Origin of the sequence: Candidatus Leptofilum sp., assembly GCF_965223525.1 — a bacterium.
Lineage (GTDB): Bacteria > Chloroflexota > Anaerolineae > Promineifilales > Promineifilaceae > Leptofilum.
Genome location: NZ_CBDCWX010000004.1, coordinates 690801 through 806143, shown reverse-complemented (window position 1 = coordinate 806143; position 115343 = coordinate 690801). Strand labels below are relative to the sequence as shown.

The following is a 115343-nucleotide window of genomic DNA, read 5'->3' as shown; positions in this document are numbered from 1 at the left end:
TGGTAGTCGCCATTGACGTAGACCAGCACTGAATCCCGCAGCACCCGCACATCCCGCACTTTGCCTTCGCCGTAGGGCGTGCCTACGCGCTTACCGGGCTTGGGCAACGTTTTGCGTGCCTCCACATACTGTTCGTACTCATACACCAGGCAGCAGCGTAAACGGCCGCACATGCCTGTAATTTCTTGTGGGCTAAGCGAAATGCCCTGCGCCTTGGCCATGCGAATTGAGATGGGGCTAAACTCTGTAAGGAAGGTGGAGCAGCAACGTGGTGCGCCACAAGCACCATAACCGCCCATAATTTTGGCAACGTCGCGGGGGCCAATTAGGCGCATCTCCACTTTGGTGTGGAACTGTCTACCCAAAAGGGACTGCAATTTGCTCACATCCAGCTTCTTGTTTTCCGTGGTGTAATGGAATGTCAGCCAGGAACCATCAAAACTGTATTCTGCCTTCACAAACTTGGCATCCCGAATTTTGAGTGAAGCGGCCTTTTCCCGGCAGGTAATCAGGGCATCCAGCTCTTTGGTTTCCCAAACTTGCTTCATCACCATATCGCGCGGGTTGGCCTTGCGCTCAATCGTCCGCATACCCCGCTGCCGATGGACATGATCCGGGCTAATGAAGCTGATCACCTGACCCAGTTGCCGTCCTCGTTTTGTTTCTACAATGACGTAACCGCCAGCTTCTACATCTGTGTGGTGTTTGCCAATTTTAAAATGGTACAGCTTCCCCAGCTTTTGAAAACGCACACCAACAAACGAGGTGCGTTCTGCCGTTACAGTTGTCATCTATTTGCTCCGCAAAAGTAGTCTAATTTTTATACGCTACCTCAAAATATGCAGCGAAATATTCTCTAAGATTTACTTATGTTATCATATCCTGGGCATTTATTACCACTGCTACTGAAATTAGGTACTCGAACTAGCCTGAACACATTTATATGTGAATTGCCATTTTCAATGAGTGTCACTACAATCTTACATAAAGACCAGTTCAGCAACTAGTTTTGTGAGGTGCCTTAGTGATTGTCCAATGGGTTATAAAAGGAATTGATGGTAGCATGCCTTCCGGCATTGACAGACAGCAAGCAATTTATATTGCTAATACTTCTGGCATTTTGTCCAATTGGTTTCGAGCCTACTCATCCATACCTATAGATCAGTTCGATACTAAATTAACCCGGGCGAATCTAGACCATCATGTCAATAATTATGCTCAGGTTCGATCGGAAACGCCTTTCATATCGTTGACAGCCGGTAATGTTGAGCGGGATGCCTACACGCAAACCAATCGAATTTTGCCTGCAAAGCGAATAGCTCTTGAATTTGCAACTAGCAATGGTCAACATCCAGGGTTTCTCTTTTTCTGCTGGGTAATAGCTGGATTAAAACCTGCTGTGCGGGTTGAAGGACTAAGCGAGCAGGTTCGTGACCTGACAACATATCAGAGATACTCACCGTACCAGCTTGAAGGGGAAATAACTGCCAAAATCAGGATTCCATCAAATCAAATACAGCGGGTTGAGCAATACGATCCAGAGGTTGGCTTTTCGCAACCTACTTGGCAATATCAAAATATTGGATTTACTACTCCAGATACTGTATCAAACCTCAGGGAGTTTATAATATAATATGGCAAGTGATATGAGTTCTCGCTTGGGAATCAACCCTGAGTCGGTTGCTAGTAAAAAGATGTTCCTAATTCGCTATGCTGAAAGTTTAACTGATAGATCATCCTCTGTAGAAGATTTATTTTGGGTTGACAAAGCAGCATCTGCTACGGCTTATTACGATGCAGCTCAACTGGCATGGATTCAAGGGGAAGATAAAGAGGCTGTTAATTTGATGCGACGTGCTGCAAAGGATTTTATCAATTCTGGCTCATCCTACGGCCTTTACTTAACCACACTTTTTGAACCCAATGACAATTCAAAGCGCATTCTCCTCGACAACATTTTTCTACTAGATATGCTATTTTCAGATAACAATGATGTTCAAACCTCTGAATCTCAATCAAATCAGGCTCGCTTCAACAATTCCATAGGTAATCCAACACAGCAAGCTTATCTCATAATGGCAATGAGTTTACATAAAACAGTCGGTAGGGAATTTCAACGTAAACTTCAAAATCATATTAATAATCTGAGCGCTCATTATGCCCACCCGATTGGCTCTCAAAATATTCCCGTACGAACCTATATGAATCTGACTCGTCAGCTTCATGAAATGCTCATTACAAATCAACCTGCAAATGAGAACATCAATATTAGCGATATGGCCGCAGAGTTAAGTAAAATTGTTCAGAACCATAACAATTCATTTGAAGTCGCTAGACAAAACAGCTATTTATGGTCTAGTGTACATACAAATGTCGAATTTATTGATTTCGATATAGTTGGTTTTATTGTCATAATGAAAGAGGTGGAATCTTATCAAGCGATGAGTATTTTGCAAGACACAGTTTTCTCTAATCATCTCAACGTAACAGGAAATGTTGTTCAAGATCTGAGTAGATTACGAAGTAGTTGGAACGAATAAATAATCTATGAATTCACATTTACCGTTTTAGCCAGGAGTTATGTACTTTGGATACAGAAGTTATAGTCGCCCTAATTGGTATTGCACCGTCTGCTCTAGCTACTATTGGCATTATTACAGTTGCCATAATCTTTAGGGAGCCAATCCGTACACGGATTTTACCACGCTTGGCGGGGCTCAAAATTTTAGGAGTGGAAATAACTTTGCTGAAAGAAGATCTTGATGCAGCAACTTCACGCCAACTGATAACGGTAAGTGAAGGTGATAAGTGGAACGCTCTAAGCCGAGCCCAGCATGTAATGCCAGTCCTGAATGCCGCAAAATTATTGTGGGTAGATGATGAAGCACAAAACAACCAGGAACTAATAAAGATCCTCAGATCTCTTCATGTAAATGTAACATTGGCACAAGATACCGCTGAAGCATTAAAATTGTTAAAGCGGTACGATTATCATGTTGTGGTTTCCGACATATCACGAAGTGGGGGTTCCAATGCTGGTCTTGAAATGGTTAAGCAGATGTGGGATCAAAAGATCTATCGTTGGACAATTTTTTATGTCCGCAATTTAGAGCCTGGAATCCCCGATTATGCTTTCAATATCACGAATAGACCTGATCATCTACTCCATTTCATAATGGATGTGCTAGAACGGGAACGTTGGAGGTTGGAATCCTGATCAGATTATTCCAAATACGTCGCAAATCTATTAACCGATAATTAGTTGGCAGAAGCAAGCCCGATCACAAACCAGCCACTTCTTGTCCGCATAACAATTACTATCACTTCAGGGCAACTACCCAACCAGTTCAATCGGAATAAAGTTGGTTGATTTTTGCAGCGTCAAGACGCTAACGCGGGCGGCCACTTTCGCCGCAACGTCCTGCACAGCTTTTGCTGCAGCAGATTCTGGGTAGGCCACCACGATGGGTTCGCCGCTATCGCCACCCAGGCGCACATTCGCATCCATGGGAATGCTGCCCAAATATTCCGTATTGTAATCTGTGGCCAACTTTTCGCCAGCGCCCGTACCGAAAAATTCACCGCTCATATTTTCCACAACGCCTAAAATGGGCACTTCCAGCTTCTCAAACATCTTCAACCCGCGCAAAGCATCTGAAGCAGCCACCTGCATGGGCTGGGTAATCACAACCGTGCCAGAAAGTGGCAATACCTGCGCCAGCGTCAACTGAGCATCGCTAGTACCGGGCGGTAAATCAACAATGAGATAATCCAGTTCTCCCCAAGAGACGTCCGTCAGGAGCTGCCGAATAGCGCTGTGCAGCATGGGGCCACGCCAAATTAAGGGCTGATCCGGCTTCACCAAAAAAGCCATGGAAATAAATTTCACCCCATAGCTTTCAGCAGGGGTCATTTTGCGGTTTTGCGGGGGTGGCATCTGCTCAACGCCCATCATCATGGGCACGTTTGGCCCCAAAATGTCGGCATCCAGCAAGCCAACGCTTGCGCCAGACTGTGCCAGCGCAATTGCCAAATTAACAGCCACGGTGGATTTACCAACGCCACCTTTACCACTGGAAATAGCAATGGTGTTGCGGAAAGATTGCCCCAATTGGTCTTTAATGCGCTGGTCGGCAGGCACGTTGGCATCCCAGTTAATTGTAATGCTGCCAATGCTGGGGATGCTAGCCAACGCCGCCCGTGAATCTGCCTCCATTTTGCCCTTGAGCGGGCAAGCAGGCGTGGTGAGCATGATAGTAAACGTGACGTCATTCCCCTTAATTTCCAGGTTGCGAATCATATTGAGAGAAACAAGATCACGGTGCAGTTCAGGTTCAATTACAGTGGAGAGGGCAGCCATTACGGCCGTTTCCGTCACCCCTTCCCCATTTTCGTTACGCTTAAACATAGTCACTCCTAAAAAATATTGCGTAGTGCGTAGTGCGTAAAAGATAGCTACGCACTACGCACTACGCAATACAAATGTCAAAACAGAAAAGGCAAAACTGGCCTAATAATATTCCCCACGATACATAAGTTGCTTGGTGTGTTCTTCAGAAAGCTTCGGCGCTGTAGACATATCAGCATCACGGCCGTGTTCCTTCTTCCATGCCTTCAACTCATCTACGTGATCCCGAATGGCGGCTTCTGCGGCCGCTTTTTGGGGTGCAATTTCGCGCCAGTAGCTCAATGGCTTGCTCAAACGTTCTTTATCATGAATGTGCGCCGTGGTGCGATCATAGCTCGCTAGTTCGTAATCGTGATCCAGCTTAATGGCATCGAAGGGACAGAACTCGGCGCAAAAGCCACAGTTCATGCAGATGTCAATGTCAATGTAAAATTCGTTGGGTTCTGGTTTGGGACGGCCGTTTGGCAATTTACCACGCTCAATCCAAATACATTGGGGCGGGCACACCTTGGCGCAAATACCGCAGGAAGTACACCAATCTTTGCCCCACTTTTGGCCGGGAGGCGGATCATCCGTGACCAAAAAAGGCACAAAGCGGAACCGCTCTGGCACGGGCAGCTTTTCTTCCGGGTAGAAGACAGTTTTTACGCCTTTGCCTTTCAGCCCCTGCCGCACTTTTAATGCTTCATCATTGTAATAACGGCCACCACGCGCAGCCCAAAAAATGTCGTCCAGGTAGGAATCTACAAAATGCTTCATAGTGATTGCCATACCTTTTAGAATGCCTAGTCCGTACATAGTAAATCCTTAAAATATTGCATATTGCGTAGGGCGTAACGGAATACGAAATACGCAATATCGTTGCTTTAGGAAATCAATTTATCGGTCTACTTCACCTAAAACAATATCTATGCTGCCCAAAATTGCTACCACATCGGCCACTTTATGGCCTTCGCACATTTTGCCTAGCGGCGTCAGGTTAATGAAGGAGGGGGCACGCACATGGTATCGATCCGGGTTTGATTCGCGGCGGCGGGTGGTGACGTAATAGCCTAGCTCTCCTTTGGGGTTTTCTACACGGCCGTATGCTTCACCAGCATTGGGCATCCGAATGGCGTATTGCGGCTTGCCATCAATAATCGGCGCACCTTTGGTTGCTTTAATGTGCGGCAACACCTGCTCCAAAATGCGGAGACTCTGGCGCATCTCATCCATACGAATCAGATAACGGTCATAAATATCGCCGTTGTAGCGCACCGGGATGTCGAAGTCCAGACTTTCGTAATATGAGTAAGGCTCCGCACGGCGCACATCGTAGTTCACACCGCTAGCGCGCATAACGGGGCCCGCTGCACTGTAGGCAATAGCATCTTCACGAGAGAGCACCCCAACACCAATGCTTCGTGCCCGCACAATCTCGTTGTTGGTCATCAAGCCGTCACCCTGATCCAAGATTGCGGGGATGTGCTCGTAAATTAGCTCTTCCAGGAAGCTAATCGTTTCCTGGTCGCGCACGTAATCTGGTAAATCATAGGCCACGCCGCCAAAACGCATGTAGTTGCACATCATGCGAGAGCCAGCGGCCGCTTCAAAGAAGTCCAGAATTAGCTCACGCTCCAAATAGAAGTAGAGCATCGGCGTTTGCAACGCACCTAAATCGTTGAGCAAAAAGCCCAACGCCCAGAGGTGGTTACAAATGCGGGTCAGCTCCACCATGAGCAGACGAATCCATTCAGCCCGCTCCGGCACCTCAGAACCCAGCAGTTTCTCAATCGCCAGCACATAGCCATGATTGTTGCTCATAGAACTAAGGTAATCGAGGCGATCTGTGTAAGGCAGGTTTTGGATAAAGGTGTTACGCTCACCGATTTTCTCGTGGTTGCGGTGCAGGTAGCCCATCACTGGCTTAAGGTCTACTACCGTTTCCCCGTCTAGCGTAACCACCATGCGGAACACACCGTGCGTAGACGGGTGCTGCGGCCCCATATTCACCGTGAGCTTGTCGGTTTTCATGCCAGACTGCTCATCACGAGTGTAGGTAATGCCCGTGTACATTTCGGTTTCTACGTCGTACTCATCACCAGTGGGCAACCAGCCTGCTGGATACTGCACATTTTTGCCGTAGGGGCTACGCTCTTCTGCCCGGAACACTTCACCACCGGGCCAGCGGCTGCCAAATGGTTTGTGTTCTTCTTCAAAGAACACCTCTTTCCAATCTTTCCGCAGCGGGTGACCATCAAAGCCGTCCCAGGTGAGAATGCGGCGTAAATCGTGGTGGCCTTCAAAATGGATGCCTAGCAAATCCCACGCTTCACGTTCCTGAAAGTCGGCTCCAGGCCAGATGGGCGTGAGGGAGGGCACAACAGGGTCGTCGCGGTCTACCTGCACGTGCAGCACCAGGCCGCTGCCGCCCTGGTCAATGCTGTAGGTGTGGTAAACCACCTCTAATTTGTTATCGTTGATTTGGTCAACGCCGGTAACGCTGCTTAAGTAATCAAAACCAATGTCGTCACGCAGAGCCGTGGCAACCTCTACCAGCTTGTCAGCAGAAACCATTAAGCCAGCGTAGCCGTCACGGGTGTCGTCGGTAACGGCATCGGGGAAGCGTTCTTTTAGCAAGGCGGCGGCGCGTTCTACTGGATTTTGGTTTACGGCCGTTCCGTCATCTTGTGGTTGGTCATCGAGAATCATTTCACTCATGGAAAATCCTTTATGCAGTCGGTTCAGCTTCTGCCTCAGCAGCTTCAACCACTGCGGCCTCATTTGCTTTGGCGGCTTCTGCCTTGATGATGTCCAGTTGACGCAAGTCAACCAAATCGGGGCCCAGCACCGGCACCGGCACCAACTCCGTGGTGGGATCATTCTTTTGGTACCAGGGCACAGTAGCAATAGATTGCTGATCAATTTTCTCTTGCAGGGCAATGAGGCCGTTGATGAGGGCTTGCGGGGTTGGTGGACAGCCAGGTACGTACACATCCACCGGAATAAATTTATCTATGCCGTCTACGACGTTGTACCCTTCTTTGAAGGGTCCCCCGCCGGAGGCACACGCGCCCATGCTGAGAACGTAGCGCGGCTCTGGCATCTGGTTGTACAAGCGAACGATGGTGGGCACCATTTTCTTCGTCACTGTACCAGAAACAATCATGAGGTCAGATTGGCGAGGGGTGGCGCGAAAAACTTCCATGCCAAACCGAGCCAGATCATAACGGCTAGCGGCCGTGCAAATCATCTCGATGGCGCAGCAAGCGAGGCCAAAAACCATGGGCCACACAGAGTTACGCCGACCCCAGTTGTAAACTGGGTCTAGCAGCTTGGCGATGTTGGTGATGACGACGTTGTTGCTCAATTCATCGGGGACAGCAATTTCCGGTGAACCAGCGGCTGAATTTTCAGCAGTCATAGATTGGTTGCCTCCTCGTACCAGACGGTTTGAATATCCAGCAAAATGCGTTCAGTTACCATGGCGGGGTCGTCGTCAAAACCGGGCAGTGATTCTACCAATTGTGCTAGCTCTTCCAGCCCAATATCTTCGGGGTTATGTGCTGGAAAGTGGGCCATTAACGCCATCGTTATAGCGTAGGTTGATTCCCAATATAGTTGGTGCGGTTGTTGACTCACCGAGTAGGTCACCTGTCTGGCGATTTTGCTCACCCTTGTCCGTATAATTATTTTAGATACGGCCGTTTACAGGGATATTTTTCGTTTTAATCTAAAAACAAAACTGGTGTGTGTTTCTTCCCAACTTCTGTCTTTATTTTACCGAGTTTAAGTATATTACAATGTCATTTTTGGGGCGAGTTTATTTATGACATTTTTCACAATTAGTGTATCTTTGGCGTAGAAAGTTGTCAAAAATTATGTTACGTATTGATCTGATTTCTCCCTATCATGGCGGCAGCCACAAAGCATGGGCTGAAGGCTGGCAGCAAAGCAGTCGGCACAACATCAAGCTGCATACTTTGCCAGACCGCTTCTGGAAGTGGCGTATGCACGGTGGCGCCATCACGCTGGCACGTCGGTTTTTGGCGCAAAACGTGCAGCCAGATTTAATTTTGGCTACCGATATGCTGGATTTGACCACATTTTTAGCTCTTACGCGCAGAAAGACAGCAGGCATTCCCACGGCCGTTTACATGCACGAAAATCAGCTTACCTACCCACTGCCGCAAGACGGCCGTTCGGGGCCTATGCGCCGCCAGCTTGGGGAACGGGACCACCATTACGCATTCATCAACGTTGCTTCTATGCTGGCGGCTGACCGCGTTTTCTTCAATTCCAAATACCATCTTGAGAGCTTTTTTGCCGCGCTGCCAAACTTTTTGAAGCATTTTCCAGAGCATAACGAGCTAAACGCTCTTGCCACACTGCAACAAAAAAGCAAGATGCTGCCCGTTGGGGTGCAGTTTGGCCGACTTGAGGGCAAAAATCTGGCATACCAGCCAAACAAAGTACCGCTCATTTTGTGGAACCAGCGGTGGGAGTATGACAAAAACCCAGAAGCATTTTTTGCCGCGCTGTATGCCGTGGCCGCTGCGGAGCACCCCTTTGAACTGGCTTTGTGTGGGCAGCAATATGGCAAACGGCCGTCCATCTTCAAAGAAGCCATAGAAAAACTGGGTGATCAGATTATCCATGTGGGTCACGCCGATTTGCCCACTTACCGTCGCCTTCTGTGGCAAGCCGATCTCACGATATCCACTGCCCACCATGAATTTTTTGGCATCAGCCTTCTGGAAGCGATCTATTGTCAAACATTTCCACTGTTGCCCAACCGCTTGAGCTACCCGGAGCTGCTCCCGAGCGAATTCCGCGATGCTTGCCTCTATGAGTCTGAGGATGAACTGGTAGCCAAACTAACGTGGGCGCTTACCCATCTAAATGAGATTAGAAAAGTGCAGGAGATGTTGGCAACGGCCGTTTCCCGGTTTGACTGGCAGCAAATTAGCCCCATCTACGACGATACCATGAGAAACCTTTGCCAAAACCTTTAGGTTTTTTTGCTTGGCACAAAACAATGTTTGGGGTATTGTTTTCCCTATAAAAATAGGCGCAACCACCTGGGAGAAAATACATGAGTAATCAGGCAAAAAAAATAGGTCTCATCATCGGGCAAGAGTGGGAATGGCCTGAGGCTTTTATGACAGCAGTCAATGAAAGTGATGAGAGCGCAACTGCCGAGCTGGTAAAGCTCGGCGGCACATTCATGGACGAAGCCTGTGACTATGACGTCATTATTGACCGCATCTCCCATGAAATTCCTTACTACCGTGCCTTTCTAAAATATGCCTCATTGCAAGGCACCTACATCATCAATAATCCCTACACCCTATCTGCTGATAGCAAATTTTCTGGCACAGTTTTGGTAAACAAACTAGGCTTACAAAGCCCACGCACGGTGGTGTTGCCCAACAAGCAAGTTGAACGAGACGTAACCCCCAGCACATTCCGCAACCTGGAATATCCGATGGATTGGCAAGCCATTATTGATTATGTGGGCGTCCCAGCGATCTTCAAAGACAACCTAGCTAGAGGACGACGGGGGGTGGCGCGGGTTCACAACGTTGATGAGCTCATTCAACAGTATGATGAAAGCGGCATCCGCACCAAGATATTGCAACAAATCATAGAATCCGATCAACATGTGCATAGCTTTGTGATTGGGCAGGAGAAGGTGCTCTCGTTAAACTACTCCATCACACACGGCCGTTACCAACAAACCAGCCTAGACAGCGAAAGCAAACTTGGTCAGCAACTTGCCACCGATGCCATTCGAATCACCCAAGCGTACCAGTACGACATTAACATGGTAGAATTTGTCATTAAAGATGACATCGCTTACGTGATCAATGGAACCTACCCCTCGCCAGATATTGATCTTACCCTAATGAATGATGAGCAATTCCAATGGCTGGTAAAAGAAATTGCCCACTTGGCCATCGAACGCGCCAAACGGCCGTTGCCACAATCCGGCGTCTTTATTCAGCAAGAACAACAAAGCTAAAAAGCGTGCAAATCATTACGCCAAAATCCCTCTTGCGTGTTATAATCCTCAACAACTAGTTGATGCGTCAACCAATGCTGATATGTGACAGAAATTTCTATCTGACACTATCTTAAAAATCCAAATCCTTTCAGCTTCTACATAAAAGATAAAAGGAAAAACAAATGCACTTAAATGACAAAGTACCAGAAAAAATCGGCCGTATTATAGAACTAGCCTACAATCTTTGGTGGAGTTGGACACCAGAAGCACGCGGCCTCTTTCGCCGACTCGATTACCCCCTCTGGCGCAAAACATTGCACAACCCTGTCCAAATGCTCCAAGAAATTAGCCCCGCCAAACTCCAAGAAGCCGCCCAAGACTCAACTTTTGTAAGACAATATAACAAAGTGATGATGCTCTTCGATGAAACCATGAAAAATACAGGCACATGGTTTCATGAAACGTATCCTGATTTGGGCGACAAAACGATTGCGTACTTCTCATTTGAGTTCGGGCTTCACAGCTCGCTGCCCATTTACTCCGGTGGCCTCGGTATTTTATCGGGGGATCATGCCAAAGAAGCCAGCGATCTGGGTTTACCTTTTGTCGGCGTAGGGTTTATGTACCCTCAAGGTTACTTCCGCCAAAGATTGCCATCCCACGGCTGGCAAGAAGCAGTTTACCAGCAGCTAGACATGAACCAGGCCCCCATCCGCCCTGTGCTAGACGAAAATGGACACGAAATACGCATCTCCGTCAACCTGGCAGGGCGAACTGTTCATGCCAGAATTTGGCATGTTCGCGTTGGTCGTAATCCACTGTTCTTGTTAGACACAGATGTGGACGAAAATGAGCCGTGGGATCGAGAACTCTCAGCTAGACTCTATTCAGGTGATTCCGAAACGCGCATTCGCCAGGAAATTATGCTGGGCATTGGCGGCGTGCGTGCCTTGCGAGTCTTAGGAATCAACCCCTCCGTTTGGCACATGAATGAAGGCCACTCCGCCTTTCTCATTCTAGAATGTATCCGCGAGTTGGTGACGCAGGGCAAAAGTTTTGAAGAAGCTTCCAGAATTATCAGCAAACAGTCGGTCTTTACCACGCATACCCCCGTGCCGGCTGGCCACGATGCCTTTGGGTTCCACCTGGTGGAACAATATTTTAATGGTTACTGGGATGAGTTGGGCATTTCCCGCGAACATTTTCTGGGGCTTGGGGGCCATGAAGAAGAGTGGGGCATGGCCTTTAATATGACCGTATTAGCTCTCCGACTTTCGGGTCAATCCAATGGCGTTAGCAAGCTGCACGGTGAAGTCTCCCGCAACATGTGGCAAGAAGTATGGTCGAGCCACTCTGCCAACGATGTTCCCATCACCTCTATTACCAATGGTGTTCATGTACCAACCTGGATTGCTGGAGAGATGCACAATGTGTTTGACAAACATTTAGGCCCTGGCTGGCTTAAAGAGCATGACAACTCAAAGATTTGGCAGCGTTTAGCAGAAGTGCCAGATAAGGAGCTTTGGCTTGTTCATTTGGCATTAAAGCGCAAGCTAATGGGCTACTTCCGCGAGCGTGTTCGCAGCCGTTGGGTAAATGGCAGTAATGATCCCACACAGGTTTTAACCAGTGGCACACTGCTAGACCCTGAAGCGCTAACCATTGGTTTTGCCCGTCGTTTTGCCACTTACAAGCGAGCAACCCTCATCTTCCGTGACCTGGAGCGTCTGCAACGTATCTTGTTAGATATTCACCGCCCCGTGCAGATTGTATTCGCTGGTAAGGCACACCCAGCAGACGAACCAGGCAAATCGCTTATCCAGCATATTTATAATTTAGCCAAGCACAATCAGCTAGGCGGCCGTATTGCGTTTATTGAAGATTACAATATGCACATGGGGCGTTATTTAACCCAGGGGGTTGATGTGTGGTTGAATAATCCTCGCCGCCCGCGTGAGGCTAGCGGTACCAGCGGTATGAAAGCGGCCGTAAACGGCATTCCGAACTTGAGCATTTTGGACGGCTGGTGGGTTGAAGGATATAACGGGGCCAATGGCTGGGCCATTGGGGATGAACGTGAGTTTGATAACCACGATGCCCAGGATGAGTATGATGCTAATTCTATTTATCAGTTGCTTGAGGATGAAATTGTGCCTCTGTATTATGACCGAGACCGGGACGGTATTCCGCGTGGTTGGGTAGAAATTATGCGCGAGAGTATTCGCTCTAACGCGCCAATGTTTGGTACGCGCCGCATGATTAAAGAGTACACCACTGAGCTGTATGTGAAGGCGATTTTGGCAAGTGAAGCCACACCTGCGTAATTAAATTAAAGATGAAACGCTGGGTGAAGCGGCTGGGCTATGTGCTTTTAATTGCTGTGTGGCTGATGATCATGGCTTTCCCTACGTTTGCCTTTTTTTTGGCAACGCGGGGAGAGCTGCAGTTTGGGGATGATCCGCGCAGGAATATACGCTTTTTTATGGTCCAAGAGGAGGCATCGAACGGTATTGGGCTTGAGTGGGTACGGGATGCCCGCCGTGTTGAGAACTGTAGCCAAACGTCTATTCGTTACTTTTTGTGGGAGGGAAACGGCCGTAACCAAAACACCAAATTCTGCCAATGTTATGACCCAGCCAGCGATGCCCCCTTACCTGTAGAGGAGAGTAGCTGTACACCGTGAGTAATGTTACTGCAAAAAGTGAACAGGCCAGGGTAGCCAGATGTTCATTAGCTGAGATCCATTCGACCATATCAAAAATATTGTGATGTGTTACAATGCAAATATTGTTTAATAATTAGTGTACTGTTTTGATTTTGGACTATGCGTCGGCAAAAGTTGAATTTCCTGCCCCTTACTAAACGAGAAAAATGAATTCACTTTCTAACGAGTCGCAATCTTATTCTGAAGTTGGCCCGCCGGGTAGCTGGTCGTCGCCTGCGTCTGTAGACACGTTTGAACCAACAGCCGTTCAACTGCAACGAGCCGAAGCGCTAAAACGATTCAACCAGCTGGCAATCTATGTGCCGCTCGGGGTACTCGCAGTGGCAGCGCTAGGATTGCTCATTTACCTGCTTATCGTTGCTATTTGGCCCCCATATGAAGATACCCGCTTGTTTTTGTCTGGCGTGGCAGACATCATTCTGATCCTGTTCATGCTTCCCGTGCTGCTTGTTTTCGGCCTCCTGCTGGCAGGGATTATTGGCGGTGCAATCTATTGGCGCCAATCCAAAAAAGAAGACGGCGAACCTTCCTTGCAAAACAGGTACGGCCGTCTCCGACTGCTCCTATGGAAATTAGACCAACGACTCAGCGGCATTTACCAGCAGATTGATCAACAAATACCCAAATTGGCATATCCTGTCATTCGGTTCAATGAGACAATGACATACATCAACACGCGTCTGGCTCGGTTAATGAACCGTTCTCTAAACGAATAGCTAGCGTTTGCTTCTCACACTACCTAAGCGGAGTAAAACTCTTTATGAATCAAGAAAACTCAAACCCAAACTGGAAAACAAATCTACTGATTGTTGGAGCCATTGGCGGCGCGCTGCTTGGTGCCGGCACTGCCTATTTGCTGGCTCGATCCGCCGAAAGCAACCGAGGTGGCCCACCAGAAATCTCGACGCGAGATATGCTCAGTACCGGCATTGCTGTCATCGGCGTCATTCGGGGCATTGCCTCTTTAGGAGATGGCAAATAGAGCTTTTATAAGTAAGTAAACCCACTCCCGGTAACGCATGAAACATTCTAGCAGGCTAGATCAAGAAATTCACCAGGACAATATGATGCTGGTGGATAAAGAGCGCAACGCGGTGAACGGCCGTGTCCTGAACCAGGCCGATTTCCCCAAAACGTTGCCTATCTTGCCGCTGCGTGGCTTGGTGGTTTACCCACAAACGGCCGTTCCCCTCAACATAGGCCAACCCCGCTCAATCCGCCTGATAGAAAGCACCGCCCCACAAAATGGTCTCATTGGCCTCTGCGCCAGCCATGACCAGGAACGCACCATGCCCGGGCCAGGGGAAATTTACCGCATCGGAACGGTTGCAACTGTACACCGCCAATTGCGCCGACAAGACGGCACCATCCGCATGTTAATCAACGGGCTAAATCGGTTCCGCGTTAAAACGTTTGTAGCAACCGACCCATTTTTGGTTGCAGAAATTGAATCATTGCCAGAAGAAATCAGCGTCACTGCCCAAACAGAAGCCATCGCCCGTAATTTGGTAGATATGTTCATGCGTCTGGCAGAATTTGTGCCTAACATTCAGGGCGACCTGCTCGCCTCCAGCCTCAATCATGACAATCCACTGCAGCTTGTTTACACCATTGCCACCTATTTGCAACTTAATCTCAATGACGCCCAACGCTTTTTGGAATTCAATACAGTGACCGAAAAGATGGAATGGCTCGTACGCCACATCGGCAAAGAGACAGAAATTATGGAGGTGGGTCAGCGCATTCGCTCAGAAGCCTTTGGGCAGATAGAGCAGGCCCAGCGGGAATATTTTCTGCGTGAGCAGCTCAAGGCCATACAACGTGAGCTAGGCGAAGCGGATGAACGAGTAGGGGAAGCCAACGCGTTCCGCACCAAGATTGAGGCAGCTGCCATGCCCGTGGAAGCCCGTGAAGAAGCCGAGCGGGAGCTAAATCGGCTGACCAAGCTGCCCGTTGCAGCGGCTGAGTATGGCGTGGTTCGCACATATTTGGAATGGTTAGTTAACCTGCCCTGGAATTTGGCAACGACTGATAATTTGGACCTGGCACACGCAAAGACCGTGCTAGATGACGATCATCATGGACTTGATGAGGTAAAAGAGCGCATTGTGGAATTTTTGGCGGTGCGGCGGTTACGTAAAGGGCGTTCGGTAGATACGGCCGTTTCCAGCTACAGACCCGACCGTTTGGGAGCCATTCTTTGTTTTGTGGGGCCACCCGGCGTAGGTAAAACCTCGCTTGGGCGCTCAATAGCGCGCGCCATGGGGCGCAAATTTGCCCGCATCTCTCTGGGCGGTATGCGCGACGAGGCAGAAATTCGAGGACATCGCCGCACCTACATTGGCGCATTGCCAGGCCGCATCATGCAAATGCTACGCCGCTGCCAAAGCAAAAATCCCGTCATCATTTTAGACGAGATTGACAAGCTAGGAGCAGATTTTCGGGGTGATCCGGCATCTGCGCTGCTAGAGGTGCTAGACCCAGAGCAAAATCGTACCTTCCGAGACCACTATTTGGATGTGCCGTTCGATCTTTCTGAAGTGATGTTTATCACCACTGCCAACACGCTAGATGCCATTCCTGGCCCCCTGCAAGACCGCATGGAAGTGATCCGGCTAGCCGGTTACACAGAAAGTGAAAAGGTTGCCATTGCTGAGAATTATTTGCTGCCTCGGCAAATTCACGAGAACGGTTTGCTGCCAGAAGAAATCCAGTTGGATACGGCCGTTCTCCAGCAAATTATCCGTGACTACACCCGCGAAGCAGGCGTGCGTGAGCTAGAACGACAAATTGGGCGCGTATGCCGCAAAGTGGCAACGGCCGTTGCCCAACAGTCCAATCTAGACACCACACATTCACGCCAAATCAGCGTGACGCAGCTAACCAGCTTGCTGGGCACAGCCCGATACCAGCCAGACACCATGCACCGCACCCGCACCCCTGGCGTTGCCACCGGTCTGGCCTGGACAAGCACTGGCGGGCATATCCTCTTTATTGAGGCGGCCAAAATGCCGGGGCAAAAAGGGCTTACCATCACAGGGCAACTGGGAGACGTCATGCAAGAGTCTGCCCAGGCCGCCCTCACCTATGTGCGCTCACAGGCAGCACAGCTTGGCGTCGCCCCCACCTTTTTTGACAAACACGACATTCACATACACATTCCCGCCGGAGCCATCCCCAAAGATGGCCCCTCGGCCGGCATTACCATCGCCACGGCGCTGGCTTCACTGCTTACAGAGCGTCCTGTCTGTGAAAACACTGGCATGACAGGCGAAATTACTCTGCGCGGCCAAATCATGCCTGTTGGTGGGCTCAAGGAAAAAGTGCTGGCCGCCCACCGTGCTGGCCTGCAACAAGTTATATTGCCCCAGCAAAACGAGCCAGATTTGGCCGAACTACCATCAGAAATTAAAAAAGCGTTGACCTTTATTTTAGCCAGTACAATGGATGAGGTGTTACAGGCAGCGCTTTGTACGGACTAAGAAAATCATGACAAAAATAATCGTCGTAGATGACGACAATACCAACTCAAGTTTAATAAAAATGTTGCTGGAACTCGACGGTTTCAGCGTGGAAGCATGCGAAGACCAAGTACAGGCAGAAACGGCCGCTTCACCAGAAACCAAAGCATTTGTGATTGATTGCCACCTGGCACGCGGTAAAAGCGGCCTGGATTTACTCCGGGCGATACGGGCAGGAGAAACAAATGCGGCGATGGATACGGCCGTCATCGTTTCCTCAGGCGACTATCGTCGTGAAAACGAATCAATAGAGGCAGGTGCCAATCTATTTCTGCTCAAGCCCTATCCCCCTAACACCCTCTCTGAAGTCATTGCCGACATTTTGGCAAAAGGAGAGGATAATGAGTAATAATCGCTCCCGCCGCCGTAAATCACGCGGCAAATCGGCTGGATCATCTAACAAGCGCCAGTGGCGGCGCATGGATTTACACCTGCACACCCCCGGCTCCAGTGACTACCAAGAAAGCAACGTCAGCTACCTGGACATTTTGCGCCAGGCAGAAATTCGGGGGCTAGACATCATCGCCTTCACCGACCACAACACCGTGGCAGGCTTTGCCGCCATGCGAAAAGAGGTAGAACGGCTGCTCTGGCTAGAAGAGTTGGGGCGGCTCGACCTAGAAGAACAGCGGCGGCTCGACGAATACCGTCGTCTGCTGGAAAAAATCCTGGTCTTGCCCGGTTTTGAATTTACCGCCACCTTTGGCTTTCATATTTTGGGTATCTTTCCCCAGGATTCCCCTATTAGCTTTTTGGAACATTTGCTGCTAACTTTGCGCGTGCCGCTAGATTCGTTGAGCCAAGGCAGCGCCACCGTGGGCGCAACGGCCGATGTGCTTACTGCTTACCGCGTCATCAACGAGGCAGGCGGCATTGTGATTGCCGCTCATGCCAACTCTAGCAATGGCGTGGCCATGCGTGGGCTAGACTTTGGTGGACAAACACGCATTGCCTACACGCAAGATCCCAACCTGCACGTACTGGAAGTCACCGATTTGGAAAAGCGTGGACGTTACACCACCCGCCGCTTTTTTGATGGCTCCAAGCCAGAATATCCCCGCGCCATGCGCTGCATTCAAGGCTCCGATGCCCACCGGCTCATGCGTGAATCAGCCAATTCCAAATCGTTGGGCATTGGTGATCGGGTAACTGAAATTTTGCTGCGGGAGGTCTCATTTGAGGCGTTAGCCGAGGTGTTGAAGGGGAACGATCTCTCTTTGACACGGCCGTATCGCGGCCCGGCCAATCCCATAGACTTTGTACAGCTAGCTCGCGAAGAAGGAGAATCCATCGTTCAATCCTTCCATGCCTCCATGGCCCAGCGTGGTGGGCACCAAAACAGGGTGCTGCGCGACGTTTGCGCGATGTCCAACGGCAACGGCGGCACTATCTACATCGGCGTCTCCGCCAATCCCAAAGAACAACCAGTGGGTGTGCGTGACCACAACGGGGCCATTGACCGCCTGCAAACGGCCGTTAGCAACAAGCTTACGCCAGAACCAAATGTTCACATAGATAATTTGCCCTCGCAGGGCAAGCAAATTGTACGGATTACCGTGCTGCCAGGGCAAGACAAGCCATACGCTATTGACGACAACCTCTTCTACATTCGGGACGACACCGAAACAAGCCTGGCTGTGCGCGACGAAATTGTGCGCCTGGTTAACACCAACCAGGAAGCAGCACAGGCCGAAGCCACACTGCCCCCGCTGCCACCTATTGGGCAACTCCCACCCCAGAGCAGCGGCACACCGACGGCCGTTGTTGAAACGCCGCGAACCGGTGTGGAAATCGTGAAGAGCGAAAAGCGCAAAGGGACTTACTATCACACCGTACGTGATTTACGTAATGGCAATCTGATCAAGAACGTTACTCGCTCGTCGGCACGTAAGCTATGGCATTATGCCATCGCCAAAGTTGAAGAAAATGGCGCACCCAAAGCAGCAGACATTCCGTGGCAGGGCAACGTCGCCGTGCTGAATGTTCGCAAAAAGAACGACAACGTTTGGTATGATTTGGCCATGCGCGACGGCGAAACAATCCATTATTTCTACGGCGTCACAGACAGTGGTCTCAACGAAAATTGGCTCTCGCTCATTGAAAAGGCGCAATAAGCTATGCAAATTGGCATTCTCACCGTTTCAGATCGAGGCGCACGGGGCGACTATGAAGATCGCAGTGGGCCCATCCTGGCAGACATTGTGCAAAACCGAACGCCCTGGCAGGTGAGCCAACGAGCAATCGTACCAGATGAAATGGAGACCATTACCAACACGCTCATTGCCTGGTGTGATGCCGGAGTGAGCCTCATTCTGACCAGCGGCGGCACGGGTTTTTCTCCGCGTGACGTAACGCCGGAGGCTACCAAAACGGTTATCGAGCGGGAAACGCCAGGCATTGCCGAAGCGTTGCGAGCTGAAAGCTTAAAAATTACGCGCCACGCCATGCTCTCACGCGCAGTCGCAGGCATTCGCGGCCAAACGCTCATCATCAACATGCCGGGCAACCCCAAAGCCGTGCGAGAAAACATGGAGGTGCTGTTGCCCATCCTGCCCCACGCGCTGGAACTGCTCACGGAAGCCCCCCACAGCGAGAGCCACCACCGCCAAGTTTAAGAGACTGGAGATTGGAGACTGAAGATTTTAGCTTTTCCAATCTCTAATCTCTAGTCGCCAATCTCTATGAGTCCTATCACCGCCCAGCTTATCCTAAAACCCAAGCGGGAAAAATCGGTGCTGAACCGGCATCCGTGGCTGTTTTCTGGGGCAATTGGCCGGGTGGACGGGGAACCACAGCCGGGAGATTTGGTGCAGGTTTTGGCTAGCAACGGCCGTTTCCTGGCCACCGGCTACTTCAACCCCCACTCTCAAATTCGGGTGCGCTTGCTTAGCTGGGATGTGGATGAGCAAATTGATGAGGATTTTTGGCACGGCCGTTTGCAACAAGCCAATCGCCATCGCCAACGGCTCAAGCTAGAACCTGCCACTACCGCCTACCGCCTCGTCAATGCTGAAGCCGACGGTTTACCCGGCCTCATCGTAGACAAATATGACGATTTTCTAGTGATACAGTCGCTCACCGCAGGCGTTGAAGCCCACAAAGAGATAATTTTGGCCGCGCTGAACGAAATATGGCAGCCCAAAGGCATCATGGAGCGGTCTGATGCGGACGTGCGCGCCAAAGAAGGTCTGCCCAAGATTAGCCGGGTTGCCTCTGGGGAAAGTCCACCAGAAACGCTCGTCATTCAGGAAAATGGCATTCAGTTTGGCGTCAATTTGCTGCACGGGCATAAGAGTGGTTTTTATTTGGATCAACGAGAGAATCGAACGGCCGTAACCCATCCCCATCACGTTGCTAACAAAACCATGCTCAACGTTTTCGCCTACACCGGCGGCTTTGGCCTGTACGCCATTGCCAACGGGGCCGCCCAGGTAACCCACGTAGACAGTTCCTACGACGCGCTGGTTTTGGCTGAACAAAACGTGGGAAGAAATGGCTGGAAACGGCCGCAAGACGAATACTTGGCAGGCGACGCCTTCGACATCCTACGACACTACCGCGATACAGACCAAACCTTCGACATGATCGTGCTAGACCCGCCCAAATTTGCCCACAGCCAACGGGACATCGAACGTGCCTGTCGTGGCTACAAAGATTTGAACTGGCTGGCGCTGCGACTGCTGCCTCCTGGCGGCCTGCTGGCCACCTTCTCCTGCTCTGGCCTCATCAGCACCGAGCTATTCCAAAAAGTATTGTTTGGTGCGGCCGTTGATGCCAGACGGCAGGTACAAGTCATCCAGACGCTCACCCAGGGACCAGACCACCCGGTTTTGCTCACGTTTCCTGAATCTGCTTACCTGAAAGGATTCTTGTGTCGCGTTTGGTAGTGCTGATTAATTTGGAAGTTGAATGCCTTGTGCCTCAGCCAGTTCTTGGGCGCGCTGGCGCAAGCGTTCGCTCTGGCTGTTGTTGCCGCTGTGGGCTTCATGCGCTGACCAGGCCCACAGCGTCCGCACCTGGTCGCGTGTGGAGGCAACCCCACCCCCGTTAATTGTGGAGAAGAGGCGTAGACTTTCGGCAAAGCAGTCGGAGGCGGTGTAGGTATTGTTTTCGATTTGGTACGGCCGTAGCTCCCCACCCCCTTTTGCCAAAACCTGTGCTAGCCCATACCAGGCAAAACCTAACCCGGCGTCGCTTTCCTGCATGGCCGCCTTGCGGTGCGCCCGGTTCGCAAACCGAAGCGCATCTCCCTGTCTGCCCTTACCTAAATGCGCCAGCGCCTGGTAAACATAGACCCGCGAACTTTCGTACCAGCCGGCCATCTTGCCAAAATCTTCTAAAAAACGCACGACGCCGCGTACGGCACGCTCAGCCGCATCAAAACTCTCCAAATCAATCAGCGCAGCCGCCAAATTGATCCGCACCTTCATAATTTCTAGCTGGTTGCCCAAGCCATTGGCAATAGTCAACGCCTTGCGATAAAACGGAATTGCCTGGCTAGCTTGCCCCCGTAACCGAGACGTTTCCCCTAACAAATTCAAAATCTGCCCAATAGCCAACGGGTCTTCTAGCTCACGGTAAATCTTCATAGAAGCCAATAGCCAATGTACTGCTTTGTCGAACCGACCCAGCCGATTATTCACCTCGCCAAGTGCGCGGTTTGCCAACGCCAAAGCCGGTTGATTGTCTAGCCGCTCCAACAATGCAGATTGACCTTTCAATTGAGCCAAATATTGTTCAACAGGGCCATACCGTCCGATTTTTATATGCTCCTCACATGCTTGCTGCAAACAGCCGGTGAGCAGTTCTGGCTCATCGAGCTGCTGGCTGGTTTCTAATGCCTTTTGGGTTGCCACAATCGCCATTTCCACGTCCCCCTGGTGGAGCAACGCTTCACTTTTATGCAATAGTGCCTCCACCCAAGCGGGTTCTGCATTTACCAACCAGGCCACACGCTCTGCCTGAAGGGCACTTTCTAGCATAGAAACAAAATCTGACTGGTATTTTTGAATTTCTGCCAACCCATTCCAGGCACGCGCCTGGAGCAGTAAATCACCATCTTCTTCGGCCGTGAAGCGCATGGTCATGTACGTTTGGGCGGCTTCCACCAGCCGAGCTTGCTTCAGCAGCAGTTGTCCCAAATCATCCTGCAAGCGAAGCTGCCACAAAGCGTAATGGGACATTTCTGTAAGCAAAGACAGGGAACGGCAGTAAAAGTTGGTGGCTAAACTCAAATTATAAATGTCTTGCGCGCGCTGGGCTGCCATTTCATACAGTTCGGCCGCGAGTGATTTTTCTTCTGCCAGCTCATAATGCTCGGCAATGGTGCCAGCATACTCAGAAATACGTTCGCCGCTTTGCCCTGCCAGCCAGTCGGCCACCTGTTTGTGGTATTTGGGGCGCGCGCGCAGCAGTACAGATTCGTAAGTGACCTGATGCAAGATGGCATGTTTAAACAGGTAAGCCTGGGTGCCAGCAAACCCGGATGATTGCCGCTTGAAAATCATTTCGCGCTTTTCGAGGGCTTGCAGGGCCGTGCGCGTTTGTGCAGCATCGAGTGGGTCTTCAGCGGCGGCGTTCATTTGGGATACGGCCGTATCCCAAAACACACGCCCCACCACTGCCGCCCGCTGCAAAGTCACCCGCTCCATGTGCGTCAGGCGATCCAGACGGCCTTGCAAAACAGAAGTAATATTGAGCGGTACGCGCACCTCGGTAAGCTGGTTACGGCGCAGTTGCCACTGCTCCCGACCAGCAATAATCACGCCATCTTCAATAAGAACCTTGATGAGTTCTTCAACATAAAATGGATTGCCCTCGGCTCTTTCCAGCAATAAGTCAGACAGCGCCGCTGGAATTTCGGGCAGCTTTTGCAAGATTTCCAACACGAGTTGATGACTTTCCTCTGGAGAGAGCGAGTCGAGATGGATGTGGGTGCCCAGCAACGGCCGTTCCCGCCCCAAACTACCCTGACCATCAAACGGCCGTGACACCCCAATCATCAACAGCGGCACCTTTAGGCAACTATCGGCCAAATACCGTATTAGGTCCAGCGACGCCTCATCTGCCCAATGCAAATCTTCCAGAAAGAGCAAAACGGCCGAATTATGCGCTGCAATCACCTCAAAAAGCTGGGCTAAATATTCATAGGCCAGTTGGCGTAGCTGTGGCGTTTCCCCCGTTTGCCCCAAAGATTGCACCTTAATGGACAAATCTAGCCCGATGAGTTGACCAATAATGTTGGCACGAGTGCGAAGCTCTTCACTTTCTTGTCCCATGAACTGGCCCATCCCCTGTACCAGCTTCTCTTCTGCTACAGGTGGGGGATCATTGTCCTGAATCTCAAAATAAGTCGCTAGCATATCCCGGATGAGGCCATACGGTAGCTGGCTAATTTGCTGGTAAGTACGCCCCTTAAACACCGGTACATCATACGGCAACGCCCGCACCCAATTGCTAAACTCATGAACCAGACGCGACTTCCCCACACCAGCGTCTCCTGTAATGAGAAGCGCTTGCCCTACGCGCTTCTCAACGGCATTTTGTAACGTCTCTTTTAGCTGCGTCAGCTCTGCATCCCGCCCCACCATACGGGTCTCCACACCCTCAACCCCGCGCCCAGAAGCGTAAAACAGGCGGGGCTTTAGACCCAGCACCAAGTAAACCTGAATCGGTTCCGAACGGCCGCGAATCGTGACCAATCCCAGTGGCTCTACATTGAAACGATCATGAACCAGCATGTAGGTGTCGTGAGAGATGAGAATGCCGCCGGGCGGTGCCGATTTCTCCAGGCGACTGGCCACATTTACCGCATCGCCAATCACGGTAAACTCTTCGCCGCTGCCCACTTGCCCCAGCATCACTGGCCCTGTGTTAATGCCTATGCGAATTTGCAAATCCCGAAAATGGGCAATTTCCTCATCCGTAGCCGGCTTCTCGCCACTTGACTGCTCCAAAATGAAGTCGCTGAGAGCGGCACGCATTTGCAGTGCTGCCCGAATTGCTTGCTCAGCATCATCTTCACGGGCAATCGGCACGCCAAACAACCCCATCACCGCTTCCCCCATATGCTTATCAATAGTGCCATCCTGGAAAGTAATGGCTTGATCCAAGCGTCGCCAGAGGCCATTCATGATGTCCAACATGTTGGTATCTGGCAAGGCATCGGCCACATCGGCAATGCCGGTGATGGTGGCAAATAAAATGCTTACTTGTTTGCGTTGGGCAGTTTTACTGTCGAGGTGATTTTGAGAGGCCGCGTCTAGTTCAGTGAGCTTTTCTTGCAGGGCTAAAATAGTGGTCTCTACAACAGCATCGCCCAACAGGGCACGTTTCTCATCAAGAGAGTTAATTGCTTGTTGTAATTGTTCCTGCTCGGTCATCAGTACAGCTCAATTTAGTGTACAAATACGTCTGTTAATTGATATTGCTGGGCGATTTGCATCGCTTCTTCGGCTAGGGCGTGTGCCTGGCCATTGTCATCCCGCAGCCGCTCAAATTTGGCCCAATAGTTTAGGGTGAGCAACAGTTCATCGGCAGTGGCCGAGCCCATCTCGGTCAAGAGTTGATGGCTGCGGCGGAAACAGTCGGCGGCACTGACGGTGTGCTGTTGAACTGTGGTTTGGCGATTTTTGGTTGGTTCTTTGGCCAAAACCATGCCCAACACCCGCCAGGCTACGGCCGTTACCCGTCTTGCTTCCCGACCATTTTGCTGTTCTCGTGCCGATAGTGCCATTTCTACGGCCGTTTGCGCCTGGCCCAACGCCTCGTCCAACAAATGATCTTCCAAAAATAGTTGCGCCAAGCCAGCCACAGCCGTGCTCATGCTCAACGGCCGTTCTAACATGCGTGCGCGGCGCAATGTTTGTTCCCACCAGTTGTACGCTAGCTGCAAATGAGTCTCTTTTTCCGCCAAATCCATTGCCGACTGTGGATTGGCAACCGCTTGCAGCAAATGCAGCTGCCCCAAGCAGCAGGAAACTTGCATCCGAAGCAATTCATTATTGCTTTTGTCTGCCTGGATGAGCGCCTGCTGCAAATATCCCTCGCTGGTATCGTACTGCCCCTGGTGCATGGCAATCATTCCCAGATGGCGCAATGCCAACACGGTTCCGTACACATCCCCCAAATCGCGGGCATAATGCAGGCAAGTTTTATAATTGTTAACGGCCGTTTCCCAATCACGTTGGTCACGGGTAATGTGCCCTAGCTGTGCCAGCATCAACGCCTCCCAAATGCGGTCATCCTTCTCTCGGAAGCGTTGGCGAGCCGTTTCAGTCGTGTTCAACGCCCGCTCAAAATGGCCAGACTCGCGGGCAATATGCCCCAAAAGTGCCTGCATGTAGGCTCTGGGAAGCGTGGCGGCTTCTCCCTTAAGATTATTGTACAACGTTTTGCCAATCTGAACGGCCATATGCTGATCCCCAACCAAAACCAGCACCCATCCTATCGCCACTTGGGTAATCAACTGTAAATCTGTCAGCTTAGCCGCTGTCGCAACCCGGTCTGCGTGCTGGGCGGCATTGAGTGCTTGCGTCAGATCATCTTGCAAAAAATAGCACAAAAAGAGGCCAAGATGGGCCCGCACCACAGCTCGCTTATCCTGGATAGATTCAGCAGCGGTGGTCATCGCCAGGTAGGCGTCGGTGGCATCTTCAAATTGGGCCAGCCAGCGCAGCATCTCGCCTAATCCTTCGTTATAAGATACTCGTTCTACGGCCGTTTCTGCTGAAACCGGCAACAAATTAAGCGCCTGGCAATAATAAAGTACGGCCGTTTCCGGAGCATTGTCTATTCGCGCCTGTTTGGCAGCACGGCCGTACCAAACCGCTCCCTGACCAAATTTTTCTGCCTGCTCCAAATGATACGCTACCATGCCAGCTAGCTGCATTGCCTCGCTATTGTCATGGGTTACAAACCAGGCTGCCACTCGTGCATGAGCCGACTGTCGTTCCTGCTCGGTTAATGAATCATAAGCGGCCGTTCGCAGCTCATCATTGCCAAAAGCGTACTCCTGAGTGCCAGAAAATGCAGAATTTTTGCGTCGGTAAATCCAACCTAAATCAACCAGGTTTCCCAAAACGGCCGTTAAACCTTCCCAATTCAACGGCATCTCATCTTCAGCGCTGAGCTGAAGCAGCACCATATCCCAAAAGAATGGCCCCATCACGGCCGCACGTTGCACCACCATCCGCACCGGTTTAGACATATTCTCTAGCTGGTTACCAATCAGCCGGGGCAGTGACAGGATCGGCGGCAAATCAGCCAGCTTGGCCATGCGTACATACCAGCGGCTGCCAGATGCGTCAATAACATCCGCCTGAATCAACATTTTGACCAGTTCCGCCAAATGGTGTGGATTGCCACCAGCGCCATTCACAATCATATCCGTCAGACGCAACGGCATCTGGTCTACATGCTGAAGCAATTCTGAAAGCAGATGACGACTATCAATAAATGACAACGGCTGCAAATCAATGTGATGGTACGTTTGCTGGTTATGATTTTCTGCTATCCGCCAGGACGGCCGTTTCTCCAGCAGTTCTGGTCGTGCCAAACAAATAATCAGCAAAGGCAACTGGTGGCATTCAGCAATGAGATACTCCAACAAATCAAAAGACCATTCATCCGCCCAATGAATATCCTCCAAAAACAGCACAACGGCATCATTTTGTTGGCAAACGGCCGTAAAATAAGTCACCAAATCCTCAAACGCATATTCACGCAGCAGCCGCGGGTCTGTCACACTATCCGCCAACAGCGGGCTGTCTGAAAAATCAAACCCCAGCAGTTGGCCGATGTAATGCGCCTGAGTCAACGAGCGGGTTTCTTCACCATTGGGTTTTAGCTGCGCCAACAAGCCTCGCACCAGCTTTTCACGGGCCACGGCTGGGCTATTGCGGCGGTGAATTTCAAAATGATTCACAAACAGATCACGAATGAGGCTATACGGCCGTTGCTGTACGCTCCGCTCTGTGCCCCCCTTGTAAATTTCTACCTGGTCTGGCCACAATCGCAATAAACGCTCAAACTCAAACAGCAACCGCGTTTTGCCCAGGCCCGCCTTACCCACAACCGTCACCACCTGGGCCTCACCAGACTCAATCGCCCCTTGCAGCACATCCTGCAGCCGGCCAACCTCCTCAGAGCGGCCCACCATGCGGGTTTCTAAAAAGCTGGTGCCGCTCGCCCCACGCCGAAACGCCAGCGGCTTCTCTCGCACAATAACATACGCCTGACCACTCTCATGCTGGCCATTCAGCGTTAACCCCATTTGTGTTTCTGCATCAAAAAATGGATGAATAGATTCATACACCTGTGGCGAAACCAGCACCCCGCCAACAGGTGCCTGTTGCTCCAACTGGTGTGCCACCGTCACGGTATCTCCCAAAATGGTGTACTCGCCACTGCTGTCTAGCGAGCCGAGTAGCACAGAGCCATAATGAATGCCGATTCGCATTCGCAATGCCTGATTTTGCGGCAGCGAACTGGCCATTTGCCGCAGCGGACCATCATTGAACAGCGCCAGTTCCATCTGCATGTCCAGAGCCGCCTGCACTGCCCGCTCCCGATCATCTTCGCGGGGGATTGGCAAGCCAAAAAAGGCAATGACGGCATCCCCTACATGCTTGTCCACGCGCCCGCCCCAAGAATCAATAACGCTGTCCAGCTTTTGCCAGACGGCGTTGATCATGTCTCGCACCTCTTCGGCATCCATCAACTCAGACATGGTAGTAAAGCCAGACATATCGGCAATGAGAACGGCACCCTCGGCCTGCCGGGGAGTTGGCAGCGGCTCCACCAACGCCGCTAACTTAGAGCGCAATGTTGTGATGGCCACATTGGCCACATCTTCACTTAAAGCGGCACGTTGCGCTTCTAAGGTAACAATGGCTTGCTCAATTTCCTGACGAATCGACACAAAAAACCCAATTGATCCAGAACTTATTCAAACTTTTTCAGTGCAAGTTCTGTTGATGAATAAAATTTACAAAAGTGGCTTTTCCCACTTGCTATTATAGAAGATGTGTTGACCGAAAACGAAACTACATTGGCAAGCACATTGTAACATTGTTTGCAATTGTAAGCTGGGTAACGGCCGTTCACCTGTAACTTGCCTAGTTTACCAGATGTCACTATACTGCGCGCCGCCCTCGCGGTAAAAATTACGGTTAATTTAACTCAAGTTGCTACCTTAAAAATATGGCTGACACTCTCAGCCAGAACAAATAATGCGATTTTCAGCTCAAAGCCTGCGGCTGTGACTGCATGAATGCTCCTCGGCATCCTGCGTGCAATGGATGACCCTGTCGTCTCCACAATCTTGCGATGCAGTTTTATCCAATAAGTGCGCCACGGTGGATACGGCCGTTTGCTGTTTTTCTTGCGTACAGGACATAGTTTCACCTGTCTTGTCTCATTGATTAAGTCTTCCATGGTGTAATCATTGTAGATTTTGTCCGCATAGATTTCTGAACCCGTCGGTAGGTCAAACTGAAAGGAGCGCAGGTGAGTCACATCGCTTTCAGAACCCGGTGTTAGGAAGAACTCAACTGGTTGACCCTGACTGGTGACCATCAAATGTAGTTTGAGTCCATAGAAGTAGCGGCGTTTGCTCGCAATCTTGCCGCGATACTTCTCTTCTCGATAGAGACGACAGCGGCGAATGCGCCAATTGTCACACACCACAATAGGAAAGGTATCGATCACGTAAATCGAATCGCTACTGACCCCTTTCCAGTGGGCGCCCAACATCTCGATAAAGGTCACGATGTAATGGCTCACTCGATGCAGACGACGTGAATACCGACTTTTGCTCAACATGGTTGGTATGTAGCCGCCTTGATGCAAGAAGGCACGGGCAAGTTCATAATTGCCGCTAAAAAACAGAGCAGCCACGATTGCTGTGGTGATGACCTCGGAATCGTTCATGCGGCATTGACTGTTTTCATGATGACCTAAACCAAGCAAAAGGTCGTTAACCAGCGTGTAAATCGCTACAATTTGTTCGTCCATGATTGTCCTCGTAAAAATGGTTTGGTGGTTCAAACCCACTTTACTTGGCTTTCATGGACTTCACCATTTTTGACTGTTAAGGTAGCAACTTAGGTTAATTTATATAGATTCCTTATTTATGCGACTCAAAAAACTTGTCCTGCAAGGATACAAAACATTTGCCAGCAAAACAGAATTTGTCTTTGATGAAGGCATTACCACTATTGTTGGGCCAAACGGCAGCGGTAAAAGCAACATTGCCGACGCTGTGCGCTGGGTGCTGGGTGAGCAAAGTTACAGCACGCTGCGCGGCAAACGTACGGTAGATATGATTTTTGCCGGCAGCCAAAGCCGCCCCCGCGCAGGCATGGCCCAAGCCATCCTCACGCTAGACAACAGCGATGGCTGGCTACCCATTGATTATAGTGAAGTGGAAATCGGCCGTCGTGCCCACCGTTCTGGCGAAAATGAGTATATCCTCAACGGCCAAAAGGTGCGCCTGAAAGACATCACCGACCTGTTGGCCACCAGTGGCTTGGCCGAGCGCACTTACACAATTATTGGGCAAGGTCTGGTAGACCAGGCGCTTTCCTTGCGAGCAGAAGAGCGGCGAGCCTTGTTTGAAGAGGCGGCGGGCATCAACCGCTATAAATCCCGCCGTGCCGAAACGCTGCGTCGCCTGCAGGAAACGCAGCGCAATCTTCAGCGCGTCCACGACATTTTGGCTGAGATTCGCCCGCGGCTCAACTCGCTACGGCGCCAAGCCACCCGCGCCCAGAATTACGAGCAAATTTCGGCCGATTTGCAAAATTTACTACGGATTTCGTACGGGTTCCGCTGGGAGGAGGCCAAAAAAGAGATTCGACGCGTACGAGAAACGGCCGTTTCCTCCGAAAAAACATGGCAAGCCAGCCGCCACAAAATGCGTGTTCAGCAAGAAAACGCCGACGACCTGCGCCGCCAGATTCACCGCTTGCAGCAAAAAATCAGCGAGGCGCAAAATGCGCGGGACGATTTGCGCGACCAGCTAGAAGCTGCCCGGCGGCAGGTGGCCATCATGCAGGAACGGCGGGAATCGGTGCAGCGTCGTCTGGCAGAAGTGGAAGCCGAGTTGCCACCCATTAGCCAGCAGCGCGAAGCCGCGGCCAATGAGCTAGCCGCCGCGGCTGAGGAACTTGCCGCCGCTCAAACCAAGCTCAATCAGGCACAAGAACAGCTACAGCAATTCAACGCCAACTTCCAAACGCAGCAGGCGACAATTAACAAATGGCAATCCGAATTGCAAAGCGCTATTCAGACGCAGCGCCATACGCAAAACAAGCTGGCGCAGCGACAGGGGCAGCTTGAGCAACTACGTGAACAGCTTCAGGAACAAAGTGCTAATCAACCTAGCGGTGACGACGAGGAAAGCGTGAAATTACTGGCCGAAGTGGAAACGCTAACGGCCGTTCTCGCCACCGCCCAGCAAAAAGCCGACGAACAACGCCAGCGACGCCGCGATTTACAAGCCCAACGCCAGGAATTGATTCAGGAACTCAAAACATTGCGCCGCGATTTGCGTGAGCAGGAGCAGCATCTCAGCCGCCAGCAAAAAGAGTTGGCTCGCCTAGAAGCCCGAACTGAAATGTTGAACCAGATGCGCCGCCAGGAAACGGTCGTTCCCAACAACATCACCATTTTGGGCAACCTGGCCAGTATCCTCACCATCCCCGCGCAGCACCAGCAAGCCATCGAAGCTGCCCTGCAAACCCGGCTAGGCACGCTTCTGCTGCCAGACGAAGCTACCCTGTGGCAGCTTTTGGCCACGCGCAACCCAGACGCCGCCCTGGCTGTTGCCGTGGCAGACAGCTTGCAGCCCACCGCACCGCCAAAAATAAATGAGAGTGGGGCCATCGGCTGGGCCGATTCAGTGGTGCAGTACGATAAGCAGTTTGCGCCGCTGGTGCAGCTTTTGCTGGGCCGGGTGCTGCTGGTGGATGGGGCGAAAACGGCCGTTGCTATCGCCAAAAATCTACCCCCCGGCTGCGTTGCCGTTGCCCCCGATGGCACGATGGCTCATGCGGGCGGACTCGTCGAGCTAGTCGGCCAGTCGGCGCAGGATAGCCCGCTGGCTCGTGAAGAGGCGTGGCGCGAGGCGCAGCAAAAGCTGGCGGAGCAGAAAGATGAAGTGGCGGTTGTGGAAACGGCCGTTGCCGAACAGCAAACCATCATCCAAGCCAAGCAGGACGCGGTTGATATGTTAAACAGCGAAGAGCAACGGCGCATCCAACACATGAATGAAGCGAGCCAGCGCGTTAGCCAGGCACAGCGGGATTTGGACCGGCAGAAACAGCAGCAGGCGTTCATCGAGCGGCAGCAAAAAGCGCAGGCCGAAGCCACGGCGCGGCTGCAAACCCGCATAGAAACGCTAGCCACCCACGCCGAAAGCGACGAGGCCGAACTGGTACGGCTGGAATCGGCCGTGAGCCACGCCCAAACCCAGCTAGAGAGCCTGCCCGTGGCCGAGGCGCAGCAGCAGCGGGAGAGCCTGCGGCAAAATATTGGGGCAGAACAGACGATTGTAGACGGCCGTCGTGCCGTGGTAGACAGCCGCCGGGCTACGCTCAACCAGTTTGAGCAGCAGCTTACCCGCCTACAGCAGCAGCAGGCGTCGCTGCAACAGCAGCAGGCGGAAATCGCCCAAAACAAGCATGAGCAAAACCGCATCCAGCTACAAGATAAGATGAGTGAATTGGATGCCCAGCTTGCCCCCATGAAAAGCCGTCTGACTGAATTGCAGAATGAGCTGGGGGATGTGGAGGAGGGAACGGCCGTTTCCCAAAAAGAAGCCCACGATCATGAAACCATCTACACCCAGGCCAAAATTGCCTACAGCCAGCAAAAAAGCGAAATCGAAGGGCTGCAAGAACGCATCAAAGCCGACTTAGGCATCGTTGCCCTGCATTACGACGACGACCAAACCGGCCCTACCCCGCTGCCCATCAGCGGCGTGCAGGCGCTGCCCAAAATCGCCGAACTGCCGGATGACATCGAAGAAACAATCCAAACCTATCGCGGACAGATGCAGCGCATGGGGGCCATCAACCCCGACGCGCCGGAAGAGTACCAGGAAACGCAAGATCGCTTCGACTTCATGACGCAGCAAATTGAAGATTTAACCCAAACGGAAGACAAATTGCGGAGCGTTATCGAGGAGCTAGACGACCTGACCAGTCGCGCCTTTGCCGAAACGGTGGACAAAGTAAATAACGTCTTTGGCGAAACGTTTACCCAGCTTTTCGGTGGTGGCGCAGGCCGCCTTGTTCTCACCGACCCCGACGACCTGACCGTGAGCGGCGTAGACATTGTAGCCAGACTGCCTAACCGACGTGAGCAGGGGTTAGGCTTACTTTCCGGCGGTGAGCGGTCGCTAACGGCCGCTGCCCTTATCTTCTCCCTGCTCAAAGTTTCACCCACCCCATTTTGCATCATGGATGAGGTGGATGCGGCCCTGGATGAAGCCAACATCAACCGCTTCCGTGACCAGTTGCGCGAGCTGGCGCTGGGCACACAGTTCATTGTCATCACCCACAACCGAGGCACGGTGCAGGCGGCCCAAACCATCTACGGCATCAGCATGGGCTCCGACAGCGCCAGCCAAGCCATCTCCATCAAGCCGGAAGAGTACATTAAGCAAGCAGAACTTCTTTGATGTGGTGAAGGGATGATGGCGTTCTGCAAACGCTGGTGAGGAGGTGAACGGCCGTCGCCTTATTTGTCAATTCTGCCAGAAAAACTTTGTATCATTCTCAACAGATTAAATTGAAAAACGATCTCAAATTTTTTATACTGATATTGTCTCGATTATGTCGAAATTGGGGATATTATACGGCAAGACGTTCTGTATCCTCGGACTTTCATCTTGTGTCCATAAGTGTTTTGTCCAATTTTGATTGGATGGAAAAAGAAGTTCCAGAAGCCTGAATTATGCCTTTGATCCAACTTGAATTTTTAACTGACGATGACGAAATCATCAATATCTGCAAAGATTACTGGGAGATGGATGAAAATCTCAAATTTAAGCAATCAGTAGCTAGCATTGCGAAAACGTTTGGGCTGAAATCTAATCAGACATCAAAGTTTGTCGCTCAGCATTGCAATGCCAAATCGGCAAAAATAGTGTGCGCCAATTGCAATGAGCCACATATATTCTCGAATCGGAGCGAATTTCAATATCAACAGAGATATTCTAATAGTGCCACATGGATATGCTCAAATTGCGAAAGAGCCGAAAGACAACGGAAAATTGAAGACCAAAAAGCTCTTGAGGAACAGAAGCGCTTTCTGATTCGTGAGAAATTTTCTATTGAAAAACAAAATCGGACGCTTGATATTCATTCAATGTCACTTGAAAATGCGGTCTACCTTCTATCGTTAGTCAGACTAGGAGCATCGGAAGACTTAGATTCTGTTAGGCCATTTTCATCTATCTCGCAACAACTTTCGCCTACTCAAGAATATAACAACGAAATCATTAAACAATTGTTTCGGGAGAATCTTATTTTCGTTCATCCTCATTCACACCCAGACGCTTTTATTTTTGATGGTATTAGCATCCCTCAATTTTATATAGGTCATGTGATGTGGGCACTGCCAACAGATCCAACATCAGAGAGTCCAAAAGAATTGATAATAAATCTGGAGTCCATATTTAGCACAATGGACTGGCCGGAACACTGGCATGAGGAATGGAATCCCCTTTGGAAAAAAATTGCTCTTGAGGAATGCCTTGAATATCTAAATGTTTGTTTGGATGATCACGGATTTTCATTTTCGCCAGGAGAGAAGACGATTTTAGTTTTCAAAAATGTGTTGGTCAATTTTTCTGTGTCACAAACCTATAGCATGATTTGGAGAGCAGCAAAAGATGCAGCTGCATTTTACGTGCGAAAAAATGTAACCAAAAATCACGCAGCAAACACAGTAGTTGGTTCAATTCAAAGATACTCTGAAAGAGCTAAGGCAGAAGGTTGGGAAGTAACAAAGTATGGCAGAGATCGTCGTTGTCCACAATCATTGATAAGCCAAGTGTTTTTTAATACGGTTCTGCAAATAGGAGATAGTGGATTCAACGAACCACCTGCAAGTCAAAATTAATTTCGCGTTCGACACCAATGCCCTCATCACCCTCTATTGGAGTCGCCAGTGCAAGCAATCCGGGAGCGGTAACGCCATCATCATTTGTCACTAAAATGTGCATCTTTTTTCCTCTTACTCAAATTTTTAAGCGTATCAACAGGGGGTTAAGTTGGAATCAACAGGGGTTAAGAAGGGGATAGAAGTTTGTTAAGGGCTGTTTAATGATTTCTAATGCTTGACAGCCTCTAAAAGATGCAAGAAACTTTCCTCATGCGCGCAGATCGCCTGATTTCTTTACTGATGTTGTTGCAAACAAACGGCCGTATGACCGCCGACGCTCTAGCCAAAAGGCTGGAAGTCTCGCCTCGCACCATTTACCGGGATTTGGATGCGTTGAGCAGTGCCGGTGTACCTGTCTATGCTGAGCGTGGCCCCAATGGGGGCTGTATGCTGATGGAAAGCTACCGCACCAACCTGACTGGGCTGAATGAAAAAGAGGTGCAGGCACTGTTCATGTTCACAGTACCGGGGCTGTTGGCCGATTTGGGGGCAGATAAAGCATCAGAAGCGGCCATGCTCAAGCTAATGGCCTCGCTACCAGCTCCCTTTCAGCAAGATGCCGCTTTTGTACAAGAGCGGCTCCATCTTGACCCTGCTGCCTGGTTCCAGCCGGATGAGAATGCGCCTTTTTTGCCGCTGGTGCAAACGGCCGTTTGGCAAAATAGGCGACTGCGGCTGAACTATCGGCGGGGGGATGGCCAATGGGTGAAGCGGCTGATCGATCCGTATGGGCTGGTGGCTAAAGCCAGCATTTGGTATGTGGTCGGTGGTTTGCACAGTGGCAAAGTGCAGGTTTACCGCGTTTCGCGCATTATGGATGCAACGCTAACAGGCACCAGCTTCCAAAGGCCAGAATCGTTTGATTTGGTCACTTTTTGGCAAAGATGGCGTGATCAATTTGAGGCAGAGCAAAATCGTCTCGAAGTGCGGTTGCGCGTGCCGCCCACCAGCGGGCCGCTGCTCGCCCTCGTTTTTGGGGAGGGCATTGTTCAGGCCCTGCAAACAGCCCCCACAGACACCAGCGGCCACGCCACACTCTCGCTCACCTTCGACTCACTGGAGGGTGCCTGTCGGCAACTGTTGGGGTTGGGAACGGCCGTTGAGGTTGTGACCCCACAAACGCTACGCGAGCAGATGCTGGCCCGTGCCAAGCAAGTTGCCGAGCAATACAAAATTGCCGAACAGCCCTCGTAAGAATCCATCAATAGTTCCACAAGAGTTCTGTAATAATCTTTTCATACAGTTTTTTAGTCCAATCAGCTAGTGAACGGCACTTAACCTGCGGAAGAAACGGCCGTTCACTTCACCCTACAAGGAGAAACTGTATGAAAATCAAAAAGCGTCTAGTTGTGTTGTTATTGCTCCTCCTCTCGCTGCTTGCAGCCTCTTTGGCCGCAGCAGAAAATCAGGCTAACAACCAAAATCGAGGAAAAATTGTGGTTGCCAATCGCGCCTCCGGCACTATTTCAGTCATCAGCACTGAGACCGATGAACTGCTTGGCACCTATGCCTTGCCCGCTGGCGAAAACAGCCCTGAACCAATGTACGTTGTTTATACGCGTGCTGGTAACCGTGTTTTTGTAGGTGATCGCGCCAATAATCGGGTGGTTGTGTTCAGTGCGCGGGATTTTAGCGTGGAAACCACTATTCCAGCAGGTGCAGGCGTCTTCCACATGTGGGCCAACGGCCGTGGCACCCAGCTTTGGGTCAATAACGACATTGACAACACCGTTACCGTCATTAATCCTCGCACCCTGGCGGTGGAGGCAACTATCCCCTTGCCGGCCGATTTGGTAGCGATGGGCGGCAAGCCACATGATGTAATACTAGACCTGGAAGGTAACAATGCTTATGTAACCATGCTCGGTTTTGTCGGCGACAACGACTACTTGGTCCATTATGATGCAAACAGCTTCACTGAACTGAACCGGGCGCCAGTTGGCAAAGACCCCCATCTATCTCTAACTTTCCACAACGATTTTCTCTACGTACCCGCCCAAAACAGCAATGTCGTATCTGTTTTTAATCGGCACACGCTGGAATTAGTTGATGAGGTTGCCGCACCTGGGGCGCATGGTGCCGGGATGCCCTTGAATGGTCAGGTGTTCTACACCACAAATTTACCGGGTGGCGGCACAGATGGCATCATTGCCATTGATCTGCGTACCAACACCGTCTTGGGAACGGCCGATACACCCTACGGTGTACCGCACAATATTGCCCTCACCCCCGCTGGCGACAAGCTGTATGTTACTCACTCTGGCGGCACGTCAGACAAGGTTACTGTCTACGACGTTGGCAATGACCATTTACCAACATATGCTGGTGAGGTTACTGTTGAATTTAATCCATTTGGGTTAAGCTACGTGCCTTAAGCAAACCACAGAAGCTATTTTGAACAACAAAGAGCGATTTCTCTGTGGTTTGCTCAAGTAAAAGCGGGGGAAATAGCTCCCCTTATTTTCAAATACTTTCCCGCTTTTACATAAAAGCTCTTCTTTCTTCTGATAGACGGCCGTTTCCCCACATTTGCAGCCTGGGAAACGGCCGTTTTACTTTATCCACCTTATTCCTCGCGCAAAAACAGGTACAGTGGCAGTGCCAAAGATAGCCCAACCGTAAAACTAGCTGGGAAGATGAGCCACCATCGGGGCATACCCTTTTTCTGTGCATCTACCGTTGCCCATACCAAAAATACCACAATCGAAATCAGCACATCGGCAGAAAACCCGCCAGCCGCCCCATTCACAAACAAGTTTTGCAAAAATAGCGGGATGTTTAAGCCTTCTTGTGCAAAAAACTGCCCAAACAGCAGCCAGGGCACAACCGTTCCCACGATTGCCATTACCAGATAAAACAAGCGTAATCCTTTCATTGCAACCCTCCACGGCCGTTTTCTGGCGCACTATTTATCACTGTTGCCAAAGACCAGCCAGGAGCGCCAAGATACGGCCGTAAATCTTCATCTTGCAGCACGGCACGCACGCTTTCCACCATACTAATCTCGCCAGCCAATACCGCCTCCTGATGACGGCTGGCCCAGCGGTACACCAACCCGCCAGCCCGACGAAGCTCCACCAGCATGAGCTGAGCCAGCGGCCCTGCCTCGGCCAAAAAACCAGATGTCTCGTAATCTTGCTCTACGCGGTCAAAGTCATAAGGCAGCCGCACAATGTTGGCGGCCCAGCCTGTGCCAGCCTGCCAGGTGAAACGGCCGTAACTCAGCTCCCGGTTGCCATCAAACGACGCGCCAACCGAGCCAATATTCACAACCGTCGTCGCATCAACGTGGCGGATGAGTGGCCGGTGGGTGTGGCCAGTTACAAACAGCTTGGGTGCAGGCGCAATCTGCTCCCGCAGCTCTCGGTCACTTGTTTGCGGGTAAATACCATCCCTGTTGTCTCGCATGGAGCCATGCACCACGCGCAGCTCACTACCATCTGGCGCAAACACGGAATATTGCTCCGGTAAATTCGCAATTATTGGCACATACTCAGCTACCTGCTCATAAGCCCAGTGGGCAAACTGGCGCACCTGATATTGGGCATCCAGTTTTGATCCGTTGGCAGCTGCACATTCCAGCACATAATCTTCGTGATTGCCTTTTACAATTTGCCAATTGTCGCTGGCTTGTTTGGCCAGTACCCACTCCAGGCTTGCCCGCGAGAGCGGGCCACGATTAACAATATCGCCATCTACAATCACCTGGTCTGGCTGCCATTTCTCAATATCGGCCGTCACTATTTCCAGTGCGGGCATGTTGCCATGAATATCTGAGATAACTGCTATTTTCACATCAATGTCCTGTTTTTTGATAAGAGCACAAGTCTAACGTGAACGGCCGTTTTGCTCAAACACCTGACAAAAGATGTCATAATTGGCCTATATATTTCAGATACTGTGAATGAAAACATCTAGCCACAGATTTTTCTCTGTGAAACTCCGTGTCTTCTCTGAGCAACTCTGTGTTCCGCTTTTATTTACAAAGGAAACCGAGCCAACTTCATAAAGGAGAGTACCAAACATGCTCAACCACCGAATCATGACACATTTGCAGAAATTGGCAGGGGAGATTGGCCCGCGCTATGGCGGCTCGCCCGGCAATCACCGGGCGGCCGCTTACATCGCCCAGGTTTTCGCTGACGCAGGACTTCAAGTGGAACCACAGCGGTTTGCCTGCCCCAACTGGGCAGAAAACAGTACCAAACTCACCCTGAACAACCAGCCGCTGCCTGCGGTGGCCAACGCTTTTTCACCACCATGCGACGTAACGGCAAGAGCCGTTCCCATCAGCACACGCCAAGAAGCGTTCAACGCCAACCTAACCGGTAAAATTGCAATTCTTCATGGTCAGCTTACCCAATCACCACTCCCCCCAAAAACCTGGTTTTTACTCTCAGATGAGCAGCGACAGCTTATTGAACTTTTGGAAACCAAGCAGCCAGCCGCCCTCATCACGGTTCAAAGCCGCTTTGGCGATTTGGAGCGCCTCATCGAAGACGCAGACTTTTTGCTGCCTTCTGCAACTGTAAATGCGGCCACAGGCTTGAAGCTGCTAAATGCGCCAAATTTGCCAATCCGGCTACAAATTGAGACGACGACTGCTCCTGGCTACTCTGAGAATATGGTTGGAACCTTACCGGGGCAAACATCAAACAAAATTGTGCTATGTGCCCATTACGATACCAAAGTAGACACGCCGGGTGCTTTTGACAATGGGTCGGGGACGGCCGTCCTCATGGCATTGGCCCGGCAGTTTAGCCAGCACCCACCCAAATGTACGCTTGAATTTGTTGCCTTCAGCAACGAAGAATATTTGCCGAATGGTGATGATGAATACGTACGGTGCGGCGAAAACAGCTTTCACCAAATCATCGCGGTGCTCAATATTGACGGCGTCGGGCAAACCCTGGGAACAAACAGCATCGCCCAATTCGCTAGCTCTGAATCATTTGCAGAAATGATGCAGACTATCATTCAAGATTTTCCTGGATTTACGGCCGTTGACCCCTGGCCTGCCAGCAACCATTACACTTTTTTCTCCAGGGGCATTCCTGCGCTCGCCTTCAGTTCCGTTGGTCACATTCACAACATTCACCTGCGCTCAGACACCATAGACAAGCTAAATCCAACTCGGCTGGCTGAAGCAGCAGCATTTGCCACCACAGTTGTCAATCAACTTCAAGACAAATCACCAAATTGGACCAGAACCTGATAGGCTAAAGGCAATTTTCCGTGTAAAATCAGAACATTCGTTCAGTTATAACAAGACGGAGGTAGAATATGGATTTTGTGGCATGTCAGGAGCAGCTTCGGCAAAATGGGGACCTCATTCGGCAGATCGTGGCCGATATTACCGAGGCACAGGCGAAACTAAAACCCTCCCCCGATGATTGGTCGGTGCTGGAAGTGGTGAATCATTTGTATGATGAGGAGCGCGAAGATTTTCGGCAGCGGTTTGATTATTTGCTGCATCACCCTGGTGAAGAGTGGCCGCCCATTGATCCGGCGGGTTGGGTCACGGCCAGGAAGTACAATGAGCAGGAATTGGCAAGTTCATTGCAAAACTTTTTGGACGAACGGCAAAAGTCACTGGCTTGGCTGGCCACGCTGGAAAACCCGGACTTGGAGAAATACGAGACGCATCCAGTGGCAGGCAAGTTCCACGCGGGCGACATGCTAGCCGCCTGGGTGGCCCACGACGTGCTGCACCTGCGTCAATTGATGGAGCTGAAATATTTTTTAGTTGGGGATTCGGTACGGCCGTATTCCCCACGTTACGCCGGAGAATGGTAAGTAATGAGTGAAAACAAACTTTTCAAAGATTATTTTGATGAAGATTTGGCAAAACGACTGGCTGGAATGATTACGGCCGTTCACCCACAATTCCCAGCCGACGATTTTGTAAACCAAATTACCCCGCAGCTAGACGGACTGGAGATGAAAGCCCGCACCACCGTCTTTGTGCAGGCGCTCCACGATCATTTGCCTAACGGCTTTGCCAACGCCTGGGGCGTGTTAGAAGCCGCACTTGGCGCAGAACTGGCGGACGAAGGCGGCATGTTCAATGACGGCTGGCATTATTGGCCGATAGCCCACTTCATCGAGGTGTACGGTTTGGAAGATTTTGACGTGGGCGTGCGGGCTATATACGAGATTACTAAGCGGCACACGGCCGAATTTGCGATACGGCCGTTTCTCATTCACCACCAAGAAAAAATGCTCGCAATCCTCAACGAGTGGGTTACAGACGAAAATCCGCACGTCCGCCGCCTGGTAAGCGAGGGGACGCGCTCTCGGCTGCCCTGGGCAGGTCGGCTGACCCAATTTATTGAAGACCCCAGCCCAACTTTAGCACTGCTGGAAAAGCTCAAAGACGATCCGTCTGAATACGTGCGTCGCTCAGTAAGTAATCACCTGAATGACATTGCCAAAGACCATCCGCAGTTGGTGATTGAGACGTGCGGCCGTTGGTGGCAAGACGGTTCGGCAGAACGCCGCTGGATTGTGCAGCGCGCCTTGCGTACGCTTGTTAAGGCTGGTGATCCCGACGCATTGGCGGTGTTGGGCTATGGCCCACCCCAGGTGGCTCTGCACAATTTTGCCGTCGCGCCAGACCCGCTGAAGCTGGGTGAAAAGCTCAATCTCAACTTCACACTGCAAAATGAGGCCAAAAGCGAGCAAAAGTTGATGATTGATTTTGTGATTCATTTTGTAAAGGCCAATGGGCAGACGCGTGGCAAGGTGTTTAAGTTGAAAACGGCCGTTCTCGCCCCCACTGAAACCATCACCATCGAAAAAAGCCATCCCATCCGCCCCATCACCACGCGCAAATATTATCCGGGTACGCACCGTGTCGAAATTCAGGTCAACGGCCAAATTATTGGTGAACGCAGCTTTGAGCTGATCTTATAAACTAGGCGGAAGTTCAACTTCTTCGGAGAAGTTGAACTTCTTTCTCCTCTGTGATCCGCTTTTTCGGCCAAAAGGAGAGCCCGTGAAAATAAAAACAAAAGATTCAGAAGCAAATGCTCATCTTGCATTGCCAAAAAGCGGCCAGGGGCATGGTGTGCTGGTGTTGCACCCGTGGTGGGGGTTGAATGAGGACATCAAAGCGGTGTGTGACCAATTGGCAGCGGCTGGATTTGCGGCGCTGGCTCCAGATTTGTACGACGGCCGTATCGCCACCACCATTCCCGAAGCGGAAAAATACAGCGAAGCAATGGATGAAGAGAGCGCCAAAAGCATCGTACAAGCTGCTGCTGAGGCGTTACAAGTGCATGAAGCGTGCCAAACTGGGCCGATTGGCGTCATCGGCTTTTCATTAGGAGCCATGTTTGCCATCTGGCTGGCACACGCCCAGCCCGCACAGGTGAGCGCCGTTGTGTTATTTTACGGGCTAGGCTGGGCTAACCAAACCAACACGCAGGCGAGCTATCTAGGCCATTTTGCTGAAAATGATCCGTATGATGAGGACGATTACCGGGATGAATTTGAGCGAACATTAAGGGCAAACGGCCGTCCCACCACCTTCCACATCTACCCAAACACAGGCCACTGGTTTTTTGAACCCTCTCGCACAGACGCGTATGATGCCGCCGCTGCCGAGCTCGCCTGGGAACGGACGTTATCATTTCTCAAAGAGACGCTTACCTAACCTGTAACATTGCCTTTTGCATAAAGTCGAGGGTAACGGCCGTAATCTCATCTAGCTCGTCCTCCAGCAAAATCACATGGCCAGACTGCTCCCACCAATGCTGCTCCACCCGTTCAGACAACACGCCCTCCAAAATAATCTCCCCCACGTCTTCCGCGACGGTTTTGTCGTTACGCCCCTGCATCACCAGCACCGGCTGGTTAATTTTCGGCAATTGGCGGCGCACTTCCTGCCCCAGCCGCACCAGCTCCATCACTGCTTTTAGGGGATTCACCCGGTACCCTTGCCAATAAGGATTGCTGCCCACATTTTCTTTTGGCACAGAATGCACTAGCGGTGCAGAAACATACAGCCGCACCATGTTGTGCGTGGGAATGGCTAATTTGATGGCCGGGGCATAGCACAGTACGCCCGTAATCTCCTTGTGCTGCGCCGCCAAATGCAGCGCCAACGCCCCACCTGTGGATTCACCACCTACAAAAACGTGATCGCACAGGGTTGCCAAATGCTGGTACGCTTTTTCCACTGCCCAGGCCCAATCGTGCCAAGTGGTTTCGTTCAGATCGTCGGGGTGGGTGCCGTGCCCAGGCAGCAGCGGGGCAGAAATGGTGTAGCCTTCTGCATGGAGCTTTTCAGCCAGCAAGCGCACTTCGGCCGTGGTGGCCGTCAGGCCATGCAGCAGCAGCACCCCTACGTCGTTGCCTTGCCAAAAGAAGGTATCGCCTTCCAGGTGTGGGTTGTGAATGGGCCCATCCTGCCCTAGATGAATTTCCACCACGTTTAGATTTTCTTCCGGCGTCGGAGGTTCGAAAAGAGGCAAAAAACGATCCAGCTCTGCTACCGGCAGCGCGTGGGCACTGGGCGGCAAATCGCTGTTACGCGCCTCAATGCGCTGGCGGATGACCACTGACGGTATGTTAAGATAGTAGAGAGTGTAATCGGCACCAAGCTCGGTAATGCGCTCAATCCACTTTTGGCGACGCGCTGGGTTCCACAAGCTCCAATCCAAAATGACATCAACGTCTTGTTTGAGAATGGTAACGGCCGTTTGCCAAAACATCCCCTTCAATTTCGCAATCATCTCACCATATTCATCATCAAAAATGGTGTGATTCGTCAAATTGATCATCCATTCATCCAGCGTGAAGCGCACTGCATTGTGCGTTTGCTCTAACTCTTTGGCCAGCGTGGTCTTGCCAGATGTTGGCAAGCCACAAAACAGATGAACAGTCGCGTCTAACTTTTCCTGCGCCATTTTGCCAATCCTTGTTACACTCAAATGAGGAATGTAGGTATAAACCAGGTAAATTTAATTGTCAACAACTGAAGGTAAAAGGAAACAGACATGGAAAGGGTAAATCTAGCTCAAAAATTGACCCTATTCAATGACCATTGGAAACCGCGCATTGTCGGTGAACTCAACGATTCACACGTGAAGCTGGTAAAAGTACAGGGGGAGTTTGTCTGGCACCATCATGAGGATGAGGATGAGCTGTTTTTGGTGCTAAACGGCCGCTTGCAGATGCAGTTCCGCGATAAGAACGTGTGGCTGGAGGAAGGTGAATTCATCATCGTACCGCGTGGCGTAGAGCATCGCCCTGTTGCCCCGGAAGAAGTTCATCTGCTGCTGCTGGAACCTAAATCCACGCTAAATACGGGCAACGTGATGGATGAGAAAACGGCCGTTGCCGAATGGATCTGATTATTTTGCCACAGAGTTCACAGAGGTTTTAGAGGCTAGATTCAAGTTCTCTGAATTCTCTTTCTTCTCTGTGGCTTTTTCTTGACAAAAGGTGTCATGAATGCCGCCTAAAGTGTGAAAACGGTAGCGGCCGTTTTCTAACCATGCTACAATTATCCCACAAATCAGAACAAATGTTCACGCAGTTTTCACGAGGCATTATGGAACCCCAAAACATCGTTGTGCGCGGCGCACAGCAGCACAATTTGAAACATATTGACGTCACTATTCCCCGCAACAAGCTGGTTGTTCTCACAGGCGTTAGCGGCAGCGGCAAATCGTCGCTGGCGTTTGACACCATTTACGCCGAAGGGCAGCGGCGCTACGTCGAGAGCCTTTCATCTTACGCCCGGCAATTTTTGGGCAATATGGAAAAACCGAAGATTGATGCGATCACCGGGTTGAGTCCAGCCATTGCCATTGAGCAAAAAGCTGTTAGTAAAAATCCGCGCTCCACGGTGGGCACGGTTACCGAAGTGATGGATTATCTGCGCGTTTTGTATGCCCGCGTGGGTACACCGCACTGTCCTGATTGCGGAACGGCCGTTACCCCCCAAACGCCCCAGCAAATTGCCCACCAGCTAGCCGCCCTGCCTCCCGGCACGCGCTTTCAGCTCCTTGCCCCCATCGCTCGCAACCGCAAAGGCACCCACGCCGACGCCCTCAAACAGGCACGACAAGATGGCTTCGTCCGCGCCCGCGTGGATGGCGAACTGGTTGATTTGGCAGGCAAGCTGCCCAAACTGAGCAAAAAGCACAAGCACAACATCGAACTGATCATAGACCGCCTCATCGTGCCGGAAGCAGATGACGGCAGCTTCATGCCGCGGCTGGTGGATTCCGTAGAAACCACGCTGCGGGCCAGCGATGGGCTGCTGCTGGCTGACCTCGGCGACGAGGCCCTGACATTGAGCGAACACAACGCCTGCACCAGCTGCGGCTTTAGCTTCCCGGAACTGTCGCCCCAGCTTTTTAGCTTCAACTCACCGCTGGGGATGTGTCCCGACTGCAATGGCATCGGCACCCAAATGCGCGTAGACCCAGACCTAATCATCGAGGATGAAACGCTTTCCATCATGGATGGCGCCCTGCGCTGGTACGGCAACGTGCGTAAAAAGAAAAACAAGTGGCGCACCGCCCAGCTAAAAGCTATCGCGGAACATTTTAACGTTGATTTGGACACCCCCTGGCAAGAGTTGCCCGAATCGTTCCGACAAAAAATGCTGTACGGCTCCGGCGACGAGATTATCCATTTCAAATATTCCAGCGAAAATGAAGATACGTCGTGGTCTGGCGAAGCGAAACGGCCGCTCAAAGGCATCGTCTTCCACGTTAACCGGCTATTCCACCAAACCAGCTCTGAATATACCCGCCGTTGGTACGCCAGCTTCATGAACCAGCTCCCTTGCGGCACCTGCCAGGGCAGCCGCCTGCGTCCCGAAGCCCGCGCCGTCACCGTCGGCGGCAAAACGCTTACCGAGGTGGGCACGTTGGCGATTGATGAGGCGTTTGCCTGGGTGATAGGTCTCAGTAATCAGTCATCAGTAATCAGTGAACGGTTATCAGTCAACGGTAAGCAAAACCACCAGCCACTAGCCACTAACAACCAGCAACTAAACGAAGAGCAATTTGAAATTGCCGAAGAAGTGCTGAAAGAAATCCGTGACCGACTGCAATTTATGCTGAATGTGGGGCTGCATTACCTCACGCTGGATCGTTCCGCACCCAGTTTGTCTGGTGGCGAGGGGCAGCGCATTCGGCTGGCCAGCCAGATTGGCTGCGGGCTGGTCGGCGTGCTGTACATCCTCGATGAGCCTTCGATTGGCCTGCACGCGCGGGATAATCGTGCCCTACTAGACACGCTGCACCAACTGCGCGATATGGGCAACACCGTCCTGGTGGTGGAACATGATGAAGAAACGATGCGCGAATCTGATTGGCTGATTGATTTGGGGCCAGGCGCAGGCGTGAAGGGGGGCGAGATTATCATCGCTGGGTCGCCCGACATTGTGGCGGCGCATCCAGATTCGTTAACCGGGCGGTATTTGTCTGGCAAAGAGATGATTGTGGCACCAAACGGCCGTTCCCGCCGCACCCCCAACATTGGCAAACTAAAATTGGCTGGAGCGCGGCTACACAATCTCAAAAATGTCACTGCCACCTTCCCGCTGGGCACGATGATTTGCGTCACAGGCGTCAGCGGCAGCGGCAAAAGCAGCCTCATCTCTGAGACGTTACACCCAGCCCTCGCTCGCGTCCTGCACCAATCCCAGGCCACCCCTGGCCCGCACCGCACCGTCAAGGGCATCGAACATCTGGACAAGGTAATCAATATCACCCAAGATCCCATCGGCCGCACGCCGCGCTCTAACCCCGCTACCTACGTGAAGCTGTTCGACCTCATCCGTAAGGTGTTTGCCCAAACCAACGAGGCCAAAGCGCGTGGCTACAAGCCGGGACGGTTTAGCTTTAACGTGAAGGGCGGGCGGTGTGAAGCCTGTTCGGGATACGGCCGTCGCAAGGTCGAGATGCACTTTTTGGCCGATGTCTGGGTGCTGTGCCGCGAATGCAACGGCCAGCGCTTCAATCGGGAAACGCTGGCAGTGACGTATAAAGAGAAAACCATCGCCGATGTGCTGGACATGGATGTGCAGGAAGCCCTGGAGTTCTTTGCCAACCATCCCAAAATCAAGCGCAGCCTGCAAACGCTGCACGACGTGGGACTGGATTACGTGAAGCTGGGGCAAAGCGCGCTCACCCTCAGCGGCGGCGAAGCGCAGCGGATCAAACTCTCTAAAGAGCTAAGTCGCGTGGCGACGGGTCGCACCGTCTACATTTTGGACGAGCCGACCACTGGCCTGCACTTTGCCGACGTGCAAAAGCTGCTGGACGTTCTGCATCGCCTGGTGGACGCGGGCAACACGGTGATTGTGATTGAGCATAATCTGGACGTGATAAAAACGGCCGATTGGATCATCGATCTCGGTCCAGAAGGCGGCGACGGCGGCGGGCAAATCATTGGCATGGGCACGCCGGAGCAAATTACCGCCATTGAAGAAAGCTACACGGGACAGTTCTTAAGAGAGATGTTGGGGTTGGAGACAGTATAGTCTCCATTTAATTTAATCATGTGACGAATTGCTCCAACGTTGCAAAGACTCATTGGAAATCGAGGCTGTATGGGGTTTTTAGAAGCAAACATAAATCTGGATGGAACAAAATTTAACCACGCAATACTTTTAGCAGCCCAAAAATATCTTGTTGAAGCAATACAGTTTCACGACCCAGAGTGGTTGGATAAACCAGAAGGGCCACTTAGCTGGTACTGGAATCGGGAGGACATCGAATCCGTTTGCTTCTTAATAAACTTTGCTGATACCCTTGGAAGATTGCGGAAAAACATAACAGAAAAATCCATCACCACTTATATCAAAAAATTTAAAGAACTTTTGCAAACAAAGAAGGAAAATCAATTTGAGGAGACTTTACTAGAGTTAAGATTCGCCCGTGCTCTGTGCGAGCTAGTAAGTCCTATATCTTTTGAGCCGTTTGTCCCACAAGAAACAAAAGCTCTTGGACAACAACCTCGGAGTCCTGATTACGCCATGAGATTACCAGATGGGGATATACAAATTGAGGTTACGACCTTTCATTTTGGGGCATTAGAAAGTTGGAACCTTGCAACAAAGCATCTTAGTAAACAACTCAGCCATTTGTTAGAAAAGCACAAAATTTCTCGTGTGATTGAAATTGCTTTTCCTCTTGAGTTCAATTCCATTTCCTTGTTGCCCAGAAAATTTCTAGAGGATTTAGCAGATGAGATATGTCTGTCCACTTCGGGAAGCAGACAAATAATGATCCGCCACAAGACAGGAACTCTAACATGGAAGCCATTTCTCTTGTTAGATGATGAAAGCCAAATTTTTAAGGAAGCAACAGATGAAGAAATTTCAACTGTTTCAAGCTTCGCTTATGGATTTCAAAAAAGATTAGTAAAAGAAAACCATGATGAATTATTTCTCAAGTCGTTGCGAAACACACTGAATAAAAAGCGGAGCCAGAGAGCTAAGTCTCTTCCATATTTGTTGGTTTTAGGGCTGAGTCATTACTCCATAACAGTCGAAGGCGTAATGACAGCAGTGCGAGAACGTATTTGGCCCAATCCCAATTATGAATGGCTAACTGGTTTACTAATTTTTACCCCGGCGTCTGGGTTCTTGGAAAGTGATCCTTTGCCAACTTTAAACTACTCCTTCAACCCAAATGCAAGGATCCCTCCTACTGAAGCCTTGAATGAAATGCTTAAAAACGATGCGCGATTTCACTTGAGAAACGGAGTATTCTGTTCACATTAGGAGCACACAATAGCTATGACCTGGAAAGAAATCATCTGGAATCAATTTGGGGCTGCAATTGATATGCTGGACAATGCCATTCAGGCTTGCCCTGACGAACTGTGGCAGGAGCCGCTCTATCATGAACAAGGGGTAGACCCTGGATTTGCCGAGTTCTGGAATATTGCCTACCATGCGCTTTTCTGGCTCGACTTTTACCTGTCAGAAACGGTCGAGGGCTTTGTCCCACCTTCCCCATTCACCCTATCAGAGTTTGAAGCAGGGCAGTTGCCCGAACGTGTCTACACGAAAGAAGAGCTGAGAGCGTATTTGCAATACGGCCGTACCAAATGCCAAACCACACTTGAAACTTTGACGGATCCAACGACCCCACAGCGCGTTCGCCCAAATTGGCGCATAAAAAGCGTCGCCGAACTGCACCTTTACAATCTGCGCCATGTCCAAGAACATGCAGCACAGTTAGCTCTGTTTCTTGGGCAACGTGTCGGCTCGGCTCCAGGCTGGGTGGGCAAGGCGCAGAGCTAAACTCTACTGAGGAAATATGAATCCAGAAATATTTATCGAAAAGTATGAAGCCGCGTTGGCTTCACAAGATTGGCAGCAGGTGGATCCGCTGGTTCATCCTGAGGCATGTGTGACGTTTTCTTCTGGGGCTGTTCACATTGGCAAAACGGCCGTTCGCCAAGCCCTTGAACGCAATTTCAGCCTAATTCAGGACGAGACGTACAAAATGGAGAATGTGCATTGGGTGAAGAAGGCAGCGGAAACGGCCGTTTACCTCTTCACTTTTCACTGGTCTGGCCTCATCAACGGGGAACCCGCCAGCGGCGCAGGCACGGGTACGGCCGTTCTGATAAAGACTGAGGATAAGTGGCAACTGCTGGTTGAACATTTGGGGCCAAAAGCCACTTAAACTGGAGAAAGATATGCAAGCAATAGGTGAATTCGAAGTCAATCTACAGCCACTAGAAGCATACGCGCCAGGTAGTGACGGCGTATCGCTTGGTCGCATGTCAATTAACAAAGCGTTCCGAGGCAACCTTGAAGCCAACAGTGTGGGCGAAATGCTCACGGCGATGACGCCAGTTGAAGGCGCGGCAGGCTACGTAGCGATTGAGCAGGTAAGCGGAACGCTGCACGGTAAGCCCGGCACGTTTGTGCTGCAACATTTCGGCATCATGAATGCCAGAGAAAGCCGCCTCGTGCTGGAAGTCGTACCAGATTCGGGTACGGCCGAATTGACAAATTTGGTTGGGAAGATGACAATCCACGTTGAAGACGGTAATCACACCTACATATTTGATTATGAATTAGCGTAATCATCTAAAGATACCTATCTCAAACGGAGGCAAATATGGCAAAAGAGCGTTCATGGCTCGCTGAACATAGCTGGGTTGTTTTGTCACTCATTGCTGTAGCGACTTTGTTTGTAACGGCCGTTGGCTACTTTGACGAAGGCAACCACCGCATTTATGGCAGCTTTGGCAACTATTTAGCTAAGGGCGGCGTTCCCCCACTGTCTGACTACTACTTTGGGTATTTATCTTTATCGTTTTAGGAATCGCTTTGTTTCATGTGCAAAGTATTGTGCCTCGTTTGCAAAAAGCCTTTGCTGCACGCCTCATTATCTCTGTCTTTGCCATTCCTATACTTATCTTAGGGTTACTCCACATTTTAGCCACCTAAAACTAAAACTTGCCTCAAACAAGTTTAGCCCCTAGATGTCGAATTCACTCGATAGCAAACGTCGTATTGGTAAACCAAAATCAAAGGATGAAAATATGACTACCCACAAAATTGTTTCCCAAGAAGAATGGCATCAGGCACGACAAGAATTTTTAGCCAAAGAAAAAGAATTCACCCGTCTCCGCGATGAGCTAAGCAAGCAACGGCGCAAGCTGCCCTGGACAAAAGTTGAAAAAGAATATTTGTTTGATGGCCCATACGGGCAAGAGTCCCTCTCTGACCTGTTTGCCGGTAAAAGCCAGCTTATCGTTTACCATTTTATGTACGGGCCAGATTGGGACGACCGAGGCTGTATTAGCTGCTCATTTTGGGCCGACAACTTCAACGGCATTGACGTTCATCTAGCAGCGCGGGATGCGACACTCCTGGCCGTTTCTCTGGCTCCGCTCGAAAAGATCGAACAGTACAAAGCCAAAATGGGCTGGAAATTCAAATGGGTTTCCTCACACGGTTCAGAATTCAACTACGATTATCATGTCTCTTTTACAGAAAAAAGCGTAGCTGATGGAATAGCCACCTACAATTACAAGCCACAAAATGGCACTGGAGAAGCGCCTGGGATTTCCGTCTTTTACAAAGATGAAGACGGCACCATCTACCATACCTATTCGACCTATTCACGGGGGCTTGATATGATGAATGGTGCTTACCATTACATGGATCTCTTGCCAAAAGGGCGCCATGAGGCAGACTTGCCTTGGTCAATGGCTTGGCTAAACTTCCATGATTTATATGAGGATTGAATAGATAAACGACTATGAGCGACTCCAACAACAGGAACAAACAGATTATTGAAGAGTTCCGTGCCAATGATGGGCAGGTCGGCGGCTTTTTCACCGAACGGCCGCTGCTATTGCTGCACACCATCGGCGCAAAAAGCGGCCAGCCTCGCCTCACCCCCCTCGTCTACGAGGCAGACGAAGACCGCTACGTGATCATCGCCTCAAAAGGCGGCGCGCCCACGCACCCAGATTGGTACTACAACTTGGTGGCCAATCCAAACGTGAGCATTGAAGTCGGCACAGAACATTTAGCGGTAATAGCGGCCGTTTCTAAAGAACCCGAACGAAGTCAGCTTTACGAAAAAATGGCTGCCAAGCACCACTTCTTTACTGAGTATGCCAAAAAGGTTGTCACCCGCACCATCCCCGTCATCATCTTAACCCGTACCCGTAGATGACAAGTAAAACTTCAGGAAGAACCAAAATGCAAACAGATGGACAACACCCAAAGGCGCTTTCACTGCTTAACCGATCGCGGCCCATTCTTTAATCACTTGGCGCAATCTCCAGGGTCGCTTGGATTGACAAACATATTGCTTCAATAACGGAGGCTAAAAATGAATGAATCGGCTTTGTTGACCGCCCGCGCCTATATTCAAGCCAACTATGATGAAGTCTGGAAACAATTCACCAATGCGTCCGCTTATGCAGCCTGGTTTTCTGCGCCATGCCTGGAATTTGGCACCAAAATTGGCGATCGCGTCGCCTGGGGCGTTGATGCGCCTTTTTATCAAGGAACCATCCAATCTATACAGAAAGGGCAAGGCATCAGCCATACGATCCAATTCACAGGGTTTGGGTTTGATGAAGCACCTACTTTGGTAGCTATCGAGATTATTGAGCAAGGGGCAACCGTACTTGTCACCATCCAGCACGATTGCACCGATGCCCCGCAAACCGCAAAAATAATTGGCTCTTTAGGCTGGTTGAAATCTCTATCGCGCCTCAAAACCTTGCTTGAGACGGGTGAACCGATGATCTGGCCTGAACCGTAACGGTACATTACCCGCCAATATCTCCGAGACGGCAACGGCCGTTCCCACTAGAGACCCCCAAAATTCCTTTGCACTCAGCTCTGAAACCATCCGCGAATAAGCAAGAAAATTCTGACAATGTGCATGGGATGGTGTGACAATCGTTAGCGTGTCTGGTACGGCCGTTTCTCGTATAATCCCCTCATCCACATTTCCAAACCTTTAGGAGGTTTTTATGACCGAGCAAAAGCGCCAGCGAGTTCTCATCATGGGTGCTGCTGGCCGCGATTTTCACGACTTTAACACCGCCCTGCGTCAAAATGACCAGATCGAGGTGGTTGCGTTTACTGCGACGCAAATTCCCAATATAGACGGCCGTCGCTACCCCCCAGAGCTCTCCGGCCCACTTTATCCCGAAGGCATTCCCATCTACCCCGAAGACCAATTAGAAGAATTGATTCGTCAACACCAAATTGACGATGTGTACTTCTCCTACTCTGATGTCTCGCATGAGTACGTGATGCACCTGGCCTCTCGCGTTTTGGCTGCCGGGGCTGGCTTCCGGCTGATGAACCCGCGCCTGACGATGCTCAAATCTAGCAAGCCGATTGTGTCCATCTGTGCAGTACGCACCGGCTGCGGCAAAAGCCAAACCTCACGATATGTTTTAGAGGTTTTGCAGAAGCAGCTTGGCTTCAAAAATGTAGTCGCTATACGACATCCCATGCCCTATGGCAATCTGGCGGCGCAAGCGGTGCAGCGTTTTGCCACCTACGAAGATATGGAGCGGCACGAATGCACCATTGAAGAGCGAGAAGAGTATGAACCGTACGTAGAGCGGGGTGCAGTCATTTACGCAGGCGTTGATTATGAAGCGATTTTGCGTGAGGCGGAAAAAGAAGCGGACATCATCATTTGGGACGGCGGCAATAACGATTTGCCGTTCTACCTGTCTGACTTCCACATTGTGGTGACAGATCCACACCGACCAGGGCATGAGCTACGCTACCATCCGGGAGAAACCAACCTGCGATTGGCAGCGGCCGTTATTCTTAACAAGGTAGATACGGCCGATTTCCAGAACGTCCTTACCGTGCAAGATAATATCCGCAGCGTGAACCCAGATGCCACCGTCATCCAGGCCGCCTCCCCCATTTTTGTGGATGATCCGGCCGTGATTCGCGGCAAGCGGGTGCTGGTGGTAGAAGATGGCCCCACGCTCACCCACGGCGAGATGGCTTACGGCGCAGGTGTGGTGGCCGCCCAAAAGTTTGGCGCGGCTGAGATTTTGGATCCACGGCCGTTTGCCGTTCGATCCATCGCAGCCACCTACCAAAAATACCCCAGCACTGGGGCCGTTCTGCCCGCCATGGGCTACGGCGGCGACCAAATTGCCGACCTGGAAGAAACGATCAATCGCTCAGATGCAGAGCTGGTCATCATAGCAACACCAATTGATTTGGGCAAGATCGTCAACATCAAGCTGCCCAGCCAGCGCGTTCGGTACGAATATCAGGGCATCGGTCAACCCGCCTTGGCAGACTTGCTTAAAGAGCGGTTCGGCTAAATCATCCTGAAATCTCAAATCCAACAAGCAACAAAAAAGCAGACCGGGAAAATGTACTCGGTCTGCTTTTTCTATGATGAACGAGCGATTCAACCAAATCTACAGCGAAAAATAGATGGATGATTAGCGCCGAGGCAGTTGTTCTCGCTCGCTTAGGCTACAGTTCTCGTCAACGAACCACCATCGGAATGTAAACAGCAAAGCCCCCGGCTTGTACAACAATTTCTTGCTTGACAGGCGGCGGACTGCCAAATTGATCGCTGCTGATTGTTAGCACATTCTCCAAAACGGTGCCGGGGGCCAAATCTTCAGAAACAACTGTGGGAATGGTGACAACGACCTGTTCACCAGGGCCAATGGTTAGCCCGCTGGCAACCAGTGGCGGACTGCTGCCAAAACTGCCGGAAACGGCCGTTCCCACATCCACCATCACCTCGCCATTCATCTGCAAGCCATCTGCCAAAAAGAAGTTGATGACGGCGTTGGTAGCCGTGATGGTCTCATTGTTGGTCACGGTGATTTGGAAATTGACCGCATCGCCAGGCTGCGGGCTCAGGTTGTCACTTTGTTGCGAGGCAGCTAAACCGCGCGGTACGCAGGTAAAGCGTACATCGTCAATGGCGTAGCCGTCGCCACCACCAATGCTGCCAGCGTTGAAAGGGAAATTGTCGTAAAAACCAAATTTAATCTGGAAGCGGTCGGTTAAAGTGAGGCTGTTTTCGGCAACGGCCGTTTCCAACGCAATTTGCCCCGCCTGAAAATTATCATGATTGCTGCCGGCAAAATCGTACACCTTCACCCAAGCATCGCCCGGCTGCTCGCGCACAAATACGCCGTCAAAATCAGCATGGTACTCATCCCCCAAGTCGTGCCAGTTAAAATCAAGCGCCACTTCGGCCTGTCCGGTCAAATCGGCGGTGAGAATGAGGGCAGCTTCTGAATAGTCGCCCCCCGCAATGCTGTCGTCCAGCACTGCACTGTAGCTGCCGCTAGCGGCTAACCCGTCTGAAACCTGCACACGACCTTCGGCGGTAACGGCCGTTTCCCACGCCGCGCTCAAATCGCCACTTTCAAACCCATCGCTAAAGTCACAGCCCACCACTTCGTTAATGTTGAGAATGGCCGTGCCTTGCCGCGCTTCATCCATCCCTGGTGAATCAGCAGTGGCCGTAAACTGGAGTTCTCCGGCGGCTGCGCTGCTTTTCACGGTGAATGCGGCCGTCCGCACCAAAGATTGGCCGGGCGACAGCGTTTGCCCCGTTGTCCAGGTGATGATGCCATTCGCAACGGCCGCATCCCCACTCAGCGATCCATTATCCAGCGTCAGCGAGGATGGCACGGCTGCGCTCACGATCACGTTGCTGGCCGTATCCCCCGTGTCGTTGCGGATTGTTAGCGTGAAGACAACATCGTCCTGCGGCAGCAAATAGCTCTGCGAAGCAGTCACGTCCACCGTCAGGCCAGTCACAAAGCCGTTGATGGCATTGTTCACGTTGATGCGCGGCATGTCTGTTACCGTGCCGCTGCTGCGATCATCATCTACCGGCACTGCGCCTACCTGAAACGCCGCCAACGCATCATCCACCGACGCACCGGGCATGGCTTGCTTCAGTACCGCCCAAGCACCCGCTACGTGCGGCGTGGCCATAGAGGTGCCAGATTTTGTGCCGAGAGTGCCGGGAACGGCCGCGTAGATGTTCACACCAGGTGCTAATAAATCTACAAACGGAGCAATGTTGGAGAAAGATGCGACGTTATCTACATTGTCGGTGGCCCCCACGCTGACGGCGGAGGAAATGCAGCCAGGTGCGCTCATGCTGTCGCGGTAGCCATCGTTGCCTGTGGCAATGACGGTGGCAATGCCTGCGGCGCGTAAATTATCAATGGCGGCTTTACGGCTGTCGCTGTCGCAAGCAGCAAAATATTGTCCCCCGCCCAGGCTCATATTCACACTGGCAATGTCGAACGTGTCCCGCAATTCATAAACGCGCTCCAATCCCAAAATCTGGTCGCTGGTGAAGGTAAGCGCACAGTTGGAATAGCCGGCGCAGTAGGTGGTGCTGTTAAAAAGTGAAAAAATCTGAATAGCAATAATGTTGGCTTCTGGCGCAACGCCCACAACGCTGCCGCCATTGTCCCCGGCGGCAATGCTGGCCACATGTGTGCCGTGGCTGCAATCAGATTGGGCTTTGCTGTTGCTCGCCCCCACTACGGCCGTGCAATCTATGCCAGAGCCAACGGCCGTTGATTCCTCAACTCCACCAGGGCAAACTGTGGTGGCTCCATATCCTGCATTGGTGGTGGAGTAGCACGCTTCGGACACAATGCGGCTGCCGCCAGTGGTAAAAGCGGCATGAGCAGTATCTACACCGGTATCCAAAATGGCCACCGTTTGGCCTGCGCCTGTGTAGCCGCTGGCCCAAGCTAAATCGCCACCAATGACCGGAACGCTGTTGCTTAAGGTAGCCGGTACGGGGATATCTTCCTCAATCGCCACCACTTGCGGCAAGCTGGCCAACGTTTCTAAAGCGGCCGAATCCAACTCTAAAGCAAGGTATGGAATATATTTGTAAGCGGCCACAACCTCAGTGCCGCTATCTGCCAACGCATCCAAAACGCCTTGCTGCAAGCCATCAATGCCTAGCTGCTGCGCCTGCACCGCCTGGGTATCTTCTAGATCCCCCTCAGGACGAAAAGGCAAATCGAGCTGAACGATAACGCGAACGGTGCCCGCATCCTGCGCCAAAGCGGTAAGCTGTGCCAACTGGGGGTTATTTTGGATGATGTTGCTAGCTTGGGTGGGAACGGCCGTTCCCCAACACCACACCACCAGCATGCTCAAAAGCAGCCAAATTAAACTAAAACGAATAACAGAGGGGGTTTTGCTAGAGTGATTCTTTGCCAACTTCACAATCATTCTCCACGCAACAGACAACCAGGATCGGCAAACCCTGAGATGAAGCGATTATTGTTTTTGAAAAATAGGGAAAGGCTCCCACAGAAATGTGGTAAATTTTTCTCCCGGCAATTGGTCTATGAAGATTAAGAAACCTTTTGCCAATCTGCTAATATCATACCCAGAGACAAATTCATGAGGTATAGCAAATCCGTCATAGCACTGCTGTCCTGCCAGGACTTTGAGGTTCTGCCTGCAAACTGAATCCCCTAGCTGTGTTCAAAGGTTTGCTAAACAAGCAAGCCATACTTTATAATCCGCAGAATTACAATTGCTCCCTGCAAAAGAACGGCGACCATAGTCGCAGGTTTTCATAATTCATCCTTCATAATTCATAATTTTCAGAGGAGACAACGAGCCTATGCTGCCTACGGTAAATGTTGACGCGATGGTTGCGTTCCTAACAGAATTGCTAAATATTCCCAGCCCAACTGGTGATACAGACCAGGCCATGGCGTGGCTTGAAGAGACGTTCGCCTCCACATTTGCCGATATGCCGCTAACGCATAAGCGAACGCCTAAAGGATTACTGGTGACGCATTGGCCTGGCAAGCAGCAAGACGCACCGCGTGGCCTGACGGCACATGTAGACACGCTAGGGGCAATGGTGCGGCAAATTAAGAAAAACGGCCGTCTCCGCATAACCCAACTAGGCGGCTGGAGTTGGACTTCTGTTGAAGGAGAAGGTGTCACTATCTTCGCCAGCAATGGGCAAACCTACCGAGGCACCATCCTGCCTACCACCGCCTCCATCCACGCCCACACCAGCAAAGAGCGCAACGCCCCCCGCGACGACACTAACATGGAGGTGCGAATTGACGCCCACACGACCTGCGAAGACGAGACCAAAGCTCTTGGCATTCGTGTAGGCGATGTCATCGCCGTTGATCCGCGTGTGGAAGTTAATGACAATGGCTTCATCCGTTCACGCCACCTGGACGACAAAGCGAGCATCGCCTGCATATACGGCGCGATGCTTGCCCTGGCCGAAGCAGGTTTGCAGCCTGCTCAGGACAGCTACTTTCATATAAGCAATTACGAAGAGGTAGGTCACGGAGCGGCCACTGGCTTTCCGCCAAATCTAACCGATCTCATCTCTATTGATATGGCAGTGGTCGCCCCAGATCAAATGTCAGATGAGTATTCCGTGACGATTTGTGCCAAAGATACGGCTGGCCCGTACCATATGCAGCTACGCCGCGAGTTGGAGGCGTTGGCCGAAGCCAATAATCTACGTTACGCTACCGACATCTATCCTTTCTACGCATCTGATGGCGAAGCGTATTGGCAGGCTGGCGGCAATGTACGTGTGGGGCTTGTGGGCCCTGGTGTAGACGCCTCGCACCATTACGAACGCACCCACAGAGATGCTCTGGAAAATTGTGCCAAGCTGCTCTTGGCCTACTTGCTTTCTGAATAATCCTTGCAATCCTGTCCAGGATACCAATTGCAAGATATGTCTTACACAAACTTGACATGTTTCCTCAAACCGTACCTACTCGCCTTGCAAAACTTGTCAGGTTTTCAGGAGAAGAACTTGTATGAAGAAATTTGTGCTTTTTAGTTTGCTGCTGCTTCTAACAGGGCTGGTTGCCTGTGGCGGCAGTGATGAGCCAGACACCGCCGATTCTACACCCACCACCACCGCAGCAGAAGACACACCTACCGCCGCGATCCCAGACGATACCCCCTTGCAGCAGGAAGCGGCCGTAGACAGCATCGAAATCTTGATATTGGAATCGTTCCCTGTACAGGTAAATGTACGAGCCAGGGGCGACTTGCCCGATGGTTGCACCAATATTGACAATGTGGAAACCACCCAGCAGGGTACCACTTTCAACATCAACATAACTACCCTCCGGCAAACGGGCGAACTGTGTACGGAAGCGCTCGTACCCTTCGAAGAAACAATTTCGCTAGACGTGCTGGGGCTGTCTGCTGGCACATACATGGTTAACGTCAATGGCATCAATGGCTCGTTTACCCTGCAAATAGACAACGTGGCCCAAGCAGAAGAGCCAGAACCAACTTCTGCCCCCACTGCCACTCCGGCAGACAGCAACATGGGCATTATCAACGGCAAGGTGTGGCACGACCTGTGTGCTGTGGCTGGCGGGGATGGTGGTGATGAAACGGCCGTTCCCTCCGCCGGGTGCATTGCCAAACCAGAAGGCGGCTTCCAGGCCAATAGCCTGCTAGAAGATGGCGAACCCGGCATTCCTAACGTGCTGGTTAGCCTGGGCGAAGGCGAGTGCCCCGCTCCTACCAGCGTTGCCACCACAACCACCGACGAAGACGGCGACTACGTCTTTACCGATCTGTCCGCAGGGTCGTACTGTGTTTCTATCGATCCCCTGGACGTGGCCAACGAGCAACTATTGCCCGGCGGCTTCACATTCCCAGACACCAACGTGAACAATGCCTCAGTAACCTTAACCGATGGCGATTTGGCAACGGGGCTTAACTTTGGCTGGGATTACCAATTCCTGCCCGTACCAGAAGTTGATCTGGCAAACTGCACCAACAGCATCGCCTTTGTCCAGGATTTATCTGTGCCAGATAACACGCTGTTTGGCCCCAGTGACCCGTTTGAAAAATCGTGGCAGCTCCGCAACATTGGCACTTGCCCCTGGACAGCCAACTATAGTCTCATCTTTGCCGGTGGGGATGATTTGGGAGGGCCACTCAGCGTGCCGCTGGAAAGCGCTGTTGTGCCTGGGCAAACGGTGGACATCACCATCCCACTCACTGCACCTGAGGCGTTAGGCACCTACCGTGCCGACTATTTGTTGGCAGACGCGGCAGGCAATCCGTTTGGCGTGGATGGTTTTGCCGACCAGGTGATTTGGGTACAAATTGAAGTCGGTTTGCCAGAAGCAACGCCGGAACCCAATTCGGCCGCGATTGGCGGGGTGGTTTGGGAGGATGTCTGCTTCTTCACCAGCAGCGGTGAACCATCGGCAGGCTGTGTGGACGTGAGCAGCGACGGCTCTGGCTTTTATCGAGGGGATGGCGAACTCATCAATGAGCCCCGTTTGGCGGGCATCACCGTTAAGCTAGCCGCTGGGGCATGTCCAGCCGATGCCATTGTGCCAGACAGTACGGTTATCGCCACCACCGTCACCGACGACGCGGGCCTGTATCGCTTTGAAGGACTAGATGAAGGGTTGTATTGTGTAGCCATTGAACCATTTAGTTCTGAAAATGTGGATCTGCTGATTCCTGGCGATTGGACATGGCCCAATTACGGTGTTGGGCTGCAGGGTATCAATCTAGCCGCTGGCGAAGAACGGCTAGAAGTTGATTTTGGCTGGGAATTTCAATAATTCATAATTTTTGAAGAAGAGTCGAGTGCATTCGGCCCTTCTTTGTTTTTATTATGCAATCGTTTTCCGATTTTCTTTATGTAGCAGCAACAGATGCCAAGCATCCCGGCAAAGCCGCCAATCAGGATGCTGTGTATGCCACCACGGGGCGTACCGGTAACAACCTTCCATACGGCCTGTTTGTGGTGGCTGATGGGGTTGGTGGCCTAAAAGATGGTAGCCGCGCGAGCCAAACCGTGGTGAATACGTTGGCAATGCACTTTGATCCTATTTGGCCAGTGATTACAGTCGTATCTGACCAAACCATTAAACGATTACGCCAGCAGCTTAGAAAGGCAATCTATCAGGCCAATGAAGCCATCCGTAAATTAACCAGCAGCAATGAAGAAAAGATGGCCAGCACAATTACCTGCGCCATTTTGTTGGATCAGGCATTAATTGTTGCCAACACAGGGGATAGCCGCACGTATCTGTATCGGCAAAAGCATCTAGAGCAAATTACGCAGGATCATTCGTTGGTAGCTTGGCTAGTACATCAAGAGCACATCACCACCGAGCAGGCACTGACGCATCCTTATAAAAATGTACTGACGCACGCGCTAGGGGCTACAGAGAAGCCGCAAGTGGACTTTTTTACCCAGCGGCTATTTTTGGGGGATTGGCTATTGCTGTGCAGCGACGGCATTTGGGGAACGCTGACAGATGAGCAACTCACTGATTATTTGGCAACGGCCGTTTCCCCCCAAGAGGTCGGCCCAACCCTCATGAAAGCTGCTCAGGATCACACAGACGATCTCTCCCTTGTTTTGGTGCAAATTCCACTGCCCCAGCCTTAGTTAACGAGGGACTTTTGAAGTTTTTGCGTTAAAATGCGGTTGCTTCAAAATAATAGAAACTTCAAAAGTCTGAATGCTTAACGGAAACCAATTGTGATTGAGATTCGAAATGTCAGCAAAAATTTCTTCTCGCTTAAGGCGCTGAGCGGCGTTTCGCTGCGCGTGCCGCACGGTGAAGTGGTTGGCCTGCTGGGGCCAAACGGAGCTGGCAAAACCACGCTTTTTAAGTTGATCGCTGGTTTGCTACATCCAGATAGCGGCACCATTCGCCCGGCAAACGGCCGTTGGCCAGCCATTGGCTATAAACCAGATCGGCTCCTGTTCCCCAACAAGTTGCGTGTAAGTAAATATCTAGCACTCATGGCGAATTTATGTGGCCTGCCGCCTGATTCCCAAGAAAAGGCGGTTTTTGACGCGCTTGTGGAGGTGGATTTGATTAGCCAGGCCAACAAACGGATTGGCAATTGCTCCAAAGGAATGCGGCAGCGGTTGGGTTTGGCCCAAGCTATGATGGGCAATCCCCAACTCTTGCTGCTAGATGAACCATCCAATGGTTTGGATCCTACGGGGCAAGCAGAGATGCAGGCATTGATAAAAAAGCTGCACGCTGCTGGCAAAACGATCATGCTTTCTTCACACCAACTGGAGGAGGTAACGGCCGTTTGCACCCAACTGGTCATCCTCAATAGCGGGCAAGTACACTTCCAGAACAGTATGGTAAACGCGCTCACTATTAGCCCACACACGCTCATCCAAGCCGACCGTGATTTAGCTGAAATTGCACAAATTATTCAAGCTCAGCACCCAGAAATTCAGGTGCAAGGCAACCAAATTCAGCTTCGTGGGCAGGCAATGCAGCTACGACGGGAAATTCTGGCGCTGCTGCTGCGCTCTCAGTACGACGTATTGCACGTTGAGCAAAAACATGTCACGCTGGCGGAAATTTACGCGAGGGCTGTTCAATGATGCAACGAATTTCTATTCTCACACGATACTTTACGCGTACACTTTTGTTTTCGCTAAGTGGCATTTTTTACCTGTTGTTGACGCTCGCATTTTGGTTTTTGCTGTTCAACCCGCAGCAGCAAACGCCAGACATATCGTACTATCGCCTAATGATTGGTGGCTTTGGCGCCGGACTTGCTTTTTTGGTCACGCTTGGTGTGGCCTCCAGAGCCAATGATGCTCAGCACTACCCATTTTTGGTGCGCTTAAATAGCCGGGTAGAGTTTGTAACGGCCGTACTCCTCAGCAGCCTGTTTATCACCTTACTTTACCAACTTCTGCTCATGCTCCTGGCACTGATCAATGGCCCATCACTCACGCTGGGCACGCTGCTAGAAATCCCGCCAGTGTGGCTGGCGCCCATGCTGTTCATGGCCGTGCTGGCGCTCCACGCCTCTGATTTCATCACAATTGGCTGGTCACGCATCTATGTGTTTGGTCTGTTAGCTATTTTGCTGTTTGGGCAAGGGCTGCAAAACGAGAGTCTGTCCAATCTCGCCACGAGCCTCAGCCGATACGCCATCAACCAGGGCTGGGTAGAAATTAGTACGAACCTGGAAAACTACGCCAACACCCTCAGCCAAACGGATGACAACGCAATTAGCCGACTGTTTGGCTTTGTTTTTTGGCCGTTTGAAGCATTAGCCGATGGCATTACCAACGGATACTTCACCGCCAACCAATCTTTAGCACCAGCAATATTGCTGTTGTACGCGACGGTGCTATTTTTGCTGGCTGTTGACCTGTTTGCCAACAAAGATTTAGAGTTTACGGAGTAAAAAAGAACTATGGAATGCTGGCACTGCGAAAGACCGGCACACGCGGCCTGCAAATTTTGCGGGCGTGCCGTTTGCAAAACCCACACTGAGGAAAAACCATATATTGTCCACTCGTACCGCACGACGACTGGTAATTATAAAGCGTTTGTGGTTGCAGGTGCTGTTTGGTGTGGCGTTTGTACCCCACAACAAGACCCCGTTTCATTGAAAGATTTGGAATAGTAATTTGTTTCGTTATACAATGCGTTTATTAACCAGACCGTGCAAACAATATAACCATGAACGCAAACCGTTGGCGACCCTTCCTCCAAATCTTTACCACCCTACTCATTGGCATTACCATATTGGTTGCCGCCTTCATTTGGTGGCGCTGGGTCAACAGTGATGGCGGGTTTGAAGCGTGGTACGTTGCTATCACCGTTGTGCTGGCTGGGCTTTGGTGGCTAAATCGTCGCCTTGTGCAAAAACCTAAAGGCACCACACAGGCCACCTCCGTTACTTCCCTCACTAACCAAACCGCTACCCAACAGAACCGCAACCGCCAAAACTACCTTAACGCGCTGACCACCACCAAAATCGACCCCGTTTTGTACCAATCATTGCACGGTGAAGTGATTCAACTGACGATGAGTGAGGCAAATGAAGGCGCATTGGCGCGCACAGCCCACCAACGCAGTTGGCAAATGGTGAAGCAAGAAGCGGGGCAAGCGGATGAAGCCGTGCCATTAGACAAACCGGTTGGCGACCTGTTTAACGAATGTGGGCGCGGCTTGCTGATTTTGGGCGCGCCCGGCAGCGGCAAAACGTTTACGCTGATGCACCTAGCAGAACAGTTGGTAACGGAAGCGAGCTTACCCGGACAACCGATGCCGATGGGGCTAAACCTTGCTTCATGGGCGCAAAATAAAGCGGACTTTCGTGATTGGCTGGCGGAAGAGATTTTTGTGCAGTACAGCGTTGGTCGTGAATTAGCCAGGCAATGGATTGCCAGCAACCAGCTGATTTACCTGCTCGATGGCTTGGATGAAGTGGCCGCGTCTGCGCGGGATGATTGCATTACAGCCATTAACAATTTTCGCGCCAACCAACAGGGCACGGTGGAGATGGCAGTGTGCAGCCGCACAAAGGATTACCACAAATTAAAGGCACGGTTGAACCTAAACAGCGCGATACAGATACAACCCTTAAATGATGAAAAAGTGGATACATACTTGTGCCACCCAAAGTTAGCGTTACAGGCGGTGCGGAGCATGTTACGCCACGACCCACCCCTGCGGGAACTGACCCGCAGCCCTCTGTTGTTGAGTGTGATGACGTTAGCGTATCGGGGGAAAGCGAAAGCGGAGTTACAACAGTTAAACAGCAGCGCCGCCCGCCGTACTCATTTATTTGACACCTACATTGAAGCCATGTTTGCCCACCGCCCCTGCCGAAACAGAGTGCTTACAGTGAAGAAGATGCCCGCCATTGGTTAATAGAGATAGCCCACAGCTTAACCACCCAAAACAGTAGCGAACTGTACCTGGAAAAATTACAACCCAGTTGGCTGCCCAAAGGGAAACCGCGTAGAAATTACGCTATTCTTTTCGGGCTGATTGTCGGGCTGATTGTCGGGCTGATTGTCGGGCTGATTGAGGGGCTGGGTAAGGAAAAAGCGCAAATTGAACCCGTAGAAGAATTAGAATGGCGCCCCCCCCTCCTCGTGAACTCTTCAAAGCGATCAAAGAAGGGCTGACTGTCGGGCTGATTGAAGGGCTGGGTAAGGAAAAAGCGCAAATTGAACCCGTAGAAGAATTAGAATGGCGCCCCCCCCTCCTCGTGAACTCTTCAAAGCGATCAAAGAAGGGCTGATTGTCGGGCTAAGTGAGGTGCTGGATGTGTGTTTTCAGGTAACGGAAACACGGCAAAAAACCGAGCCGAATCAAGGTATACACAGTTCGTTACGGAATTTTTGGCGGATGAGTGGCTTGTATTCAATGCTGCTTGGCCTGCTAGGCGTTTTTAGTTCTCTATTATTGACGCAATTAGGCAGTGAAGTTGCAGAATTGGCACCGCTTGCCATTAGCCTATTCGTAATCATGGGAATATTCAATGGATTTTGGGAATATGGAGGGGATACGGTTGTTAAGCATTATGTTTTGCGCTGGGTGTTGGCACGACAAAATATGTTGCCATTTCCGCTTCGCGATAAAAAGCTCATTGGGATGCTAGACAGTATGGTGGAGCGTATTTTGTTGCGGCGGGCGGGGAATGGGTATGCGTTTATTCACCGCAGCTTGCTGGAACATTTCGCCGCCAAACATCCTGCCCATCAACCATCCTCCAACGTTAATGAGGGCTGAGCCTGCTGCGTCTCTACAAAGCTAACGGTATTTTTCGCGGAGGGCGCGTTCAACCTGGCGCTGGCTGTCGCGGCGGGCCAGGGATTGGCGCTTGTCGTGTAATTTTTTACCCCGCGCCAGAGCAAATTCCAGTTTAGCACGGCCGTTTTTTAAATAAAGTTGGGTGGGAACGGCCGTTAGCCCCTTTTGCCCCAACGCATCTAAAATCTTGTTAATTTCCCGCCGATGCAGCAGCAGCTTGCGAGGTCGAGTAGGTTCATGGTTTTGCGTATTGCCATGCTCATATTCGGCAATGTGGGCTTCTACCAACCACAGCTCGTTATCCCGCGGCTGCACGTAACTGCGGGCCAGGCTCACCCGGTGAGCCCGAACCGACTTGATTTCGGTGCCTGTAAGCACCAATCCCGCCTCAAAAAACTCTAGCAGTTCATACTCAAAACGAGCCCGTTTATTGGTGGCAATTATCTTTTTACCAGCGGCTTTTTGTGTCATCACTTTGCTCAACTACTTTTACTCGCCTTCTTGCAGATATTCAATGGCCCGCAAAAGCTGAATATCCTCTTCGGCGTCAAATTCCATCTCAATGATAATGTCTGGCGTTACCCCTTCCCCATCAATTGTGCTTTCACTTGGCGTAAGCCACCGAGCAATCGTCACCCGCATCTCAGAGCCATCAGACAGTTGGTACACTTGCTGCACGGAGCCTTTGCCAAAGGTAACGTCGCCGATGAGAATGGCACGGCCGTTATCCTTAATAGCCCCTGCCACAATTTCTGAGGCACTGGCGCTGCCGCCATTTACCAACACAATCAGCGGCAACCCCTCACCCAAATCACCATCATCAGCCCGGAAAACCTGATCCAGCCCCGCGTTGTTTCGCTCAAACAGCACGACGCTTTCTGCCAAAAACAAGTCTGCAATGCTAATTGATTGATTAAGGAAGCCACCCGGATTATCCCGTAAATCGAAGATTAACGCTTCTGCACCTTGATTTAATAGCTCTTGTAATGCTTCTACCGTCTTTTCGGTGGCGGTTTGGTCAAAGGTGGAGAGCTTGATGTAAGCAATGTTGCCCTCCAGCAGTTCAGATTCAACAGTGGCGATTTCAAAGCGCACGCGCGTGATAGTAAACTCCAGCAGTTCTGGTTCGTCTTCACGCAAAATGGTAAGCGTCACGTCTGTGCCGCGTGGGCCACGTACAAGCAAAATGACCTCATCAAACGATATGTCTTCTACCGACTCGCCATCCACTGCGATGACAATGTCGCCGGGCAGCAATCCAGCCAGATCCGCAGGCTGGTCTGGGATGGGCCGAACAATTCTAAACTGGCCGTCTTCTGTCTCTTCTACAAACGCACCAATCCCCTCAACGGAACCGCCCGCATCTTCGCGCAGGCGTGCCGCCACCTCTGGCCGGATGAAGCGCGTATATTCATCATCCAACGTTTCCAGCGAGCCTTCGATGGCTGAATAAAGAATCTCCTGATTTTGGGGGATTTCGCCATCAAATCCATCTTCAACGAGCTGCCAAACTTCATAAAAGAGCTCAAACTCAATCTCGGAACTATCTTCCAGGCGGATAGTAGGCAGGTCTGGTTCGGCATCGTCTTCACGATTATCTTCATTTTCTTCAACGGCCGTTTCTTCCATCGTCTCTTCACTTTCTTCCGAAGTAACAAGCGGGGCTTCTCCAGCGTCTGATTCCGCTACAACTGGCACTTCTACTTCACGCGTCACTTCCACTTCACGGGTGACCTCTTCAGTTTCCGTTTCGGTAATCACCTCCGGTTCAGCGGTTGCTCGCCCAATGAAAAAGCCAGCAACGGCCGTTCCCATACAAAGCAGTACTGCAGCCACGGCGACAATAAACAGCAACGAGCGATCATTGCCAGTGGGTTGATTGGTTGAATGATTTTCCTGATTCATCAGATTGTCCTTAATCGTTTTGTGCCAAACGTTGCAACTCTAGCACGGCTGCATTCAAGACGGCGTCACGGCCATTATCAATATCTTCTTGCGTCACCGTCACCAAAACATCCGGCGACAAGCCTTGCTGATCAAGCTGATTGCGATCCGGGGTGAGCCAGCGGGAGGCAGTTACATGCACCGAGGAGCCATCGCTTAGATCATACACCAACTGCACAGAGCCTTTGCCAAAAGTGGGCGTGCTGCCCACCAACAATGCCCGCCCCCGATCTTGCAGTGCCCCAGCCAATATTTCAGAAGAGCTAGCCGTCCCGCCATCAATCAGCACCATAATGGGAATGCTGGGCGCCAATGTTTCGGCAGTAGCTTCGTAAACGCGCTCATCCTCGCCGCGAGATTGCTGATACAAAATTGGGCCATCCGCCAAAAAATGGTCTGCCACCGAAACGGCCGCATCCAGCAAGCCGCCTCCATTGCCGCGTAAGTCCAGAATAAGCTGGGTGGCGCCTTGAGATTGCAGGTCAGTAACGGCCGTTTCAATCTCATTGGCACTTTCACCACTAAAGCGGGTTAACTGAATATAGCCCACCTGCTCATTCTCGCGCAACAGCCGGTAGCTCACCGAAGGAATCAAAATATCGCCGCGCTCCACTTCAATATCCACTGGCTCCGTCTCGCCAGGATGAAGCACGGTGAGCACAACGACCGTGCCTTTTTCGCCACGCACCAGGTTGGCTACTTCTTGCACTGTCATCTCTGGCGTAATCGGCTGCCCATCCACCGCCAGCAGCTCATCACCAGACAAAATACCCGCTTCTGCCGCCGGATTCCCCGGAATTGGCTCCAGGAAAATCGGGCCGCCCTCTTCTGGACGTGACACTGTCGCACCCACACCACCAAATGTTCCCTGAAGAGATTGCCGCTCAATTTCTCGGTCAACAGGCTCTACAAAAAACGTATACGGGTCTCCCAACAGCGCAATTGAACCACGAATGGCACCATAGGTTAGCTCTTTGGAACTGGGCAACTCACCCAAATAATTATCTTCAACCCGGCCCCACGCTTCCCAAAACAGACCAAATCCATCCGCATCGTCGGCTGGCACAGTCACTTCACCCCGCCGCATGTCTACAAAGTCGTTGGTGAAATAACCAGCCACAAATGCGCTTGCCGCCAGCAAAATGAGTAAAAGTGTTGCAAAAATATTTCGTATGCGTTCAGACATATACTTTCTCGGTGGGGATGGATGACTGTCGGTACTCCCAGACAGACTTTGCCTTAGTTGGCCAAATCAGCGGCTCATTAATTTCAAAACATTTTGCCGATTACACATTATGGTTTGCTGGCAGCGAAAGTAAACAAAAATTGCGTCAAAATTCCCGTTCACTTAACGAATTCACAGAAAAAGGCAAGTGAAGTTGTTGTTGTTGATCGCTTGCTTAGAAAATTGTAACACAGGTGATAGGAGTAGCAATCTACGGTATAATCAAAGTGTCGGATCGCTTACCCGCCTGCCAATGGCAACGGCCGTTTCTACGGCAAAATTGAGCAGGTGGTGTCTGAGCAAAAACGCCGCTTTGCCTCGCTGATCCGCAACAAACACAAATTAAATTATATATTGGGAGCAATTGTTCATCTTGAGCACTGTTTATGAGCGTGTTAACAGCAGTTGGCGTTGGTGGAGAACGGCCGTTTGCCTGGCACTCGTTCTCCTGTTTAACGTCGGCGGCAATCCGCTCCAGGCACAAGACGAACCCCCAGCCACCCCGCCAGATTCCGCCGAAAGCTTAGCCACTGCCCAAACCCTCCTGGACAATATGAGCGTTGCCGAGCGTGTGGGGCAGCTCTTTTTGGTCACCTTTGAAGGCGACCAAGCCACTCTTGAAAGCGACATCGCCGACCTTATCACCAACTACCACATTGGTGGCGTGGTGCTTTCTGCCGCCAACGACAACATTACCGGGTATGGCGATCCGACCAACATCCCTAGCCAAACGGCCGAACTCACCCGCAACCTGCAAAGTCTGGCCTTGCGCGGCGAACCAATCCTGGCTGTTGATGTAGACGAAGTGGAAGAAGGTGCCGTGCCGCCGACGCCAGAACCAATTGAACCATTTACCCCCATCCCCTTATTCATTGGCGTTGCCCACGAAGGGGATGGTTACCCCAACAGCACCATCCTCAGCGGCCTCACAGACGTGCCCAGCAATATGGCCATCGGCGCCACCTGGCAGCCCGAACTGGCGCAGCAGGTTGGCCAAGTAGTGGGTGAAGAACTCACCAGCCTGGGCATCAACATGCTGTTTGGCCCCTCGCTAGACGTCGTTGAAAATCCAGACCCGTTCAGCCCCAGCGATTTGGGCGTGCGCTCATTTGGCGGTGATCCCTACTGGGTGGGCGTGATGGGCAGTGCCTATACCGCCGGCGTACACATTGGCAGCCAAAACCAAATTGCCGTCATCCCCAAACATTTTCCTGGCTTTGGCGCCAGCGACCGCCCCCTGCATGAAGAAGTACCTACGGTTCGCAAATCGCTGGAGCAGTTGCGGCAAATTGAACTAGCGCCCTTCTTTGCCGTGACCGGCGCAGCAACCCGCCCAGAAGCCATTGCCGACGGTTTGCTCACCACCCACATTCGCTACCAGGGATTCCAGGGCAACATCCGCGCCACCACAAACCCCGTTAGCCTAGACCCGCTGGCACTGTCTGCCTTGATGGCGCAAGAAGAGTTAAGCATCTGGCGCGACGCGGGCGGTCTCATTGTGTCTGATGCGCTGGGGGTACGCGCCGTTGAGCGGTTTTATGGGCAACAGCAGGGCTTCCCACACCGGGTGGTGGCCAAAGATGCGTTTTTGGCGGGGAATGATTTGCTCTACTTGTCTGAGTTTGCTCAAGAAGGTGCGCCATATGCCGATGAGCTATTAAATATTATTGACACTATTTTGTGGTTTCAGGAACGGTACATCACAGACGTCGCCTTTCAGCAGCAGGTAGATACGGCCGTCCTCCGCATCCTCCAGCTTAAATTGCGCCTTCATAATGACAGCTTTGAGCCAGACACCATTCTGGAAAACATGACTGTCGCCGAAAATATTGTTAGCAGCGAAAGAGGCCAGGCCATCACCATCGAAGTGGCTCAAGCTGGTCTCACCCTCATTGCCCCAGACCCAGAGGAACTGGCGGAACGGCTGGTGCAGCCCCCAAGCAGTGGCGAACAGATTCTAATCTTCACCGACATGCGCGATTACCAGCAGTGCGGTTTTTGTGAACCGCAGCCGCTCATCGGCCTGAATGCAATTGAAGATCAGATGTTGGCACTGTATGGCCCCCAAGCGAGTGCCCAGCTTCAACCTGACCAGATCAGCAGCCATAGCTTTGCCGATCTGCAAGCGTTTATTGATGCTGGGCCAGACCCCATCTTTTACAACACGGTACCCCTAACGCCAACGGTGGCTCCTGACAGTTCTCCCACCCCGGAAGATGGCCCCACAGCAACCCCGTTGCCCACGGCCACGCCGCCACCAGAATTTTTAGTTCAGGAAGATTTACGCACGGCCGACTGGATTATCTTTGCCATGTTGGATCGTACCGGTGCAAATTCGTTGGCGCTAAACAACTTTTTGGCGCAGCGGCCAGACCTAGTGCGCGATCAGCGGGTGGTGGTGTTTGCTTTCAATGCGCCATATTATCTGGACTCAACAGAAATTACGCAGCTAGCCGCGCTGTTTGGCCTATACAGCCACAATGAAGCGGCCATTGATACGGCCGTTCGCGCCCTGTTTCAGGAGTTACCTTTTGGTGGTGCCTCGCCAGTTAATGTTGCCGGAGCCAGCTACGATCTCTTCCTGCAAACTCAGCCCGCAGCCAATCAGGTCATTGGCCTGGATGTGACCGACCAGGACGGCGATGCCTCGGCCGGGGATGAGCCATTTGCTGTCTCCGTTGGCGACACGCTGCGGCTGCAAACGGGCGTCATATTAGACAATAATGGTAATCCCGTTCCAGATGGCACGGTGGTGCGCTTTGTTCAACGAGATCGGGTAGCCGGTTTGGTCAACATCATTGATGAAATTCCCACGATAAACGGGCAAGCCCAGCTAGATTATGTGCTGGAAGCCCGAACAGAGGGCGGGCAGTTTCGCATCGTAGCTGAATCTGGTGCGGCACTTATCTCACAGGAAGTAGACATCACCGTTGGGGCTACAGAATCTGGTGGCGGTGCCCAAATTTCAATTATTGACCCGACCCCCCAACCAACGCCCAGCATTACGCCTAGTCCGTCGCCAACCGCGACTGCAACAGCCTCACCTACTAACTCTCCAGAACCCACCAGCACCTCAACGCAGGCAGAGCCATTACCAGTGGAACCGGGCATTCGCATTGAGCTGTCGGAGTTTTGGTTGTTAACGGCCGTTTTCGCAGGCATCCTCATCTCTAGTGGGGCAGCATTCTCACTGGGGCGACAGCAAAATGTGGCCTTGGCACAGCAAATCGGCTGGCCGCTGTGGACTATCGTCGGTGGGTTGCTTACTTACATTTATTTCCAGTTGGGTCTACCAGGGACTAACAATCTGGGAGAGATGCAAATTGGCTGGGGCTTCCTCACCAGCTTTGTGGGGGGGCTGGCCGGGCTCATCCTCTACTGGCTACGACAAAAGCTCAGAATCTAACTGTCCTGCCTCTACTTCCCGATACAGCGAGATATCCTCCCACGATACCGGATCATCCACAGGCTCCAAATGGGTAAACACCGTCACTGGAGGAAGTACAAGCCGCAAATCACGCTCAACCTTCTCGAGCAGCGCGTGTCCCCGATTCACCGACCATGCTCCTGGCACCTGCACATGCACAGAAATAAAACGATGCGCTCCTGATTGGCGCGTCCGTAAGGCATGGTACTGTACCTCGTTGCCCGTATATCTGTCCAAGATGTTTCGCACCTGGTGCAATTCATCTGCTGGCAGAGAACTATCCATGAGGCCATCAACGGCCATTCTAATTAACTTCACGCCCATCAGCACAATATGGATAGCTACCAACAGACCCAAAACTGGGTCTAGCCACTGCCAATCCGTCAGGCCGACAGCCAGCACCCCCACAATCACGCCAACCGAAGTCCACACATCGGTAAGCAAATGATTGGCGTTGGCTATGAGCGTAAGTGATTTGTGGCGACGACCCACTCGCAGCAGTGCCAGAGCAGTTAGCCCATTGCCTATGGCTGCCAACACAGAAATGAATAATCCGATTCCAATTTGCTCCAGTGGCTGCGGAGCCAGCAATCGCTGAAAGGCAGTATAGCCAATCGCAAGAGCTGCAAAAAGGATCAAGCTCCCTTCAATGCCACAAGCAAAATATTCGGCTTTGCTGTGGCCGTATTCATGCTCTTCATCCGGCGGCTGGGCTGCAACAGTGAGGATGATAAGGGCAAAGGCTGCTGTTACCAAGTTCACGCCCGATTCGAGCGCATCAGATAACAAGCCAACTGAGCCAGTTAGCCAATAAGCCGCAGCTTTTAGCCCAATAGTGAAAACGGCCGTCGCCACAGAAAGCCATGCAAATTGAGTTAGTTGAGGTCTGTCTTGCATTCCCAAATTGTGACAAACTCTCAGCCAACTATCTATAGCGGGCGATCATTCTGCATTTAGTTCAGTCTAAGTGAACAAAAAGTTGTGTTTAATTCGGCCGTTCAACCCAACTAAAAGCTCTTGTAATTTTCCAATCGAGCACTATCCATTGACACCTGTTTGATACATCTCGCGAATATTTGGTACCAGATAGTCGTCAAAGGCTCTATCCACGTCATACTCTGGCTGCCAACCCCAATCCTGACGCGCCTGCTTATCATTTAGCCCGGCAGGCCAGCTATCAATAATCCCCTGGCGATGTTCATCGGGCGCAAACGTAACCTCTGCCTGCGGAAAACGATGCTGCACCTGTGCCATAAACTCAGTGGCCGACAGGCTGAAGCTGGTCACGTTGTACACCAATCGGTTCAGCGCACTGCGCGGCGCTTCCCACAAACGCAGCAAAGACACAATGGCATCAGGCATGGCCATAAAGGGAATGGTGCTATCTTCCCGCACGAAGCAGCGGTACGATTTGCCCTGCGCCGCCGCGTGCAGCATTTCTGGCCCGTAATCGCTCGTGCCGCCAGAAGGTACGGTGAAGGCGCTAATCAGTCCCGGAAAACGGACGCTGCGAAAATCAAGCATCACTGGCGTGGTGTCTGCCAGTTGCTGGTAATGCTGACTGTAGTAGCTGCCTAGCTGCTCACAATAGAGCTTGTTGCAGCCGTACATGGTGGTGGGGTAGTTCCAATCCCATTCACGGACGTTAAAATCCCGCTGCTTGGTGGCTAAATCTGGCAAGCCATAAGCAGCAATGGAGCTGGGGAACATGAAGCGAACGGACTTACCCCGCTGCTGCGACTGGTCGGCCGCAAGCTGAAGCAGGGTCAGCGTCCCGTTGACGTTTACTTGATGCGCCAGTTCTGGCGAAAACTCGCTGCGAGAGGAAAGGAGAGCCGCCAGATGAAAGATGGAATCAAATTCATACTCGGTTACCAGGCGGGCAAACAGTTTTTGGTCTAAAATGTCGCCAATGATGTGGGTGGAACGGCCGTCTAACCGTTCCGGCAAGGGCTGCAAATCGAGCGTCAGCAAAGTGTACTCATTACCAGCAGACAAGTAATCAATTAGCGCCTGCCCAATTTCACCAGCTGCGCCGGTAATTAAAACCGCCTTCTTACGCATGGCATACTCTCCTGTAATGCTTGTCGAGCCACTTTTCGTTAAGGCTCAAATGGTTGAGTAGGATGCTGTATCATATCACGATCTTTGCAACGGTTCCGCTTCATTGACGTACTAAGGTTGCGTGTGATACTCTCATACGCGAACTTGAGGAGACCCGCATGAGTGAAGACCAACCATTGCCAATTGAACCAAACGGTCAGGATTCTCCACCCTGGTCACGTAGCACCAAAATCATTGTTACCGTCGCAGCATTGCTGCTGCTGATTTGGCTCACTTACCGCTTCCAATCGCTCATTTCCCAGATTGTTATTGCCGCGATTCTGGCTTACATCATGAACCCCATTGCGGTGATGATTGACAAGCGTACCCGCTTAAAGCGCACCACGGGCATTCTCATTCTTTATTTGCTTTTGGCAGTGGCAGTTATTGGCGGCTTTGTGGCACTGGGATTTGCCGCTTTTGAGCAGGTCTCCTCTCTCATTGAGCAAGTACCGACCTTAATTGAGAACTTAACGGCCGTCATCGAAGAGTTCACCGCCCGTACCGATCCATTTGTCTTTGGGCCTTTCTCGTTTACCCCCAATAGCATCAATTTGGAACTTATTCAGGAGCAACTTATTGGCATGGTAGAACCAGCCGTGAGCCAGGGTGGGCAAATCGTCACCGATTTAGCCACGGCCACCATCACCACGCTGGGCAATCTACTGTTCATCTTCATCATTTCCATCTACCTGGCTATCGAAATTCCGCTGCTGGGCGAGCATGTCGCTGGCATGGCGCAGCTACCTGGTTACCGTAAAGATGCGGAACGACTGCTGCGGGAGTTCGGCCGTATTTGGAGCGCTTATTTGCGGGGTCAGGTCATCCTGGGGCTAATCATCTTTGTGGTGGTTTGGCTGGGATTAGCCATTTTGGGCGTGCAAAACGCACTGGCGCTGGGGTTGCTCTCTGGCTTGCTAGAATTTGTGCCAGTTCTTGGCCCCATCATTGGGGCAGGGGCAGCTATCTTGGTTGCCTTCTTCCAGCCAGACACCTTGGCAGCGATGTCGAGTTGGCAATTTGCGGGGGTGGTTTTCATTTTCATGCTCATTGTGCAGCAGCTAGAAAACAACATTTTGGTACCGCGCATTGTGGGGGATTCGCTAGAATTACATCCGCTGGTCGTGATGGTTGCCGTCTTTATGGGGAGTAGCTTGGCTGGCATTCTGGGCGCGATTTTGGCTGCGCCGGTGGTAGCTACAGGCAAGATGGTTGGTCTGTACGCCTGGCGCAAAATGTTCGATCAACCCCCTTTTCCCAACCCGGAAAAAGAGCCTGGAGAATCCACCTCCTCACGATTGCTAAAACGAGGCCAGGCGCTTCTGCCCAAGCGGAAATCCAAACCCGCGCCAAAGATGCCTGAAAAATCCAAAAAAGAGTGACATCGTGCCAGACTTCAAAAGTCTTGTAAGTAACTTAGTCAACATTAAAGATGGTCGAGACTTTTGAAGTCTAAACCACCTCTGGCCGTGCATCTGCTCCTTCCCGGATGGTCAAGATTACTTTACCGATATTCTTGTTTTGCGCCACATAGCTATGCGCTTCCTGCGCCTGTTCAATGGGGAAAATAGTGTCAATTATTGGCTCTAGCTCCCCATCCCGCAGCAGCGGCCAAAAACCAGATTGAAACTGCTCGGTGATCTTTACTTTTTCGGCGGGTGGCCGCGAGCGCAGCGTGGAGCCAATAATTCGCAGTCGCTTGCCTAAAACCAGCCCCATGTTCATCTCGCCGTGCGTGCCGCCGAGAAGACCAATGTTTACGAGACGGCCGTATCGCCCTAAAGCCCGCACGTTTCTGTCCAGATACCCACCCCCCACCGGGTCTAAAATCAAATCTACGCCCTGCCCATGCGTCGCAGCCAGCACTTTCTCTAAAAAATCATCCTGCTTGTAGTTGATGGTTAACTCTGCCCCCAGCTTGCGGCAAGCCAGCAGCTTCTCTGCGCTACCCGCCGTAATGAAAACCGTCGCGTCTGCCGCATTGGCTAGCTGGATAGCCGCCGTGCCCACGCCACTGGCTCCTGCATGAATAAGCACCGTCTCCCCCGCCACCAGATCACCCTCCAAAAAGAGATTGACGTAAGCGGTGTACCACACTTCGGGAACGGCCGTTCCCATGGCAAACGACCAGCTATCCGGCAACCGAATCAACATGCCAGCAGGCACTGCCACCTGTTCTGCATAGCCACCACCAGGCAGCAAGGCACACACCCGATCCCCCACCTGCCACTCCTCTACATCTTCGCCGACTTCAGCAACGACGCCTGCCATTTCCAGCCCCAGAATCTCGCTGGCTCCGGCAGGTGGTGGGTAGCCCCCCGTGGCTTGCAGCAGATCAGCGCGGTTTACGGCCGTTGCCCACACATCCACCAAAATCTCATCAGAGCCAAAAACAAGATCTGGTACCGCCTCCCAAACCAGCCGTGGATTAAGTTGGTCTCCTTTTACCACAATTCCCTTCATAACTGCCCGCCTTCCCTCACAAACCAAATGCCACACACCTGACATTCGGGTAAACTAAGTAATCGTTCGGAAATAAAATAGCAGTTTTCGTACCGAACGATTACTTTAAGCCCATTCGCCAATTCCAAGCTGTGGAACAGCCATTATTCTGCGAATGGGCACTAAGCGCGTTGTCGTTTGCTAGTTGCTGGTTGTTAGTTGTTAGTTACCTCTTCCAAAACTAGCCACTAACAAACCAACCACTACATTCTACATTTAGGAGATTATCACAAGATGAATGAACGTGAAACTTACACCGTTCAGGTTGCAGGCATTACTCGCCATTTGCAGTTGTTTGAGGTAGCACCGGGTGTGCGTATTGCCATTTTCAATATGCTGGGCGATACCATTGTGGTGAAAGCAACGGCCGCTGCCCTGGCCGAACGGCTCAAAGAAACGCCCGCCGACGTGCTGGTAACGGCCGAAGCCAAAGGCATCCCCCTCATTTATGAAATGAGTGCCCTCATGGGGCTGCCCTATATGGTTTTGCGTAAATCGTATAAAAGCTACATGGGCAATGCTCTCAGTGCAGAAACAGTCTCCATCACCACTGGCAAACCGCAAACGCTGTACATGGATGAAAAAGACACCCATTTCATCAAAGGCAAAAAAGTTGTCCTGGTAGATGATGTGATCAGCACCGGCAGCACGCTCAAGGGTATGGAAAAATTGATAAACCAGGCTGGTGGCCAAATTGTAAAAACAGCGGCCGTTTTCACCGAGGGTGACGCTGACTGGAGCCACATCGTTGCCCTAGCCAACCTGCCCGTCTTTACCGAATAATCAAGCCGCGAATTACGCAAATTATCACGAATTTCTGATTTTTTCGCGTTAATACAGTGTTTCAAAAGTTGTTTAAATGATCCTCCGGGAGGTTTCGCTAATTTGTAAAGCCGTAGACCAAACCTCCCGGAGGCTGATGTTAAGCTATTTTATGAAACAAAGTAGTTAATTCACTGCCAAAAAAAACTATGAGTAAACCAACGGCCGTTTCTCTCTCCATATTTCGCTACCTTTTCGCCTCCGTTGCAGAGGAGATGGGCGTGACGCTAGGCCGCGCTGCTTACAGCCCGAACATTAAAGAGCGACTCGATTTTAGCTGTGCCTTGTTTTTTGGCGACGGCCGTATGCTCGCCCAGGCAGCCCACATTCCCGTCCATTTGGGCGCGATGCCCGCTTCCGTACAAGCCGCCATCGAGCAATGTGCCCCCTTCGCTCCCGGCGATGTCGTCATTGTCAATGACCCCTACCAGGGCGGCAACCATTTGCCAGACATCACCCTCGTTTCGCCCGTCTTTTTCAGTAATCAGTTATCCGTAATCAGTGAAGAGTCAACAGATTACGGATCACCGAACGCGAAGCGGTCGCGCAGCGACATTACGGATCACCGATTACCGGTCTTCTTTGTCGCCAGTCGCGCCCACCACGCCGATGTCGGCGGCATGTCCCCCGGCTCCATGCCCCTCTCCACCGAAATCTACCAGGAAGGCATCATCATCCCGCCCATCAAGTTGGTGGCGGCAGGCCAGCGCAACGAGGCAGTTTGGCAGCTCATTTTGCGGAATGTGCGTACCCCTGAAGAACGCAACGGCGACCTAGCCGCCCAGCTAGCCGCCCACGCCATCGGCGAAAAGCGGCTGGCAGAGATTGTAGAGCGGTACAGCTTGGACGAAGCTCTAGCCCACGCCGATGCTCTTATTGACTACGCGAAGACATTGACGGAAACGGCCGTCTCCCAAATTCCAGACGGCCGCTACAGCTTCACAGACTATCTTGATGACGACGGCCAGCCAGAAAGTCTCCCCATTCCTATCAAAGTCACTATCACGGTGGCGAGCAGCCAAATGCACGTAGATTTTACAGGTACCGCCCCCGCCGTGCGCGGCAACCTGAACGCCGTCCCCGCCATCGCTCGCTCTGCTGTGGCCTACTGCCTGCGCTGTACCGCCCTGGCACTTGTGCAAACCGACCTGCCTATGAACGACGGTGCGTTCGCGCCACTCACCGTCACCATTCCCCCCGGTTCGCTGCTAGACCCGCCCCAGCCACACGCCGTCGCTGCTGGCAATGTGGAAACATCCCAACGCATCACCGACGCCGTATTCGGGGCTTTGGCGCAAGCCTTGCCCCAGCTCATCCCCGCCGCCAGCCAGGGTACTATGAACAATCTCACCTTTGGTGGCAAATTTCCCGGCACGGAACGGCCGTTTGCCTATTACGAAACCATCGGCGGCGGGGCAGGCGCAGGGCCAGAAACAGATGGCGGCAGCGGACTGCACGTCCACATGAGCAATACGCTCAACACCCCCGTCGAGGCGCTAGAGTACAGCTTTCCGCTGCGGCTGGAGCAGTACAGCCTGCGTCAAAACGCTGGCGGCAACGGCCAGCAGCGCGGTGGAGATGGTCTCGTCCGCGCCATTCGCTTTCTTACACCCGTCACCGTCACCGTTACCAGTGAACGGCGGCAGCGGGGAGCTTATGGGCTGCAAGGGGGCGAAGACGGCCGTCCTGGCCAAAATCGTCTCATTCAAAGGGAAACCGTCACCGATCTACCAGGCAAATTCACCCGCCAGCTTGCAGCCGACGACATTTTGCAAATTGAAACGCCAGGGGGTGGCGGTTGGGGGAAATTAGGCAATTAAGTAATTGGGCAATTGAGCGATTACATAATTACTCAATCGCCCAATTACAAATCCTTTTAGGGCGTGACGGTCACAATATGGCTAGCAACGGCCGTTTGCCCGCTGCTGGTCGTAGCACGGAGAGTAATAACATGCTCACCGGGCGGCAAATCGTGCAAGAATAGTGCCGAATCAGCTTCTACAGCCTCACCATCCACAGACCAGACAAAATCGCTTAACGCGCCATCCTCGGCGTCTGAGGCAAAGGCATACAGCGCGGCGGGTGCACTAGCGGATACAACGTCCGGCCCGCTAATCCAGGCGGTGGGCTGCTTGTCGCTCAGCGGCGTGGCCAAATCCACCTCAAACCGGGTTGGCACGCCCTGATCAGCCAGGAGGATTTGGAAACGGCCGTTCCCTCCACCAGGCAAATTCGTCAAATCAACCTCCAGGCTGCCGCCCAGCACGTTCAGGCCAACAGTGGTCCAGGTGAGGCCGTTGTTTGCCGTGTAGCGCACGTTGGCAGGGACGTCGGCCACGCCCCAGCTTACGGTGGCGGAGTCGCTGCGCTGCGCCAGTGTTGCCTGGGCAACCAGGCCGCTGGTGGAAAGTGTGCGGTTGGCAACGGCCGTTCCTGTTGCCGCCTCAATCACTCGCAGTTCTGCAACCGGAACATCTGGCGCAGGAATTACGCCCCGAATCGCCCGTGCCGTCACGCCGACTTCCTCAGCGAGCATCAAATCTACTGGGTGCGTAGCAATGATATTGCCTGCGGCATCCAGCAGTTCCACTTGGTACCAGCTGTTTTGGGGAGATATGGCCGTTGCTGGTGCAAAATAGACCGGACTGAGCGAGACCGTCCCATCATCCGCCACAGAACCGCTAATGTGCAAGCTCTCACTCTGCGGCGTCCAAACAAATACACCATTGTTCACCTGGTCGGTGTACAACGCCTTGTAGGTAAAATCAGACACCCAAACTGGATCACAGTAACTCATCATATCCACGTAACCGCCAGGATTGTACAGCGTCAGTGAACCACCAATGCCGTCAATACCGTACTCACCAATCGAAGCCCCAGCATGTTTGGGATCGGTAGACCAATTTGTGCCCGTTACGTTGCAAGGTGCATGGTAACGCCCAAAATTGTGGCCAATTTCATGGGCAGCCAACTGCCCGGTTGCATCTGTTCCAAACCCGGAAGGCAAGTTATGAATACCTACCGATGCACGATAGCCAATCCAGCCAATGCCAGCAATGCCACCAGAACAGTTAAACCAGGTATCTGAACAGCTCGTGCCAAAATTGACATACGCATAGTAAACAGTTGACAATGGGGAGGGGCTCATGTTCTTAACTGTGGTTGTCTCGTCCAGCAGTCTCTCCCATTCGCTCCCATTATCCCGAAGGTTACCAGTAAAAGCGTAGGGTGAGCGAAATGTAATGCTCATATTGCTCAAGGGGTAAGCACGCATCACCCAGTCGCTGATTTGCTCCGTACTTGGCGCAGCATAAAAACCATTGCCCCCAGATGCGCCAGTTTGGGTGTAATTAATAGGCACAACAACTATGTTTAGTGTCGGAACGGTGTTGAACGTCACCGTTTCGCTATAGCTACCTCCGTTTTGGCCATCAATGACGGCCGTAATTTGCACCGTGCCAGAGAGCCAGTCGGCGGGTAACGTAATGTTGTAAGTGCTGCCTAAATTTGCCCGCGATGAAGCAGCCGAAGCGGTCATGGTGTTTGAAGTCACGGGTGTAAGCGGGGTTCCACCTCGCATGGCTGTGAGCGTAACGCTGGTGTTATCTCCTGGATCACCGCTTTTGGTTTCTGTGTAGACGCGAACCACCGTAGGCCGATCGGCCACTAGCGGCACACCATTGTCGGCATCTTGAACAGATTGGGTAATTTCTAACTTGGTAATGAATAAGTCTGGTGGATTGGCCACCACTGGCAGGTAAGTCAATTCAGACGAACCGTCAACTGAGGCTATAGCTAATTGACCACTGCTTACACCCAAGCTCACAGTTATTAATGTAAGCACTAGGGCTAAAAACGATAGGAGTGAAGCAAGTCGCAGTTTCATATTTTTTCCTTTACATAAAGCAACACGGGAAATTGATTGAACTTCTGTGAGGTGACACTTTTGATTGGCTCACGATGATATTTTAGCAATTTCGGTGGCAACTGTCTCTACGTTTTGGTACTAATTTAGCAACGTTCTGCAACGGAAAGCGAAAGTCAGAATTTCGTTGAGCATAGGAGCGTCGCCTCGGCGCTTCGCGCCTGGCGACGTTAAAAGAGGAGGGTTTTTTCAGTTTTTGGGGTGTGACACCCCAAAAACTGAAAAACCCTATAGTATCTCCCGCACGGGGTGGGAAGCACCCTCGTGCGGGCGGTCATTGCGCCAACAAATTTGCGGTGCCTAATCGGCAACGGCCGTTTCCAGCTCCACTGGCTCTTTCAAACCACAAGCCTCACACGCTGTCTCATTTTCATTTTTCTGAACCAGAATGCCGCTACAGCTATTAGTGGTATCTGGTACAGGCTTCTTCCAACTGCTAAATTCGCAGTCCGGGTAGCGTGAGCAGCCGTAGAAAACCCGCCCCCGCCGTGTGCGGCGCTCCACCATTTCGCCACCGTTGGGGCAAGTGACGCCAATCTTGTTGAGCAACTGCTCTGTGTGCCGACATTTGGGGAAGTTAGAGCAGCCAATGAAACGGCCGTACCGCCCTTCTCGATACAGCAACTCATTGCCACAGTTGGGGCAAGCTCGTCCCACAGGCTCCACTTCTTTCTTCAAATCAATCTTGGGAATAGATTCGTCGGCGATTTCCAGCTTCTCGGCAAATTGCCCGTAAAAACTGCCGATGACCGGCACCCACGCCTCCCCTTCGGCAATTTTGTCCAACTCATCTTCCAGACGCGCCGTAAAGTCCACCGACAAAATGTCTGGGAAATATTCAACCAGCAAATCATTCACGATCTGGCCAGTTTCTGTCGGCTGTAGCCGCCGCTCTATACGGTCCACATACCCTCGGTTTTGAACGGTGGAAATGATAGAGGCGTAAGTGCTAGGGCGACCAATGCCGTATTCTTCCATCGCTTTCACCAGTGTGGCCTCACTAAAGCGCGGTGGTGGCTGGGTAAAGTGCTGCTCTGGCAGCAGCTGCAGCAGATCGAGCAGTTCGCCTTCTTTCAAATCAGACGGCACCCGGTTTTGGTCGTCATCTGGCCGATCTTCGGGGCGGCTTTCTTCGTAAAGCGCCAAAAAGCCAGGGAAAGTCATCACTGAACCCGTGGCACGGAAGAGATACGGCCGTTTCTGCACCTCTACCTTCCCATCACCAGCCCAAATATCTACCGACACCGTATCATACCTTGCTGGCGACATTTGGCTGGCAACAAACCGATCCCAGATCAGCTTGTACAAGCGGTATTGGTCACGGGACAGGTGCTCTTTGATTTCCTTAGGCACGCGGGCAACGGCCGTTGGCCGCACTGCCTCATGTGCTTCCTGCGCCGTTTTAGATTTGGTTTTGTACTTTGGCGGCTTCACGGGTACATAGTTCGGGCCAAACCGCTTACTCACGTAAGATCGCGCCTCGGTTTCTGCCTCTTTGCTCACCGTCACGCTGTCGGTACGCATGTAGGTGATCAAACCAACCGTCCCTTCTTCACCGCCTAGGTCAATTCCCTCGTACAGCTGTTGGGCAATACGCATTGTTTTGCTGGTGTTAAAGCTCAACCGCCGCGACGCTTCTTGCTGCATGGTGCTGGTCGTAAACGGGGCGGCAGGGCGACGGGTTCGTTTGCCAATACGCACATCGCCAATTTCCCAAACTGCCTTTTCTAGCTGATCCAGATGAGGCTTTACAGCGTCTTCGTTTGGCAAGACCGGGTCTTTTCCATTCAGTTTGTGCAGACGTGCTTGGAAGAACGGCCGTTCCGACGCCTCTCGGTACTGCTCCCGGCTCAACTCTGCACCCAGCGTCCAATACTCCTCAGAGACAAACTCTTTGATCTCACGTTCGCGCTCCACGACTAGCCGCACAGCTACAGACTGCACCCGCCCTGCCGATAAACGGCCGCGCACCTTGCGCCACAGCAGCGGGCTCAATTTATACCCAACTAAGCGATCCAAAATGCGCCGTGCCTGCTGGGCATTCACCCGATCCATATCAATGCCGCGTGGTTCTAAAAACGCTTTCTCAATGGCTGGTTTGGTAATCTCATGAAAAACGACGCGCTTGGTAATCTCCGGGTCCATCTCGGCGGATTCCAGTACATGCCAAGCAATCGCCTCCCCTTCCCGATCTGGGTCCGTTGCCAAATAAATCTCTTTGGCTTTGGCAGCAGCTGCTTTAAGCTCCTTAACAACATCCCGCTTGTCGTTGGTCACGCGGTATTCCGGCTCAAAATCGTTATCCACATCCACGCTCAGCCGCGACCGCAACAGGTCGCGCACATGGCCTACGCTGGATTTCACCGTATACCCACGACCCAAATAGCGACCAATTGTTTTCGCTTTGGCAGGAGATTCCACCACAACCAGCCTGCCGCTGCGTCGCGTCCGCTTCTTTCCTTTGCGGCTCGTGGACTTCTTCTTAGTGGATTTTGTCTTCTTTTTTCTTTTAACTGTAATTTCAGGCTTGGGCAGATTTTCATGGGCAGGTGTGTAGCCAGCCTTGTAAATGGTGCCGCCACAGTTGGCACAGGTGCCTCGTGTACCGGGCGAACCATTCGCTGCCCACTCGGCTTTGGCATCTAGCAGTTCGTGCTTACCCTTGCACGAAAAACAGTATCCTATCAATTTCTCTTCACTCATAAACTTTCTCTATACAAACAAAAAACGCAAAACGCGGTGTACGTTTCACGTTCTCTGTTTCAGTAAAACGATTTTCACCAAATCCCAGATTAACTTACCGGATTTGGTGGGCTAATCTGGAACAATTAACTATATGGCTCTAAATCGGTCCCTTCCAGACCGTCCACCATTTTCTTAACCAGCGGAATATTATCCTTATGCACAACTAGGATGGCATCTTCCGTGTTTACCACAATCATTCCCTCAAGGCCAATAACGGTCACCAATTTATCAGACTCGTAATTGTAAACCAGGCAGTCGCTAGACTCTTCCACAACAACTTGCCCCTTGGTTACATTCGCTTTGAGGTCTGGGTCAATTGCCTCTTTGAGCGCATACAGCGTGCCTGGATCGCTCCAGCCCATTTCACCATGTAGCACCAACGCCTCAGCAGGGTTTACATGGTGCAAAATGGCGTCATCAAAGCTCATGGATTCCAAATTTGGATAGACGCGATGTAAAGTCTCCCGATAATTCGGCTGCCCAATTGTGTCTTCAATTTCTTTGAGACCAGCCCACATGGTGGGTTGCAGCTGTTGGTACTGTTTCCGCACAAAACCGATTGTGGTAACGAAGTAGCCAGTATTCCACACATGCGTGTTTTCGGCAAACATCTTTTGGCACGCTGCCAGCGGAGGTCTGTAGCTGAGGGATTGAAAGCCGTAGTAAGGACGGCCGTTCACAGTCCCCTTTTCCTCGCCCAAACCAATCCAGCCAAGCTGGTCGTTGGCAAAGCGGGGCGTTTCCCCAATGAACAAAATTTTTGCTTTTTGGTTGGCCACCAATTTCTCCGCGCCATCCAGCACCCGGCGGAACACATCCACCTGATCCATATAATTATCGCCCCACAAAATAGCGACTGGTTCGCTATCCAAAGCGTCGGCAGGGGTTGCTTTTGCCAAATGAGCCATTGCCAAGCCAACGGCCGCGGCCAAATCGCGCCGGGTCGGCTCGCCAATTATGTTGGCGTTGGGTAGCTCTGGCAAATGATCCCGGATCATATCAACATAGGCTTCATTGGTGGAGATGAAGATATTTTCTGCGCCGTACACATTTGCCACGCGGTCAACCGCCAGCCGCAACGTAGATTTTTCGCCGATAATGGGTTCAAACTGCTTGGGAGATTTTTTACGGCTAATAGGCCACAGGCGGCGGCCAGAGCCACCGGCAAAAATGATAATTTTCATGTGCTATCCTCGTTTTGGGCAAACCACTGCGTAATCGCTTTTTGGTTTTCAAGATTCCTGCGGCGGTTCGCTAGTTGTGTTGTAGATTGGGCCGTCTTCACGCAAAAGTATGTAGTTCATGCCACCTACCTGCTGTACCATCCCTTTTAGTTCCATCAGCGTGAGGGTGCTGCTCACCAACGCGCTGGGTAGCCCAGTGGAGCGACTGAGGTCGTCTATGTGAATGGGTTGGCCAGATAGCTGGCTATACAGCGCAATTTCCTCGGCCGTTTCTGGTAGTACGAGCTGTACGGCCGTTCGCTCCGCTACCATATGCAAATTCAGTTCTTCCAGCACATCCTCAACCTTGGTGACCAATTTAGCACCTTCTTGAATCAACTTGTTTGGCCCTCGGCTGGCGGGGCTATTGATGTTGCCGGGTACGGCAAACACATCGCGGTCTTGCTCCAGAGCAAAGTTGGTGGTGATCAGTGCGCCACTCCGCTCCCCGGCTTCTATCACAATCACGCCCAGAGACAGCCCGCTGATGATACGGTTGCGGGGCGGGAAGTTTTTGGCCTCCGGCTGCACGCCCAGGCCATACTCGCTGATGATAGCTCCCTGTCCTTGCGTAATTTCTTGCGCCAGCGTGCGATTCTCGGCCGGATAGATACAGTCCAAACCAGACCCCAGCACGGCAAAGGTGCGGCCACCAAGTTCAATGGCCGTTTTATGAGCAATAGCATCAATCCCCCGCGCCAAGCCACTCACCACCGTGATGTTGTTTTGCACCAATCCGGCAACTAGGTCTCGTGTAACCTGACGGCCGTATGCCGTCAACCGTCGTGTGCCCACTACAGCTACTGCCCACTGATCTTGCTCCAAAATTTCGCCCTGGTAATAAAGCAGCGGCGGCGGATTAGGAATTTCATGCAGATAATTGGGATAATCTGGCATTTCCCGGGTAAGGAGGGACACCCCCGTCTGCTGCACCCGCGCCAGGGCAGCATCCAAATCAGTTTCCTGGCGGGTTTTCAAAAAGGTTTTAATAGCACGTCTATCGAGGCCAATCTTTTGTAACTCAAACTCGTTGGCTTGCCACGCATGGGCTAAAGAGCCGTAATAATCTAGCAAAGCTTGTACTTTGGCAGGGCCAATGCCTTTCACTAAATTGAAGCCAAGCCAATATTTCAGGTCAGACATTAAAAAAGCATACCTCTTCTAATCTGGTTGTCAATGCGAGCTTGGTTGAGAAAAATTTTGCCCTTTCGAAAGGTCTAAGGCACAAATGTTCCTTGCGTGGTGCATATAACCTCGCTGGAAGCATTGTGAGGTTGCACAATGTATGTATAAGTTGCATCAGGCTCAAAACCACCATCTTCAAAATGATAGAGTTCTACCTCGTATGGCACATCTGTATCACTAAATGTTGGGTGTATAACGTATGCAGACTCGCCAGCATTGGTAGGGCCAGTTACCCAAAAATGCAGCTGGGTCGTCGTTGCAGGCACATTAGACCAAGAAAGAAGAACATTATCAAAAGGCTTACCGGGCACTTCAGTTTTTATTAAGGAAACCTGTACACAGCCTGTACTGCCTGCACCACTTCCGTTTCCACTTCCACTATCTTCGGAAACAGAACAAATCTTGGGCGTCACGCGGCCAGACCAACTTATTGGCACATCGTCGAGGTTTGGTTCAGAAATAACGACTTCACAGTTGGCTACCCATCCTTCCTTGCCCCGATCTGTCACAATTTTTAGCCATTCGCTGCTTGCAGTACGGCCAATGATGATGCCACCTTCATTAACTTCCAATGTCCCTAATTTGACATTCTCCTCGCCTGGGCCAGCCAGGACGTAAACTGTCCCCACGCCTTCTGCGTGCGTTACGGTAATGGGCGGATTATCGTCTGGCGGTGTCGGCGGGTTTGTAGGTGTGTTTGTTGGTTCTGGTGTGTCTGTGGGCACGGCCGTATCTGTTTCATCTGGTTCTGGCGTGGGCGGGATGGGCATGGGCGTGGTTGAAGGAGTTTCTTGGGGAACGGCCGTGTTTTCCACGATGGGAACGGCCGTTGCCACAGGCAATTCGTTACGGCTTCTAGAATTTCCCAGCCGTATTGCAGCAGAAGCGATAATTGCTACTATCGCCACAGCTAATAGAAAAACAATTAGATATTTAGAGGAAGTATCTTTAGGTTCTTTACTTGGAAAGGCATCAACTTTTTCTGCTTGCCCCAAGCCAAATTCATTCTGAAGTCCAGATCGCTCAGAAATGACAAGGTTCCAAAGATCATCGTAAAGATCGTGGCGTTGCGTGTATCTGATTAAAGAAAGAGCAAAGTCATCTATATTTTGATTTCGCAGCCTATCATAATCAATGGACAACCTAAAGGCCAATTGTCGCAGTTCAATTAGGTTAAATTTCTCGATTAGAATATCTAGGAGTTCCTCAGGGGTACGGCCGTTCATGTTCCTGCTCGCTAATGAATTGTGTGTAGAAAAACGCTGCTAGCAGTTTAACATAAAGATTTAGTAAGGTAAACGTGAGTTTTTGCATCTTTTGGCCCCTAATCTTTGTCATCTCTTGCCAAAATGCGTTATTGTTGCAGCGCATTGTTGTAAAAGCGGAAAAGTTTTTGAGAATAAGGAGAGCCATTTCTCCCGCTTTTACCTGAGCAAATCACAACAAAGAAGGTTCGCTTATTTTATAAATCTTCTTGTGATTTGCTGAACACAGCTTACAAAAAATAGCAAGTCCAATTCTCACAAAAGGGAAGCAATCATGTCCCAATCAATAAACAAATCTGACAACGCTTTATCAGGAAAAGTTTGCCTAGTCACAGGCGCGAATTCTGGTCTGGGCAAGGCGACAGCCCGTGAGCTTGCCAAAATGGGATCAACTGTGGTGATGGTCACCCGCAGCCAGGAGCGGGGCGAGGCAGCATTGGCCGACGTGCGGCAAACCAGCGGCAGCAATCAGGTTCATTTGCTACTGGCAGACCTCTCAAGCCTGGAGAGCATACGCCAGTTAGCAGCGCAATTTAAAGCAGCTTACAGCCGTCTAGACATCCTCATTAACAATGCAGGTGCCATCTTCAAAAATCGGCAGCTTTCAGTAGACGGCTATGAGATGACTTTTGCCCTCAACCATCTAGGCTACTTCTTGCTTACCAACTTGCTGCTGGATTTGCTAAAAGCGTCTGCGCCCGCCCGCATTGTCGTCGTCTCATCCGGGGCACATATCGGGGGACCAATCAATTTCGATGATTTGATGCAGGCCAAGAAATACCGCAGCCTTGTCGCTTACGGCCAATCTAAACTGGCCAACATTCTCTTTACCTATGAACTGGCGCGGCGACTGGAAGGCAGTGGGGTGACGGCCAATGCGCTGCATCCAGGGGGCGTAGCCACCGGTTTTGGGCAAGGTGAGGGGGTAATGGGTTGGTTTTTCAAACTGATACGGCCGTTCCTGCTCACGCCCGAAAAAGGCGCAGAGACCCAAATTTATCTGGCCAGCTCCCCCGAGGTTGAAGGTGTCACGGGCAAATATTTCGACAAGAAAAAGCCTATCAAATCATCCAAAGAATCATACGACATGGCCGTTGCCCAACGCCTCTGGCAAATTAGCGAGCAACTCACAGGCCTGGCTTGAATTTTTGCCACAGAGGACACAGAGGAAAAAGAGAAAACCCTCTTAAATCTCTGTGTCCTCTGTGGCTAATCATCATTTGATGGCGGAACACGGTGCATCTCGAAAAAGTCGTTGATATGAGCGTAACTCGCCCCCGCCATTCGGCCAATTGGCTGCAGTTTTTCTGGGGAGATACGGCCGTTTTCATACAAACCGTCCTGCACAAAAATTGATTGCACTTCACCCAAAACGGCCGCACCGCCACCCGGCCCTTCACGCACCATCACAATCTGTTGTAGCTTGCACTCAAAGGCAATTGGTGCTTCCGTTACGCGCGGCACGCGAATGGTCTGGCTCTGAGCGGGCGTCACGCCTGCCCAGGCAAACTCATCCACCCCAGCCTCGAACTCTGTCGCCGTCATGTTCATCGCTTCGGCCGTCGCTTCGTTCACGATATTGATGACAAACTCTGGCACAGCATGAATGTTGTGTAGCGTATCCTTCATCCGCCCGCGCATGTCGCTCCAGCCAGGAGCAAACAGCAGCGTCATGGGGTTGGGGCATACGGCCGTAAAAAAAGAAAACGGTGCCAAATTCGGTCGTCCTTCTGCGTCCACTGTGCTAACCCAAGCAATGGGTCGAGGCACAATCGCGCCAATCATCAGCTTGTAGCGTTCTTTATTGGTTAATTCTTCTGGGTTCAATTGCATTTTTCACCTTTGAGTGATACGTGACCGTTTTGTACACATCATGTTTCACGTTTTACGCATCATTCTTACTTATGACCCGCATCGGCCAGGCACCTTGTTTGCGGCTTAGATACGCTTCCCGCCTGGTGGCAAAATCGGGGTCAAGCGTGGATAACGGCCGTAACTCACCATCCAGCCACAAATCCGGGTCTACCGCCCGCAACTTGGTGCTCACCCGGAACGTCGGATTGTCCTCATCCCACACAAACTGTGTTTCCAAAGAGACCTGCGCCAGCAATGTTTGCAGTGCGTCATCCTCCACAGCGCACAGCTTTTGCCACAAAACCGCATCGGTCCACCAAAAATCATCTTGCGAAATCAAGCCAATAGTCAGCCCACGCCGGATGGCCCGCGCCGTTAGCTCATACAGCCCCACCTCACGGAAGTTGGCCCAGCTACTGTCGTCTGCCTGCATAAACGTCTCCCCAAACCAACGGGCGATGTCAATGCTTTTAAGCGCGATACGGCCGTTCACCACTACTAAATCGTCAATCACCCGCGCAATGTCCGCCTCAGTCGCCAGTCCCAACCCCCTGCAATCCCGCAAAAAATAATCAATCCGATCAGCACACAGTCGTGGCGATGGCTGTTCCAGCAGCGGAAACTGCGCCTCATCCACAAAGTTAGCCCAGTTGTAACCAAACTGGCTCAAAATATCTGGCAAATCTGTGGTAGCCATATATGTTTCCTTCATCTCATCGTGAAAGCTCTGGCCATCATGGTCATCCAAAACATAATCAATCACATGGCTAAACGCCGTGTGGCTCACATCATGCAGCAACGCGCCGATTTGCTCTGGCACCGAACTACCCAGCCGCCGCACCAACAGCATTGCCCCTAGCGAATGATCAAACCGGCTAATCGGCTCTGTTAGGCCAATCAAACCAGTTATGCCATGTTGCAACACGCCTTTCAGCCGTTGTACCGCTTGGGACTGAATTAGCACCTGTAAAACTGGCTCTGTGATGATAACAGAACCGTAAATCGGGTCATTGTATTCCATAATCAATCCTTTACTGCTAGATCATTTTGATCGTGATCACGCTGAATAATTATGAACCATTACACACTTTATCCGCCAATTTTGGTATCATACGGCAGATCATCGCTCAAGCTGGCGACAGAACCTGTCAGGTCTGCAAAAAAATTATTTGTTTCTGAACCAGGAAATTATTATGAAATCACGTCATCTTATTTATTTGCTTGTACTGTTAACCATATTCGCTTCCTGTAACGGAGAAGAACGCCCCACACCCACACCCTTCCCAGATGAAGATGTTACCGAAGAGGCACTCAATCCAGCGACACCGCTGGAAATCAGTATCACTGATTTGGCCGCAGACCCAGAAGCGTTTGCCAACCGTTTTATTGAGCTAACGGGCCGCTACCAGCGGCTTCCGCTGCTGGTATGCGACACCGATCCATACCCGGCACCTGCTACCTGGCAGCTTACTGCAGAGGATGGCAGCCTCATTGCCGTCGGTGGATTTGATTCGCAGCTCCGCTCCCTGTTGCCAAATGATTTAACCATGACCGTAGCCGGGGTTTGGCAACTGTTTGAAGGCCCCGTTGGCTGCGGTAAAGAGGCGGTAAATACCCAAATTTGGTATCTCAAAGTGAGTGACATCATCTCACCCAGCCCCATTGCCCGCGTCACGCTAACGCCAACCGGCGAAGGTAGCCAAATTGCAGACGGTGGCGAGGACACGGCCGTTTCCATCTCCGATACTTCCAATAACCCAAATGCGACACCCACGTTGTCTACAGATAACGATTCGGGTGGCCCACCGCCCGCTGGCACGCCAGTCAGCGGCAGCACCGCCACGCCAGCTTCCTCTGGCAACAACACGCCCACCGGCTCGCCCACGTCATCCACTGGTGGGTCAGGTAGCGGAGCCACACCAACCAATACCCCCACTAGCGCAGCCAACGCCACAAACACGCCAACAGCAGCCAGTGGCGGCGGCAGTACACCAACCACCACGCCGGCCGCGGGCACAGCCACCCCAACCAGCAGCAGCGGCGGTGGTGGCGGGAACCCAACACCGACTTCAGTAGTGCTTTCCACCGCCACGCGCAACCCCAACGATTTTGACACGGTTGAATTTGATGATTTATCGCCAGAGGAGCCTGTGCTGGAGCTTTTGGCCAATGAAGAAGCCCACCTATGGCCAATTCTATTTGAAAACACGGGCGCGATTACGGTGACAGCCATTGCTGAGCCCACCGTCAATCTCGTCCTGGAAATTATTGACCCGGCCGATGATGTGGTGCAGCAGGCCAACAGCGGTGGCGACGGGGCATTGGAATCAATCGTCAATGCCCAGCTAAATGTTGCCCTCGATTATCAAATTCGAGTGTATGACCTCAACACCTCTGGCGGCGAATATTGCCTCATTTTTAGCGAGGCGGGTGGCTTTCCAGACAGTATCAAGGGGCGGCTTGAGTATGGCCAAACGGTAAACCAAACTATCGAAGTGCTAGCCATCAATTATTGGTGTTTCCTGGGCAGTGATGGCGATGATATCACCATTTCTGCCAGCGCCATCGGGGGGGGTGGCGATTTTGTGGTTGGTTTATTCGGCCCGCCAGATTTTGCGGCTATTGGGAATGTGTTTACAGATGATGAGTTGGCGAATATTGTGCTGGAAGAAGACGGCATGTACCTCATTGGTGTGCTAGATTTTGAAGCCGGAGAAGCCGCTTATTCACTGACGCTCACCGAAAATTAGATTACGATTCACACATGCACATCACATTTACCGGACTGCACTAGGCAGGGGCAGCAGGGGGTGTCCGCTGCTGCTGAAAGCGATTAAACCAGAAGAGCAGCGCCACCAATAGCAAGGTGAGAGCAATACCAACGGCGGCAACGGCCGTCATGCCACCCTGATTAAACACCACACCCGTACCCAAACTACCCGCGCTGCTTGCCAGTGAAACCAGCACCTCACTGGCACCCTGGGCGCGAGCCCGTTCTTTGGCTGCTAACGCATCCGCCAGCAAAGATGACCCGGCAATAAAGCAAAAGTTCCAGCCCAGCCCCAGCAAAAAGAGCGCCACTGCCAGGTTCGGTACGGCCGCTGAAAGCGGAGCTAAAATCCCAGAGAGGATCAAAATGGTGGAACCGGCCACAATGAGCGGAAGACGGCCGTACCGATCAATCAGCCAGCCTGTGACGCTAGACAAGCCAAACATCCCCAACGTATGTGCCATAATCACCAACGACACCGACTCTGTGCCATGATTGTGGTGATCCATGTGCAACGGCGTAATCACCATGATTAGCGCCATGACAAGCTGACCAATCGCCATCGAAGCCACTGCCAGCAACACGGTTGGCTGGCGGAAAATTTGGGATAACGGCCGTATCGGCACATCTGTCTCCTCAGTCGGATTTTCAACCGCCAACGCTTGGCTCACCTGCTGGGGGTCAGGGCGCAAAAAAAAGAAAATCGTCAGCAGGCCAACGGCATACAGCACCATGGCCGCTAAATAGGGCCCTGTATCCCCCAACAAATCCCAGCTTTCGGCAAAGCTAGCAGATGGTCCCACCAAAGCTGGCCCACCTATGGCTCCTATCGTGCCAGCAAATACAATTAGGCCAATCACTTTGGCGCGGCGGTCTGGTGTTTGTACCTCTGCTGCCACGTAGCGTGCCTGGTCGCTGCCGCCACGCCCCATCCCCATCAAGGCTGCGCCCGCACAAAACCCAATGAACGACGTATTCATCACCGACCAGACTGTGAGCAAAGCCCCGGCCAACGCCAGCGCAAACCCCACAGAAAGGCCCAGCCGACGCCCCACCTTGTCAAACAACCAGCCAATGGGGTAAGCAGCCAACGCCCGCCCCAGCAGCGTAACCGTATTGGGCACGCCTGCTACCGTGTCGCTGCCACCCAGCTCCGCTGCCAAAATCGGTGTCAGGGTAAAGGCCGCAATCATTGCCGCAGAAAATACACTTTGCGAGAAAAACAGTGCGCCAGTTAGCCGCTGCCGCGTGGCATGGGAAAGGGTTGCTGAATTCATCTGATTCCTTTTAACATTTCCAAAAGAGGCAAATCTTACTCCCAACCCGCCAATTTTACGAACTAACCAAAAGCCGAACAGAGCTTTTTCGATAGCACTGCTAGGCACAAACAATTCCGTAGACCTTTCAGGTTTGGCTTAGCAACTGCGAATCTTACCCTCCTCATAGAGAAGTGTGGTACGCTTGGCCGCTATGAGCGAAATTTCTGTAGCGGTTGTGGCTGACGACCCGCTGGCGCGGGCTGGATTGGTCACGCTGCTGGCGGCTGAACCCAATTGTGACATCATAGCCCAAATGAGCTTAGCCGATTGGCTGGCCGATCTACAGGCAGACGATTGGTCTGACGCACTGCTAGATGGCGTGGTTTGGGATGTGGGTTGGGACGCCGTCACCACGCTGCCCGATGACGAACCGTTTCCGCTGCCTGTGGTGGCACTTTTGCCAGATGAAACGGCCGTTCCCCAACTATGGTCACTCGGCATTCAGGCACAGCTACGGCGGGAGGCCCCAGCCGCAGCGATTGTGGCTGCCATGCAAGTGGCTTTGCACGACGTGGCTGCGCTGGATGTGGATTTTGTAACGGCCGTACAAACCGCCCCCCTCATGGCTCCAGAAACCATACCTGAATACGCCGAACTCACCCCACGCGAGCAGGAAGTGCTCACTCTGCTAGCCGAAGGACTCACCAACAAAGCCATCGCCCACCAGCTTGCTATCAGCGACCACACCGTTAAATTCCACGTCAACGCCATCCTAGGCAAGCTCAACGCCCAAAGTCGCACCGAGGCAGTGGTGCAGGCTACGCGGTTGGGGCTACTGTTGTTGTAAACAATTTTTTGGCCGCGGATTTCGCGGATTAAAAAGATTAAATCCTATGAATTCCGCGGCTAGTACTCCCAACCTACCCATTCTTCCAGGTAGCAACTCCCGAAATGGCTGATTCGCGGCAAGCCAAACTCCCCTAAACTAACAACCATCAACAAACGTAGGCGCGGATTTTTTCCGCGAAAAACAAGGAGCAACTATGAGTAACGTTTTAACTGAACTTTCGGCGGCATTGGCAACGGCCGTTTCCCTGGCAGAAAACAGCATCGTGCGCGTGGAAGGGCGACGTCGCCTCAGCGCAACAGGATTTGCTTGGAGCGAAGATGGCCTCATCCTCACCGCCAGTCACGTCGTTAGACGAGACGAAGGTGTGAAAATTGGTCTGCCCAACGGCGAGCGCGTGAGCGCCAGCCTGGTCGGGCGTGACCCCTCTACTGACCTCGCCTTGCTAAAGACAGACGCCAGCGGCCTAACACCAATCGTTGAAGGGAACAAACAAGAGCTGAGCGTCGGCAACCTGGTACTCGCACTGGGACGTCCCGGACGAACTGTGCAGGCCACCCTGGGTATCGTTTCCGCCCTGGGTGAAGGGTGGCGCACCCGTCGTGGCGGCCAAATTGACCGCTATTTGCAAACCGACGTGGTGATGTATCCTGGCTTCTCCGGTGGCCCGTTGGTGGACATTTCTGGGCAGCTTATCGGGCTAAACAGCTCTGCATTGGGTCGCGGTGTGAGTTTAACAATTCCTACCCCCACTCTAGCGCGAGTGGCGGACGCGCTACAGGCGCACGGCCGGGTTCAACGCGGCTACCTGGGCATCAGCACCCAGCGCGTGCATTTGCCAGATGATTTGAAGGCAGAGCTGAACCAAAAGCGGGGCCTGCTGGTCGTCTCGGTAGAACGTCGTAGCCCGGCAGCCAAAGCGGGTCTGACGATGGGCGATACACTCGTATCCTTTGCCGATAGTGCGGTGCAATCCCATGATGATTTGCTGGCTTTGCTGGCGGGGGATGTTGTGGGTACGGCCGTACCTGCCAAATTCGTTCGCGGTGGCGAGGTTCACACAACCGAAATCACCGTCGCCGCTCGATCTTAATTTCTTGGCTCATGGGTAAAAAGTGTGCATCAATGTGACAGTCACTTTTGAAGTGACTGTCACATAAAGGCACGTCGCACACATCTTATAGATGAGCCAATTTCTTTTTAGCCGCGAATTTTCACGAATTAAAAACACCTTCGCGTCAATTCGCGTAATTCGCGGCTTTTTTAATTTTTATATGAATCTTCTCAACGACATCAACCAAACTATGACTTCGCTCATCCAGACGGTGCAGCAAAGTGTGGTTCGTATCGGCAACGGCCGTCGCGGCTTTGGGGCAGGCACCATTTGGCACAGCGACGGGCTGATTCTGACGAACGCCCACGTCGTGCAGCGACGAGAGCCAGAAATAACTTTGGCAGACGGCCGTTCCTTCCCCTCCCAACTGCTGGCCTACGACGAATCCACCGACCTGGCTGCGCTTTACATTGCCGCCAATCACCTGCCAACCATTGAGCTAGGTCATTCCAGCCAGCTAAAAACGGGGGATTGGGTGGTGGCGGTGGGGCATCCCTGGGGGGTGGTTGGCGCAGCTTCCTGGGGAACCGTGATTGATGTAGGCCAACCTTTAGAGCAAAACGGGTATCGCGGGGAGCTGGTGCAGCTTGGCATTCAGCTACGACCAGGGCATTCTGGCGGGCCATTGGTAGATGGAAACGGCCGTCTCGTAGGCATCAACACCATGATCTCCGGCCCCCAAGTTGGCCTCGCCGTGCCGGTAGACATCGCCAAAAGGTTTTTGAAAGAAAAGATGGGGAGTGCTTCTACAACTTTCTAACTAGCCACAGATTTCACGGATTTTCACAGATGTTTAAAAATCTGCGGAAATCCGGTAATCTGCGGCTAACTCTTTTTAGAACCAGCGGTCGCCAGCAAAACGCTGCTCCTGCCACGGGTCTGCTTCATTGTGGTAGCCAGCCCGCTCCCAAAAGCCAAGCTGGTCATCCGCCCGGAACTCTAGCCCACGCAACCATTTGCCCCCCTTCCACAAATACGCCGACTTCTTCTCGCTGCGGTCTGGGAATGCACCAATGACGCCACGCAGGGGCCAGCCATGCTCAACCGTTAGCGGCTTGCCGTCAAAATGGGTCGCCAGCAGGAAATTATCCTGCAAAACAAGGTCTAGCGGCGTGTTGGTAGTGTACCCCACTTCGCAATGCTGAATCACATATTTTGCTTCTGGCTTTGGCTTGATGAAACCCTCGTCCACAAGCGTTTTCAGCGAAACGCCTTCCCAATCCGTATCAAATTTGGACCAGCGAGTAACGCAATGAATGTCCAGTGTCAGCTTGGTGCGAGGCAGCTTGTTGAAGGCTTCCCAATCCCACGCCACTTCTTCCTCCACCGCACCAAAAACGCGCAAATCCCAGGTAGCTAAATCGGTGTTAGGCGTAGGGCCATAATGCAGCACTGGGAACTTTTGCGTTAACGACTGCCCAGGTGGTAACCGATTCATGCCGCGTACGGCATCTTCCTGCTCGCGTCGTCCAAAAACTTTATTAAACATGAGGAATCTCCTTATTACAAAGCATTTCGCCTTATAAGTTGCAGTATAGCAAATAGAGGTAGTTTACAAAGCAGTTCTTACGTCCCCCTTACTAGCGCGTAAACAATTTGTAAGAATTGTTGCCCTGCTACAGCTCTTTGATTAGCTTACAAACAAGGATTGGCTTCACCCTACCTATTGAAGTGCATCCCTGACTGTTTGGGCGAAGGTATGGGCGCGAGATACGGCCGTTCCCACATACCCTTCCGCTCTCATCAACGTCACAACATCTGCTGCCTCTAAATATTGCCCGATGCGCTCGTCGGCAACCAGCAATTCAATCAGTGGATTGGCTTGCCCTTCACGTAAAGCAGCCCACGCCTGCAAACTTGCCTCCCGTATCCACTCATGCCCCTCTTGGCGGCTGGCTCCGGCCGCAACAAGTGCCATCAGCACCCGCTCGGTGGCGGCAAAGGGGCCGTAAGTGGCCATGTTCCGAGCAATCGCCTGCTCATCAATCACCATCTCCGCCACGATGCGCGTGGCGCGGCGCAGCAGTTCATCCGTGGCTAAAAAGCCCTCCGCCTGGAACAGTCGCCGATTGGCCGAATCGTCCAGGCTGCGCTCCAAAATTGCTTGGCTGGCATTGTCCCAAGCCACCGCGGGCAGCCCGGCCACGTACCGCGCCAGCGAGCAGATGTTCTCTGTGTTGATCGGATTGCGCTTGAAGGGCATTGCCGACGAACCGACCTGCTTTTTGCCAAACGGCTCTGCCCACTCGCCGAAGGGTGGCGACTGCAAGACGCGAAAATCGAGGGCAAATTTATGCAGCGAAGCGGCAATTCCCGCCAGCACATTTTGCACGCGCAAATCCTGCTGGCGCGTGTACGTTTGTGTGGCAATTGGAAAGTATGGTAATTCCAAAACATTCATCGCTACGGCTTCCATCTCTAGCGCGTCTATCTTTGATTCTGCGAGCAGCTCGTCGTAACCTGCCTGGGTACCAACTGCGCCTTTCAAGCCTTTGCCCCGGAGATTGGAGATTAGAGATTGGAGATTCTGGTAATCCTCTAGCAAATCCTGGGCATAGACGGCGAAGCGGTAGCCAAGGGTAGTGGGTTCGGCAGGCTGGATGTGGGTGTGGGCCATGGTGGGCAGAGCGGCCGTTTCCTCAATGCGATCCGCCAAATGTGTAAGTAACTGTTTAAGCTGATTTTGCAGGAGAACGGCCGCTTCCCGCAATCTCAGCACATCTACATTGTCGGTGATGTCTGCGCTGGTGGCTCCCCAATGGATGATGCCACCGCCCACTTCACACTGCTCGGCATAGGTGCGAATCTCGGCCATCACATCGTGGCGCGTTTCTTTCTCGATTTCCAAGGCGCGTTCGATATCCACCTGTTCGGCGTGGGCTTGCAAGTCGGCCAATTGTTCGGCAGTGACCAACCCCGCCTGGTGCTGCGCGATCGCCAACGCCACCCAAACCTGGCGCATGAGCCGCCGCTTGTTTTGCTCAGACCAAATCTGGCGCATCGCCTCGCTGCCGTAGCGCCAAGTGAAGGGGGAAATGAAGGTATCGTGTGTGAAAGTCATAATTTGAATTGGCCACAGAGAACACAGAGGAGAAAGAGAGGATCGAGTACTACCTTGTCATGCTGAGCGCAGCGAAGCATCCTACCCAAGTTGAACGGGATTCTTCATTTAGCTGCGGTCCATTCAGAATGACAACTATCAATTCTCTTAAATCTCTGTGCCCTCTGTGACAAAAAAGTCTATCGCCGTACCTGGTAGTTCGGCGCTTCTTTGGTGACTAAAATGCCGTGTGGATGGCTTTCTAGCAGACCCGCATTGGTGATGCGGACAAATCGGGCTTTTTGGTGCAGCTCCTGCAAGTTGGCTGCACCCACATACCCCATGCCAGAGCGCAGCCCACCAATGAGCTGGTAGGTCACGTCGGCCAGCTTGCCCCGATAGGGAACCTGCCCTTCCACGCCTTCCGGCACCAGCTTGTCCCGCTCGGTGCGGATGGATTGGTTGCTCTTCACGCTGCTGCCGTACCTGTCGGCTCCGTGGCCCTGCATAGCACCTAAGCTGCCCATGCCGCGATACACTTTGTAGCGGCGGCCTTCGTACAAAATGATGTCGCCGGGGCTTTCTTCTAGCCCGGCCAGCATGGAACCCAGCATCACTGCGTCTGCACCTGCCGCCATTGCCTTGACGATGTCACCGCTGTACTTGATGCCCCCATCGGCAATGCAGGGGACATTATGTTTGTGGCATTCGGCGGCGCTTTCAAGTACGGCCGTTAACTGAGGCATCCCCGCACCAGAGACTACCCGCGTGGTACAGATGGAGCCAGCCCCAATGCCAATTTTCACCGCATCTGCACCCGCTTTCACCAGATCGCGCACGCCAGCGGGAGTGGCAGCATTCCCAGCAATGATCGGCAGCTTGGGATACCGATTTTTGGCCTCGCGCACCGTTTGCAGCACCAGGGCAGTGTGGCCGTGCGCCGTGTCAATCACGGCCGCATCCACACTGGCCTTCACCAGCAGTTCCAGCCGAGCCAACCCGGTTTCCCCCACCCCAATGGCAGCAGCGCAAAGGAGACGGCCGTTTGCATCCGACGCCTGCATGGGGTAGTTCAGCTTCTTCTGGATGTCCTTGACGGTGATGAGCCCCTTCAGGTAGCCATCTTCATCCACCAACGGCAGCTTTTCAATGCGATGACGATGCAAAATCTCTTTGGCCTCTTCCAGCGTGGTGCCCACCGTCGCCGTCACCAGGTTTTTGCTGGTCATGAACTCGGACACAGGCTGTGGGCCTGGCTCTACAAAGCGCGTATCTCGATTGGTGAGGATGCCTACCAGCTTGCCATCTTCGTCGGTGATAGGCACGCCAGAGATATGGTAGCGGCTCATCAACGCTTCTGCATCAGCCAATGTGTTGTCGGCGCGCAGCGTCACGGGATCTACAATCATCCCCGCCTCGGAGCGTTTGACCTTGTCTACCTCTTCCGCCTGCTCTTCTGGCGTTAGATTGCGGTGAATCACGCCAATGCCGCCCAGTCGGGCTAGCCCAATGGCCAGCCGCGCTTCGGTCACGGTGTCCATCGCTGCAGATAGGAGCGGAATATTGAGGTACAAATTACCCGCCAGGCGGGTGCGTAAATTCACATTAGCTGGCAACACTTCGGAATAGCCGGGGCTTAATAAAACATCATCAAAAGTGAGCGCCAATGCGCCGACTTTTTCGCCAATTTCCATTGTATTCTGCTCCTTACTAAACCTCCCGCAGGCTCATCCTCAGAAGATGCTCTCATGCGAAACCTGCGGGAGGTTGGTTTTGCGCGATATAAACAAAAGCCGAGCTTGTTAAATTCAACCATCAATTACGAGATGGCTTTCAACAAACCCGGCTGCTAAGGTACCGATTTTCAGTTATCGGTAAACAGTCTGATTACCGATGACTGATCACCGCTTGCCGTATTTAATTGCGGCGTGGTTTTGGCTTGATAGGCCGTTTGCGGCGATTGCCCATTGTTTGCGGCAGGCGATCCATCTTTTTAAGCGTTAACCATAATCCAAACAAGGCAATAGCGAAAGCTGCCAGCATGGAGTAGGTCAACACTGAGCTGCCAATGGTGGTTTGGTCGGGTCGAAAAAACTCGATCCAGGTGCGATTGCCCCCCCACCAAAGCAGGAAAAGACCGAACAGGGTGCTGGGTTCCCACTTGTCTCGGAAACGGCCGTTCAGCCACACCAGCAGCACAAAACCCACAAACAAGGCAATGGATTCGTAGAAAAAGGTGGGATGAAAGCGCGTTTCAGGAGGGTAGACGGTTAAGTCACTGTACTGAGCAATGCGAAACTGCGGGTCAATGAGCAAGCCCCAGGTGCTGCTGCCAGTTGGTGGACCGTATAGCTCCTGGTTGATAAAGTTGCCCCAGCGACCAATGGCCTGCGCCAGCAGCAGTGCCGGGCCAGCCACATCGGCATAATGCCAAAATTTAAGCCGCCGCCACGCCACGTAGAACCAACCCACTAGCGCCGCACCCACAAAACCGCCTAAAATGTTTACCCCGCCAGCGCGGAAGTTGAGCACCTGCCCAATGCTACTGTACTGTGCGCCATCAATGATGTCTAAAACAACATAGGTGAGCCGGGCAAAAAAGTAGCCAGCAAACACCACAATAATGAGCCCGTTGTAAAATTCATCAATCGCTTTGACCCCGAGCTGCCGTTTTTGCAGCTCACGGGCTGCCCACCAGGCTCCCAGCGCAATGCCAATGACGATAATGATTCCGTACCAAAATATCGGCAGGGTTGCGCCCAGGCTGGGGAACCAGTTTTGTATAAATTGGGGCAGCGGGATTTCGAAGGCAACCCGGTTGATATTGATTGCGTCAAACATCTCTTTTCCTCTCTCTTTTGATTGTTAGGTTCGTTGATTTTTATTTTTTGCCACAGAGAACACAGAGGTTTTAGAGAACTTTCTCTTTTTCCTCCGTGGCTAAATCTATTCCATGTAGCCCAGAGCGCGCAGTCGGCGGGTCATGGTGTCATCCAATTCAATTTGGGTGCCCGCGTTGACCTGGTTTTTCTGGTGCGATACGGCCGTTTCCCACCGTTTCAACTCTTTGTGCATGGGTGTGGCAATGGACGGTCGTTCTGCCAGCACATTCACTGATTCTAACGGATCATCCGCCAAATCAAAAAGTTCATCTAAATTGTCATCTACCTGAATGAGTTTGTGAGGTGCAGAATCGGCTTCCGTTTCGCCCATTTGCTGCACAACCGCCCGCCGTACAGAGAGGCAGCGGTACGCCTCTAAAAGCTCAGGCTGCCGCTTTTCAATCGCCTTCACAAAGGTCAGCGGCGGATAAACCTCACTGTAGGCTACCCCCTGCTCCGGATCACGCCCCAGCACGGTGTTAGCCAACGTGAGACTATGCACCCGCACTGGGTCTAAATTGGCCGACTGTGGCAAGCGGCCTGCCGCATCCAGCATGGTGTGGAACACCCGCCGGGTGCTAACTGGCGTTTGAATCCGCTTTGGCGTCTTAAAGCGGCGTGGCCACTGCATGAGCAGCGGCACGCGCAGCAGCTCCTGGTAAGCTACAAAAGCGTGCCCCATGCAGCCGTGCTCACCCAAGCCATCCCCATGATCCGCCACGATGATAGTGAGTGTATTCTCTGCATTGTCTCGCTGCCGTAATGTTTCCAACAGTTGCCCCAAGTAAGCATCCTGGTAGGCAACCTCGGCATCATACAAATCGCTCAGCACTTGTGCTTCTAGCTCGCCCAACGGCTCGGCCAACGGTGCCGCCCAGCGGTACGATTCCCGGTTCCAGCGGCGCATGATGGTGCGGGCTTCTCTATTGCCGCGCAGGTATGGGGCCACTTTGTCAATAAATTCGGCGGGGGGCGTAAAGGGTAGGTGGGTCTCCATGAGATTGAGGAAGAGGAATAACGGCCGTTCCTCCTCCATCTCTTCTCGCTTCTGCAAAAAATAGCTCAAATCCCGCACTGAACGCTCATTCTGCCCCTTAAAATTCGCCACCCGTGACCAAATGGGCGTAAACCAAGCGTTCAGCGACAGGCGAAAGGCGAGATCAGATTGGCCAAAAAAGTTCTGGATGGGATAGGAAATGCGGCGCAAAAATTGGGTATACGCCTCAATCAAACGGCGCAGCGGGCGGGGCAAGGTAGTGGAATCGCTAGGCATACTGGGGATGGCACCCCCATAGTTGTAAAACGTTTGGAATCCCCGCTTAAAGCCATTGTTCAGAATGCCAACGAGCGGGTTGTTGCAAAAGGCTACCGTTTGGTAGCCTGCATTGCGTAAAATCTCGGCTAGATGCGGCCGTTCTGGGGATAAACTTTGCGAAGATTGGGTTACCTGGTGGGCTGTGGGGTACAGCCCGGTAAACATGGAGGCATGGCTGGGAATGGTCCACTGCGCTGGGGAAATAGCCTGCTCAAACAACACACCCTCGTTGGCAAATTGATCTAGGTGTGGTGTAATGGCCTTTTTATGACCATGGCAACCCAATCGATCTGCCCGCTGGGTGTCCAAAACGATAAAAATGATGTCTGGTTGATTCATAGGACTCTATTTTAACCGCACCGAGCAGTAGAACCAAAATTGCAAGAATTCGCTTTCAATTTATAATTGCCATCATCCAAGCTTTTCCGCATCAAATTCCGCACAAAATAACTGTTTCTCAGGATTGAGCGCATGTTGGATTCCAACACATCTCCCATTCAAATATACCTACTAGGTCAGTTTGAAATTGTTCAAGGGGGAACTCATTTAAAAGCAGATGATTGGTCGCGCCGCAAAGCAGCGATGCTCATGCAGCGGCTGGCCATTGAACGGCGCATTATCAAAGATCAAGCAATTGATTTTCTCTGGCCGGATGCGACTATGAACGGGGGTGCCAACAATCTTTACCGTACGATTTATGCCTTACGCCAAACCATTGAAAAGGCTTTTGGCAGCGGTACGGCCGAAAGCATTTTCAGCTTTAATGATGGCATCCTTAGTCTAGACCAAGGCGTGGTGGTTGATGTCCATGAGTTTGAACAATTAGCTAATACCCAATCCCCACGTTTTAATCTGGCACAAGCTGTAAAATTATACAAGGGGACACTCTTGCCCGATGATTTATACAGCGATTGGGCTTCCCCCCATCGGGAACGACTCCAAAGGCTTTTTCGAGATACGACATTGAAGTTGGTTGATGACCTGACCCAGAACAATCAATTTAGCCAAGCAATTGCCTACCTAAACCCTTTAATAGTCCAAGACCCAGTTGATGAATCGGTTCATAGGGAGTTGATGCGCCTCTATGCGCTAGACGGCCGTCGCCATGAAGCGTTGCGCCAATACCAAACCTGTGTCCAAATTCTGGAAGAGGAGTTAGGGATTGAACCAGAAGCCCAGTCCACGACCTTATACGAACAGATTCTTAGTGGTGAGATAACGGCCGCTGCCCCATCCGCCACCGCCACAGACGCAGCAACCACATCCACCTGGACACCCCCCGCACCGATTGCCCTAGAAATTGACCAATTAGCACCCATTGTCGGGCGTGAGCAAGAATTAGAAGATCTACACAAAGCGCTGCACTTGGCACAACAGCAGCAAGGGCAGACCATTTTATTAGCTGGCGTTACCGGTGTCGGCAAAACACGTCTGGCCTATGAAGCCTTACAAACAGCCACCGATCATGGTACCATCACCTTGTTTGGCACATTTTATGAACAAGAAGGCCAAATTCCTTATCTACCTTTTATAGAAGCTATCAATCGCTACCTCGCCGCCCAATCACGACCAGTAACCGATAACCCAATTACCCATCATAAAGCCATCGGCAGTACCGATCCCCAACAAGAGCATTGGGCATTATTTAACGCCACGGCCAACTTCCTAGCCGAAATGGCTCAGGAAGCCCCCCTCATTTTATTCATTGACGATTTACACGCTGCAGATGAAACAAGCCTGCGCCTGTTCCATTTTTTGGCACGACAGACACGAAGCCTGCCCATTTGCCTGTTAGCCACATATCGCACAGACATTGCCCATGCCCCCACCTCGCCGTTTGGCGTATTGCTCAACTCCCTCTACCGTGAGCAGTTACAAACCATCATCGAAGTGATTCCCCTGGCACAGACTGCCGCCGCCAATATCATTGCCCACATTCTGGAAGGCGAGCCGACCCCGGAACTGGTACAAGCCGTTTTTGAGGTTTCTGAAGGCAATCCATTTTTTGTGCAAGAGATGGCGCGTGCCCTCGTAAAATGGGAACAGCTTGTGCAAATCAACGGCCGTTGGCAGTTGAAACCAGAAGCCACCTTACGCATCCCTACAGGTCTAACTGAACTCATGCGAGAACGGATTGCCCGTTTAGGAACGGCCGTTGTCACCACCCTAGAGGCGGCCGCCATCATCGGACGCGACTTTGGGTTCGACATTTTGCGGCGACTAGACATTTTACCCGACCACGATCTGCTGGACGCACTAGACACCGCCCTGAGCGGCCAACTATTAGATGAAACAGGCACAGGTTACCGCTTCCAACACGGCTTCATTCGTCATGTGCTCTACCAAACACAGAGCCAAATGCGACGCACCCACCAGCACACCCGTATCGCCGAAGCTATCGAAACCGCTTACGCTCGTAAAGCGGAAGGGCTAATTCCTTACGTAGAAAGCCTAGCCTTTCATTACAGTCGCAGTTTAGATTTAGAAAAGGCCATCCCCTATCAATTACAAGCAGGCCAGAAAGCAGCCAAACTGTATGCGTTTGAAGTCGCCGTCACCTACTATCAAGATGCCCTAACTGCGCTAGACGAATCTGGCCGGGAAGACCCGGCTTTACGCTGGCAAATTTTAGAGCAGCTTGGTTGGTGGGGCATCACTCTGGCCGATACGGTTCGCACCGTAGACTATTTTGAGCGAGCCTTGAGTATGCCTGCAAGCGAGGCGTGGCAGCCTCAGCCAACCGACCGTGTGCGCCTGCATCGGGGCGCGGCCGTTGCCCTGCTTACTGCTGGCGATACCGAAGCTGCCGAAGCCCATCTTATGACCGCTCTCCCGCTGATGAATGAGCATGAGGATTCCGGCGATTACGCTATCTTGCTTTACAACATCGCCCAACTGCATTGGCACCGCAACGAATATCAAAAAGCATTTGACGTTGCCCAAAACAGCTTGGCAATTGCTGAACGGCTCAATGATGAAGAAGGCATTGCCCGCGCCTTTGAAATGTTGGCCCTGGCTTGCCACTCAACAGGTGATTGGCAACAGGGTCTGCTCTTTGAAGAACAGCGCGCCGAATTGGCTGGACCAGGTTTGGATGTAACTGGCGTCTTCGATGTCCACCTCTGACTGTGGGAGTATCACCTGTATGGTGATAAGGGGTATGAAGATGTCAAACAAGCGGTTGATACAACGATGAAACAAGCGAGGCGCATGAGTGCCCCCCGCGCCATGGCCGTTTGCCAATGCTTCAACGGCGCTTTGGAATTTCAGGCTGGGCGTTGGGATGAAGCGGAAGCAGCGTTGAAAGAATCGATTAAACTAAGCCGAGAAATTGGGGCCGCCTCTGCGGAAGCCCTTTCTTGCCAACGATTGGGGGTGTTGCTGACGGCGCGAGGGCAAATTGATGAAGCGTTACAAATTCTGGAAGAAGGTGTCGTAGCTGCGGAACGGGCGGTGATGCGTGCCCACTGCCTAACGCGCCTCTATGCTGCCATTGCCCGCAATCGGTTGGAGGCCAATGATTTGCCCGCAGCCGAAAATGCCCTTGCCCTCGGTTTAGAGATGAGTGAACGGCATGGCAACTGCACCACTTGCGATGCGCTCTTACTCCCGGCTGCGATCAGTGTGCGCGTAGCGCAAGGCCGATTTGATGAAGCAGAACTATTTTGCCAACGATTAGACGAGGCGGCCAATGAGTACGGCAGCCGAACCTGGGTTGCTATGGCGCAGCAAGCGAGAGGGGAATTGGCTGCTGCGCTTAATGATGTGGCTACGGCCGTTGCCCACTACACTGCTGCCTACGAAGACTTCCGCCAAGCAAACTATGATTATGAAGCCGCCCGCTGCCTAACGGCCGTTGCCGAACTCTACCGCCGCACCGAAGCAGAAGCCGAAGCCCAAACTGCCCAACACGAAGCAGATAATATCCTCGCTCGCCTACACGCTCCCCATTGATCCCATAACTCTTACCTCAACAAAATAAAGTGCAATTTCCCTGCAAGAAATCAGGGAGATTGCCCTGCTATTCTGCCCCTAAATCAATTCAGCCACTTCACAAATGAACTGGCAAACTGCTATAGGAGGCAGACACATGTTAAACAAAACAGCAACATTTTTAAACGGGGTCAACGTTGACCAACTCGTCGAAACCATCGGTGCCATTCAGGAAGATCCTGAAATTGCCAAGTTCCAGTTCCGCTCGCACACCCAATGGGTAAGCGGTGGCCACTCCCGCACAACGATTCAATCGTTTTACGGCGCAGGTGGCGAAGACACTACCCGCAGCCAACCCTTTATTTTAGAGGGTGACGAACCGGCCGTTTTGCTTGGTGAAGACCACGGGCCAAACGCAGTCGAAACCGTTTTGCACGCGCTGGCCTCATGTCTCACTGTTGGGTTCATCTACAATGCAGCAGCCCAAGGTATTCACATCGAAAGTTTAGAGTTCGATCTGGAAGGCGACCTCGATTTGCTTGGCTTTTTGGGTCTTTCGGAAACAGTTCGTCCTGGATATGACAATATTAACCTGATCTACCGCGTGAAAAGTGATGCTCCGCGTGAAAAGTTGGAAGCGCTTTGTGCTTATGTGCAAGAAACTTCCCCTGTACTAGACATCATCCGCAACCCGGTTCCTGTGTCCATCACGTTGGTTGACTAAAAAGGCGGCGGCAGGCAGCAGCACAGCTGCTGCCTGCCCCACAACCAACAGCACCTTTTACCCGAATTAAAGCTCATACGGTTAGTAAACGATTTCAGCCCTGATTTTGGAGGAAAACATGAACGCAATTATTTCTTATTCATACGGAGCACAAGCAGCATTTCGGCCGTTTCAAACCCATGCACATAACGCCCGATATGGACATGCCGTGGTTATTGGCGGCAGCATTGCTGGGCTGTTGGCAGCCAAAGTGCTGAGCGACTTTTTCAAAAAGGTAACCATTATTGACCGGGACGTGCAGCCTGATCCTGTACAGTTTCGTTCCGGTATTCCCCAAGCTCGGCACGCGCACCGATTGCTGCCCCGTGGGCTAGAGATCATGGAAGAGCAATTTCCAGGGCTCATTCAAGAGCTACTGGCCAAAGGAGCTATCAATGTTGACACAAAAAAGGAAATTACTTTTCAATATGGTGGGGAGTGGCACACGGCCGTATCCCGCCCAAAAAATCTCTCTCTATCCTGTAGCCGCCCGCTGCTCGAATCAACCATCTACCGTCGCGTAGCGGCCCTGCCCGGTGTAGAAATCAAGCAAGGCCTAAAAGCGACACGGCTCCATGTAGACAGCAAAAATGAAAAGGTAACCGGAATCTGGCTCCAATGCCGTTGCTGTGGAACGCCAGAGTACAAATTATCAACCGATCTCATCATTGACGCTAGCGGTAAAAATTCAAAGGCACCTCAATGGTTGGGCAATCTCGGCTTCACGCCCCCAGAGGAGTGGTCAATCAACTCCTTTGTTGGCTATGCCACCCGCGTGTATGAGATTCCAGAAGAGTTTGATCACAGTTGGGCAACCATGTACGTTCGGCCAACACCACCAGATGGAACGCGTGGCGGCATCATTATTCCCATAGAGGGCAATCGTTGGCATGTAACCTTACTTGGCGTTGGCGAAGATTATCCACCGCTGGACGAGGGAGGCTTTTTGGAATTTGCCAAAAGCATGCCCACACAACGCTTATACAATGCCATAAAGGATGCAAAAACCCTAACCAAGCCAATCGGCTTTCGCGGTGCGGCCAGCCGGGTACGTCGCTACGACAATTTGCCTCGATTTTTGGAAGGATTCCTGGTTTATGGAGATGCTGCCTACGTCTTGAACCCAATGTATGCCCAAGGCATGACAGCCTCTGCCATCGGCAGTGTGGCCCTACGCGAATGTCTAGAACAACAATCAGTAAATGACCTTGCCGGGCTTTCCCAAACCTTCCAAAGCCATTTGAGCCAATCGTTGAGTCGCCTGTGGCGCAGCGTTTCTAAACAAGATTGGCAATGGCCAATGACAACTATCACCGATAACACAGACAAAATCTACTTAAATTAGAGGATACAAAAATGAGAATTATTAGCCTAGAAGACCTAAAAGAAAAATTAGATCGTGGAGACAACTTCAAACTGTTTATGACGTTGGAGCGACAATATTTTGAGCAAAGTCACATTCCAGGTTCACAACATCTTGAGAACATCCCTGAAACTGTGGCGAATCTCTCACCCGATGATGAAATTGTCGTTTACTGCTCCAACCCGGCCTGCCCTTCCAGTTTCAATGCTTATATGATGCTTTCTAAGTTGGGCTACCAAAATCTTTACCGCTATGCAGGTGGTTTGGCAGCATGGCAAGAGGCTGGCTACGAGCTGGCGGGAAGCATGGCGAATTAAGTAAATCAATTATGACGATATGCTGGAAATTCCAGTATGTCTACTCATCACATTAAAAGGAATGAACAATGTACAAAAATGATAAAAAATCGAATGGTAATAACACCAGCTTGAATCACCGTGAGGTTGATGTAATTGTACTTGGTGTGGGCACAAGTGGAGAAGACCTCTCCCTAAGACTCTTGGGTGCTGGACTTGATGTTGTTGGTGTTGAGGCGGCTCTGGTAGGTGGCGTTTGCCCCTATTGGGGATGTCTGCCCTCGAAGATGATGATTCGAGCCGCTGGCCTACTTCAAGAGGCGCGTCGGATTGACGGTATCGCTGGTGAGGTTGAAGTCACGCCAGACTGGCGCTTGGTAGCCGCCCGAATTCGTGCCGAAGCAACTGGCGGATGGGATGATTCTGCCGCAGTGGCACGCTTTGAAAGCCGTGGCGGCACTTTAGTGAAAGGTCGTGGCAAGTTGACCGGGCCGCGCACTGTGACGGTGGGCAACCAGAGTTTTACAGCTCGTCGCGGTGTCGTTATTGCCACCGGGTCGAGAACGGCCGTTCCCAATATTCCTGGTCTTTCAGACGTAGATTTTTGGACGACTAGGGAGTTGATTCAGGCCGAAACGCTGCCTAAATCAATCATTCTGCTGGGTGGCGGGGCTATTGGCAGTGAATTAGGTCAAGTACTGGCTCGGTTTGGCGTTGAAGTCACAATAGTTGAAGCTGGTGAAAGATTGTTGCCTGCTGAAGAACCTGAAGCCTCGATGGCAATTGAATCGGTCTTCGCTGCGGAAGGAATTCAAATCCATACTGGCACGGCCGTTGAAGGCGTTCGCTCAGTTGATGGGTCAGTCATTGTGTCCCTGGCGGGAGGCGTGGAACTTAGTGGTGAGCGTCTTCTTGTGGCGACAGGCCGCAAGGCAAATTTAACGGGTCTGGGTCTGGAGTCTGCAGGTTTGAACAATCAGTCTCCTTTTATCCAAGTAGATGAGAGGATGCGGGCTGATGATGGCCTCTGGGCAATGGGAGATATTACGGGTCAGGGCATGTTCACCCATGTCGCTCTCTATCAATCAGCCATCATCGCTGCAGATATTCTGGGGCTTGATCGTCCACCAGCGCGGTACGATGCTGTACCGAGGGTTACTTTTACCGAACCGGAGGTAGGCAGCGTTGGCCTCACAGAGGCAGAGGCGGAGGCGGCGGGCCGCGACATCATCGTTGCGGTCAAGCAACTGCCAGCGACCTTTCGGGGTTGGCTCCATGCATCCGGGGGAGGTCTCTTTAAGTTGATCGCTGACCGCAAAACGGGTGTCCTGATTGGGGCTACGGCCGTTGGGCCCAGCGGTGGTGAGATAATTGGCTTGCTCACGCTCGCTATTCATGCAAAGGTCAAGCTAGCAGATCTACGCAGCATGATTTACGCTTTTCCAACCTTCTACGGAGGTGTCGGCGAAGCGGTTGGAGCCTACGGCCGTGGCCTAGCAACAGTCCTGGATCCCTCGTACCAGGGCTTTGAAGATCTCGACAAAGCTGGGATCGTGGAGGATGCAGAAATGGTCTAAGCTTTGTTGTAAATCACAAAAAGTATTTTGATGAAAATCGAGCCGCGAAAATGTGATTTACTCAAGTAAAAACCAATTGCGAGGCTGTGCTAATACAAAATTTTTTTTGGTTTTTACAGCAATTTCCTCTGGAAAAACCTGACGAGCTTGAAGTTCGTCAGGCTCTTTTTTGTTCAGGTAAGATTTTTGGGAGATCGGTTCTGTATAGTAAGCGTCAGAGGTGAACAATCATGAATACAAACTGTACATTTTATATTTGTCCAACCTGTTTTCACGCGAATGAAGCTGAAGCGAATTGCCACGGTCACAGCATGATTAAATATGATGCCTGCCTGTACCAAGGTGTGCAGCGCAAACCAATGACTGATAAAAACGGCCGCATAAAATCGCGTGCCCCTCGTTGGTTTTTACAAGCAACACAAAACCGCCAAGTAGTTGGGGCAATCGCATGAGTACAAAAACCCCAGAAGTAGCCTTGAACATTGATGAATTGCGCGATGCCATTCGTCACGAATATGAAGCTGTGGCTGAAGCGCCCGATCAAGGATTTCATTTTCATACAGGACGGCCGTTGGCAAAAGTGCTAGGCTATCAAGATGAATGGTTCATGGGCATCCCGGAATCCGTCGTTGATTCGATGGCTGGAACTGGCAATCCGTTTAGTCTGGGCGCATTGCAGCCCGGTGAAAAGGTGATAGATATCGGCTGTGGAGCAGGTATTGACAGCTTCATTGCTGCCAAAATGGTCGGTGACTCAGGGCAAGTTGTCGGTATTGATATGACGCCTGCCATGTTGCAAAAGGCCAAAACATCGGCCGTTGAAGCCGGTTTCAAAAATGTAGAATTTCGTGAAGGGTATGGTGAAGCATTGCCCATCTCCGATGGCTGGGCAGATGTGATTATCTCTAATGGCGTTTTGAACCTGATGCCAGATAAAAATGCTGCCCTACAAGAAATGGCACGGGTGTTAAAGGCAAACGGCCGTTTACAAATCGGCGACATCCTAGTAGAAAAGCCCGTTCCGACCAGTGCCAAAGAGAACATAGATTTATGGACTGGGTGAATTGCCGGCGCTCTGCTGGAAGCAGAGTTACAAATGGCCGTTGTGATGGCCGGTTTTGTTGAATTTGAAATTACCTGGCGTGAAGATGTATTTAACGGTGCACCACAAGAGAGTAGCGCAGCCAACTTTGGCACGGTAGGGATTAACTTCCGCGCGCGTAAATCTGCAAATGAAGAAGAATGGTTTGCAGAGATGAATAAATTGAGTTGCGAAATACCGCAACGGCCAAAATACCAAGAGCGCTAAAAGTGTCGGGGGAGAGCCCGTGATTAAATGGGACGACCAAATTTGATGTAATCAAAAAGAGATACTGACGCTTAAAATCCAAACCAGGCCATGATGTTTTCTAGTAGCTGCCCTTGCACATCTGCTGGCAACACAGCAAAGGGCATCAGCAAAAACATAGATTGCTGATCATCAGCTAAATCATCTATGGTGGCTAAACCAACCAGATTGCCGGCGTCATCACTATTTGCGCCGCGCAACAAAAAGGCGACAGAGCCGGACTCCAAATCCTCCAGAAAAAAGTCGGCAAATATCACTTCGTAGGTCATATCTAGCGTAATAGTATCTCCCGCTGCAAACCCGGCCAGCAGCACCTCATCTTCGCCAGCAAATTCCAGATCGCTGAGATTTGACAAACCAAGATCGCCCATAATGGTGGGGGATGAGCCAGTAATGAAGATTGGGCCACCTGTATCCAGATATTCAAAGATAACAAAGGTATCTTCCCCAAAAAAGCCTTCAGGGTCCAGGTAATCTCCAGAATCCCAAATTAGCAAATCTATATCTTCAAGCAGATCAATGGTGAGTGGGCCGTCTTCAGACGAAATCCAGGTTTCTACAGTGAAATTTTCAGATAGCAGCGTTTCTAGCTCGGTCTGGCTGGTAAAGCCAGAGCCAATGGGAGTGCCGTCATCATCCACAAACAGAAAGATGGTGCCACTATCACCGCTGCTTTCTTCGCCACTGTCGCCTTCGTCTTCACTTTCATCTTCGTCAGAATCGCCATCATCTACGGGAACTTCGCCCGTATCCAGCACAGAAAGCACGAACGAGCCGCCATCCTCAAAGTAGTCACTTACAATAATGGTGTAAGGGGCATCATCGGGAATCTCAAGGCCGATAATTGCTTCGTCTTCGCCAACAAAGCCAGAATCGGCCGCAGCCAGGAAGATGTTGTCGGCGTCGTACACCTCTATCACGGCGTCCAAATCATCGCCGCTTGCGACAATAATGTCTATAACGGCAGGGCCGTCTTGGAAAGTCCATCTAAACTGTTCGCCAACCCCAAGCTCCCCTTCAACCGTCTCATCCAGACCAATATTACCCTGGTCTAGGGCATCAATTTCCGTGGGCTCTGGTTCTTCAATTTCATCTTCGTCGTCTGGCTCTTCAGTAGGGTCTTCTTCGGTGTCAACGGCCGTATCCTCATCCTCGCTCTCTTCTTCTGCTTCCTCTTCAGGTTCCAGCTCACCGCCGGTAAGTAGTTCTGCTTCTACCTCTTCACCAGCCATGTTGGTAGGGCAAAGAGCAAGGTTATCTTGCAGCAAGCAGTCTGCCAGGGCGTAGCTGGCGTTACGGGGGATGAGGTCCAAAAGGCGGGTTACGGTGCTTTCTAGCCCCTCTTTGCTAGCTGCCAGCACCACCAGACGACGCTCACCGCCGCTTTCATCCAGCAAGATCAAAGCCGTGCCAGACATTTGCACATTACCTAGTTCAGATTGGATGAGCCGGTCAAATACTTCTTCTTCAGCATCTTCTCCGTCCGGATCTTCCTCATCTTCAGCCTCAGCATCTTCGGTTGCTTCTGAATCAACCTCTTCTGAATCGGCATCCTCATCCACCTCGTCCTCGTCAGCTTCTTCCGCTTCCAGTGCAGCTATTTCGTCTTCAGTCAGGATTTCCGGATCGATGGTGAGGGTGATGCCAGCATCGGCCAGCATTTCGGCTACATCTTCTGCCTGGTTGTACAGTCCCAGGTAGATGGCATCTCCGCTTTGGGTATCGGGGGTGGCCAGCGTTAACTCAATTTCGGCAGCGCGCAGGCTGTCTTGCAGCGTGATGATTTCATCGAAGGCGTCTGGCCCCAATTCTGGCGTTCCGGCGTAAATCAGGTCAATTTCGTCGTCAAAAAAGTAGGGGAAGTCGGCAACGGTGTAATCCCGACGGATAGGCTCACCTAAAAAGTCAGCAATTTGGGCAATGAAGCGGGCGTTGTCTAGCACGGTGAAGTATGGCTCCATCATGAATTGGATGTCGCCGATGGCCAGGACGTTGCCATCGGCAGCGGTTGCGGCCAGTGTCAGACCACCGGGGCGGTCTGTGGCGGAAGACCAGGTGTTGTCGTCGCCAGCCATGAGCGACTCTGCGCCTGCGCCTACTTGAATAGAGTGTGCGCCGTAGAGCGCCACTTGTTCTAAATCGGCCGTGAGTGGCCCAGAAGCAAAGCCAACGTCATTCAAAATAATATTGCGGAAATTGCCTTCGTTTTCGATGGTGTTGTAGAGGTAGTCGCCATTGAAAATAAGGTCGAAGCTGTTGGCCAAGCTGTTGAGCGGGATTTTGTCGGTTTCTACAAACACATTGAAGCTGAACAAATCTTCTTCAACAATGATGTTGTAGCGAGTGGGGTCGCCCATCATGAGCAAACGGCCGCCGCGCTGCACAAAATTCTCTACGGCCTGAATCTCATCGGGCGTGTAAGCGACCAGCGGCGTGATCACGACAAAGGCGTTGACACCGCGCAGAGCGGTAGAAAGGTCGCCCCCGGTGTAGCTAATCATCTCGACACTACGCGCTGCTAAACGGCCGTCTAAATAACCAATTTCATCCAGCGTAAACGCATTATCATGTGCCTGATCGAGCAATACGACCCCGCCAAACGCTTCGGGGGCGTCTACGAAGGCGGCGGCGGCTGGAGTTGGCACGCTTTCTACCACCGAAGCTACGTCGTAGGTGGGCGGTTCGGTGCGGTCCCCACCGCCCAGTCGGTAATGTTGCAGGTAACGAACGGCCGTTGGCGCAATGAGCAATAAAAGAAAAACGAGTAGAAAAATTAATCCTCGGCGCATAATCAAATCCTAATGAACGATATTGGGTAATCAAGAAATTGAACTGAAAATTTCCAAATTACTCAATTGCTTCTATTGGTTGGCGGGCAATTCAATGTAGCGATAGTACAAACCGGGCGGCAAATCTGCCGGGGTTGCCCACAGCTTTTCCTGGTCAATGGCGGGAACCTGGTAGGTACCAAACGCCACCGACCCATTTTGGCCAAACGTCAGTGGGTAGAGTTCTACCACCTCGTAATTGCGAAGGCCTGCAAGTTCAGCAGCTGCGTCAAACGCTTCGCTAGTAGAGATGATGCCATCAATAAGACCTAATTCCAACGCCCGCACGCCGTCGAATATTTCGGCGCGAGAAAGCAAATCGAGGTCAGCATTTAATTGGTCACCACGGCCGTTGGCCACTGCTTGCAAAAAAGCAAACTTGAGCGTTTCAGCACGCCGCACAAAGCCATCCCGCGTACCGCCAAACGATTTATACGGGCCGGTGGTTAGCACTTCTTCTTCAATAAATGGTGTATCTGGCAGGGAGCTAATGACACCAATGCTGCCGATGGCCGAGCCGGGCTTGGCGTAAATGGCGTCCGTGGCAGCCGCGATGTAGTAAGCGCCGCTGGCAGCCAAAAAGTCTACGGTAGACACAACCGGTAAATCCTGTCGCGCTGCCAATACATCCATGTACAAATCTTCACTATCAGAAGCCGTGCCACCAGGACTGTTGATGACAATCACCACAGCCTTGATGGCAGGATCGTTCCGGGCAAACAGAAGCTGCTCACGAAACTCAAAAGCCGTAAAGTTGGAGATGTCATAATTGAGGCGAATAACGCCAATTTGGGGTTTGGGAAGGAGTCGTGGGGCCATAAACAGGCCAATGGCTAGGGGAACCACAACAACAACTAAAAAGAGGAGAATATACCGGAGTGGGGAACGGCCGTTGCCGTCATTTTGCACCATACTTAGCTCCTTTTGTTGACACGTAAAACGGTTTTGATCATTTGTTGCCGGATACGGCACTCTTCAATTTCATCTTTCAACCAGGGACCGACCACAAATGACACATTGCAAAAGGATAACATGTTGAGATCATGATGGCAACAAGGGATATTTCTGCATCTCTCATGGGCCGTTATGCGTTGTCCAGCCATTATGTTAAAATCCTCTCAATCTACAATTTTGGTTGACCGCCCAGGTAAATCTGTGTAAAAACGGGAAAGTTTTTTGTAACCTGTCTGGGCTTAGAGACCACAGCAAACGCCCATGCACATCACCCACCTATCCCTAACGAATTTTAGAAATTACGGCCGTCTGGAACTCACCTTACCCCAGGGACCCATTTTGCTATATGGCAACAATGCCCAGGGCAAAACCAACCTACTTGAAGCAATCTACTATTTGGCTACGACGCGCTCCCCGCATGCCGACAACGATGCCCAACTGCTGAACTGGAATGCCACCCAAGCTGAGGAGCCCTTGATTGTGGGCCGATTAAACGCCACTGTCGCTACGTCTAAACAAACCATTTCCCTGGAAATGCGGCTCATTCAGGAGCAGAAGATAGCCCGTTCTCGCACAAGAAACTTCAGTTTTCGGCGGCAAGCACTTATAGACCGACGCAAAGTGCGCCTAATGGATTTGCTGGGCATGATGCGGGTGGTGCTCTTTTTGCCAGAAGATGTGCAGTTACTTACTGGTTCCCCGGCGAACCGTCGCCGCTACATGAATATCACCCTATGCCAAATTGATCCGGTTTATTGCCGCACACTCTCCAACTACAACAAGGTTTTAGAGCAGCGTAATGCCACGCTGCGCCAATTGGCAGAGGGCCAACCGGTGCGGGACGTGCTACCGATTTACACGGAGAAGCTGGTTGAGCTAGGCAGTCTTATTTTTCTGCGACGCGCCAAATTTTTAGCAAACATCAGCCAACAAAC

The 115343-nt window shown here is 51.7% G+C and carries 92 protein-coding genes and 2 pseudogenes (2 of these 94 cut by a window edge); 58 read left to right on the top strand and 36 right to left on the bottom strand.

Annotated elements, in window-relative coordinates:
• Positions 1-791: the 5' portion of a PSP1 domain-containing protein gene (locus ACOQPM_RS03620; protein ID WP_420627862.1), read on the bottom strand. Its footprint begins 157 nt before the window's first position; the window shows 791 of its 948 coding nt (coding positions 1-791); its start codon is at positions 789-791; its stop codon lies beyond the left edge, outside the window.
• A 233-nt stretch (positions 792-1024) separates the two neighbouring features.
• Between ACOQPM_RS03620 and ACOQPM_RS03615 the strand changes: the two genes are divergently transcribed.
• Genes ACOQPM_RS03615 through ACOQPM_RS03605 form a run of 3 tightly spaced genes read left to right on the top strand, consistent with a single transcriptional unit; the run spans position 1025 to position 3217 of the window.
• The gene (locus ACOQPM_RS03615; protein ID WP_420627861.1) at positions 1025-1633 is read left to right on the top strand and encodes a hypothetical protein; all 609 of its coding nucleotides are present in this window, start codon (positions 1025-1027) and stop codon (positions 1631-1633) included.
• A gap of 1 nt (position 1634) precedes the next feature.
• Positions 1635-2540, top strand: a complete 906-nt coding sequence (locus ACOQPM_RS03610) for a hypothetical protein (protein WP_420627860.1) — start codon at positions 1635-1637, stop codon at positions 2538-2540.
• A gap of 47 nt (positions 2541-2587) precedes the next feature.
• A complete protein-coding gene (locus ACOQPM_RS03605; RefSeq protein WP_420627859.1) occupies positions 2588-3217 on the top strand; it encodes a hypothetical protein in 630 nt (209 codons plus the stop codon).
• Between the two features lie 117 nt (positions 3218-3334).
• Here ACOQPM_RS03605 and ACOQPM_RS03600 read toward each other — a convergent pair whose 3' ends face one another.
• From ACOQPM_RS03600 to iscX, 6 genes and pseudogenes are all read right to left on the bottom strand, one after another.
• Positions 3335-4408, bottom strand: coding sequence for an Mrp/NBP35 family ATP-binding protein (locus ACOQPM_RS03600; protein WP_420627858.1), 1074 nt, complete (start codon positions 4406-4408; stop codon positions 3335-3337).
• A gap of 102 nt (positions 4409-4510) precedes the next feature.
• On the bottom strand, positions 4511-5167 hold the full coding sequence (locus tag ACOQPM_RS03595) for a 4Fe-4S binding protein (RefSeq protein ID WP_420627857.1): 657 nt from the start codon (positions 5165-5167) through the stop codon (positions 4511-4513).
• A 120-nt stretch (positions 5168-5287) separates the two neighbouring features.
• Entirely contained in the window at positions 5288-6421 is a 1134-nt protein-coding gene (locus ACOQPM_RS03590; protein ID WP_420628249.1) for an NADH-quinone oxidoreductase subunit D, read from the bottom strand.
• A gap of 207 nt (positions 6422-6628) precedes the next feature.
• Positions 6629-6964: pseudogene (locus tag ACOQPM_RS03585) on the bottom strand (NADH-quinone oxidoreductase subunit C); the annotation flags it as partial.
• 154 nt (positions 6965-7118) lie between these two features.
• Positions 7119-7811, bottom strand: coding sequence for an NADH-quinone oxidoreductase subunit B (locus tag ACOQPM_RS03580; protein ID WP_420627856.1), 693 nt, complete (start codon positions 7809-7811; stop codon positions 7119-7121).
• On the bottom strand, positions 7808-8029 hold the full coding sequence (gene iscX / locus ACOQPM_RS03575; RefSeq protein WP_420627855.1) for a Fe-S cluster assembly protein IscX: 222 nt from the start codon (positions 8027-8029) through the stop codon (positions 7808-7810). Before iscX ends, ACOQPM_RS03580 begins: the two co-directional genes overlap by 4 nt.
• A gap of 239 nt (positions 8030-8268) precedes the next feature.
• Between iscX and ACOQPM_RS03570 the strand changes: the two genes are divergently transcribed.
• The 11 genes from ACOQPM_RS03570 (at position 8269) to ACOQPM_RS03520 (ending at position 20527) form a co-directional block, all read left to right on the top strand.
• Complete coding sequence (locus tag ACOQPM_RS03570; protein WP_420627854.1) at positions 8269-9402, top strand: tRNA-queuosine alpha-mannosyltransferase domain-containing protein; 1134 nt, start codon at positions 8269-8271, stop codon at positions 9400-9402.
• An 80-nt stretch (positions 9403-9482) separates the two neighbouring features.
• On the top strand, positions 9483-10412 hold the full coding sequence (locus ACOQPM_RS03565; RefSeq protein ID WP_420627853.1) for an ATP-grasp domain-containing protein: 930 nt from the start codon (positions 9483-9485) through the stop codon (positions 10410-10412).
• 164 nt (positions 10413-10576) lie between these two features.
• On the top strand, positions 10577-12718 hold the full coding sequence (glgP, locus tag ACOQPM_RS03560) for an alpha-glucan family phosphorylase (protein WP_420627852.1): 2142 nt from the start codon (positions 10577-10579) through the stop codon (positions 12716-12718).
• An 11-nt stretch (positions 12719-12729) separates the two neighbouring features.
• Complete coding sequence (locus ACOQPM_RS03555) at positions 12730-13077, top strand: hypothetical protein (protein ID WP_420627851.1); 348 nt, start codon at positions 12730-12732, stop codon at positions 13075-13077.
• A gap of 188 nt (positions 13078-13265) precedes the next feature.
• The gene (locus tag ACOQPM_RS03550; protein ID WP_420627850.1) at positions 13266-13835 is read left to right on the top strand and encodes a hypothetical protein; all 570 of its coding nucleotides are present in this window, start codon (positions 13266-13268) and stop codon (positions 13833-13835) included.
• A gap of 44 nt (positions 13836-13879) precedes the next feature.
• The gene (locus ACOQPM_RS03545; protein WP_420627849.1) at positions 13880-14101 is read left to right on the top strand and encodes a hypothetical protein; all 222 of its coding nucleotides are present in this window, start codon (positions 13880-13882) and stop codon (positions 14099-14101) included.
• A 37-nt stretch (positions 14102-14138) separates the two neighbouring features.
• Complete coding sequence (lon, locus tag ACOQPM_RS03540) at positions 14139-16601, top strand: endopeptidase La (protein ID WP_420627848.1); 2463 nt, start codon at positions 14139-14141, stop codon at positions 16599-16601.
• Between the two features lie 7 nt (positions 16602-16608).
• Positions 16609-16989, top strand: a complete 381-nt coding sequence (locus tag ACOQPM_RS03535; protein WP_420627847.1) for a response regulator — start codon at positions 16609-16611, stop codon at positions 16987-16989.
• On the top strand, positions 16982-18754 hold the full coding sequence (locus tag ACOQPM_RS03530) for an RNA-binding domain-containing protein (RefSeq protein WP_420627846.1): 1773 nt from the start codon (positions 16982-16984) through the stop codon (positions 18752-18754). Before ACOQPM_RS03535 ends, ACOQPM_RS03530 begins: the two co-directional genes overlap by 8 nt.
• A gap of 3 nt (positions 18755-18757) precedes the next feature.
• Positions 18758-19255 (top strand): molybdopterin adenylyltransferase, encoded by a 498-nt coding sequence (gene mog / locus ACOQPM_RS03525; RefSeq protein ID WP_420627845.1) that lies wholly within the window; start codon positions 18758-18760, stop codon positions 19253-19255.
• Positions 19256-19321: 66 nt separating this feature from the next.
• Positions 19322-20527 (top strand): class I SAM-dependent rRNA methyltransferase, encoded by a 1206-nt coding sequence (locus ACOQPM_RS03520; RefSeq protein WP_420627844.1) that lies wholly within the window; start codon positions 19322-19324, stop codon positions 20525-20527.
• A gap of 6 nt (positions 20528-20533) precedes the next feature.
• On the opposite strand, the gene ACOQPM_RS03515 is transcribed toward ACOQPM_RS03520, so the two are convergent.
• From ACOQPM_RS03515 to ACOQPM_RS03505, 3 genes are all read right to left on the bottom strand, one after another.
• The gene (locus tag ACOQPM_RS03515; protein ID WP_420627843.1) at positions 20534-24022 is read right to left on the bottom strand and encodes an ATP-binding protein; all 3489 of its coding nucleotides are present in this window, start codon (positions 24020-24022) and stop codon (positions 20534-20536) included.
• Positions 24023-24036: 14 nt separating this feature from the next.
• Positions 24037-27561, bottom strand: a complete 3525-nt coding sequence (locus tag ACOQPM_RS03510) for an ATP-binding protein (protein ID WP_420627842.1) — start codon at positions 27559-27561, stop codon at positions 24037-24039.
• A 260-nt stretch (positions 27562-27821) separates the two neighbouring features.
• A complete protein-coding gene (locus ACOQPM_RS03505) occupies positions 27822-28655 on the bottom strand; it encodes an IS982 family transposase (protein WP_420627395.1) in 834 nt (277 codons plus the stop codon).
• A gap of 118 nt (positions 28656-28773) precedes the next feature.
• Between ACOQPM_RS03505 and smc the strand changes: the two genes are divergently transcribed.
• The 4 genes from smc (at position 28774) to ACOQPM_RS03485 (ending at position 36187) form a co-directional block, all read left to right on the top strand.
• Complete coding sequence (smc, locus tag ACOQPM_RS03500; RefSeq protein ID WP_420627841.1) at positions 28774-32325, top strand: chromosome segregation protein SMC; 3552 nt, start codon at positions 28774-28776, stop codon at positions 32323-32325.
• 275 nt (positions 32326-32600) lie between these two features.
• On the top strand, positions 32601-33770 hold the full coding sequence (locus ACOQPM_RS03495; protein ID WP_420627840.1) for a hypothetical protein: 1170 nt from the start codon (positions 32601-32603) through the stop codon (positions 33768-33770).
• Between the two features lie 252 nt (positions 33771-34022).
• On the top strand, positions 34023-35006 hold the full coding sequence (locus ACOQPM_RS03490; RefSeq protein ID WP_420627839.1) for a helix-turn-helix transcriptional regulator: 984 nt from the start codon (positions 34023-34025) through the stop codon (positions 35004-35006).
• A 131-nt stretch (positions 35007-35137) separates the two neighbouring features.
• A complete protein-coding gene (locus tag ACOQPM_RS03485; protein WP_420627838.1) occupies positions 35138-36187 on the top strand; it encodes a YncE family protein in 1050 nt (349 codons plus the stop codon).
• A gap of 191 nt (positions 36188-36378) precedes the next feature.
• On the opposite strand, the gene ACOQPM_RS03480 is transcribed toward ACOQPM_RS03485, so the two are convergent.
• Together ACOQPM_RS03480 and ACOQPM_RS03475 are read right to left on the bottom strand one after the other, a co-directional pair.
• The gene (locus ACOQPM_RS03480) at positions 36379-36687 is read right to left on the bottom strand and encodes a DUF2834 domain-containing protein (protein WP_420627837.1); all 309 of its coding nucleotides are present in this window, start codon (positions 36685-36687) and stop codon (positions 36379-36381) included.
• Positions 36684-37607: a metallophosphoesterase family protein gene (locus tag ACOQPM_RS03475; protein ID WP_420627836.1), complete on the bottom strand. Its 924-nt coding sequence runs from the start codon at positions 37605-37607 to the stop codon at positions 36684-36686. Before ACOQPM_RS03475 ends, ACOQPM_RS03480 begins: the two co-directional genes overlap by 4 nt.
• Positions 37608-37836: 229 nt before the next feature.
• Here ACOQPM_RS03475 and ACOQPM_RS03470 point away from each other — a divergent pair, with 229 nt between their 5' ends.
• The 4 genes from ACOQPM_RS03470 (at position 37837) to ACOQPM_RS03455 (ending at position 41469) form a co-directional block, all read left to right on the top strand.
• The gene (locus tag ACOQPM_RS03470; RefSeq protein WP_420627835.1) at positions 37837-39027 is read left to right on the top strand and encodes a M28 family peptidase; all 1191 of its coding nucleotides are present in this window, start codon (positions 37837-37839) and stop codon (positions 39025-39027) included.
• A 68-nt stretch (positions 39028-39095) separates the two neighbouring features.
• Positions 39096-39608 carry a DinB family protein gene (locus ACOQPM_RS03465; protein ID WP_420627834.1) on the top strand — a complete coding sequence of 171 codons (513 nt, stop codon included), beginning with the start codon at positions 39096-39098 and terminating at the stop codon, positions 39606-39608.
• Between the two features lie 3 nt (positions 39609-39611).
• Positions 39612-40727, top strand: a complete 1116-nt coding sequence (locus ACOQPM_RS03460; protein WP_420627833.1) for a DNA alkylation repair protein — start codon at positions 39612-39614, stop codon at positions 40725-40727.
• Between the two features lie 82 nt (positions 40728-40809).
• The gene (locus ACOQPM_RS03455; RefSeq protein ID WP_420627832.1) at positions 40810-41469 is read left to right on the top strand and encodes a dienelactone hydrolase family protein; all 660 of its coding nucleotides are present in this window, start codon (positions 40810-40812) and stop codon (positions 41467-41469) included.
• On the opposite strand, the gene ACOQPM_RS03450 is transcribed toward ACOQPM_RS03455, so the two are convergent.
• Entirely contained in the window at positions 41462-42724 is a 1263-nt protein-coding gene (locus ACOQPM_RS03450; RefSeq protein ID WP_420627831.1) for an alpha/beta fold hydrolase, read from the bottom strand. The two genes, ACOQPM_RS03455 and ACOQPM_RS03450, sit on opposite strands and share 8 nt — an antisense overlap.
• Before the next feature lie 90 nt (positions 42725-42814).
• Between ACOQPM_RS03450 and ACOQPM_RS03445 the strand changes: the two genes are divergently transcribed.
• The 11 genes from ACOQPM_RS03445 to ACOQPM_RS03395 all read left to right on the top strand — a co-directional run bounded on the left by ACOQPM_RS03445 (position 42815) and on the right by ACOQPM_RS03395 (position 52634).
• Entirely contained in the window at positions 42815-43171 is a 357-nt protein-coding gene (locus ACOQPM_RS03445) for a cupin domain-containing protein (protein WP_420627830.1), read from the top strand.
• Positions 43172-43371: 200 nt separating this feature from the next.
• The gene (uvrA, locus tag ACOQPM_RS03440) at positions 43372-46320 is read left to right on the top strand and encodes an excinuclease ABC subunit UvrA (protein ID WP_420627829.1); all 2949 of its coding nucleotides are present in this window, start codon (positions 43372-43374) and stop codon (positions 46318-46320) included.
• A 69-nt stretch (positions 46321-46389) separates the two neighbouring features.
• The gene (locus tag ACOQPM_RS03435; protein WP_420627828.1) at positions 46390-47565 is read left to right on the top strand and encodes a hypothetical protein; all 1176 of its coding nucleotides are present in this window, start codon (positions 46390-46392) and stop codon (positions 47563-47565) included.
• A 15-nt stretch (positions 47566-47580) separates the two neighbouring features.
• Complete coding sequence (locus ACOQPM_RS03430) at positions 47581-48090, top strand: DinB family protein (protein ID WP_420627827.1); 510 nt, start codon at positions 47581-47583, stop codon at positions 48088-48090.
• A gap of 16 nt (positions 48091-48106) precedes the next feature.
• Positions 48107-48478: a nuclear transport factor 2 family protein gene (locus ACOQPM_RS03425; protein WP_420627826.1), complete on the top strand. Its 372-nt coding sequence runs from the start codon at positions 48107-48109 to the stop codon at positions 48476-48478.
• 13 nt (positions 48479-48491) lie between these two features.
• The gene (locus ACOQPM_RS03420) at positions 48492-48884 is read left to right on the top strand and encodes a DUF3224 domain-containing protein (RefSeq protein WP_420627825.1); all 393 of its coding nucleotides are present in this window, start codon (positions 48492-48494) and stop codon (positions 48882-48884) included.
• 35 nt (positions 48885-48919) lie between these two features.
• Positions 48920-49123 (top strand): hypothetical protein, encoded by a 204-nt coding sequence (locus ACOQPM_RS03415; protein WP_420627824.1) that lies wholly within the window; start codon positions 48920-48922, stop codon positions 49121-49123.
• 223 nt (positions 49124-49346) lie between these two features.
• The gene (locus ACOQPM_RS03410) at positions 49347-50054 is read left to right on the top strand and encodes a DUF899 domain-containing protein (RefSeq protein ID WP_420627823.1); all 708 of its coding nucleotides are present in this window, start codon (positions 49347-49349) and stop codon (positions 50052-50054) included.
• Positions 50055-50068: 14 nt separating this feature from the next.
• A complete protein-coding gene (locus ACOQPM_RS03405) occupies positions 50069-50491 on the top strand; it encodes a nitroreductase family deazaflavin-dependent oxidoreductase (RefSeq protein WP_420627822.1) in 423 nt (140 codons plus the stop codon).
• Positions 50492-50650: 159 nt separating this feature from the next.
• Positions 50651-51088: an SRPBCC domain-containing protein gene (locus tag ACOQPM_RS03400; RefSeq protein WP_420627821.1), complete on the top strand. Its 438-nt coding sequence runs from the start codon at positions 50651-50653 to the stop codon at positions 51086-51088.
• A gap of 214 nt (positions 51089-51302) precedes the next feature.
• Entirely contained in the window at positions 51303-52634 is a 1332-nt protein-coding gene (locus ACOQPM_RS03395; RefSeq protein WP_420627820.1) for a cyclic 2,3-diphosphoglycerate synthase, read from the top strand.
• Positions 52635-52803: 169 nt separating this feature from the next.
• Here the strand turns inward: ACOQPM_RS03395 and ACOQPM_RS03390 are convergent, their stop codons facing one another.
• A complete protein-coding gene (locus ACOQPM_RS03390; RefSeq protein ID WP_420627819.1) occupies positions 52804-55545 on the bottom strand; it encodes a S8 family serine peptidase in 2742 nt (913 codons plus the stop codon).
• 406 nt (positions 55546-55951) lie between these two features.
• Between ACOQPM_RS03390 and ACOQPM_RS03385 the strand changes: the two genes are divergently transcribed.
• The 7 genes from ACOQPM_RS03385 (at position 55952) to ACOQPM_RS03355 (ending at position 63878) form a co-directional block, all read left to right on the top strand.
• Complete coding sequence (locus tag ACOQPM_RS03385; protein ID WP_420627818.1) at positions 55952-57010, top strand: M42 family metallopeptidase; 1059 nt, start codon at positions 55952-55954, stop codon at positions 57008-57010.
• Positions 57011-57131: 121 nt separating this feature from the next.
• Positions 57132-58916, top strand: a complete 1785-nt coding sequence (locus ACOQPM_RS03380; RefSeq protein WP_420627817.1) for an NBR1-Ig-like domain-containing protein — start codon at positions 57132-57134, stop codon at positions 58914-58916.
• A 53-nt stretch (positions 58917-58969) separates the two neighbouring features.
• Positions 58970-59752, top strand: a complete 783-nt coding sequence (locus ACOQPM_RS03375; protein WP_420627816.1) for a PP2C family protein-serine/threonine phosphatase — start codon at positions 58970-58972, stop codon at positions 59750-59752.
• 93 nt (positions 59753-59845) lie between these two features.
• A complete protein-coding gene (locus tag ACOQPM_RS03370; protein ID WP_420627815.1) occupies positions 59846-60718 on the top strand; it encodes an ABC transporter ATP-binding protein in 873 nt (290 codons plus the stop codon).
• Entirely contained in the window at positions 60715-61536 is an 822-nt protein-coding gene (locus ACOQPM_RS03365) for a hypothetical protein (RefSeq protein WP_420627814.1), read from the top strand. The genes ACOQPM_RS03370 and ACOQPM_RS03365 overlap by 4 nt, the downstream gene beginning before the upstream one ends.
• 278 nt (positions 61537-61814) lie before the next feature.
• A complete protein-coding gene (locus ACOQPM_RS03360; RefSeq protein WP_420627813.1) occupies positions 61815-63011 on the top strand; it encodes an NACHT domain-containing protein in 1197 nt (398 codons plus the stop codon).
• Between the two features lie 324 nt (positions 63012-63335).
• Entirely contained in the window at positions 63336-63878 is a 543-nt protein-coding gene (locus tag ACOQPM_RS03355) for a hypothetical protein (protein ID WP_420627812.1), read from the top strand.
• A gap of 21 nt (positions 63879-63899) precedes the next feature.
• Here the strand turns inward: ACOQPM_RS03355 and smpB are convergent, their stop codons facing one another.
• The 3 genes from smpB to ACOQPM_RS03340 are packed head-to-tail and all read right to left on the bottom strand — an operon-like array spanning position 63900 to position 67029.
• Positions 63900-64370 (bottom strand): SsrA-binding protein SmpB, encoded by a 471-nt coding sequence (gene smpB, locus ACOQPM_RS03350; RefSeq protein ID WP_420627811.1) that lies wholly within the window; start codon positions 64368-64370, stop codon positions 63900-63902.
• Between the two features lie 18 nt (positions 64371-64388).
• On the bottom strand, positions 64389-65804 hold the full coding sequence (locus ACOQPM_RS03345; RefSeq protein WP_420627810.1) for a S41 family peptidase: 1416 nt from the start codon (positions 65802-65804) through the stop codon (positions 64389-64391).
• A gap of 10 nt (positions 65805-65814) precedes the next feature.
• Positions 65815-67029 (bottom strand): S41 family peptidase, encoded by a 1215-nt coding sequence (locus tag ACOQPM_RS03340; RefSeq protein WP_420627809.1) that lies wholly within the window; start codon positions 67027-67029, stop codon positions 65815-65817.
• A gap of 412 nt (positions 67030-67441) precedes the next feature.
• Between ACOQPM_RS03340 and ACOQPM_RS03335 the strand changes: the two genes are divergently transcribed.
• Entirely contained in the window at positions 67442-70474 is a 3033-nt protein-coding gene (locus ACOQPM_RS03335; protein ID WP_420627808.1) for a glycoside hydrolase family 3 N-terminal domain-containing protein, read from the top strand.
• On the opposite strand, the gene ACOQPM_RS03330 is transcribed toward ACOQPM_RS03335, so the two are convergent.
• Positions 70451-71392: a cation diffusion facilitator family transporter gene (locus ACOQPM_RS03330; RefSeq protein ID WP_420627807.1), complete on the bottom strand. Its 942-nt coding sequence runs from the start codon at positions 71390-71392 to the stop codon at positions 70451-70453. The genes ACOQPM_RS03335 and ACOQPM_RS03330 overlap by 24 nt on opposite strands.
• Before the next feature lie 141 nt (positions 71393-71533).
• A complete protein-coding gene (locus ACOQPM_RS03325) occupies positions 71534-72559 on the bottom strand; it encodes an NAD-dependent epimerase/dehydratase family protein (protein WP_420627806.1) in 1026 nt (341 codons plus the stop codon).
• Positions 72560-72717: 158 nt separating this feature from the next.
• Here ACOQPM_RS03325 and ACOQPM_RS03320 point away from each other — a divergent pair, with 158 nt between their 5' ends.
• Positions 72718-73980 (top strand): AI-2E family transporter, encoded by a 1263-nt coding sequence (locus tag ACOQPM_RS03320; RefSeq protein WP_420627805.1) that lies wholly within the window; start codon positions 72718-72720, stop codon positions 73978-73980.
• Between the two features lie 70 nt (positions 73981-74050).
• On the opposite strand, the gene ACOQPM_RS03315 is transcribed toward ACOQPM_RS03320, so the two are convergent.
• Complete coding sequence (locus tag ACOQPM_RS03315) at positions 74051-75061, bottom strand: NAD(P)H-quinone oxidoreductase (RefSeq protein ID WP_420627804.1); 1011 nt, start codon at positions 75059-75061, stop codon at positions 74051-74053.
• Between the two features lie 273 nt (positions 75062-75334).
• Here ACOQPM_RS03315 and ACOQPM_RS03310 point away from each other — a divergent pair, with 273 nt between their 5' ends.
• Both ACOQPM_RS03310 and ACOQPM_RS03305 read left to right on the top strand, forming a co-directional pair.
• Positions 75335-75883, top strand: a complete 549-nt coding sequence (locus ACOQPM_RS03310) for a phosphoribosyltransferase family protein (RefSeq protein WP_420627803.1) — start codon at positions 75335-75337, stop codon at positions 75881-75883.
• 188 nt (positions 75884-76071) lie between these two features.
• Positions 76072-77742 (top strand): hydantoinase B/oxoprolinase family protein, encoded by a 1671-nt coding sequence (locus ACOQPM_RS03305; protein ID WP_420627802.1) that lies wholly within the window; start codon positions 76072-76074, stop codon positions 77740-77742.
• 56 nt (positions 77743-77798) lie between these two features.
• On the opposite strand, the gene ACOQPM_RS03300 is transcribed toward ACOQPM_RS03305, so the two are convergent.
• The 6 genes and pseudogenes from ACOQPM_RS03300 to ACOQPM_RS03275 form a co-directional block, all read right to left on the bottom strand.
• Positions 77799-79808: a hypothetical protein gene (locus ACOQPM_RS03300; protein ID WP_420627801.1), complete on the bottom strand. Its 2010-nt coding sequence runs from the start codon at positions 79806-79808 to the stop codon at positions 77799-77801.
• Positions 79809-80147: 339 nt separating this feature from the next.
• The gene (gene topA, locus ACOQPM_RS03295; protein WP_420627800.1) at positions 80148-82550 is read right to left on the bottom strand and encodes a type I DNA topoisomerase; all 2403 of its coding nucleotides are present in this window, start codon (positions 82548-82550) and stop codon (positions 80148-80150) included.
• A 125-nt stretch (positions 82551-82675) separates the two neighbouring features.
• Positions 82676-83776 carry a mannose-1-phosphate guanylyltransferase gene (locus ACOQPM_RS03290; RefSeq protein ID WP_420627799.1) on the bottom strand — a complete coding sequence of 367 codons (1101 nt, stop codon included), beginning with the start codon at positions 83774-83776 and terminating at the stop codon, positions 82676-82678.
• A 48-nt stretch (positions 83777-83824) separates the two neighbouring features.
• A complete protein-coding gene (dprA, locus tag ACOQPM_RS03285) occupies positions 83825-84958 on the bottom strand; it encodes a DNA-processing protein DprA (protein WP_420627798.1) in 1134 nt (377 codons plus the stop codon).
• A 74-nt stretch (positions 84959-85032) separates the two neighbouring features.
• Positions 85033-85908: a hypothetical protein gene (locus ACOQPM_RS03280; RefSeq protein ID WP_420628254.1), complete on the bottom strand. Its 876-nt coding sequence runs from the start codon at positions 85906-85908 to the stop codon at positions 85033-85035.
• A 123-nt stretch (positions 85909-86031) separates the two neighbouring features.
• A pseudogene (locus ACOQPM_RS03275) lies at positions 86032-86226 on the bottom strand (hypothetical protein); the annotation flags it as partial.
• A gap of 313 nt (positions 86227-86539) precedes the next feature.
• Here ACOQPM_RS03275 and ACOQPM_RS03270 point away from each other — a divergent pair.
• Entirely contained in the window at positions 86540-87409 is an 870-nt protein-coding gene (locus ACOQPM_RS03270; protein WP_420627797.1) for an SDR family oxidoreductase, read from the top strand.
• Between the two features lie 65 nt (positions 87410-87474).
• Here ACOQPM_RS03270 and ACOQPM_RS03265 read toward each other — a convergent pair whose 3' ends face one another.
• Both ACOQPM_RS03265 and ACOQPM_RS03260 read right to left on the bottom strand, forming a co-directional pair.
• The gene (locus tag ACOQPM_RS03265) at positions 87475-88098 is read right to left on the bottom strand and encodes a flavin reductase family protein (protein WP_420627796.1); all 624 of its coding nucleotides are present in this window, start codon (positions 88096-88098) and stop codon (positions 87475-87477) included.
• A gap of 52 nt (positions 88099-88150) precedes the next feature.
• Entirely contained in the window at positions 88151-89140 is a 990-nt protein-coding gene (locus ACOQPM_RS03260) for an HD domain-containing protein (RefSeq protein ID WP_420627795.1), read from the bottom strand.
• Between the two features lie 172 nt (positions 89141-89312).
• On the opposite strand from ACOQPM_RS03260, the gene ACOQPM_RS03255 reads away from it, so the two are divergent.
• Entirely contained in the window at positions 89313-90869 is a 1557-nt protein-coding gene (locus ACOQPM_RS03255) for a hypothetical protein (RefSeq protein WP_420627794.1), read from the top strand.
• A gap of 40 nt (positions 90870-90909) precedes the next feature.
• Here the strand turns inward: ACOQPM_RS03255 and ACOQPM_RS03250 are convergent, their stop codons facing one another.
• A complete protein-coding gene (locus tag ACOQPM_RS03250; protein ID WP_420627793.1) occupies positions 90910-92166 on the bottom strand; it encodes an MFS transporter in 1257 nt (418 codons plus the stop codon).
• A gap of 193 nt (positions 92167-92359) precedes the next feature.
• Here ACOQPM_RS03250 and ACOQPM_RS03245 point away from each other — a divergent pair, with 193 nt between their 5' ends.
• The 3 genes from ACOQPM_RS03245 (at position 92360) to ACOQPM_RS03235 (ending at position 94869) form a co-directional block, all read left to right on the top strand.
• Entirely contained in the window at positions 92360-92995 is a 636-nt protein-coding gene (locus ACOQPM_RS03245) for a helix-turn-helix domain-containing protein (RefSeq protein ID WP_420627792.1), read from the top strand.
• A gap of 196 nt (positions 92996-93191) precedes the next feature.
• A complete protein-coding gene (locus ACOQPM_RS03240) occupies positions 93192-94088 on the top strand; it encodes a S1C family serine protease (RefSeq protein WP_420627791.1) in 897 nt (298 codons plus the stop codon).
• Positions 94089-94269: 181 nt separating this feature from the next.
• Positions 94270-94869 (top strand): S1C family serine protease, encoded by a 600-nt coding sequence (locus ACOQPM_RS03235; RefSeq protein WP_420627790.1) that lies wholly within the window; start codon positions 94270-94272, stop codon positions 94867-94869.
• A gap of 75 nt (positions 94870-94944) precedes the next feature.
• On the opposite strand, the gene ACOQPM_RS03230 is transcribed toward ACOQPM_RS03235, so the two are convergent.
• From ACOQPM_RS03230 to ACOQPM_RS03210, 5 genes are all read right to left on the bottom strand, one after another.
• Positions 94945-95598 carry a sulfite oxidase-like oxidoreductase gene (locus ACOQPM_RS03230; protein ID WP_420627789.1) on the bottom strand — a complete coding sequence of 218 codons (654 nt, stop codon included), beginning with the start codon at positions 95596-95598 and terminating at the stop codon, positions 94945-94947.
• 174 nt (positions 95599-95772) lie between these two features.
• Positions 95773-97170 carry an adenylosuccinate lyase gene (gene purB, locus ACOQPM_RS03225; RefSeq protein ID WP_420627788.1) on the bottom strand — a complete coding sequence of 466 codons (1398 nt, stop codon included), beginning with the start codon at positions 97168-97170 and terminating at the stop codon, positions 95773-95775.
• Positions 97171-97349: 179 nt separating this feature from the next.
• Positions 97350-98843 carry an IMP dehydrogenase gene (guaB, locus tag ACOQPM_RS03220; RefSeq protein WP_420627787.1) on the bottom strand — a complete coding sequence of 498 codons (1494 nt, stop codon included), beginning with the start codon at positions 98841-98843 and terminating at the stop codon, positions 97350-97352.
• A 223-nt stretch (positions 98844-99066) separates the two neighbouring features.
• Positions 99067-99990 (bottom strand): prolipoprotein diacylglyceryl transferase, encoded by a 924-nt coding sequence (gene lgt, locus ACOQPM_RS03215; RefSeq protein ID WP_420627786.1) that lies wholly within the window; start codon positions 99988-99990, stop codon positions 99067-99069.
• Between the two features lie 105 nt (positions 99991-100095).
• Complete coding sequence (locus tag ACOQPM_RS03210) at positions 100096-101685, bottom strand: sulfatase (protein WP_420627785.1); 1590 nt, start codon at positions 101683-101685, stop codon at positions 100096-100098.
• Positions 101686-101817: 132 nt separating this feature from the next.
• On the opposite strand from ACOQPM_RS03210, the gene ACOQPM_RS03205 reads away from it, so the two are divergent.
• The 8 genes from ACOQPM_RS03205 to ACOQPM_RS03170 all read left to right on the top strand — a co-directional run bounded on the left by ACOQPM_RS03205 (position 101818) and on the right by ACOQPM_RS03170 (position 110587).
• Entirely contained in the window at positions 101818-104472 is a 2655-nt protein-coding gene (locus tag ACOQPM_RS03205; protein WP_420627784.1) for an AAA family ATPase, read from the top strand.
• Between the two features lie 66 nt (positions 104473-104538).
• Positions 104539-105300, top strand: a complete 762-nt coding sequence (locus ACOQPM_RS03200; RefSeq protein WP_420627783.1) for a tetratricopeptide repeat protein — start codon at positions 104539-104541, stop codon at positions 105298-105300.
• Between the two features lie 136 nt (positions 105301-105436).
• A complete protein-coding gene (locus tag ACOQPM_RS03195; protein WP_420627782.1) occupies positions 105437-106003 on the top strand; it encodes an OsmC family protein in 567 nt (188 codons plus the stop codon).
• A 118-nt stretch (positions 106004-106121) separates the two neighbouring features.
• A complete protein-coding gene (locus ACOQPM_RS03190) occupies positions 106122-107387 on the top strand; it encodes an FAD-dependent oxidoreductase (protein WP_420627781.1) in 1266 nt (421 codons plus the stop codon).
• 11 nt (positions 107388-107398) lie between these two features.
• Complete coding sequence (locus ACOQPM_RS03185) at positions 107399-107722, top strand: rhodanese-like domain-containing protein (protein WP_420627780.1); 324 nt, start codon at positions 107399-107401, stop codon at positions 107720-107722.
• Between the two features lie 110 nt (positions 107723-107832).
• Entirely contained in the window at positions 107833-109278 is a 1446-nt protein-coding gene (locus ACOQPM_RS03180; protein ID WP_420628248.1) for a dihydrolipoyl dehydrogenase family protein, read from the top strand.
• A 230-nt stretch (positions 109279-109508) separates the two neighbouring features.
• Entirely contained in the window at positions 109509-109730 is a 222-nt protein-coding gene (locus tag ACOQPM_RS03175; protein ID WP_420627779.1) for a hypothetical protein, read from the top strand.
• Positions 109727-110587, top strand: coding sequence for a methyltransferase domain-containing protein (locus tag ACOQPM_RS03170; protein WP_420627778.1), 861 nt, complete (start codon positions 109727-109729; stop codon positions 110585-110587). Before ACOQPM_RS03175 ends, ACOQPM_RS03170 begins: the two co-directional genes overlap by 4 nt.
• Before the next feature lie 71 nt (positions 110588-110658).
• On the opposite strand, the gene ACOQPM_RS03165 is transcribed toward ACOQPM_RS03170, so the two are convergent.
• On the bottom strand, positions 110659-113415 hold the full coding sequence (locus tag ACOQPM_RS03165) for a hypothetical protein (protein ID WP_420627777.1): 2757 nt from the start codon (positions 113413-113415) through the stop codon (positions 110659-110661).
• 72 nt (positions 113416-113487) lie between these two features.
• Positions 113488-114366, bottom strand: coding sequence for a S49 family peptidase (locus tag ACOQPM_RS03160; RefSeq protein WP_420627776.1), 879 nt, complete (start codon positions 114364-114366; stop codon positions 113488-113490).
• A 303-nt stretch (positions 114367-114669) separates the two neighbouring features.
• On the opposite strand from ACOQPM_RS03160, the gene recF reads away from it, so the two are divergent.
• Positions 114670-115343, top strand: partial view of a DNA replication/repair protein RecF gene (recF, locus tag ACOQPM_RS03155; RefSeq protein WP_420627775.1) — the 5' portion only. It continues 571 nt past the right edge of the window; the window shows 674 of its 1245 coding nt (coding positions 1-674); the start codon lies at positions 114670-114672; its stop codon lies beyond the right edge, outside the window.

Excerpts from the sequence above, each read along its gene's own strand:
- ACOQPM_RS03610 (WP_420627860.1), top strand. The coding sequence starts at position 1,635 with ATGGCAAGTGATATGAGTTCTCGCTTGGGAATCAACCCTGAGTCGGTT.
- ACOQPM_RS03470 (WP_420627835.1), top strand. The coding sequence starts at position 37,837 with ATGCTCAACCACCGAATCATGACACATTTGCAGAAATTGGCAGGGGAG.
- dprA (WP_420627798.1), bottom strand. The coding sequence starts at position 84,958 with ATGTCTGACCTGAAATATTGGCTTGGCTTCAATTTAGTGAAAGGCATT.
- ACOQPM_RS03210 (WP_420627785.1), bottom strand. The coding sequence starts at position 101,685 with ATGAATCAACCAGACATCATTTTTATCGTTTTGGACACCCAGCGGGCA.
- ACOQPM_RS03595 (WP_420627857.1), bottom strand. The coding sequence starts at position 5,167 with ATGAAGCATTTTGTAGATTCCTACCTGGACGACATTTTTTGGGCTGCG.
- ACOQPM_RS03590 (WP_420628249.1), bottom strand. The coding sequence starts at position 6,421 with ATGAAAACCGACAAGCTCACGGTGAATATGGGGCCGCAGCACCCGTCT.
- ACOQPM_RS03480 (WP_420627837.1), bottom strand. The coding sequence starts at position 36,687 with ATGAAAGGATTACGCTTGTTTTATCTGGTAATGGCAATCGTGGGAACG.
- ACOQPM_RS03385 (WP_420627818.1), top strand. The coding sequence starts at position 55,952 with ATGCTGCCTACGGTAAATGTTGACGCGATGGTTGCGTTCCTAACAGAA.
- ACOQPM_RS03160 (WP_420627776.1), bottom strand. The coding sequence starts at position 114,366 with ATGGTGCAAAATGACGGCAACGGCCGTTCCCCACTCCGGTATATTCTC.
- ACOQPM_RS03395 (WP_420627820.1), top strand. The coding sequence starts at position 51,303 with ATGACCGAGCAAAAGCGCCAGCGAGTTCTCATCATGGGTGCTGCTGGC.
- guaB (WP_420627787.1), bottom strand. The coding sequence starts at position 98,843 with ATGGAAATTGGCGAAAAAGTCGGCGCATTGGCGCTCACTTTTGATGAT.
- ACOQPM_RS03230 (WP_420627789.1), bottom strand. The coding sequence starts at position 95,598 with ATGTTTAATAAAGTTTTTGGACGACGCGAGCAGGAAGATGCCGTACGC.
- ACOQPM_RS03365 (WP_420627814.1), top strand. The coding sequence starts at position 60,715 with ATGATGCAACGAATTTCTATTCTCACACGATACTTTACGCGTACACTT.
- ACOQPM_RS03265 (WP_420627796.1), bottom strand. The coding sequence starts at position 88,098 with ATGCAATTGAACCCAGAAGAATTAACCAATAAAGAACGCTACAAGCTG.
- ACOQPM_RS03320 (WP_420627805.1), top strand. The coding sequence starts at position 72,718 with ATGAGTGAAGACCAACCATTGCCAATTGAACCAAACGGTCAGGATTCT.
- ACOQPM_RS03175 (WP_420627779.1), top strand. The coding sequence starts at position 109,509 with ATGAATACAAACTGTACATTTTATATTTGTCCAACCTGTTTTCACGCG.
- ACOQPM_RS03420 (WP_420627825.1), top strand. The coding sequence starts at position 48,492 with ATGCAAGCAATAGGTGAATTCGAAGTCAATCTACAGCCACTAGAAGCA.
- ACOQPM_RS03375 (WP_420627816.1), top strand. The coding sequence starts at position 58,970 with ATGCAATCGTTTTCCGATTTTCTTTATGTAGCAGCAACAGATGCCAAG.
- ACOQPM_RS03380 (WP_420627817.1), top strand. The coding sequence starts at position 57,132 with ATGAAGAAATTTGTGCTTTTTAGTTTGCTGCTGCTTCTAACAGGGCTG.
- ACOQPM_RS03555 (WP_420627851.1), top strand. The coding sequence starts at position 12,730 with ATGAAACGCTGGGTGAAGCGGCTGGGCTATGTGCTTTTAATTGCTGTG.
- ACOQPM_RS03485 (WP_420627838.1), top strand. The coding sequence starts at position 35,138 with ATGAAAATCAAAAAGCGTCTAGTTGTGTTGTTATTGCTCCTCCTCTCG.
- ACOQPM_RS03165 (WP_420627777.1), bottom strand. The coding sequence starts at position 113,415 with ATGCGCCGAGGATTAATTTTTCTACTCGTTTTTCTTTTATTGCTCATT.
- ACOQPM_RS03240 (WP_420627791.1), top strand. The coding sequence starts at position 93,192 with ATGAGTAACGTTTTAACTGAACTTTCGGCGGCATTGGCAACGGCCGTT.
- ACOQPM_RS03565 (WP_420627853.1), top strand. The coding sequence starts at position 9,483 with ATGAGTAATCAGGCAAAAAAAATAGGTCTCATCATCGGGCAAGAGTGG.
- uvrA (WP_420627829.1), top strand. The coding sequence starts at position 43,372 with ATGGAACCCCAAAACATCGTTGTGCGCGGCGCACAGCAGCACAATTTG.
- ACOQPM_RS03505 (WP_420627395.1), bottom strand. The coding sequence starts at position 28,655 with ATGGACGAACAAATTGTAGCGATTTACACGCTGGTTAACGACCTTTTG.
- ACOQPM_RS03495 (WP_420627840.1), top strand. The coding sequence starts at position 32,601 with ATGCCTTTGATCCAACTTGAATTTTTAACTGACGATGACGAAATCATC.
- ACOQPM_RS03515 (WP_420627843.1), bottom strand. The coding sequence starts at position 24,022 with ATGACCGAGCAGGAACAATTACAACAAGCAATTAACTCTCTTGATGAG.
- ACOQPM_RS03195 (WP_420627782.1), top strand. The coding sequence starts at position 105,437 with ATGTTAAACAAAACAGCAACATTTTTAAACGGGGTCAACGTTGACCAA.
- smc (WP_420627841.1), top strand. The coding sequence starts at position 28,774 with ATGCGACTCAAAAAACTTGTCCTGCAAGGATACAAAACATTTGCCAGC.
- ACOQPM_RS03305 (WP_420627802.1), top strand. The coding sequence starts at position 76,072 with ATGAGTAAACCAACGGCCGTTTCTCTCTCCATATTTCGCTACCTTTTC.
- ACOQPM_RS03185 (WP_420627780.1), top strand. The coding sequence starts at position 107,399 with ATGAGAATTATTAGCCTAGAAGACCTAAAAGAAAAATTAGATCGTGGA.
- ACOQPM_RS03310 (WP_420627803.1), top strand. The coding sequence starts at position 75,335 with ATGAATGAACGTGAAACTTACACCGTTCAGGTTGCAGGCATTACTCGC.
- ACOQPM_RS03360 (WP_420627813.1), top strand. The coding sequence starts at position 61,815 with ATGAACGCAAACCGTTGGCGACCCTTCCTCCAAATCTTTACCACCCTA.
- ACOQPM_RS03600 (WP_420627858.1), bottom strand. The coding sequence starts at position 4,408 with ATGTTTAAGCGTAACGAAAATGGGGAAGGGGTGACGGAAACGGCCGTA.
- ACOQPM_RS03355 (WP_420627812.1), top strand. The coding sequence starts at position 63,336 with ATGGCGCCCCCCCCTCCTCGTGAACTCTTCAAAGCGATCAAAGAAGGG.
- topA (WP_420627800.1), bottom strand. The coding sequence starts at position 82,550 with ATGAGTGAAGAGAAATTGATAGGATACTGTTTTTCGTGCAAGGGTAAG.
- lon (WP_420627848.1), top strand. The coding sequence starts at position 14,139 with ATGAAACATTCTAGCAGGCTAGATCAAGAAATTCACCAGGACAATATG.
- ACOQPM_RS03530 (WP_420627846.1), top strand. The coding sequence starts at position 16,982 with ATGAGTAATAATCGCTCCCGCCGCCGTAAATCACGCGGCAAATCGGCT.
- ACOQPM_RS03290 (WP_420627799.1), bottom strand. The coding sequence starts at position 83,776 with ATGAAAATTATCATTTTTGCCGGTGGCTCTGGCCGCCGCCTGTGGCCT.
- ACOQPM_RS03345 (WP_420627810.1), bottom strand. The coding sequence starts at position 65,804 with ATGAATCAGGAAAATCATTCAACCAATCAACCCACTGGCAATGATCGC.
- ACOQPM_RS03190 (WP_420627781.1), top strand. The coding sequence starts at position 106,122 with ATGAACGCAATTATTTCTTATTCATACGGAGCACAAGCAGCATTTCGG.
- purB (WP_420627788.1), bottom strand. The coding sequence starts at position 97,170 with ATGACTTTCACACACGATACCTTCATTTCCCCCTTCACTTGGCGCTAC.
- ACOQPM_RS03330 (WP_420627807.1), bottom strand. The coding sequence starts at position 71,392 with ATGCAAGACAGACCTCAACTAACTCAATTTGCATGGCTTTCTGTGGCG.
- ACOQPM_RS03260 (WP_420627795.1), bottom strand. The coding sequence starts at position 89,140 with ATGGAATACAATGACCCGATTTACGGTTCTGTTATCATCACAGAGCCA.
- glgP (WP_420627852.1), top strand. The coding sequence starts at position 10,577 with ATGCACTTAAATGACAAAGTACCAGAAAAAATCGGCCGTATTATAGAA.
- ACOQPM_RS03235 (WP_420627790.1), top strand. The coding sequence starts at position 94,270 with ATGAATCTTCTCAACGACATCAACCAAACTATGACTTCGCTCATCCAG.
- ACOQPM_RS03580 (WP_420627856.1), bottom strand. The coding sequence starts at position 7,811 with ATGACTGCTGAAAATTCAGCCGCTGGTTCACCGGAAATTGCTGTCCCC.
- ACOQPM_RS03270 (WP_420627797.1), top strand. The coding sequence starts at position 86,540 with ATGTCCCAATCAATAAACAAATCTGACAACGCTTTATCAGGAAAAGTT.
- ACOQPM_RS03460 (WP_420627833.1), top strand. The coding sequence starts at position 39,612 with ATGAGTGAAAACAAACTTTTCAAAGATTATTTTGATGAAGATTTGGCA.
- mog (WP_420627845.1), top strand. The coding sequence starts at position 18,758 with ATGCAAATTGGCATTCTCACCGTTTCAGATCGAGGCGCACGGGGCGAC.
- ACOQPM_RS03425 (WP_420627826.1), top strand. The coding sequence starts at position 48,107 with ATGAATCCAGAAATATTTATCGAAAAGTATGAAGCCGCGTTGGCTTCA.
- ACOQPM_RS03405 (WP_420627822.1), top strand. The coding sequence starts at position 50,069 with ATGAGCGACTCCAACAACAGGAACAAACAGATTATTGAAGAGTTCCGT.
- ACOQPM_RS03410 (WP_420627823.1), top strand. The coding sequence starts at position 49,347 with ATGACTACCCACAAAATTGTTTCCCAAGAAGAATGGCATCAGGCACGA.
- ACOQPM_RS03200 (WP_420627783.1), top strand. The coding sequence starts at position 104,539 with ATGAAACAAGCGAGGCGCATGAGTGCCCCCCGCGCCATGGCCGTTTGC.
- ACOQPM_RS03250 (WP_420627793.1), bottom strand. The coding sequence starts at position 92,166 with ATGAATTCAGCAACCCTTTCCCATGCCACGCGGCAGCGGCTAACTGGC.
- ACOQPM_RS03545 (WP_420627849.1), top strand. The coding sequence starts at position 13,880 with ATGAATCAAGAAAACTCAAACCCAAACTGGAAAACAAATCTACTGATT.
- ACOQPM_RS03445 (WP_420627830.1), top strand. The coding sequence starts at position 42,815 with ATGGAAAGGGTAAATCTAGCTCAAAAATTGACCCTATTCAATGACCAT.
- smpB (WP_420627811.1), bottom strand. The coding sequence starts at position 64,370 with ATGACACAAAAAGCCGCTGGTAAAAAGATAATTGCCACCAATAAACGG.
- ACOQPM_RS03490 (WP_420627839.1), top strand. The coding sequence starts at position 34,023 with ATGCGCGCAGATCGCCTGATTTCTTTACTGATGTTGTTGCAAACAAAC.
- ACOQPM_RS03245 (WP_420627792.1), top strand. The coding sequence starts at position 92,360 with ATGAGCGAAATTTCTGTAGCGGTTGTGGCTGACGACCCGCTGGCGCGG.
- ACOQPM_RS03435 (WP_420627828.1), top strand. The coding sequence starts at position 46,390 with ATGGGGTTTTTAGAAGCAAACATAAATCTGGATGGAACAAAATTTAAC.
- ACOQPM_RS03325 (WP_420627806.1), bottom strand. The coding sequence starts at position 72,559 with ATGCGTAAGAAGGCGGTTTTAATTACCGGCGCAGCTGGTGAAATTGGG.
- ACOQPM_RS03465 (WP_420627834.1), top strand. The coding sequence starts at position 39,096 with ATGGATTTTGTGGCATGTCAGGAGCAGCTTCGGCAAAATGGGGACCTC.
- ACOQPM_RS03315 (WP_420627804.1), bottom strand. The coding sequence starts at position 75,061 with ATGAAGGGAATTGTGGTAAAAGGAGACCAACTTAATCCACGGCTGGTT.
- ACOQPM_RS03415 (WP_420627824.1), top strand. The coding sequence starts at position 48,920 with ATGGCAAAAGAGCGTTCATGGCTCGCTGAACATAGCTGGGTTGTTTTG.
- ACOQPM_RS03300 (WP_420627801.1), bottom strand. The coding sequence starts at position 79,808 with ATGAAACTGCGACTTGCTTCACTCCTATCGTTTTTAGCCCTAGTGCTT.
- ACOQPM_RS03550 (WP_420627850.1), top strand. The coding sequence starts at position 13,266 with ATGAATTCACTTTCTAACGAGTCGCAATCTTATTCTGAAGTTGGCCCG.
- ACOQPM_RS03400 (WP_420627821.1), top strand. The coding sequence starts at position 50,651 with ATGAATGAATCGGCTTTGTTGACCGCCCGCGCCTATATTCAAGCCAAC.
- lgt (WP_420627786.1), bottom strand. The coding sequence starts at position 99,990 with ATGTTTGACGCAATCAATATCAACCGGGTTGCCTTCGAAATCCCGCTG.
- ACOQPM_RS03535 (WP_420627847.1), top strand. The coding sequence starts at position 16,609 with ATGACAAAAATAATCGTCGTAGATGACGACAATACCAACTCAAGTTTA.
- ACOQPM_RS03430 (WP_420627827.1), top strand. The coding sequence starts at position 47,581 with ATGACCTGGAAAGAAATCATCTGGAATCAATTTGGGGCTGCAATTGAT.
- ACOQPM_RS03520 (WP_420627844.1), top strand. The coding sequence starts at position 19,322 with ATGAGTCCTATCACCGCCCAGCTTATCCTAAAACCCAAGCGGGAAAAA.
- ACOQPM_RS03205 (WP_420627784.1), top strand. The coding sequence starts at position 101,818 with ATGTTGGATTCCAACACATCTCCCATTCAAATATACCTACTAGGTCAG.
- ACOQPM_RS03570 (WP_420627854.1), top strand. The coding sequence starts at position 8,269 with ATGTTACGTATTGATCTGATTTCTCCCTATCATGGCGGCAGCCACAAA.
- ACOQPM_RS03450 (WP_420627831.1), bottom strand. The coding sequence starts at position 42,724 with ATGGCGCAGGAAAAGTTAGACGCGACTGTTCATCTGTTTTGTGGCTTG.
- ACOQPM_RS03255 (WP_420627794.1), top strand. The coding sequence starts at position 89,313 with ATGAAATCACGTCATCTTATTTATTTGCTTGTACTGTTAACCATATTC.
- ACOQPM_RS03340 (WP_420627809.1), bottom strand. The coding sequence starts at position 67,029 with ATGTCTGAACGCATACGAAATATTTTTGCAACACTTTTACTCATTTTG.